Here is a 115,343-nt window from a genome sequence, read left to right as displayed (position 1 = left end):
GTGCAAAGCGTGCGCGAATTGGGCATGCGCGCCATGCTCACCCGCGGTTCCATGAGCCTGGGCGAGGCCGACGGTGGCCTGCCGCCGCAACAGACGGTGCAACAGGGCCAGGTCATCCTCGAAGACAGCCAGCGCCTGATCCGTGAATACCACCAGCGTGGCGACGGCGCGCAGATCCAGATTGCCCTGGCGCCCTGCTCGCCGTTTTCCGTCACCCCGGAAATCATGGAAGCCAGCGCTGAACTGGCCAATCGCCTGGATGTGCGCCTGCACACCCACCTGGCGGAAACCCTCGACGAGGAGGATTTCTGCCTGCAACGTTTCGGCCTGCGTACCGTGGATTACCTGGACAGCGTCGGCTGGCTCGGTCCGCGCACGTGGCTGGCCCATGGCATTCACTTCAACCCGGATGAAATCGCGCGCCTGGGCGCTGCCGGCACCGGCATCTGCCATTGCCCAAGCTCGAACATGCGCCTGGCGTCCGGCATCTGCCCGACCCTGGACCTGCTCGCGGCCGGCGCGCCTATCGGCCTGGGTGTGGACGGTTCCGCGTCCAACGACGCGTCGAATATGATCCTTGAAGCGCGCCAGGCTTTGTACATCCAGCGCCTGCGTTACGGCGCGGAAAAGATCACCCCGGAAGGTGTGCTGGGTTGGGCGACCAAGGGTTCGGCGCAGTTGCTGGGGCGTACGGATATCGGTGAGTTGGCCGTAGGCAAGCAGGCCGATCTGGCGCTGTTCAAGCTGGATGAGCTGCGCTTTTCCGGCAGCCACGATCCGATTTCGGCGTTGCTGTTGTGCGGCGCCGACCGTGCGGACCGGGTAATGATCGGCGGCAAATGGCGCGTGATCGACGGCCAGGTCGAAGGCCTGGACCTCAAGGGCCTGATCGCCGATCACACCCAGGCCGCGCGGCAGCTGATCGCTGGCTGATTACAACCCCAACAGCGACAGCATGATAAAGGTCGCAAACAGCACGAAATGGGTCATCCCTTCGATGGCGTTGGTTTCGCCATCGTTGAGGTTGATCGCGCTGACGATCAGCGTGATAAACACCATCACGGTCTGCACCGGCGTCATCGCCATCTGGAACGGCTGCCCGGTGTAGAGCGCCATCGCCTCCATCACCGGCACCGTCAGGATCACCGTCGACAGCGAAGCACCCAGCGCGATATTCACCACCGACTGCATGCGGTTCGCCAACGCCGCCCGCAACGCGGTCAGAATCTCCGGTGCTGCCGAAATGGCCGCGACCACGATCGCCGTGATCACCGGCGGCGCGCCTGTGCCTTCCAGGCCCAGGTCCAAGGTCTTGGACATCACCTCGGCCAGTGCACCGATCACAATCACCCCAAACACCAGCGTGCCAATGGAAAACGCCAGGTTGACTGGCGGCGCTTCCTGTTCTTCCGGCAGTTTCTTGCGGCGCTTTTCCGGGTAGCTGTAGCTGAAGAAGTAACTGTGCGGCCCAACCTGCATACGCAGGAACAGGGTGTACAACACCACCATCGCGCCAATGGTGAAGGCCGAATAGATTTTCCAGTCGGCTTCGGGGATAAATTCCGGCACCACCATCGACACACCCATGGCGGTGAGGATCATCACGCTGTAGGTGCGTGCCGAGTCATCGTTGTAGGACTGTTCACCATGCTTGATGCCGCCCATCAGCGCGGCCAGGCCGAGGATCCCGTTGATGTCGAGCATCACCGCAGAATAGATGGTGTCGCGCACCAGGGTGGGCGATGGCTCATTGCTCATCATGATCGCCAGGATCACCACTTCCACCAGCACGGCGGCGAGGGTGAGGATCATGGTGCCGTAGGGATCGCCGACTTTTTCCGCGAGCTGCTCGGCGTGATGGGCCACGCGCATCGACGCCACCACGATAAAGCCGATCAGCACCACACCGGCCAGCAGCGCCGTGATTTGGCCACTATGGAGCATCCAGTGCTCCAGCGGATAGGCAGCGATGGCGGCAATCAGCGCCAGCAGCATGAATTTTTCTTGCTTGAGGGATGTGAGCATTCCGGGCCTTTTAGTACGGCAAATCAGTCATTGATGGGGTACAGACTGCGCCAAGCCGCTAACGTTTCGTTACACCTTAGTTCACAAGGCCCTTGCGTGAATGCAACGAAAGCAATCCTGCTGGTCAGGTTTTGCCGATTATTTCAGCCATGGCCTGTAGAATGCCTTCATTGCACCTGATGAGAATTTAGAAAATGTACGATTGGCTCAACGCCCTGCCCAAGGCTGAACTGCACCTGCACCTGGAAGGCTCGCTGGAGCCGGAGTTGCTGTTCGCCCTGGCCGAGCGCAACAAGATTGCGCTGCCGTGGAACGACGTCGAAACCCTGCGCAAGGCCTACGCCTTCAACAACCTGCAGGAATTCCTCGACCTGTATTACAAGGGTGCCGACGTGCTGCGCACTTCCCAGGATTTCTACGACCTGACCTGGGCCTACCTGCTGCGTTGCAAAGCGCAGAACGTGATCCACACCGAACCCTTCTTCGACCCGCAAACCCACACCGACCGTGGCATACCGTTCGAAGTGGTACTCAACGGCATCGCTGCGGCGCTGAAAGATGGCGAGCAGCAACTGGGGATCACCAGCGGCTTGATCCTCAGCTTCCTGCGCCACCTGAGCGAAGCCGAAGCCGAAAAAACCCTCGACCAGGCCCTGCCGTTCCGCGACGCGTTCGTGGCCGTGGGCCTGGACAGCTCTGAAATGGGTCACCCGCCAAGCAAATTCCAGCGTGTGTTCGACCGTGCCCGCCACGAAGGCTTCCTCACCGTCGCCCACGCCGGTGAAGAAGGCCCGCCGGAGTACATCTGGGAAGCCATCGACCTGCTGAAAATCCAGCGTATCGACCATGGCGTACGCGCCATCGAAGACGAGCGCCTGATGCAGCGCATCATCGACGAGCAGATCCCACTGACCGTGTGCCCGCTGTCCAACACCAAGCTGTGCGTGTTCGACGACATGGCCCAGCACAACATCCTCGACATGCTCGAGCGTGGCGTGAAGGTGACCGTGAACTCGGATGACCCGGCGTACTTCGGCGGTTATGTCACCGAGAACTTCCACGCGTTGTACAGCTCACTGGGCATGACCCAGGACCAGGCCAGACGCCTGGCGCAAAACAGCCTGGATGCGCGACTGGTCAAACCGTAATACCCGTGGGAGCCGGCTTGCCGGCTCCTGCACAGTCAATGCCTGGACCATCACTCAGGCACGGCCAACCGGCTGATCGCCCTGCGCCCGATGGCACTGACCTGCAAGGCCTGGGACTCATTGCTCACGCAGATCCAGTTCGACTGCAAAAACAATTGCAACAACCCCGCCCCCAACGCACCGCCCAGGTGCGGCTGCTGCTGGCTCCAGTCAAAGCAGTTACACACCAGCGGCGACGCCAATGCCTGGGTAAAAATCCCCAGTTTTGCCAAGTGCTGGGCGCCCTTCACCGTGACATCGGGACGCTGTTCGTAGCGCTCGATCCAGCCTGCGTCCAGCAGATGTTGATACAACTGCGCCCCCAACTCGCCACCAAGGTGCCCATGGCACAAACGGGCATGACGTAACGACGGCGGAGCAATCAGGGTCGGCGGCAAAGCATCCGGCGCGCTGCGCGCAGCGCAGGCCATGGTGGTCCTGGCCAGGGCATCGATGGCTGCACTGACATCCGGCGCCGCCACGCGAAACAGGCGCTTGCCACGCCTGGCTTCCACACGCAGCAAACCGCCTGCGGTCAGTCGCGCCAGGTGCGCATGGGCGGAGGTCGTGGACAAACCGGCGAACGTCGCCAACTCTATCGGTGACTTGGCTGAACCGTCCATCAAGGCCCACAGCATGGCGGTGCGCTTGGGCTCGGCGAGCAAGCTGGCGATCTGACTGATGCAAGGTGCTGCTTCCATCTTTTCACTCCCTGTTGGCTTATTTTTCTACTGATGTGGGAGCCAGAGTATAGGGGCGCAAACCACCGGTTCCACGGCGTCTGACAGCGCGAATAGGGACAGGACCTGAGTGAAATTTCCTGCTCTGATGGAAGGCGCTATGTCGCGCTCAATCGCTCCGGCCATTGAGCGGTCAACGTCGCACAGCGAGATACGAGCATTTCCCGCAACAGGTTGATGGGCTTGCTCAGTTGCGCACGATGGGCACACAGCAGATTGAGCGGCGTGCGCTCACCACGCAGCTCCGGCAGGATCAGGCGCAAGCGGCCCGCGAGCACATCGGTGCTGACATCCAGCCAGGATTTGTAGGCAATCCCCACACCCGCCACCGCCCAACGACGGACCACGTCGGCATCGTCACTGAAGCGGTCACCCGTGACGGTCAAGCTCACTTCACGTTTGCCGTCGTGGAACGTCCAGTGGTCATGAACCCGGCTTCCGAGCATATAGAGCAGGCAATTGTGCTGGGCCAATTGCTCCAGGTGCCGTGGCTGACCATAACGGGCGAGGTAGCTGGGGGAGGCACACAGCACGCGAACATTCTCCGGCGCAACCGGCAGCGCGATAAGGCTCGAATCCTCGGGCTCACCATAGCGCAGGGCAATATCCACCGGCTGGCGAAACAGGTCGGCAATCCGATCACCCAACAGCAGACGGACGGTAAGTTGCGGATACTCACGCTGAAATTCATCCAACCACGGCAGCAACTGGTTACGCCCGAAATCCGACGGGGCGGACAGCTGCAGCACGCCGCTGACATGGTCCTGGCCGCTGGCCAATAAACGGCGCCCCTCGTCCAGTGAACTCAACGCAGCACGGGCATACTCCAGGAAGCCCTCGCCTTCGGCCGTCAGGCGCAAGCTGCGGGTGGAACGCGCCAGCAAGCGCGCGTCCAGTTGCTGTTCGATACGCTTGAGCGCGGCGCTGGCTACGGCGGGCGACAGGTCCATCACCCGTGCCGCTGCGGACAGGCTGCCGAGGTCCGCCGCCCGTACAAACAACTGCAAATCATCAAAGCGCAGCATGTGTTCCCGCCCATTATCAAAATTTTATTGAAACAGACTGCTGTTTTAGCCGCTTTTATCTGCGCGGGAAATAGCCAATCATCTGTGCATCCCGTTCATCACGTGTCTGGAGTTGACTATGTCCACCGCCTTTAACGTCATTGCCACGCTGATCGCCAAACCCGGCCAACAAGCCACCCTGGAACCCTTGCTGCGCGGCCTGCTGGAACCCACGCGCCTGGAGGCCGGTTGCGAACAATACGACCTGCACCAAGACCTGCAACACCCCGAGACCTTCTACATGCTCGAACGCTGGAGCGACGAAGCGGCGCTCGCCGACCACGACCAGAGCGCGCATATCCAGAGCTTTCGCACCCAGGCCGCTGATGTAATCGAACACTTCGAACTCAAGCGCCTGAAATTTCTCGCCTGATCATCGCCCTTTTTCCGGAGCCATCATGAAAGCCATTGCCTACTACGCCTCACTGCCGATCAACGATCCAAACGCCTTGCAAGACATCGAGCTGCCAGCGCCCGTCGCCGGCCCGCGTGACCTGCTGGTGGAAGTCAAAGCCATCTCGGTCAACCCGGTGGACACCAAGGTGCGCCAGAACGTCGCCCCGGAAAACGGCGCCGCCAAGGTGCTGGGCTGGGACGTCGCCGGTGTGGTCAAGGCCGTCGGCAGCGACGTGACGCTGTTCAAGACCGGTGACAAGGTGTTCTACGCCGGTTCCCTGGTGCGCCCAGGCGGCAACAGCGAACTGCACACCGTGGACGAGCGCATCGTCGGCCATATGCCGAAAAGCCTGGGCTTTGCCGAAGCCGCCGCGCTGCCACTGACGGCGATCACCGCCTGGGAGCTGCTGTTCGAACGCCTGCAAGTGCGTGAGGGTAAACAGGATGAAGGCCAGAGCCTGCTGATCGTCGGTGCCGCCGGTGGTGTGGGCTCGATCCTGACCCAATTGGCCAGCCAGCTCACCGCCTTGAAAGTGATCGGCACCGCTTCGCGCCCGGAAACCCAGGCATGGGCCAGGGACCTCGGCGCCGAGCTGGTGATCGACCACAGCCAACCCTTGAGCGAAGCGCTGAAAAGTGCCGGCCACCCGCACGTGACCCACGTCGCCAGCCTGACCCAGACCGATCATCATCTGGACCAGCTGGTCGAGGCTCTGCAACCCCAGGGCAAGCTGGCGCTGATCGACGATCCCAAGGCGCTGGACGTCAGCAAGCTCAAGCGCAAAAGCCTGTCGTTGCACTGGGAGTTCATGTACACCCGCTCGATGTTCGAGACACCGGACATGATCGAGCAGCACAACCTGCTCAACCGCGTGGCCGAACTGATCGACGCCGGCACCCTGAAAACCACGGTGGGCGAACACTTCGGCGTGATCAATGCGGCCAACCTGCGCCGTGCCCATGCGCTGCTGGAAAGCGGCAAGGCCAAGGGCAAGATCGTGCTGGAAGGGTTCTGAAAAAACGGCTTTCAGCGTCGTCCATTATTCATGTGAGTAATGGACGACACCGCTAGTCAGAGAGTTGATCCTTGTCATATTTGTGAGCGTATTCGGGTTTATATTGGCCGCCTTTGCCACGATTCTTTTACGTGAGGAAGTCAGCAATGAAGATCCTGATAAAAGCGTTAGCAAAATCCGCAGGCAATAAATGGCAGGTGCGTCTCGACCAGGACGCCTTCACCTTCCGCACCGAGGCCGAGGCCCGCGCCTTTGCCGACACCCTGCAAGCCCGTATCCAGGCCCCCCACCGTTTCCCCATCAGCCAGCAACGTTCTGCCGCTGGCTGACCCGCTCTTCAGACCTGCGCCTGCAAGGCCCGTTTGCGTTGCAGGCGCTGGGTCGACATCGCAATCGTCACCGCCAGTACACCGCACAAGCTGATGACCATGGCCATCGGCATCGCCGTGCCGTCGTGCAACACGCCGACCAACGAAGCAGCGCCGGCGGCCACGCCAAACTGAATGCAGCCGAGCAACGCCGAAGCGCTACCGGCCCGTGCACCCTGCCCGCTCATGGCGCAGGCCGAAGTGTTAGGCAGAATGCAGCCCAGGCTGGCAATGCAGATAAACAGCGGCACCAGCAATGGCCACAATGCATCGGTGCGCAATGCCGCGATACCCAGCAACGTCAACGCCGCCAACAGGTAGATCCACACACTGCGCGACAGCAGGAACGCCGGGCCGCGCTTGGACAGCAGCCGCGCATTGACCTGCGCCACGAGGATAAAACCCGCCGCGTTGGAGCCGAACAGCCAGCCGTAATGCTCGGCCGGCACGCCATAGAGTTGGATAAACACGAAAGGTGAACCGGCGATGTAGGCAAACATCCCGGCAATCGAAATGCCACCGGTGAGGGCATACCCGAGGTAGACGCGGTCCGACAACAAGGCCGCATAGCGACGCAACGAGCCGGACAACGGCTGGCGCGGCTGATGGGCCGGAAAGGTTTCCGGCAACCCGACGGCGACCGCGATGGCCGCCATTACGCTGAATATCGACAGCGCCAGGAAAATCGACTGCCAGCCCCACAGCCCCACCATCAACCCACCGGCCAGCGGCGCGAGGATCGGCGCCAGGCCAGTGACCAGCATCAGTTGGGAAAAGACTTTGGCCGACCCCACCGCGTCGCATTTGTCGCTGACCACGGCACGGGAAATCACCATGCCCGCGCAGCCGCCCAGGGCCTGCACGAAACGCGCGCCAATCAACCATTCCAGTGAAGGCGCAAAGGCGCAGGCGAAGGAGGCCAAGGTGAACAAGGTGACGCCGCTGAGCAGCGGACCGCGCCGACCAAAGCGGTCAGCCAATGGACCGTAGATCAACTGGCCGATGGCCAAGCCGCCGAAATACACCGCCAGGGTCAGCTGGATGTGTTTTTCATCGGTGGCAAAGGCCTTGGCCATGGCCGGGAAGCCCGGCAGGTAAAAGTCGATCGCCAGCGGCGCGAAGGCGCTCAAGGCACCCAGGATCAGGATTATGCGGAGGTTCATCGGGCACCCAAGTGAGTCGGCAGCCCGATAGTCTAGCCGCGCTTAGGTGCGTTGAACACGATAGCTCGCTAACTATTTGTCCGCGTCAGGCGAGCTTGGCGCTATAGCCCTCGTCTTTGATTGCCTCGATCACTTGCTCGGCAGACAAGCGGCTCTCGACGCCCACCTCTTTTGCCGCCAGGTCGACCTTCACGCTGGCCGCCGGGTCCTGGTTCTGCACCGCCTGGGTCACCGCTCGAACGCAATGGCCGCAGGTCATTCCTTCAACGCTGAATACTTGCATGACATGACTCCTTTGATGAGGTTGGACCCAGTCTCGACCTTGCCACGATGGCAAGGTCAAGTTCCGGAAGTTTCTGCCGGGCTGGTATTTGTCCGCTTCAAAGGCCAAGCTTCACTCATCTTCGATTCACACCACGGAGCATTCGCCATGCGCTGGTCGTTTTTTGCCCTTGCCGGCCTGATGAGCCTGTCGGCCGCCGCGCCCCAAGCCTTCGCCGCAGAAGACTATGCGGTGCTGATCATTTCCCGGGAACGCCTGGAGGTGCCGACCAACTGCGAAATCGGTCTGTACCTGAATGACCAGTTGGCGGGCCGGCTGTTCCAGGAGCAGGCCACCTCGTTCAACCTGCCGGCGGGCAACCTGTCACTGCGCCTGAAGTTACTGCCGGGCCAATCCCCGGGTTGCCTGCCGGGCCTGCTGGCACCGCCTGCTCAGAACATCACGCTCAAGGTCGGTGATGTGCGCAAGTTGCGCATTGCCCAGGGCCCGGACGGCATGTACCTCAAGCCCGCCGCCTTGGAATACTGAAGGCGCTTGACCTTCCCCACAGGTCAAGGTTGATGCTAGGGGCAACTTCTCCTGGAGGACTGCCCCATGAATGGATCCACCACCTTTGACCTGCCCATCGGCGGCATGACCTGCGCCAGCTGTGCCGGCCGGGTCGAGCGCGCGCTGAGCAAGGTGCCGGGGGTGCAAAGCGTCAGCGTCAACCTGGCCAATGAACGCGCCCATGTCGAAGTGCTCGGTGTGATGGACCCCGGCGTGCTGATTGCCGCCGTCGACAAAGCCGGCTACACCGCCAGCCTGCCCCAAAGCGAAACCACCACCGATGCCGATCAGGCCCGGCGCCTGCACCGCGAGCGTTGGTCGTTGCTGCTGGCGATCCTGCTGGCACTGCCGTTGGTATTGCCGATGCTGGTGGAGCCCTTCGGCCTGCACTGGATGCTGCCGGCCTGGGCGCAGTTCGCCCTGGCCACGCCGGTCCAATTCATCTTCGGCGCACGCTTTTATATTGCTGCCTGGAAAGCCGTGCGGGCCGGTGCCGGCAATATGGACCTGCTGGTCGCCATCGGCACCAGCGCCGGTTACGGCCTGAGTATCTACGAGTGGCTCACCGCTCACCCAGGCATGACGCCGCACCTGTACTTCGAAGCGTCGGCCGTGGTGATCGCCCTGGTGCTACTGGGTAAATACCTGGAGAGCCGCGCCAAACGCCAGACCGCCAGCGCCATCCGCGCCCTGGAAGCCCTGCGCCCGGAGCGAGCGATTCGGGTACTGGATGGCCGCGAAGAAGACGTCGCCATCAGCGTCCTCAAGCTCAATGACCTGGTGCTGGTGAAACCCGGCGAACGCTTCCCGGTGGACGGTGAAGTGGTCGAGGGTCAGAGCCACGCCGACGAAGCGTTGATCAGCGGCGAAAGCCTGCCGGTGCCAAAGCAACCTGGCGACAAAGTCACCGGTGGCGCCATCAACGGCGAAGGCCGCCTGCTGGTACGCACCCTGGCCCTCGGCGCCGAAAGCGTGCTGGCGCGGATCATCCGTCTGGTGGAAGACGCCCAGGCCGCCAAGGCACCGATCCAGAAGCTGGTGGATAAAGTCAGCCAAGTGTTTGTCCCGGCCGTGCTGGTGCTGGCGTTGATCACCCTGGTGGGCTGGTGGCTGTACGGTGCTTCCCTGGAGACCGCGATCATCAATGCCGTGGATGTGCTGGTGATCGCCTGCCCCTGTGCCTTGGGCCTGGCCACACCCACCGCAATCATGGCCGGCACCGGCGTTGCCGCCCGCCACGGCATCCTGATCAAGGACGCCGAGGCCCTGGAGCGCGCCCATGAAGTGAGCGCCGTGGTCTTCGACAAGACCGGCACCCTCACCTCAGGCGCCCCGAAAATCGCCCACTTGGTCGCCGTGGATGGCAACGAAGCGCGGCTGCTGCAACACGCCGGCGCACTGCAACGCGGCAGTGAACACCCTTTGGCCAAAGCCGTATTGGATGCGTGCAAGGAACAAGGGTTGGCAGTTGCCGATGTGACGGCCAGCCAATCCCTGACCGGCCGCGGCATCGCCGGAACCCTGGACGGCCAGTCGCTGGCCCTGGGCAATCGCCGCCTGCTCGAAGAAAACGGCTTGAACGCGGGGGGCCTGGCGGACTCGGCCAAGGCCTGGGAAGCCGAAGGCCGCACCTTGTCCTGGCTGATCGAGCAAGGCGCCCAACCGCGAGTGCTGGGGCTGTTCGCTTTTGGCGATACGCTCAAGCCCGGCGCGCTGGAAGCGGTACGGCAACTCAAGGCCCGGCACATCAGCAGCCATTTGCTCACCGGTGATAATCACGGCAGCGCTCGCGTGGTCGCCGAGGCTTTGGGTATCGACGATGTACACGCCGAAGTGCTGCCCGCCGATAAAGCCGCAACTGTCACTGAGCTGAAGACAACCGGCGTGGTGGCCATGGTCGGCGACGGCATCAACGACGCCCCGGCCCTGGCCGCCGCCGATATCGGCATTGCCATGGGCGGTGGCACCGACGTGGCCATGCACGCGGCCGGTATCACCCTGATGCGCGGCGACCCGCGCCTGGTGCCGGCAGCCCTGGAGATCAGCCGCAAGACCTACGCCAAGATCCGTCAGAACCTGTTCTGGGCCTTTGTGTATAACCTGATCGGCATTCCATTGGCCGCATTCGGCCTGCTCAACCCGGTATTGGCCGGCGCGGCAATGGCCTTGTCGAGTGTCAGCGTGGTCAGCAATGCCTTACTGTTGAAGACCTGGAAACCCAAGGACCTGGAGGATCGACGCCCATGAACATCGGCCAAGCCGCACGCCAGACCGGGCTCAGCGCCAAGATGATTCGCTACTACGAATCCATCGGCCTGCTGAAGCCAGCCCACCGCACCGACAGTGGCTATCGCGTGTACGGCGCGGATGACCTGCACACCCTGGCGTTTATCAAACGCTCGCGCGACCTGGGATTTTCTCTGGAGGAAGTCGGCAGGCTACTGACCCTGTGGCAGGACCGGCAACGGGCCAGCGCCGATGTAAAAGCCTTGGCGCGCCAGCATATCGAGGCATTGAACCAGAAGATTCTTGAGCTGGGGCAACTGCGCGATACCTTGCAGGACCTGGTGGAGCACTGCCAGGGCGATCATCGGCCGGATTGTCCGATTCTCAAGGAGTTGGCGTCCGGAAGCTGCTGCGCCTGACCGAATGTGCACAAATCCAATGTGGGAGGGGGCTTGCCCCCGATTGCAGTGGGTCAGCTACAGATAAGCCGGCTGATCCACCGCTATCGGGGGCAAGCCCCCTCCCACATTGTGATTTCCAGTTATCTGGAAATCACTGCATCCACGGCGGCGGCGGCGGTTCGTCCGGCACCTTGCTCGGCGGCGCATCGTCCGCCGCGCGAATCGCCTGGCGGCGCTCTTCATCCAACCGCGCCGCTTCGATCTCGCGGATCACACCGCCGACGTCTGCCAGTTCTTCCGGCTCGTCGAACTCACCGGTCAACACGCTGGCAGGGTGCAACGTGCCGGCTTCGTACAGCGCCCACATTTCCTTGGCGTACTTGGTCTTCTTCAACTCCGGGGCAAAGCGCCCGAAATAGGAAGCCATGTTGCCCACGTCCCGCTCCAGCATGCTGAACGCGTGGTTGTTGCCCGCCGCATCCACCGCCTGGGGCAGGTCGATGATCACAGGGCCGGTGGGCGTGAGCAGTACGTTGAACTCGGACAGGTCACCGTGCACCAGGCCGGTACACAGCATCAGCACGATCTGGGAAATCAGGAAGGCGTGGTATTCGCGCGCCTGGTCCGGTTCCAGCACCACGTCGTTCAGACGCGGCGCCGCATCGCCGTACTCGTCGGCCACCAGTTCCATCAGCAGCACGCCTTCAAGGAAGTCGAACGGCTGGGGCACGCGGACGCCCGCACCGGCCAGGCGGAACAATGCAGCCACTTCGGCGTTCTGCCAGGCATCCTCGGTTTCTTTCTTGCCGAACTTGGAGCCCTTGGCCATGGCCCGGGCCTGCCGGCTGTTACGGACCTTACGGCCTTCCTGGTATTCGGACGCTTGACGAAAACTTCGTTTGTTCGCCTCCTTGTAAACCTTGGCGCAACGCAATTCGTTGCCGCAGCGCACCACATAAACAGCTGCTTCTTTACCACTCATGAGTGGGCGCAGCACTTCGTCGACCAGACCGTCTTCGATCAGGGGTTCAATGCGTTTAGGAGTCTTCATCAGCTTTTATTGTGGGTCCTGTATTACCAAACACGCGTATGGCACTCGTTATACGGCAATCAGCTCGCCGGTGGGAGAGGCTAGCGACCGTTGATCACTTAAGAATGCATCCAATATGCCAGTTTCAGCGCTCGATGATCGCCGTAACACCCTGACCGCCCGCAGCGCAGATCGAAATCAGCCCACGCCCCTTGCCCGCCGCGTCCAGCAACTTGGCCAGATTGGCAACGATACGCCCACCGGTGGCGGCAAACGGATGGCCGGCGGCCAGGGAACTGCCTTTAACGTTCAAGCGGCTACGGTCGATGGAACCCAAGGGGGCGTCAAGTCCAAGGCGCGTCTTGCAGTAGTCCGCATCCTCCCAAGCCTTGAGCGTGCACAACACTTGGGCAGCGAAGGCTTCGTGGATCTCGTAGTAATCGAAGTCCTGCAGCGTCAGACCGTTCCTCGCCAGCAAGCGCGGTACCGCATACACCGGCGCCATCAGCAGGCCTTCGGCACCGTTGACGAAGTCCACCGCCGCCGCTTCGCCATCGCGCAGGTACGCGAGGATCGGCAGGCCGCGCTCCCTGGCCCACGCTTCACTGCCCAAGAGCACCAACGATGCGCCGTCGGTGAGCGGCGTGGAGTTGCCGGCAGTGAGCGTGCCCTTTGCGCTGCGTTCGAAGGCGGGTTTAAGGGCGGCGAGTTTTTCCAGGGTCAGGTCGGGACGCAGGTTGTTGTCGCGGGTCAGGCCCAGGAACGGCGTGAGCAGATCGTTGTGCCAGCCCTCGGCATAGGCGGCGGCCATTTTCTGGTGGCTTTCCAGGGCCAACTGGTCCTGCTCGGCGCGGGGGATCTGCCAGGTCTGCGCCATCAATTCGCAGTGCTGGCCCATGGACAAACCGGTACGCGGTTCGCCGTTGCGCGGCAGTTCCGGCTTGAGGTGATGGGGACGAAGTTGTAACAGGACTTTTAATTTATCCGCCATGGACTTGCTGCGGTTGGCTTGCAGCAAAAGCCTGCGCAGCCCTTCGTTCACCCCGATCGGTGCGTCGGAGGTGGTGTCGACCCCACCGGCAATCCCGCATTCGATCTGGCCCAGGGCGATCTTGTTGGCCACCAGCAACGCCGCTTCCAGGCCGGTGCCGCAGGCCTGTTGAATGTCATAGGCCGGGGTTTGCGGGGACAGGCGCGAGCCAAGCACACATTCGCGGGTCAAGTTGAAATCCCTCGAGTGCTTGAGCACCGCGCCGGCAGCCACTTCGCCCAGGCGCAGGCCGTGCAGGTTGTAGCGTTCGATCAGGCCTTCGAGGGCCGCGGTCAGCATTGCCTGGTTGCTCGCCGTGGCATAGGGGCCATTGGAACGGGCGAAGGGAATGCGGTTACCGCCAATGATCGCTACACGGCGCAATTGAGTCATGGAAAGCTCCCTCTGTCTGTTATGGGCTGGATTACTGAGCCTAGTCGAACGACTGCTACCCTGGGATGGTCAACCCTTTGAACCCCAGCCTTCGGAGAGCGTTCCATGTCTGACCGTTATATCGACTTCGCCAACTCTAGCCTCGGCCATCGTCTGGTCGCCGCCATTGGCCTGCCGTCGCCGGTACGCCTGGAACGCTGGCAGGCCGGGCGCCTGCGCCCGGTGGAAGGCGCATTGCTGCTGGGCGGCGGTGCACTGGTCAGCAAGGTGCAGGCGTTCGCCAACAAGCTCACCGACGCGATCTACACCTACGGCGCTGAGACGTCGACGTGGATCCCCGGCCACGGCCCCAAGCTCAAGGCCGTCGTGTTCGACGCCAGCGACTTGCAACACACCGACCAGCTCAAGCAACTGCGCGAGTTCTTCCAGCCGCTGCTGAAAAACCTGGATAACAGCGCACACCTGGTGATCCTCGGCCGTGCGCCGGAAAACCTCAGCGATCCGTTCGCTGCCAGTGCCCAACGCGCCCTGGAAGGCTTCAGTCGCTCGCTGGCCAAGGAGTTGCGCAACGGTGGCGTGTTGCAATTGCTGTATGTCGGCGACGGTGCCGAAGACCAGTTGGAAGGCGCCCTGCGCTTCTTCCTCTCGCCGAAAAGCGCCTATATCTCCGGCCAGGTGATCCGCCTGGAGGCTTGCACTACACCGGTGGAAGATTGGACACGGCCGCTGGCCGGGCGCAAGGCGCTGGTCACCGGCGCCGCCCGGGGCATCGGGGCATCCATCGCCGAGACCCTGGCCCGCGATGGTGCCGAGGTGATCCTGCTCGACGTGCCCCAGGCCAAGGCCGACCTCGACGCCCTGGCCGCACGCCTGGGTGCACGCACCGTAGCGCTGGATATCTGCGCCGAAGACGCCGGCAACCAATTGATCGAACACTTGCCCGAAGGCCTCGACATCCTGGTGCATAACGCGGGTATCACCCGTGACAAAACCCTGGCAAACATGACCCCGGAATACTGGGACGCGGTGCTGGCGGTCAACCTCAATGCACCGCAGGTACTGACCCAGGCGCTGCTCGACAGCGGCACCCTGCACGACAACGCCCGTGTAGTGCTGCTGGCTTCGATCAGCGGCATCGCCGGCAACCGTGGGCAAACCAACTATGCGGCGAGCAAGGCCGGCTTGATCGGCCTCGCACAGGCCTGGGCGCCGCTGCTCAAGGAGCGCGGCATCAGTATCAACGCCGTGGCGCCGGGGTTTATCGAAACCCAGATGACCGCGCATATCCCGTTCGCCTTGCGTGAGGCCGGGCGACGCATGAGTTCGCTGGGCCAGGGCGGCCTGCCGCAGGACGTCGCCGAAGCGGTAGCCTGGCTGGGCCAACCGGGTTCCGGTGCGGTCAGCGGGCAAGCGCTGCGGGTGTGTGGGCAAAGTCTGCTGGGGGCGTAACCATGCAATGGAAGACGTTAGACAGTGCACCGTCTCTGCCGCCGCTGTATTGGCGTGCGGCCCTCAAGCGCAAGATCACCGGCCGCACGCTGCCAGAGCACGGGTTGCGCTGCCGGGTCAGCATCGACCCCAAGCGGGTAGCGGCCTATCGCAAGGTCTGCGGCTTTGCCGACAGTCCGATCCTGCCGGCGACGTATCCGCATATCCTTGCGTTCGGTTTGCAGATGCAGTTGCTCACCGATAAGAGTTTTCCGTTCCCGCTGCTGGGGCTGATTCACCTGAGTAACCGCATCCGCATTCATCGCCCCCTGGGGGGTGTGAGCGACCTGTCTGTGGCTGTACACGCGCAGAACCTCAAGCCCCACGCCAAGGGCGCAACCTTCGACCTGATCACCACGGTTGAAGACTCCCTCGGCCTGCTGTGGGAAGCTGAAAGCCGCATGTTGTGCCGGGGCGTGAAGCTGGAAGGCGCGGCAGAAGATATCGCCCAATCGCCCCCCGACCAGGTCAGCGAGCTGACCCGCTGGAAAGCCCCCGCCGATATCGGCCGTCGTTATGCGCGAGTCTCCGGTGATTACAACCCGATCCACCTCAGCGCCCTGACCGCCAAGCTGTTCGGCTTCCCCCAGGCCATCGCCCATGGGTTGTGGAACAAGGCGCACACCGTTGCCGCGCTCGGCGAACACTTGCCCGCCGCCAATATCGAGATCGACGTCGAGTTCAGGAAACCTGTGCGCCTGCCCGGTGAAGTGACGTTATTGTCCAGCGCCGCCGGTTCCAGCGGAGAGTTGCGGTTGAAAGGCGCGGGCGATATTGAACATATGGTAGGTAAGTGGCGACCGATCGCCTGAAACAAACAGATTAATTGTATATATACACCCTAAGTAATAGCGGACTTTATGAAGTCCGCTTTTTTATTTAACCAATTGATTTATAACCTATATATATCTTGATACATCCACCCTTTACACCCTTGGCATTAGTTGCTTAACCGGTACATCGCTGCTGTATATAAATCGTTAATACCAAGTAGAGCATTGAGAGAACGCACCGCCGGGGCTGTTATAGCCGCACGGACAAACGCATCGCTATCCCCAGAAGTAGCGAGCGCTTGAAGACAACCAAGGTTGTACAGGTGCAAGGAACTCAATCATGAAAACTCAAGTCGTGTTTTGGAAAGCAAGTACCGCGCTGGCCCTGGCAGTAGCACTGGCACTCGGCGGCTGCAGCAGCGGTGGTGGTGGGCACAAATCCAGCGTTGCAGCATCCTCCCCGGATGCAGGTGCAGGAACCGGGGGTGGCACGGGTGGCGGTGATGGCAGTGGCACAGGCGGCACAGGTGGTGGCACAGGCGGTGGCACGGGTGGCGGCACAGGCGGTGGTACGGGTGGCGGCACAGGCTCGACCAGCACACCTCTGGTCACCGGCCAGATTGCCGGTACCCTGGGTGGCACCGTGGGTAACGTAGGCGCTGCCGTCGGCGATCTGGGCGACACTTTGACCAGCGTCCCCATCGTCGGCACCACCGCAGGAGGCCTGGTCACCGCAACCGGCAATGCGGTCACCAGTATTGGAACCGGCGTCACTGCAGGCCTGGGCTCCCTGGGCACAAACAGCAATTCCTTAGGCATCACCGTGGCGGGTGTAGGTAATGGCGTCGCCGACTTGGGCGACGGCCTTTCGACCACTGGCAGATCGTTGTCCACTACGCTGGGCGGTGTTCCAGTCGTCGGCGGACTGACCGGCGGTGTAGGGGGCGCAGCAGGAGGCCTGGTCGACCAGGTTGGCCAGGCCGTCACCATGCTCGGCGATACCTTGAGTACCGCCAGCACCACCGGCCCGCTGGGCTCGATCACCGGCACTGTCGGCGCAAGAGTGCTGGTACCCGTGGTGTCGTTGGTGGAAAACACCACCGGCAACCTCGGCAACGCAACCGGTCTGGGAAACCCGGTAAACGGCCTGGTGGATAAGGTCGGTGCCGCAGTCACCGGCCTGGGTGGCCAGGTGGCCAGCGCAGGCGGTACCGGTAACCCCGTCACTGACATCGTGGGTGGCGCATTGACCGGCGTCGGTGGCGTGCTCGACAAATCAGGGGGTTATGTCGCTCCAGCGGGTGGCGCTTCCGCACCTGGCTTGCCGGAGTTGGTGGGTGGCCTGGTGGCAAACGTCGGTAACGGGCTGAACGCTGGCAACACCAACGGCGCGGTCAGCGCAGCAGGTGTCACCGGTGGCGCGCTGGGCGGCACCGTCGCCTCCCTCGGCACCGTCATCGGTGGTACCGGCGTGGCCAACACGGGGGCAACGGCACCCGTCGCAGGCCTGGCAACCAATGTCGGCGCAGCCCTCAATCCGGTGACCTCAGGCGTGGCCAGCCTCACGCAAAACATCGGCACAACCACAGGCGTCGGTGCTCCGGTCAACGGCCTGGTGACCAACGTGGGCGCCGCAGTCACCAACGTCGGGACCACGTTGACCGGTGCAAATGCCAACCCGATCACTAACGCGCTGGGCAATACCGTCAGTGCCGTAGGCGGCACGGTAGGCTCGGTCGGGGGCCTGGTCACTGGCGGTACCGGCAGCAGTGGCGGCCTGCTCGGTGGCTTGAGCGTCGGCGCCTCCGCCAATGGCAGTGCAGGCGCTACCACCAACACCGGTGTAGGCGGTTTGCTCACAGGCCTCACCGGTCAATAGAAATGCACCTGGCCGATTAGACGGCCTCACCTACAGCGCCTACGCTTGGTTGAGACGAGAGACCCCCAATAAGTCTCTCGTCTTTTTTATGCGGCTTGGCACCATGTTCCTCCCGAACCGAGTCCCAGAACCCGGTGGGCCCGAAACGCTGCTGCAGTTGACCATGGAGTGTCCTATGCGCGTGTTGACGCCGTTGTTATTGCTTTCTCTCAGCGCCTACGCCCAGGCCGAGACCCTTCCCAGCTACCTCAACAGCAACGACACCATCCGCAACTTGCCAGTGCCCAACCTCCCTGCCGATGCTTATCGACCGGTCACGCCGCAAACCCAGGTGCCTGAAGCACCGCCTACCCAGGGCCAGCCGCTGATGATGGACACCAAGGTGACGATTCGCAAACTGCAGATCGAGGGTGGCACGGTCTACCCTCTCGCCGAGAGCGCCAAAGCCTACGAACCGTTGATCGGCCATGAGACCAACCTGGCGCAGTTGATCGAAGCTACCCGCGGTATCACACGTCGGTACCAACAGGACGGCTATCTGCTGTCCTATGCGTTCCTGCCCCAGCAGAACTTTGAAAACGGCCTGGTGCGCGTGGTGCTGGTGGAGGGCTATATCAAGGATTACCAGCAAAGTGGCGACATCGGCTCGGTCTCGACCTACGTCGACAAGTTGGCCGACAAGCTTCTGGTCGAACGCCCCCTGACCCGCAAGACCTTCGAGCGCTACACCACGCTCATGGGCCGCATCCCGGGCGTCACGTTGCAAGCCCAAGTGCCACCACCCGGTACCACTGACGGTGGCACGAGCATGCACATCACCGCAAGCCGCAAACCCTTCACCAGCAGCATGAGCATGACCGACGACAGCCGTGGTGGCCTGCAGGCCCTGCTTACCGGTGCCAGCAACGCGCAGACCAGCATGGGCGAGCAGCTCAACATCAGCGGTCTGCTCCCACCTGGCAAGGATAAAGAGCATTACTACCGCGTGGGCTACAGCCAGTTCGTGAATGCCGAGGGGACGCAACTGGCGCTCGGCGCTGAGCGCTATCGCGCCGATCCCAACACCAGCCTGCAACTGGGCGGCGGCTTCGCGCTCAAGCCGCACCAGGCCATCGATCGCTATTCCGTCGGCCTCAGCCATCCGTTGATTGCCTCACCCAACGAGTCGCTGACCCTGGGCACGCGCCTGTACGCAGTCGACCAGACCACGCGCTACCAACTGGTGGGCTACCCCCAGCGCTTCGACATCGAAACCAACCTGCGCGCCCTGGCCTTTGAAGGTGACTGGCGCAAGGCCGACACGCGCCAGTTACGCATTCTCAGTGCCGGCCTGTACCAGGGGATAGACGGCATGGGTGCCAAGACCCGTAGTGATTTCGAAGGACTCAAGCCGGACCTGGATTTCTTCCGCCTGCGCCTGTCCGGCGTCCAGAGCGACAAGTTCTTCGATAACTGGCAGGGCGTGCTGTCGGGAGCGTTTTACTGGAGTGATGACACCCTGCCCGACAGCGAGCGTGCCACCTTCGGCGGGCAGAACTTCGGGCGTGGCTACCCCGATGACCAAGGTTCCGGCGACAAGGGCTGGGGGTTGGCGTATGAGGTCAACTACAGCTACAACCGCGCCGGTGAGTGGGTGCGGATCCTGCAGCCCTATATCGTGTTCGACCGCGCCAAGTCCTGGTTCAACAACCTGCCGGTCAGGGCCAGCGATATGTCATCTGCGGCGATGGGCCTGCGCTTTGGTGACAACAAGTACTACAACATTGCATTGGAAGCCGCCAAACCCATGTCAGATATTGCGCTGGACAGCTTCAACCGCAGGCCGCGCTACTCACTGAGCTTCAGCTACCAACTGTAATCCCCTATAGAGGCCAGGCTCTAAGGTTTCGCTTTGGGCAGGGGGAAGAGGTTGTTCAACGTATCGATCAACCGCACCAGGTAGATCGGCTTGCGAAACAGGTCCAGCACCTGCAGGCGCAGCATGTCGCTCACATCATCCATTTCGGCATGACCCGACATCACAATCACCGGCAAGTGCGAGCGCGAGGTGTGTTCGCGCAGGCGCTTGATCAAGGAAATGCCACTTTCCTCAGGCATGCGCAGGTCGGTGATGACCAGGGCGATGTCGGGGTGAAGTGTCAATTCTTGCAGGGCGAAGGTGACGGAATTGGCGGTGAAACACACAAACCCTTCGTTTTCGAGGGATTCGGCGAGTTCGATCAGGGCGTCCTCTTCGTCATCCACCAAAAGAATTTGTTGGCGGGAAGTCGAAGAGGCGCTCATGGCTGTACCTGGACAGGAAGAACGTTGATAAGGCGTTTCCACATGGAAAAAGACGCTATCAAGTGGTCATCTTAGTGGCGACGCTGTCGAAGATCGATTTGATCTTAGTTCCCAGCCCAGAACCGGCACCGACGATCACCAATGCAACCATGGCCACAATGATCGCGTACTCAATCCCGGACGCACCGTCTTTGCGTTGAAAAAAAAGTTGGGTTTGGACATACAGCTTCAACATCATGTCAAGGAACATTGGACTTCTCCCTAAAACGCCACTGAAAGCCGGAAAGGCTCTACCACCAGATGATCGCGGCGTGCCATTAGAGCATTGTCAACAAACCCTGGCCTCACAACTGTAAGAACGGATTAATCACAAAGTATTAGTCGCAACGTTGACGCCACAACACCGCAGTTTAAAAGGCCAACTTTCTGCTTCAGATAATTTTTCCCCGCGGTAATGGCATTTCGTCCTAGCTGAGCTACCTTCAAATAGCCAAATCGTTAGATGTTCATCACAGCCAGGTTGCGGATTAACCCGTTTGGATTAACAGGGTGTGCAGTGCAACGGGAAAGGGAGAGCCGTCATGAACAGTCGCATCAGCATGGTCCTGGCCGGCTTGTTGCTGATCGGGGCATTGATTGCCGGGTACTGGGGGCTGGTGTTGAGTCGCGCACCTGAGCCCATCGCAGCGCCTGCCGCACCTGTCGTTTCCGTTGAAAAAAACCTCGCCGCCGCTGAAGACCAAACCCGCCAGCCGGTGGTCGTCCTGCGGCATGAAGTGCCTGCCTTTACGCCACTGACCGCCGCGGACCTGTCCGTCGAGAAACTGCGCACCGCGCCCGCCGGCAGCCTGACCCAACTCGACCAGGCCATCGGGCGCATACCTCTGAGAACCCTCGGCGCCGGTACCTGGCTCAACGAGGACAGTTTCAACGCCGGCGGCCCCCTCTCGCGCATGATCCGACCCAACGAGCGCGCGCTGGCCGTGGCCGTGGACGAGGTGGTCGGCGCCGCAGGCCAATTGAGCCCCGGCGATTACGTGGATGTGTTGCTGTTCCTGCGCCAGGATGCCGGCAACGCCGAACAGTCGGCCCAGATCGTCCTTCCGGCGATGCGCCTGCTCAGCGTCGGCGACCAATTGGGCCTGGCCAACGATGGCCAACCGGCAGTGCCACCCCCGGCTACCGCCGAAGAACGCGCCCAGGCCCTACAACGTCGACTCACCGCACGCACCGTGGTGCTGGCCGTGCCGGAGCCTTTATTAAGCCGCATGATGCTCGCGGCACAAGCCGGGACCTTGCGCCTGGCCGTGCGCAGTGCCGAGGAACAACTGCTCAGCCGCTATTGGGCCGGTGAAGACGACACCGCGCAGAAGCTGGAAAGCGCTAACCGCGACCTTTACCAGTTCACTCAACTGGCGTTGACCGGCCCGCCCAAACCCGTCGTGCCGGCTGGCGGTGGGCCTGGTGTACGGCGTGGCATTGAAGTGATTCGCGGTGCCCAGGCGGCACCACAAACCCCGTGATCGAGCAAGGATGCCTTGAATGAGCCATCGCTACGCACCCATGTTCACGCAACTGGCCTGCGCCCTGATGCTGGCGAGCCTGCCGATCGGCATGGCCCTGGCAGCGCCGGGCAACTGCAGTGCCCTGGGCCAGCTGCCCGCCGTGGTCGAGGTGGGAGAAGGCCTGCAACAGGAACTGCAATCGCCCGTGGCAATTACGCGCCTGGCCATCGGCGATCCGAAAATCGCCGACGTGCGGGTCAACGGTGACCGTAACTTCCTGCTCACCGGTGTCAGCAGCGGCGCCACCAGCCTGCTGGTGTGGACCGCCTGCGCCAGCGCGCCGCGCCAGAGCATGGTGTTCGTCAAGGGCAAGGCCACCTCGGCGCTGACCAGCGTGTCGCTGTCGCCCTCGCAAGACCCGTTGCTGCCCAGCCAGGTGCAGACCGACATCCGCTTTGTGGAAGTCAGCCGTACCAAGCTCAAGGAAGCCAGTACGAAGTTTCTCGGCGTGGGTACCAACTTTTTCCTCGGTAGCCCCAGCCTTCTTTCGCCCTCTGAGGGGGTATTCAAGCTGCCGGTGAGCACGGACAGTTTCAACGTCGGATTTGGCGGCGGCCGGGTCAAGGCCATGATCAACGCCCTGGAGCGCAGCGGCTTTGCCTACACCCTGGCCCGCCCAAGCCTGGTGGCCATGAGCGGGCAGAGCGCATCCTTCCTCGCCGGCGGTGAAGTGCCCGTCCCGGTACCCAGCTCCGGTAGCGATACCATCTCCATCGAATACAAAGAGTTCGGTATTCGCCTGACCCTGACCCCCACCGTGATCGACCGCAACCGCATCACTCTCAAGGTGGCACCGGAAGTCAGCGAACTGGACTACAGCAACGCCGTGCAGATTCAAGGCATCCAGGTGCCGGCCCTGACTGTACGCCGTACCGATACCAGCGTGTCCCTGGCCGATGGCGAAAGCTTCGTGATCAGCGGCCTGATCAGCACCAACAACCGCTCGACCATCGATAAATTTCCAGGGCTGGGCGATATCCCCATCCTTGGCGCATTTTTCCGCGATTCCACGATCAGTCGCGAAGAAAAAGAGCTGCTGATGATCGTCACGCCGCACCTGGTGCAACCGTTGGCCGCCAACGCCCAACTGCCCTCCTTGCCCGGCGAAAAGCTGCGCAACTACGACCCGAACTGGTACCGGCTGTTCTTCCTGGAAAACGGCAACTTCGACCGTCGCAGTGGACTTTCCCAATGAGCGATAGCCTGAGCCAGACCTTCCTCGCCATCACCCGCAACACCACTGACCTTGAGTGGCTGCAGGGGGCCCTCGCACCGCTTGGCCAAGTGGTGAGTGCCGGCACCGGCAGCCTCGACGAACTGTTGGCGCTGGTCGATGTGACCTTCGCCAACCTGGTGTTCATCGGCCTTGACCGCGAAAACCTGGTGGCCCAGAGCGCACTGATCGAAGGGGCGCTGGAGGCCAAGCCCATGCTCGCCGTGGTTGCCCTCGGCGATGGCATGGACAACCAGCTTGTGCTGAATGCCATGCGTGCCGGCGCCCGCGATTTCGTGGCCTACGGCTCACGCTCCAGCGAAGTGGCCGGCCTGGTGCGGCGCCTGAGCAAACGCCTGCCGACCGTGACCCCCAACGCACAACTGGGCGGTCTGACCGTGCTGTTCGGCACCCAGAGCAACGCCGACGGCGCGATGCTGGCCACCCACCTGGCGCTGGTGGTGCAGAAGAGCGGGCAGCAGACCCTGCTGCTCGACCTCGGCCTGCCACGCAGCGACAGCCTGGCGTTGCTGGGCCTGGAGAGCACGTTCAATTTTGGCGATGCGCTGCGGCATTTGCGCCGCCTCGACACCACCTTGATCAACAGCGCCTTCACCACCGCCCTGGATGGCCTGCGCATCCTGGCGTACGCCACCGGTGACGAACCGCTCAAACTCACCAGCGCCGCCGAGCTGTACATGTTGCTCAGCGCCTTGCGCCAACACTTCCAGCACATCGTCGTGAACATTACCGGACAGCCGGACAGCGAAGCCCTGCGCACCTTTGTCAGCCACTGCGACAAACTGCTGTGGTGCACCGACCAGAACGTGCTGGACTGCCGTCGCAACCTGGCGGTGATCAATCGCTGGCGTGAAAAAGGCATGAAGCTTGAGCATGCCAAACTGGTAGTGGACCGCTACATCAAGGCCTGCGCCCCAGACACCGAAGCCCTGGAAAAGAGCTTCGGCCTCGAATGCGTCGCCGTGCTGCCCCTGAGTGCCGAACTGCGCCTGAATGTGAAAAACCAGGGCCAGACGCTGTTCGCCCTGGCGCCACGCGAACCCTTGACCCAGGCCGTGCGCGCCTTGGGCGAGCGCCTGGCAAAACGCTCCGAGGGTTTGGCAAAACCTTCGATGCGCTGGTTTGAACGCATCCTGGGGTCAGGACGATGAACGGAGAAAAGCTGTTTGGCGGCCCGGCCCGCGCTGCCGGTGGCAACACCGATCACGATGGCCTGAAACTGGTGCTGCATCGCTACATCATCGACGCCATCGAGGAGTCGGGCAAGAACCTGCTCGAAGGCACGCGCCAGTCCCTGGCGCAATTCGTCACCGACAAAGTCTCCGAGTACATCACGCGCATGCGCCTGGCGATTTCGCGCTACGAGACGGAGCGCCTGGCCGAAGAGATCGTTGACGAACTCACTGGTTTCGGCCCGCTGGAGGTGTTGCTGCGCGATCCATCGGTGACCGAAATCCTGGTCAACGGGCCACATCGAGTATTTATCGAACGTGATGGTTTGCTGCACCAGAGCGACCTGCGCTTCATCGACGACCACCACGTGGAGCGCGTGATGCAACGCATCCTCGCACCGCTGGGCCGGCGCCTGGATGAGTCTTCGCCCATGGTGGATGCGCGCCTGCCCGATGGCAGCCGGGTCAATGCGATCATCCCGCCGATCGCCCTGGACGGACCGTGCCTGTCGATTCGAAAATTCCGCAAGGACATGCTCAAGAGCAGCGACCTGGTCGCCATGCAGACCATCGACCAGAGCATTTTCGAGTTCTTCCAGGAGGCCGTGGGCAAGCGCTGCAATATCCTGATCAGCGGCGGCACCGGCACCGGCAAGACCACGCTGCTGAATATCCTCAGCCAGTTGATCAACCCCCACGAACGCCTGGTGACCATCGAGGACGTCGCCGAATTGCAATTGGGCCACCCCCACGTGGTACGCCTGGAAACCCGTCCACCCAACGCCGAGGGCCACGGCGAAGTCAAGTCCAGCGACCTGATCCGCAACGCCCTGCGGATGCGCCCGGACCGCATCATCCTTGGCGAGATCCGTGGTGTCGAAGTGCTCGACGTGATGACGGCGATGAACACCGGTCACGACGGCTCCATGAGCACCGTGCACGCCAACAACGCCCAGGATGCATTGCTGCGCCTGGAAACCCTGGTGGGCCTGACCGGGCGGGTAATCGCCGAAAAAACCCTGCGCCAGATGATCTGCGCCGCACTGGACGTGATCATCCAACTGACGCGCATGCCCGATGGGCGTCGCTGCGTGAGCGAAGTGGTGGAAGTGGTCGGTGTGCGTGATGACGTGTACGTCACCAATACCCTGTTCCGCCTGGACCGGCGTACCGGCTTTGGCTTCCTGCGCGAAGCCCTCAACCCGGCCGGCGACAAACTGCGCCGCGAATCGGCGTTGCAGTCCTAGGGAGCGCGTGATGACAGGACCGGTGTTGTTGCTTGTCTGCCTGCTGTTGATCGGCCTGTCGTTCTGGCAGTTTCAGCATGGCCTGCGCAAAGCCCAGACGGACCGCGTGCTGGAGCGCCTGGGTGACGGCCAGCCGCAGGCACAGGAAACGAACACCAAGTGGACCGCTCTTGAGCGCATGTTCCAGCGCGCCGGGCTGGGCAAACCCACTGACCGCCTGGGCCTTTGGCTGAGCGCCTGGGTGATCGGCGCGCTGTTCGGCTGGCTGCTGGCCGGCGGTCTGGGGCTGATCGCGATGGTCGTGGCGCCGCCCCTGGTACTGCGCTTGTACATCAGCTGGCGTTATCAACGGCGCGTGCAGCGCATGGTCGAGCAACTGCCGCAGTTGCTCGACCACAGTGTACGCAGCCTCAAGTCCGGCAGAACCCTGGCAGATGCGGTACTTGGAGGCGTCGAAGGCGTTGAAGACCCACTCAAGGACGCCATGGCCCGCGTGCAACGCAATGTGCGCATGGGGGTCAGCCTGCCGGACTCGGTAAGCGACTTTGCCGAGTTCTACGAGCAGGACGAATTCCGCCTGTTCGCCCTCGGCCTGAAGGTCAACCACCGCTACGGCGGCAACGCCAGCGAACTGCTGGAAAACCTGATCAAGATGATTCGCGAGCGCGAACAAGGTGCCCGGCAGCTCAAGGCCATGACCGGTGAAACGCGCATGACCGCCTATGTGCTGGGCGGACTGCCCATCCTGATCGTCGGCTACTTCATGATCGTCAACCCTGGCTACTTGATGACCATGTGGAACGACGACACCGGGCGCATCATGCTGTTCGCCGCGCTGGGGATGGACCTGACGGGTACCTTCGTCATGTGGCGCATGTTGAGGAGTGTCTGAGATGGTGCTGCTGGCCTGCGCCCTGTTGTTGCTATCCGCCGCGGTACTGGTGGGAGGCCAGGTGCTTGAACACCGCCGGCGCGATCGACGGGTCGCCGAGCGCTTGCAAGGGCGGACGGCCAGCGACCACAAACTCGGTAGCTTCATGCGTCAACTGGGGGGAAGCGCCCTGGCCCAGCGCTCGGTCAGCCTGGACAACGAGACTCAGGTTCTACTCAACCGGGTCGGTTGGCGCAAGGCCAGCCAGCGCTCGCTGTTCGCCGCCTTCCAGGTCGGTACGCCGATTGTGCTGCTGGGCCTGACCCTGCTCGGCCAGCAGCTATTGTTTGCGCACGCGGCCCCCGCATGGATTGCGCCGATGTTTGCCGTGGGCATCGGCTACCTGCTGCCCAAACGCGTGCTCGCCGCTGCGGCCAAGTATCGCCAGCAGACCATCGCCAAGGAAATTTCAACCTTCATTCCACTGCTGCGCATCCTGTTCGAATCCGGCATGGCGATTGAACAGTCGCTGCGGGTGGTGGGCAACGAAGCCCAACGCCTGCTCCCCGCGTTGACGCATGAACTACGCCTGATCCTGGCACGGGTCGATTCGGGGCTGGAGCTGGGCGAGGAACTGGGCAAGACCGCACGCCTGCTGGAGGTGGATGAGTTCACCGACACCTGCATCATCCTCCAGCAATTGATCCAGCAGGGCGGCGGCGCGATGAAGTCCCTGCTGGCCCTCAAGCAACTGCTCGACGACCGACGCCTGACCCGTTTGCAGGAATACATCTCGAAGATGTCGGCAAAAATGTCGGTGGTGATGATGGTGTTTCTGTTCCCCGCTTTGTTGATCGTGCTCGGCGGCCCGGCCTTTATCGGCATCGCCCGCGCGTTGAGCCACTTTTGAGGAGACCTTGATGAAAGCACTGATTGCCGGCCTGACGCTGTTGATGCTCGGCGGCTGCGCCACCAACGGCCAATCGCCCTGGGCGGCGCTGACCTCACCGGGCAGTTGCACCAAGCCGAGCGCGGACCAGGAGCTGGCGCTGAACCTGTCCGACGACCTGGCCAACGAAGGCAAGCTGCACGCCAGCCTGGCCAACCTGCAAAACCTGCCCGAGTCCCTGCCCCAGGTGCGCCAGCGCAAGGCCCGCACTTATCGCCTGCTCGGGCGCAGCGAAGCCGAGCCGCTATACCGCAGCCTGCTCGGCACCTGCATGACGGCCGAAGGCGAGCACGGCCTCGGGCAGTTGGCGGCCGCCAGCGGCGACAACGGCCTGGCCATGACCCACTTGCAACGGGCTGCGCAGCTGGCCCCCACTGACGAAAAGATCCGCAATGACTTGGGCGTGGTCTACCTCAACCAATTACGGGTGGAAGACGCCCGCTTTGAATTCATGACCGCCATCGAACTCAAGCAAGGCGACCCGCTGGCCGCCGTCAACCTGGTCACACTGTTGATCTACCAGAACGACTGGGGGCAAGCGGCCAAGGTCGTCAGCCAGTTGGGCCTGAGCCGCGAGCAGTTCACCGAGGCCCAGGCCCGCGCGGAGAAACTCAAGGCCACCGGCGTGGCGGCACGCAAAGTCGCGGCAGTCAGCCAGGCCCTGCCGGTGACCCTGAAGTAAGGAGAGCGAGATGACAGCACATTACTTAATCGCACTGGCGCTGCTACCGCTGAGCGCACTGGCCATCGAGCCGGGCCCGTCGTCCCCCTATCAGGCGGAGACGGAAAACTGGATGGCCTTGCAGGTCGATGGGCGCGCAGCTTCCGCCACGCCGCAACGAACCACGCCCGCAGAACGGGAACAGGCCATGCAGCGTTGGCTGGACAGCAACAAGCATCCGATTCCGGAGTTCTTCGAGTCGCAATCCGGCGGGTCTTCCAAGGGTGGGAAGAGTCAGTAACCGTCAGTGCGCCGTCACCCGTTGCCGCGGCGCCGAGATAGTCGGCGACAGGGCCAGTGCCAGCTGGGTACGGTTATGCATATGGGTGAGGCGCAGCACCTGGGACACGTACAGCTTGACGGTGTTCTCGGTGATCCCCAGTTCACAGGCGATCTGGTAGTTGGTCTGGCCCTTGCCCACCAGGCGCGCAACATCGAGCTGGCGCGGCGACAGCTGGTTGAAGATGGTCGGGATTTCGATCGGCCCGGCATCATCGACGACCGGCTCGCCCTCATCCGCCAAGCCGGCGCCAGGGCTGCGCCGCACTTTGTCGAGGTCATGGTACAAATCGTTGATGGATTCGGAAAGGTATTGCAGCTTCTGGTTCAGGTGCCCCAGGTGCAGCTCTTTTTGCCGCTCCTCCAGCGCCGCTTCCTGGCGTTGCAGGCCTTCGAGCAACTCATCGAGGTTGATCGGCTTCTGGTAGTAATCCGAGATCCCCGCGCGCAGGGCCTTGATCACGTCCTGTTTGTCGGCACGCCCGGTGAGCATGATGGCCTCGAACGCGCGCTGCTTGCCCGCGACCTTCTGCATGGCCTGCACCAGCTCGATGCCATCCATGTCCGGCATATGCAGGTCGCACAGCACCAGGCCGATCTCGGGGTCTTCACTGAAACGCTGCAAGGCGTGTCGACTGGACTCACATGGGACGCAGCGGTAGCCGCTGCCTTCAAGAAATTCGCAGAGCTCTTCCACGATCAACGGCTGATCGTCGACCACGAGCACTTTTACTGCCGAGGTAAGCTTGTTCACGCGCTACTCCATGCCTGGCAAGCAAATGGGCAACCCATCCATTTGGACAAAAAACAACTTACGGATACTTCATAAACGTAGACGTACTTTTCGACTATGTACATAGCGGTAGAGCGGTTGTTCGACTAATGGATCCAAAGCCAGTACAGCACAAATCCTGTCAGGACAAAGGGGGCAAATGGCTGTTTGGTCGACACCTGCGCATCTGCCCTCCCCCGACGCGCCCCAAGCCTTTGACTCACAAGCACCCAGCACGCCTGAAGGAGCGCCGCACCGATCAACGACCACAGCAAACAGTCCAGCGTACTGGCCAGGGCCAGGGCAGCCAGCAGCTTCACATCCCCCGCACCAAAGCGGCCCAGCGCATACCCGGGCAAGGTCAACAACAGGGCCAGGGCAAACGCCCAACCGCCCTCGCTGGCGGGCGCTCCTAGCCAGGTCGTGCCCGTCCACAGCAAGAAGATCAGCGCCAGCAGCGCTGCCCCCAGGGTCAAGCCATTGGCGATCTGCCGCTGACGGATATCCTGCCACGCACAGAGCCCCAGCCAGAGCAGTATCACCACGCCGTGGATCACGTAAAAAACATCCCTTTTCGCTGATTGATTCTATGCTGATATCAAGTAGTAGCCGTCAGGGTAGACGCAGTCATGAAAACAGGCCTGCCTGGAAAGCAAAAAGGTGCGGCGGCGATTGAGTTCGCCCTGGTCTTCACGATCTTTTTTGCCGTGTTCTACGGGTTGATCAGCTATAGCCTGCCGTTGCTGTTGATGCAGTCGTTCAACCAGGCGGCGGCGGAGGCCGTGCGCCAGGCCCTGTCGGTGGACCCGATAGCCGCCGGCACCGCTTACGGCACGCAGGTGACCGACCGTGCCAAAACCACTGTGATAGAGCAGTTGAAATGGATCCCGAGCAGTTTCCAGTTCTCCCCCAGTTACATCAGCAGCTCCTATAACGGCGCCACGACCACGCTGACCGTGGCAATCAACTACCCGACTACCAACCTCTATTCCGTGTTCCCGGCGCTGGTGCTGCCGGGGATCGGCACCGTCCCGAGCCTGCCGGCCAACCTGTCCGCCAGTTCGAGTCTGCAGTTTTGACGTCGGGGGACAAACTCTTCGGCCGCCTGCTCGGCCGCGTCAGCGCGCCGCCCCTCGATATGCCGGGCATGCCCATGCCAGGCCTGCAGGTGCAATTGGATGCTCAAGGCCACGTGCTGGGTATCCGCGGCACCCTGCGCTCACAGCTGGCGACCCACGCCATCGGCGAACGTCGGCCGCCACTGCGTGAGCTGCTGTGCGCCGACAGTGCCCTGGATATCGAAGGCAGCCCTGCCGACTGGCAACACCAGAACCTGGACCTGGACTTCCAGGGCGCAACCGGCCAGGTGCTGCACACTCGCGGCTGGATCGAACCCGACGGTGATGAATGGAGCCTGCGCCTGCAGGACGTTGGTGATTTACTGGCCGGCCGGCAACTGGCCCAGCACCGCGAACAGAACCATCAACTCGCCTGCCACATGAGCGAGCAGTTGCGGGTGTGCAGCCTGACCCGCCTGCCCGAGGTGTTCAACGAGCACCTGCGCAGCCTGGCCCAGCGCTGGCACATCCCCTGCGTTGCCCTGGCCCTGCTCGATGACGAAGACCGGGGTTGGCGGATCTACAGCCAGTACGCCGCCCACGACGCCCCCGCCTTGTGGCAGGCCGGCCAACACCTGGGCATCAGCCTGGACAGCGTCAATGGCAACGTACCGTTGAGCCTGGCCCGGGAGCGCAGCGATAACCCGCGTCTGCACAGTATATTCGGCGATGCCGACGGTTTTCTGGTGCCTTACCGTGACAGTCAGGGCGTCGCCGCCTGGTTGCTCTGTGGCCCATACAACGGCCAGCAGCACACCAACGACCGCGACTGGCTGAATCTCACCGCCGCCCTCGCCGCCCCCCTGCTGAGCCGGCTGCGCGAGCAGCGCTATCACCAGCAGCTCGACCGCATGGAGGCGTTGCAGGGCCTGCTCGGCACCGGCTGGTGGGAACTGCTGCCGGCCACCCACGAAATCCAGCTGGCCCCGCAGTTGCTGCACAGCCTCAGCCTGGAAGACGGTCCGACCCTACAACCTTTGAGCCAATGGCTGGAATTGATTCACCCCGCCGATCGCCAGGCCCTCGACAGCCGTCTGCACGACCTGCTGGCCCTGGGCAAACCCTTGCTGACCAGCGTGCGCCTGCAACGCACCGACGCCGAGCACCACCCGCTCTGGTATCGCGTGCAGGGCCAGGTGCTTGGCGTGGGTGACAGCCGCCGCTGGATCGGTTTCATGCTCGACATCAGCGACATCAAGAACCAGCAACTGCAAGCCGCCGCCGCCCATGCACGCCTGGACAACCTGATCGCCAGCTCACCGGCCGTGATCTATGTGCAGCGCTATGTCGACGGCGCCCTGCATCCGGCTTTTTTCAGCGACAGCCTGCTACCGCTGCTGGGCTGGACCTTGGCCGAGTGCAACCACGACAGCCTGGCGTCCTTGATCCACCCCGAAGACCGCGACCGGTACTTCGAGCGCAGCCGCCAGTTGCTGCGCGAAGGCAGCGTACGCAGTCGCTACCGCCTGCGCGACAAACAGGGCCACTACCACTGGCTGCTGGACGAGGCCAAGTTGCTGCGCGATGACTTGGGCCTGCCGGTGGAAGCTGTCGGCCTGTGGCTGGATGTCACCGAGGCGACCCTGGCCGCCGAACAGATCAAGCAGAGCGAAGAACGCTATCGCATCCTGGTCGAAGACTCCCCGGCAATGATCTGCCGCTATCGCCCCGACCTGACCCTGACCTTCGGCAACACACCGCTGGCCAATTACCTGGAATGCCCGCCCGCAGAGCTGCCAGGGCTGAACCTGGGCCACTGGATGTCGCAGGAACAGCGCCAGGCGTTTGTGCAGCGTATCGGCCAATTGAGCGCGGAATTCCCGGTCAGCACCGCCGAAATCAGCCTTGAACTGCCGGGGCGCGAACACGCCTGGTGGGTCTGGTCGGACCGTGGCGTGTTCGATGAACAGGGTACGCTGGTGGAGGTGCAGGCGGTGGGCCGTGACAACACCGAAGTGCGCCGCTCCCAGCAGCAACTGACGCAAAGCGCCAAGATGGCCACCCTGGGCGAAATGGCCACCGGTCTGGCCCATGAAATCAACCAGCCGCTGAACGTGATGCGCATGGCCGTCGTCAATGTGCTCAAGCGCCTGGGCAACGGCGATGCGCAGATCGACTACCTCACCGAAAAACTCCAACGCATCGACACCCAGGTGCAGCGCGCCACGCGGGTGGTGGACCATATGCGGGTGTTCGGCCGCCGCTCGGAAATCGAACAGCAACCCTTCGACCCGTCACAGGCCGTGGAAGGCACGCTGTCACTGCTCGGCGAGAGCCTGCGCGGCAAGGGCGTTGAGCTGCGGATCACCCCGGCGGACGTCCAGGTCCAGGTCAAAGGCTATGTCGATCAGCTTGAACAGGTGTTGATCAACCTGATGGTCAATGCCCGTGACGCGCTGTTGAGCAAACGGGGAAAACACCCCGAATTTCGTCCCTGGATCGCAGTGCATTGCGAACAGGACAGCCGCCATGTGCGGATCTGGGTGGAAGACAACGGCGGCGGGATTGACCCACGGTTGCTGGAGCGGATTTTCGAGCCGTTCTTTACCACCAAGCCGATCGGCGTGGGCACGGGGCTCGGGTTGTCGGTGAGCTACGGCATTGTGGAAAACATGGGCGGACGCTTGAGCGTCGCCAATGGCGAGCACGGCGCGAAGTTTTGTGTGGAGCTGCCGATCAGCTAGATCACCAGATAGGCGCGGCCCATGTGGCAACTGAGGTTGGCGCCGACTTCGGCGTTGCCGAGGTTGACACCCAGCGCTGCGAGCAACGTATTGACGATAGGGTCGAGGATCGGCGCCAGGACGTTCTGGACCAGGCTGACCACCGAGCTGACGATGGTCGCCAGTGCACCGGTGACTGTACTGTTCGGCGTAGCGGGCGTGCTCCCCGTAGGTGGGACATAGGTGACCTGCAGGCCGTTCAAGGTAGCCCCCAGGCTGTTAACGATATTGGCGGTGCCGGGTGGGCTTTTGTAGATCGTCGCCGCATTGACGTCATTCACCGGCGAAAACAACACCGTATTGGTTTGCGCCCCCACGGTGGACAACGCCCTCAGGTTCAAGCCACCGCCAACGCCGGCCGTGCGAGGCCCGCACACCAGGGTCAGCAGGCAAAAGCGTTGGCCAAAGTCGATCAGCCGCACCGGCTGCACATTGACAGGCGCAGACGATGAAAACGCCGACACCGGGTCAACATAGCCGACGCCCAGGGTAGCGAGTGACGTGGTGGCCTGCACCGTCAACGACTTGGTGGCCGGTGTGGCGCAACTGAAGTCTGTCACGTGGCTCTCCGCGCTGGCCGCCTCGATATAGATGGATAAGGTCGTGGTGATATCCACATCAGCCACATTGCACCCGACTATGCACACGACACCGGCCACCACATCGAGCAGGTTCAGGTTCAGCAAACCGCCGACCACCTTCGACACAGGCGTCGCCAGCCCGGTCAGTATCGATGAAACCCCCGAGACCACCTTGATGATCGGCGCATCGATGGTGACCAACGTGCGTACCTGGGCAGTTCGTACAAAAATCTGGTCCGTCGGCGGATTATTCAAAAGCCCAGCCTTGGCCTTGGCCGGATTGCCAAACGCAGACAGTTGCGGCGGCTCGATGACTTTGGTCTGGACCGAGACGGTGCCAACCAGAGGAATATTCACCTGCGCTGCCGCACCGACCGCACTTTTGCTACTGGATAGCTGAGCCACGGTCTCCAGCAACTGAAACAGCTGCACACTGGTATTCAAGGCAGCCGCTGGTGTACCGGTAGCGACCTTCAACAGATCGCCCACCTTCAAAAGCTGGGTATTCGGGGCAATGGCTTTCACTGAAATGACATCGTTGATCACCGCCGTGGCGACCGCGCCGTTTTTTTGCAGGACCTTCACCGCTGCGTCGAGCAACTGGCTGGCGGATACGGCGGTGCTCAGCAACGCGTCGTAGTCCCCCGCCTTGACGTTCAATTGAACCGCCAACTGGTCCAGGTAACCGAGCAGGTTCACGTTCGTCGTCAGCAAGCCATTCCAGCCCGCAGCGGTCAGGGACAGGCTGCCGCCCAGCAGATTGCCGATGACCATGTTCAATAGCGGGGAGTTGCCGGAGTTCACAGAGGACAGGCTGCTGCGAATCGTCAGTTGCGCCACCGGCGGTGCATAGGCGGCCACGGCGGTGGCACTCAGCGTCATCTGGGTGGAGACCGGCGCACCACTGAACATGCCCCACAGCCCACTGGCGATGCTGGTGATTACGCTGCGCGTGGCGACCACGCGCACGGCATCGTTCTTGGTGGCGTCGGCAGTGAATACACGGACATTGCCGGCATTGGTGGTCAAGGTGCCGCAGGTGACGGCCAGGCCACGGCTGCTGTCGCCAGCGACCACGCTGAAACCGTTGCGTGTGGCGTTCTGCACGGCGTAGTCATTGGCGGTGGTGGCGGGTGTGCACAGGCCGCCACGGCTGGCGGCTTCCAGCGCGGCGCTGTCGGCGACGGACTGCAGCTTGCGCTTTTCCAGATAGAGACGGCCGCTGTCTACCGCCAGCAGCATGAAGACCATGGCCAGGGCCAGGGTAGCTGCCGCCATCAGGCCAATCGCACCACGCTGCCTGTAACCAAGTCGGGGAGACATCAGGCACTCCTTAGCGCTTACTCTCCGTAGATGGTTTTGAGTGTAGACAAGGGCTGGCCCGTTGCCATAAATCGGTTTGGGGGTTTTAGGGTTTTAGGGGGCTGCTTCGCAGCCCAACGCAGGGCAAGCCTGCTCGCCACAGCAAGCCTGCTCTCCACAGCAAGCCCGCCTGCCACAGCGAGCCTGCGCCTGCACAGGTTAGTGAGGGGGGTAGCTGGAGAGGACGCGGGTGACGGTGGTGCGGATGGCTTTGTCACGGTCCTGAGGGTTGGGCGAGGTGGCCATCATCTGTTCGTCGCTGCCGCGCCAGACCAGTTTGCCGTCCTTGCCATCGAGCAGGTCGATCTGGATGGTCGCCACTTTGTAGGTGATGTTGCGCGTTTCGTTGTACATCGGCGCGCCCCAATAGCCATTCCACGGGCCGCCCCAGGCGCCGCCGTAGTTGGTGGTGACCTGCTGCTGGCGGTCTTCGACGATCAGGTAGGCCTGCACGTTCAGGTCAGCCCTGGTGCCCGGCGCCGCAGGGCGCAGGCCGCGCTGGTCGAGTTGTTCACCCACGGCCTGGCGGATGCGTTGTTCAGTGAGGTCGCTCTTGATGCGCGGGTCATCCGGGCGGTATTGCAGGGCCGGGTCTTTCCAGGCCCAACTTCGGTAGGCACCGAAGTCCCGGCTGGCGTCAAAGTCGTGGTTGACCTGGCTGGTCTGGCAACCGCCTAGCAGCACAACAAAAGCGAGCGTAGCGATACGACGAAACATGGTTGTTCTCCAAAGAGCGACCCGCGCCAAAGATGAGAATAGCGGTTAACTGGGAGGATACGCCGTCATTGCCTTCTGCACCGCCTGGCGCAAGGCATCCGCCCGTTCACTGAGGCTTCCCTGGCTGCCAGTCTCTGCGCTGGCGCTCCACACCGGCTGACCGGTGCGGGCATCGAACAGGTTGACGCGCACCACCACGACCTGGACTTCATAGGTGCGCACGATCGGCACCGAGTTGTACATGCCATAACCGTTGCCGTAGCGGTTATAGCCGCCATAACCGTAGCCGTAGTCATCCTGGACTTGCTTGAGACGCTTCTCCAGGCGCACGTCGGCGCTGACGAAAAGGTCCGCCGGGCGGTTGTCATGCAAGGGGCGCAGGCCGCGCTGGTCGAGGGCGCCGCTGACCGCTTCGGCGATCTGTGCCGAGTCGGCCCAGGCCGTGCCCGCCGGAAGCTGGCCGTTGCGCCAGGCCCAATTGCGGTAGGCACCGTAATCGCGCACCGGCGCCGGGTAGGCACTGGCATCAAAGGTGTGGGCGGCCTGGGGCGGCGCCGGTGGGATCGGCGCCGACGCGGCAACATAAGGATTGGGGCTTGAACAGGCACCCAACCCCAGGGACAACAGGATCAAACAGAGACGACGCATTTCGACCTCCGCAGGCTGGGCCGCTTAAACCGGACGGCAGATCCAGTGCAAATAACGCCCAAGTCCGGCAAAGCTTGGGTGACGACGGTGAGCGAGTTCCATCTCTACAAGGTCCTGCAAATCCGCACGGGCCTGGAATTCCACCGGCATATAGTCGTGGAACACCCGCACGCCACTTTGGCTTTCGACCTGCCAAAGGCCTTCGAGTTGCGCCGCCAATTCTCGTGGGTCCAGCGGCTGTTGCGGCGTGAGGCTCTGCTTTTCGCCGGCCATGTCATTCTTGCGCATTTTGCGGAAGTGGCCTTTGAGCAGGTTGCGATAGATCAGCGCATCACGGTTGTAGAACGCCAGGGATAGCCACCCACCCGGCGCCGCGAGTTGGTGCAGTACCGGCAGGATTGCATGGGGTTCGGCCAGCCATTCCAGCACGGCATGGCACAGCACCAGGTCGTAGGGTTCGGTGAGCTGGCCGAGCAGGTCTTGCCAGGGCGCATGGATAAACGTCGCGGTCTGCCCCGCCTCGGCGAAACGTTGGCGGGCGCCTTCGAGCATCGGTTCGGCGGGTTCGGCCAGGGTCACCTGATGCCCTTGCTCAGCCAGCCACAACGACATATGGCCCAGGCCCGCGCCAATATCCAGCACACGCAGCGGGCGCTTTGGCAGGGCTTCGGTGAGGTCGGCCTGGAGCACCGCCAGGCGGATCGCGCCTTTGGCACCGCCGTAGATTTTCTCGGCGAAGCGCGTGGCCAACTGGTCGAAATGACGGTCACTCATGGGCAAACCGCCGTTCGCTGTCGGCCAGTTTGGCGCGCACCACTTCGTTCATGTCCAGGCCCAGCTCACTGCACAGCAACAGCAGGTACAGCACGATATCGCCGACTTCCTGCCCGGCATGGGCGAGTTTGTCGGCCGGCAGCTGGCGCGACTGGTCTTCGGTCAGCCATTGGAAGATCTCCACCAGCTCGGCCATTTCCACGCTGGCGGCCATGGCCAGGTTTTTGGGGCTGTGGAACTGCTTCCAGTCGTTGGTATCGCGGATGCGGTGCAGGCGTTCGGTGAGGTGTTCGAGGTTCATGTGGCAGGCTCCTGAAGGTGGATAGCTTCGGGGGGAATGGCCTTCAAGGCAAGTGAACCTTTGGGCCGTCACCGGAGCAAGCCCCCTCCCACCTTTGATAGGCCAACACATCCCAGTGTGGCAGGGGGCTTGCCCTCGATAGCGATCTAATCAACGACGCTGAACTCGACGCGCGCGGTCTGCCCGGCTTCGTCGAGGACACTGAGTTGATAGCGCCCCAGTTGCTCAAAACTGGCATTGATAAAGTCCTGGTTGGCACTGTCGCCCAGGGGCGCGCCGTTAAGGAACCACCAACGCCGGCCGCTGCCGCCCAACGCAGAGAGTTTGAGGCGCAGCGCCTGTTGGCTGGCGGCGGGCAGGCGCAGTTGGTCACCTTCACGCACGCCAACGATGGATAAAGGTGAAGAGGCGGCCAGCGCCGGTGGCGGGCAATCGGGGTCGGCCGCGGGAATGCGCGCTTCGCGGCGTTCGGCCCTGGGCAGCCAAGGCTCCAGGGGCGCGGGCCACAGGGCGATGCTCCTGGGCTCGGCACCGGGGCAACGGGCGTCCACCCGCAAGCCCTTGGCATTGACCCACACACTTTCCATCAAACCCACGCTCAACGGTTGGTCCAACGCCTGCAAAGTGGGTGGCGTGGTGTTGTCCAGGGTCCAGGCAAAGCGCTGGCGGCGGCAGTTGGGATCGCTGCGGTTCATCGGCTGGCCCAGCGGCCAACAGATCGCGGCCACACCGACATTTGCCGGCACCGGCTTGACCGGTGCAGTGATACCGCGCTGGCTGTCGCGGTTGGTCAGCACATCGTGCACCTGCAACATCAGCGGTGCGGCCGAAGCCAGGCCGAACTGGCCCGGCACCGGCGTACCATCCGGGCGGCCGATCCACACGCCGATCAGGTAACGCGGCCCCACACCGATCGCCCAGGCATCGCGAAAGCCGTAGCTGGTGCCGGTCTTCCAGGCCAGCACCGGGCGCTGCACCAACTCGGCACGCGGGTCGCGGTCGGGTCGCGCCTGCCCGCTGAGGATGCGCCGCACAATCCAGGCGGCCCCTGGCGACAATAATGGCCGTTCCCTGAGCGTATCGTCCGGCTGCAAGCGAAGGGTGGCGCTTTTGCCGTCCCGGGCGAAGGCGCTGTAACCACTCACCAGGTCTTCCAGGCGGCTGCCCGCCCCCCCCAGGATCAGCGCCAGGTTCGGCTCGGCCAATGCCGGCAATGCCAGCGGCACGCCGCCGATGCGCATTTCGGCGGCGAACCGCTTCGGCCCATAGGCTTCCAGCAACTGTACCGCCGGGAGGTTGAGCGAGCTGGACAGCGCCGTACTCGCCGGCACTGCGCCGGTGAAGCCCATGGAGAAGTTGCCCGGTCGGTAATCGCCATATCGTCGGGGCACGTCCTGCAGCAGTGATTCGGAGTGGATCAGCCCATCGTCCAACGCCATGCCGTACAAAAACGGCTTTAACGTGGAGCCCGGCGAACGCAGGGCACTGATCATGTCCACATGGCCGAAGCGCTTGGCGTCGTTGATATCCACCGAACCGAGGTAGGCCCGCACGGCCATGGTTTCCTCCTCCACCACCAGGATCGCGGCGGAGGTGTGCTCCGGCAAACGCGCGCGCCAACCCAACAACAGGTCTTCGAGGCGACGTTGCAAGGTGGCGTCCAGGGTGGTGCGGATCAGCGACGGGCTGTCGGGGCGGTTCAGGCGCCGTGCGAGCAAGGGCGCCAGGCTCGGTTCCAGGCGCGGCGCGAGCAACAGCGGTTCTTCCAGGGCCTCATCGACGGCGGCTTGCGGCCACACCTGGAATTCGGCGAGGCGGCGCAGCACTTTGTCGCGGGCGTCCTGGGCGCGTTGGGGGTGGCGGTCCGGACGCAAGCGGCTGGGCGCCTGGGGCAGCACGGCGAGCAAGGCGGCTTCGGCGTGGGTCAGCTGTGACGGCGACTTGCCCAAGTACGCCCAACTGGCGGCGGCCACGCCCTGCAACGTACCGCCAAACGGGGCGCGATTCAGGTAGAGGTTGAGGATTTCTTCCTTGGACAGGTGCCATTCCAGCTGTGCCGTGCGCCACAACTGACGCAATTTGCCGTGGAAAGTGCGCGAATGCGGATCCAGCAAGCGCGCCACCTGCATCGACAAGGTGCTGCCGCCAGACACCACCCGCGCGCCGGTCAGGTTCTGCCAGGTCGCCCGCACCAGCGCCAGCGGATTCACGCCGGGGTGCTGGTAGAACCAACGGTCCTCATAGGTGAGCAGCGCATCCAGGTAATACGGCGACACCTCGCGGGTCTGCACGGGGTAGCGCCACACACCGTTGGCATCGGCAAACCGCCACAACGGCGTGCCATCCTCGGCCAGCACCACCCGCGCCAGGTCATCCTTGGGCAAGGGCAACGGCCAGATGCGGTCGGCCAGCCAGAGCAGGGCGATCACCAACAAAAGGCTGGCCAGGGTCCAGCGGGCAACTAAACGCAAACTCAAACGGGCAAACCTCTATGCTGGTAGGGAACTAGCCTGTTGCAATAACAACCAAAGGCACAGATACGCCCACCTTCTCATCAGGACACACACATGCAGGTAGAAAGCTTTTTCGAATGGTTGGGCCAGGCGCTCGGTTCGGTCATCCGTTTTATCGTCGACGGGCTCAGCGGCCTGTTTGGTGCGCTGACCCATGCCGGTGGCAACTTCATCGATGGCCTGTCCCGCACCTTGGGCATGGATACCTCGATCATCAGCATCCTCACCCTGATCATCGGCCTGATGCTGCTGTACTCGGCGGTGCGCGCCTTCATGCGGGCGTCGATCATCATGGGGATTATCTGGTTGCTGCTGGGCCTGTGGCTTCTGAGCTGGGTCGTCCACTGACCCCAAAACACCGCAAATCACCTGTGGGAGGGGGCTTGCCCCCGATAGCGGTGGGTCAGCTACAGATAAGCTGACTGATCCACCGCCATCGGGGGCAAGCCCCCTCCCACATTGAGGCCCCGTTTTACATTAACGCCCCTTGATCACCAGATCGGTCGGCGTCTCCCCCACCGCCTGCCAGTTCGGCCGGTACATCGACTCCACCTGCGGCGGCGGCACACGATAAGTCCCCGGCGTCACCGCCCGCGCCAGGTACAGCAGGTGCGTGGTACCGGAACCGTCCAGGTTGATCGCTGCCACATAGCGGTCGTCACGGAACTCCTGATGCTTGAGCGAGGCGTTCTGCATCGACTCACGCCATTCCTTCACCTGGCTGCTGGCGTTTTCCAGGCTGGCGGCGCTTTGCGCCAGGTTCTGGTTTTCCAGTTCCAGGCCGGCCGGCAGCAAATCTACCACCAGGGCATCCGGCACACGCTGCTTGGCGCTGACCGCCAGGTGCACCAGGACCAGCTCACCGCTGTTGAGGTTGCGCAGGTTCAGCGGCTGGCCGTTCATGCCCAGGTATTCGCGGCGGATGCTCAGGTTGTCGCCGCTGGCAGCCGGGGGCACCTGTGGATAACCCGAGATCGTCAATTGCTGGTACACCGGCGTCTCGCCCTGATTGCTCAAGGTCAAATCGCTGGACAGCAGCTTGCCTTCCAGCTCCAGCGTCGATTGCTGATTGTTCAACTCCTGCACGCCGCCACTGCCAGTGAGCGACACCTGCCAGTTCGCATCCGGCCTGGCAAACCCGAGGCGCCCCGCCAGGAACAGCGAGTTGCGCTCCTGGGTCGACAGATACGGGCTGGCCGCCAGTTGATCCGACAGCGTAAACAAACGCTCCTCACGCTTGCCCTTGGCCAGGTCGTTCTCTTCCAGCAGGGCCAGGATCATTGCCTGGTCGCGCAATGGGCTGCCGTAGTCGGCCAGCCACTCGTTGGCGTTACGCTGCGCCGCCAGCCCAGCGAGCAAGGCCTGGTCCGCACGCGGCTGGTCGCCCATCTTCTGCAGCGCGATAGCCAACTGCACCAGCGGCAAACCGGAGCGCGCATCGCTGCGTCGATCGAAGATACTGCGCAGCGCCCCCAACGGCGCCTGCTGACTGCGCGCCAGCACCATGCCAGCGTAGGCCTGTACGGCAAAGCGCGTATGGTCGGCGTTATCGCTGTAGTCGACGTCGATCAGATTGCGTTCCTGCACGTAGCGCAACAGGCGCTCGCTGGCTTTCTTCAACGCTTCAGGCGGCACGGCAAAACCCTGGTCGCGGGCACGCAGCAGGAAGTCGGTGACGTAGGCCGTCAGCCAGTATTCTTCTTCGCCATCGGCGCCCCACAACCCGAAGCTGCCGTTGTAGCGCTGCATGCCCAGCAGGCGCTCGATGCCCAACTCGATCTTGCGTTTACGCTCACTGTCCGACTCACCCTTGATCGACAGGCGCTTGAGCAGCGCATCGTCGGCATACAGCGACGGGTACAGGCCGCTCGCGGTCTGTTCCAGGCAACCATAGGGGTAGGCCTTGAGTGCGCTGATCTGAGCACCCAGGTTCAGCGGCGGCCGGCTCGACAGGCTCAACAGTGCCTGGCGCCCCGATGAATCGAACTGATCGAGCGTGCCCGCCGGCAGGCTCCACGGCTGATCCTTGAGCACCGCGCGGTAATGCTTGAGCAGTGCCGGGTACGCCGGGCGCACGCCCAATGTCCATTCGCGAGTGAACGGTGGCAGGTTTTCACCCGGCAAGTCCAGCCCGTTCACAGTGACCTTGACCTTGCCCTGCCCCAAACCACCCCAGGCCTTCACCGGGATGCGCAGGGTGGTGCGCTGGCCTTGTTTCAACTCGACGGTCTGCGCGCCAGCGTTGACCAACTCCAACTGCCCTTCGGCGCTCAGTTGCACATCCAGCTTCTGGGCCTTGCCCGACAGGTTGGACAGGTCCAGCGCCAAGGTGGTCTGGTCACCACCGGCCAGGAAACGCGGCGCCGACAGCTCGGCAATCAAAGGCGCGGCGATCACCGTCTTGGCTTCGGCCATGCCGTAGCGGTCGTCGCTCCAGGCCTGGGCCATCAGGCGCAGTTCGCCGTTGAAGTCCGGGATATTGACGCTGACTTCGCCCTCACCCTGCTCGTTCAGGGTCACTGGCGCACTTTGCAGCGCGACGATGGTCACGCTGGTGTCCGGGCGCTTGCCGCCCTTGGCCAGCGCGGCGTCACCACCGAATGCCAGGCTGGCCAAGCGCCCCTGCCCGGCTTCGATCAACTGGCCGTAGATGTCGAACTGGTCCACGCCATAAGCCTTGCGACCGAACAGGCTGGAGTAAGGGTCCGGCGTCGGGTATTCGGTAATGTTCAAGATGCCCACGTCCACCGCTGCCACCAGCACGTGCACCTGTTTCGGCACGCTGCCATCGGCGTTTTTTGCAGCGACTTTCACCGTCAGCGGCTGTTTGGGACGCATTTTTTCCGGCGCGGCCAGGGTCACGCCGAGTTTACGCTGGGTGCGATCCAACGGCAGGTGCAGCAGGCCCACGGCACGTTTGGGCGTGATGTTGGCTTTGCGCTCGCCAGGGCGAATCACCAGAGCACTGACGTACAGGTCATGGCGCGACCACTTCGGGTCAAGCTTCACGGCAAAGCTTTTGCCCTCGGCCGGCACATCGATTTCCTGCCACCACAGCGGCCCTTCGGCGGACTCCACCAGCAGGTAGCCTTTGCCGGCAGCGGGCGGAGTGACGGTGACGTTGGCGGTATCGCCGTCGCCATAGGCCGGTTTGTCCAGCGCCAGCTTGACCTGGTCGGGGCGTACGGCGCCGCCTTCGGTGTTGTCCTGGGCCTGGTAGCCGGCCCAGAAGCGCAAGCTGCTGACCAGGCCGGTCTGCGGGTCTTCCACTTCGACGCGGTACGGGCCCCACTCCACCTGGAAGCTGACCTTGGCCGTATCGCCGGCCTTGATGTTCAGGGTCTGCTCGTCGAGGTTGAGGAATTTCTCGTTGAAGTGGTAGCTCCAGCCGTCGTTCTCGGAGTAGTTCCAGTAGTAGTCACGGCGCTCGCGCACCAGGCGCACCTTGAGGTTCTGCGCGGCGAGCTTCTGCCCGTCCTGGTTGGCCAGCAGCACTTCGAATTCCGCCGGGCCATCGCCATTGGTTTCCTTGCCGTCAAACAAGCCGCGCAGGCCCGGCAGTTGCTCGGCCGGCCAGATCGGCTGTACCAGGCGCCGAGTGATCGGCCGCCCGCCCGACTCGTGCAGGCTGGCTTGCACGATCAGTTGCAGCGGCGACTTGGCCTCGGCCCACTTGCTTTCCAGGGTCAACGCTTCCTGGCCCTTGGCATCGAGCACGCTTTCGTCCAGTTCGAAATCCTGGCTCAGCTCTTCTTCGGTGACAGAGCCGAACTGATAGCCCGGCAGCGACTTGACCGCTTCGCGCAACGGCCGCACATAAACCTGCCCGCTGACCCGGTTGCCCGATGCCGGCGCACCGTAGAGATAGCGCCCGGTGACTTGAATCACCGGGTTATCCGCCGGGCTCAATGCGGTATCGCTGCCCTTGAGTTCCAGCGCCAGGCGCTCGGGCAGGAAGTCTTCGACGAGAAATTCATACAGCTGCGGCTTGCCGTCGCCCAGGTCGAACACCAGCTGCCAGCGCCCGGTTGGCGCTTCGCCAGCCAATTGCAGTTGATATTGATAGAGACCGGAGGCGTCGGCATCCCACACGAATTTGCGGCTCACCTGCTCATCCGGGCGACGCACTTCGACGCTCACCGGTTGCGGTTTGACGGCATTGCCATCCTTATCGCGCAGCAGGGCGTTGAGCAGCACGGTTTCGCCGGGGCGATACAGGTCACGCGGGCCAAAGACGAAAAACTGCAAGGGGTGGGACGGTTGCCCGCCGATATCGAACTCGGCCAGGTCCAATGCGGCACTGTCCAGGCGCAGCATGCTGGTCTGCTCGCCCTGCTTGGCCAGCAACACCTGGGCCTTTTTCGGCAACGGCAACTCGGCGTGGCCGCCCTTCTCGGTCTTGCCCTGGCCGACCACACGCCCCTCGGCGTCGAGCACCTCGAGGTCTACACCGTCCAGCGCCTTGCCGCCATCCAACGCCTGGGTGAACACATCCAGGCGATTGGCATAGCGGTGCACCGACAGGCCGATATCGCTCAAGGTAAACAACGTGGCCGGTTGGGAATAGTTGTAGGTGCCGGAGGCGCGCATCACCGCCAGGTACACGCCCGGCTGCTGCAGTTGCTTGAGGCCGGCGATCGGCAGCAACAGGGTTTCGCGGGTGTTGCGCGCCGGGTTCAGGTCGAAACGGCCGCCGTAGACCAGGTCGGCCAGTGGCAGCAGTTCGCGGGACTCATAGCTCTGCAGGCTGGTGTTGCGCCCCCACTGCGCGAGAAAAGTCGGCAGGGATTCGGGCTTGATGCGGAAGAATTCGACGTCGATCTTGTCGACGTTCAGCGCGATCACCGGCAACCCTTCAGCCAGACGCGTCGGCAGCAAGGTGCCACGGCTGGCGAAGCCGACGGTGGCTTGCAGGTCGCGGGTTTCCAGGCGGGCGCTGTACTCGGCGGCGAGTGTATTGCCGTTGACCGCCTTCACCCCGGCATCCACCGTGAGCACCAGTTTGCGCTGTGGCTCCAGGTGACGCAGGCGCAATTCCATGAGGTTGTCGGAGATTTCCCAGGCGCCATCGACCTTGCCGGACTTGCTGTCCACCAGGTGGAGTTTGTCGGCGAACTTCTGATCGGGATCCAGCGGAATGGAAAAGCTCACGGACAGGGTGCTGGCCCCATCGAGCTGCACTTCGGACACATCCACCACACTCAACTCACGGCCGGCATAACGCTGCTTCAGCGCCGCCACGTCCACCGCCGCCTTGGCCGGTTTGGGTGCAACCGTCGCCGCTGCTGGAGCGGTCGGGGCAGCCGGTTTATCGGAGGAATCGCAGGCGCTCAGCAGGGCCAGCGCACAAGCAAGGAACAGTCCTTTGTTAAGCATGGGGCACTCGTTGTGAGAGGGGTCCGAGGGGTGAACTATATATCAGCCCGCAGGGGGCCGATGTGGTGCTGGTCACATTGACCGACGGAGGGTGGTTTGGTTCTTGAAGGAACGCGAACGGAGCCAAATCCCACAAACGCTGGAGATCCAAATGTGAGAGGGGGCTTGCCCCCGATGGCAGTATGTCAGCCGATACATTTCCAGCTGACAGACCGCTATCGGGGGCAAGCCACCTCCCACATTGGTTCTGCAGTGAGATTAAGGGCCCGTTACAATGCCGCTCCCCCAAGGAGCCTCCATGCCCACCCTACTCACCGACTGGCGCCACCGCCCCACCCACCGCCGCGTCTGGGCCCTGGCCGCGCCGATGATCCTGTCGAATATCTCGGTGCCTCTCGTGGCCCTGGTCGACAGCATGGTCATCGGCCACCTGCCCCACGCCCATCAACTGGGGGCCGTGGCGGTCGGCGCCAGTCTGTATACCTTTCTGGCCTGGGCCATGGGTTTCCTGCGCATGGGCTCAACCGGTTTTGCCGCACAGGCTTCCGGGCGCAATGATGGGGCCGCGCTGCGACAAATCCTCCTGCAGGGCCTGCTACTGGCGTTGGGGTTGGCCATGCTGCTGGGCAGCGTGGGCATTCCGTTCAGCCATCTGGCATTGGAATGGATGCAACCCTCCCCCGAACTCAATCAACTGACCCAGGACTTTTTCCACACGCGCCTGTTCGGCCTGCCTGCCGCCCTTGCCAGCTACGCACTGGTCGGCTGGTTCCTCGGCACGCAGAACGCACGCGCGCCCTTGGCGATCCTGCTGACCACCAACCTGGTCAACATCGCGCTGAACCTGTGGTTTGTGCTGGGCCTGGATTGGGGGGTGGTCGGTTCGGCGCGGGCGTCCGTGATTGCCGAATGGACCGGCGCCTTGCTGGGCCTGGCGATGACGCAAAAAGCCCTGCGCGCCTACCCCGGCCATATCGCCTGGGCGGCGCTGAAACAGTGGGAAAGCTGGCGCCCGCTGCTGGCGGTGAACCGCGACATCTTCATCCGCAGCCTTGCGCTGCAATCGGTGTTTTTCATGATCACGGTGCAAGGTGCACGCCTGGGCGATGCCACCGTGGCGGCCAATGCACTGCTGCTCAACGGCCTGTTGTTGACAGCCCATGCGCTGGACGGCTTGGCCCATGCGGTGGAAGCCTTGTGCGGCCACGCCATCGGCGCCCACGACCGCCAGGCCATGCGACGTTCACTGGTCGTCGCTGGCGGTTGGTCGCTGATTGCCAGCGTCGGCTTTGCCCTGCTGTTCACGGTCTGCGGCCACCTGTTTATCGCCATGCAAACCGATATCCCCAGCGTGCGCGAAACGGCAGATATCTACCTGCCCTACCTGGCCGTATTGCCCTTGATTGCGGTGTGGAGCTATTTGCTCGACGGCTTGTTTATTGGTGCGACACGGGCGCGGGAAATGCGCAATGGGATGCTGTTGACCGTGGTTTCAGTGCTACCGGTTGCCTGGGCATTGCAGGGCCTGGGCAACCACGGGCTGTGGATTACCTTCCTGGTGTTCATGTCGGTGCGCAGTCTGTTGCTTTGGGTCATCGCCAGGCGAATCAATCGGGCGAATGGATGGTTCGACCCTCGTTTGGCATCCCGGTCATATTGGCCGTAACGCAAGGAACTCAGATACGCAATCTGGCGCCGGGACAAGCTATTGAGCTGGATATAACCCAGGCAACTGTGTGTACGCTCAATGCGTCAGGGTAGATTGACCTGCCCCATCCGGCGAGGTGACATAGCTCAAATGAAGACCCGTACTCGGCGCTCAGGCCCCACAGCAGGGTAGGAGCGAATGTGCTCGCTCCTACCCTCTCATAGCTTACGACGAAAGATACGACGACCGCGTCAGCCCTAACCGAAGTGCATCCAGGAACTGCGTGCGCTCACTGGCGCTGATCTTCGCGCTCGCACACTTGTCACGGTAGTGCGTCATCAACTCCTCCGGCGACAAGTGCACATAGCGCAGCATGTCTTCGATGGTGTCGTGGGTCTCGATACCGGCGCTGTACACCGAACCGTCTTCACGCTGGTAGATGTTCACCGAATCGGTGTCACCGAACAGGTTGTGCATGTCGCCGAGAATTTCCTGGTAAGCGCCTACCAGGAAGATCCCCAGCAAGTAGTCCTCACCTTCGTTCAAGCCATGAACCGGCAGGCTGGTCTCGATGCTCTGCTCATCGACGTACTGCTTGATCTTGCCGTCGGAGTCGCAGGTCAGGTCTTGCAGTACGGCGCGACGCAGCGGCTCTTCGTCAAGGCGGTGCAGCGGCAGGATCGGCAATACCTGGCCGATGGCCCAGGTGTCCGGCAGGCTCTGGAACACCGAGAAGTTGCAGATGTACTTGTCGGCCAATTTGTCGTTGAGCTCATCCAGCACCTGGCGGTGCGAGCGCTGGCGGGCCTTGAGCGAGTTGTGCAGGCGGCGGCACACGGCGAAGTAGCACTGCTCGGCCAGGGCTTTTTCGGCCAGGGTCAGCTTGCCGTCGGCGTACTGCGTGGCCACGTCGCTCATGTAGTGGGTGGCGCGCCAGTAGGTTTCGGTGACCATCTCGATGTCGGTCGGACCGAGCAGGTCCACCAGCCATTGCACGGTTTCCGGCAGGGCTTCCTTGTTTTCGATGGTCGGGATTTCGTCGTTGTGTTTCTCGACGTCAGTGACCTGCACCACCAGCATGGCGTGGTGGGCGGTCAGGGAACGGCCGCTTTCGGAGAAAATATTCGGGTGCGGCAGGCTCTGCGCGTCGCAGAATTCCTTGAGCATGCCCACGACCACGCCGGCATAGTCATCCATGTCGTAGTTGATCGAACTGGCGTTACGCGAGTGCGTGCCGTCGTAGTCCACGCCCAGGCCGCCGCCCACGTCGATGTGGTCCACCGGCAGGCCGAGGTTGCGCAGCTCGCCGTAGTAACGGATGGCTTCCTTGAAACCGTGCTGGTAGTCGGCCAGGTTGGCGATCTGCGAGCCCATATGGAAGTGCAACAGGCGGATGCCCTGGTCCAGGCCGGCCGCACGGAAGCGCTCGACCACGGACAGCAGTTGCGCCGCCGACAGACCGAATTTGGATTTCTCGCCACCGGTGTCCGCCCACTTGCTCGACGCCAGGGAAGACAAACGCACACGCAGGCCAACCTGTGGCTTGACCTTGAGGCTGGCGGCTTCTTCGATCACCAGCTCAACTTCGGATTCTTTCTCGATCACGATGAACACGTTGTGGCCGAGCTTCTGGCCCATCAGCGCGAGGCGGATGAATTCGCGGTCCTTGTAACCGTTGCAGACGATGGTGCCGCCCTTCGGCGCCAGGGCCAGCACGGCCAGCAGCTCGGGCTTGGAGCCGGCTTCCAGGCCGATGGACACGTTCTGGGTGGCGATGATGTTCTCGATCACCGCTTCCTGCTGGTTCACCTTGATCGGGTACAGCGCGGTGTACTTGCTCTGGTATTCCAGGCGTTCGATGTTCGAATCGAAAGCGCCGGTCAGTTGACGTACACGGTCTTGCAGGATGTCGGGGAAGCGCACCAGCAACGGCAACGACAGGCCGCTCTTGCGCAGCTCGTCGACTTGCTCGTACAGGTCGACGGGCGTGCTGTTCGGGCCGTTCGGACGAACTTCAACGCGACCGGCTTCATTGATCGCGAAATACCCGGCCCCCCAATGGCGGATCCCGTAAACGCTGCGGCTGTCCGCAACTGTCCATTGGCTGCCATCGTCTTTGCGTGTGCGTCGTACGGACATCGAAGTCCCCTATAAATGAAGGCGAAAGCGCCGCCTCTGGTTGAGGCTGGCGCAGTCTAAAGAATGAAAATGACGATTTGCCTGCGTGCAAGGTAGGACCCCGCGCGCAGGACAGAGTTTAGACACAGGTCGGGAAGAGGCTTTCAGCCGCCGGACTTCTTGGCCTTGTACCCGAGCTTGATCAGCTCGGCCAACAGCAACTCGACGTGATCGCCCTGGATCTCGATAACGCCGTCTTTCAACGCGCCACCGGTGCCACAGCGCTTTTTCAGCGTGGTGGCGAGCTCCTTCAGCGCGTCTTCGGCCAGCGGCACGCCGGTGATGGTGGTCACCGTCTTGCCGCCACGGCCTTTGCTCTCGCGTCGCACGCGGGCAATGCCGTCGCCTTCGGGAATCAGGGTCTGTTTGCAGGTGCAAGCGTCCACGGGCTGACGACAGTCCGGGCAGTGTCGACCTGCGTCGGTGGAAAATACCAGGCCACCAAGGGCGGCGAAGGATGCGGCTTTTTTGGCCACCGGCAATCCTCTTGGGAGGATGAAGACTGATCGATCAGACTGACCGACCGCGAAGCCCCACTCAGGCAGGGGCAGCGCTACCGAACCGCCAAGGCGGTTCGGGTGAAAAGTCGCGCAGTGTAACCACAAAAAGCCGACTTGCTAAGAGCCAAATGGCGCCAATTTATGCAACTTTAGCGACGTGAGGCCAGATAGCGGCGCAAGCCTTCCTGGGCGTCCGGGCAGTACGGCTTTTGCTCAGCCTCCTGCAGGACGGTGTCGATAGGTAAAAAGCGCGCTTCCATGACCTCTTCCGGCTGAAGGCGCAGCGGCCCGTCCCACACGGCTGAGTAGGATTTGCACCAGAGCCGGCTATCGCCATCTTCGAAGTAGAAGTGGTCATGTTCGACCAACGCCACCCCACTGACCCCAAGCTCTTCTTCCAGCTCACGGGCTGCCGACACGGCATAGGACTCACCCGCCGCCACCATCCCGCCTGCCGCCGTGTCCCAGTAACCGGGATACAGGGCTTTGCTCAAGGTGCGCCGATGCACACACAACTCACCGGCACTATTGAAAAGAAAGATAAAGGTGCAACGGCCGATCAGGCCGCGCTGGCGCAGGTCGGACCTGACAAGGTCGCCGAGCAGGTTGTCATGCTCATCGACCCAGCAGATCAGTTCAGCGTCGGAAGCCGCACGGTGGGCGGCCTCCTTTTGAGTAGCGTCCATCATCAACCCTGGTTGAGGAGCTGACGCAAGTCGATCACTGCAGCGTTTGCCCGGGAAATGTAATTGGCCATCACCAGCGAATGGTTCGCCAGTACGCCGAAGCCACTGCCATTAAGAATCATAGGACTCCACACCGGTTCCTGCGAGGCTTCCAGCTCACGAATGATCTGGCGCACGCTGACGGTGGCGTTTTTCTTGGCCAGTACGTCGGCAAAGTCCACTTCGATGGCGCGCAACAGGTGGGACAAGGCCCAGGCCTGGCCACGGGCTTCGTAGAACACGTTGTCGATCTGCATCCATGGAGTTTCCACCACTTCTTCATCGACCTGCGGCACTTCACCCGGCGCCAGCGCTTCGGTTTTCAGCGCAGTGTTCAGCTTCACGCGGCCCACACTGGCCGACAGGCGTTGCGACAGCGAGCCCAGGCGGGTGGCGACATCGCCCAGCCAGTTGTTCAGGTTGTCGGCCCGCGCATAGAACAACGCGCCTTTCTGGTTAGGGTCGGACAGGCGCGCTTCATAGCGGCTCAGGGAGTTGATGCCTTCCTGGTATTCGGACTCGCTGGATGGCAGCACCCAGCTCTTGTTATCGAAGTTGAAGCGCGGCTCGGCCTTGGCCAAGTCGGCGTCTTCGGCCGACTGCGACTGCGAGCGGGCGAAATCCTTACGCAGGGCGCGGGTCAAGTCGCGCACCTGCACCAGCACGCCGTATTCCCAGCTCGGCATGTTGTCCATCCACAGGCCTGGCGGGAAGCGGTCGTTGGAAATGTAGCCACCCGGCTTGTTCAGCAAGGTGCCAACCACCGTCTTGAGGGTTTCGACGGTGGTAAAGCCCACCACCATCTGCTTGCCGTCTTTTTCGGCGGCAATCTGCGCGTTCTGCTGGACCGGGAACAGCGCCGGCTCTTCGCTCCAGTACCAGCCCAAGGCGCCTGTGACCAACAGGTACAGGCCGAGCACACTGAGCACGGCACGGCTCATCAGCAGGGTACGAAAATAGCTGCGGTTGGCCGACTTGGGCTCAGGGGCGGGGCCTTTGGCGCTGCCTGCACGGTTTTTCCAGTCCAGCATGGCGATATCCTTTCAATCACTTGAGTTCATGCACTTGAATTGATGGCGTGCGTTCAAACACTCCGACCACAACCCTACCCCATCGTGCCCGCCCGTGCGGGGCTTTTCGCCAAACTGGCGCACAGAGGCTGTTCGACTATAAAGAATGCACGCTTTTTCCGCCGCGCGACCAGCGGGTCAGCAACTGAATACTCCGCACGCACAGTTTATTGACGTATGACACTCATCCCACGGGAAAGAGGTGCTAGCATAGAGCCATCAGTCGACCTCAGCATGCACCCTCACTAGTAGTCAGGATATGACCGAGCCAGAAGACCCCAGCCGTGAGCGCCTCAAGCAGCATTTTGCCCAGCGGGTAATTCATCAGGCACGTCAAATTCTTGAGATCTGGCAGCGCCTGCAACGCAGCGAGTGGTCCGGCACCGACCTTTCCGAACTCAGCGAGGCCAATCTGCGCCTGCTGCGCTTTGCCGAGCGCTTCGAACAGCCGGAACACAGCCAGTTGGCGCAGCACATCGGCGAATCCCTCAAGGCCGTGGACGAAAACCGCGGGCGCCTGAGCAGCCAACTGATCACCGAACTCAACCGCCTGATGCAACGCCTGTCCCGCACCGGGCTGCGCCAGGGCGACCAGCTTGAGCAAACCTTCCTGCCGCCGATGCGCAAGCCGATCTACGTGATGCTGGCTGATCACGACCGTGCCGAGCGCCTGGCCAAGCAGTTGGAGTTCTTTGGCATGAGCGCCCAGTCGTTGGACAGTGTGGCGGCGTTTCGCGCGTCGATGGCCGAGCGCCTGCCGTCGGCGATTGTGATGGACGTGGACTTCTGCGGTGCCGGCCTGGGCCTCAAGCTCGCCGCCGAAGCCCAGGAAGGCCTGGAGCAGAAGCTGCCACTGCTGTTTTTCAGCCTGCACGAAACCGACACCCCGACCCGCCTCGCCGCCGTGCGCGCCGGAGGCCAGGAATTCCTCACCGGTACGCTGGAAGCCTCCAGCTTGCTGGAAAAGATCGAAGTGCTGACCTGCGTCGCCCAGTACGAGCCGTATAAAGTGCTGATCATCGACGACTCGCGGGCCCAGGCGCTGCACACCGAACGGCTGCTCAACAGCGCCGGTATCGTCACCCGTACCTTGATCGAGCCGATACAGGCAATGGCCGAGTTGGCGGACTTCCAGCCCGACCTGATCATCCTCGACATGTATATGCCCGCCTGTACCGGCACCGAACTGGCCAAGGTCATCCGCCATAACGACCGTTACGTCAGCGTGCCGATCATTTACCTGTCGGCCGAAGACGACCTGGACAAGCAACTGGACGCCATGAGCGAAGGCGGCGATGACTTCCTCACCAAGCCGATCAAGCCGCGCCACCTGATCACCACCGTGCGCAACCGTGCGGCGCGGGCGCGCAACCTCAAGGCGCGGATGGTGCGCGACAGCCTGACCGGCCTGTACAACCACACCCATATCCTGCAACTGCTCGAAGACTGCAGCTTCCGCGCACGCCGCGAGAACAAGCCGCTGAGCTTCGCCATGCTCGACATCGACCACTTCAAGCGGGTCAACGACAGCCACGGCCACCCCATGGGCGACCGCGTGATCAAGAGTCTGGCGCTGTTTCTCAAGCAGCGCCTGCGCAAGACCGACTACATAGGGCGCTACGGCGGTGAAGAATTCGCCATTGTGATGCCTGACACCGATTTGGAAGCCGCCTGCAAAGTACTGGATGAAATCCGTGGGCGCTTTGCCGAAATCCATTACCCGGCCCAACCCCAGGATTTGTGGTGCACCTTCAGCGCCGGGGTGGTGGAGCTGTGCGACGGCTCCGACAGCCTGATGATGGCCGCCCAGGCCGACGAGGCGCTGTACCGCGCCAAGGACGCCGGACGCAATCGCGTACAACCCGCGCGCGCACCAAAGCAAAGTGCCATCTTTTCACCAGAATCCACCGAATCCGTCATAACGCTGTAATGGAAACGCAATAACTTCAGGCACTTATCTTTTGCTGTCGGTTGAAACCCCGCATGCGCCTGAAGCTGCTGACCAATCTCAATACCCTTCTTCTGGTGGCCGTGTGCCTGGCGCTGGGGGCGACGTTGTGGTGGTCGCAACGGGCGCTGGAGCGACCCTATTTGCTGATGGAGCGCTACCTGGGCCTGTCGCAGACGTTCCAGAATGAAGCCGCACGCAATATCGACGATTACCTGGCCAGCGGCGACGCCCTGCGCTTGAGCAGCGCGGGCCAGAGCCTGGAAAGCCTGTTGCAGCATCTGGACGAGTTGCCTGCGGACCTTGCGCAGAACCTGCGCCCGAGCCTGGTGGACCTGGATGCGTTCAGCAAGACCGAATTGCTGGCGGCCGGTAAGCTGGCAGGCGACCCGCAAGCCTTGCTGCTACAGGCCGAACGTGAATTGGGCGCGAACCTGGAGCAACTGAGCCAGTACGCCATCGGCGTGAACTCTCCCGAAGCCGCGCGCTATCTGCCGCCGTTGCTGGCCGCCTCCCAGCACCTGGGCAAGTTATCCCTGGCCCGCGACAAACTGGTGAGCAGCGGGCGTGCGGAACTGGCCGACGATGTGGAACGCGAAGTCGGCGCTATCCGCAGCCAGGCCGACCTGTTGGAGCAACTGCCGTTGCTCGGTATCAAGGCCAGCGCCGAATCCAGCGCCGATGACTTTTCCGCGCTGATGGGGCTGCAGAACAGCGAAAAAACCGAAGCCCAGGACACCGGCGTCGACCTCAAGCGTGAACTCAATAGCCTGCTCACCCGCTACCCCGCCGAACTCAAGCGCACCCGCGACCAGATCCAGCAACGCACCGAACTGGCCGCCAAGACCCACCAGAAAATCAACTCCGTTCAGCAAGCCATCGCCGCACTGGAACCGGTGGTGCGCGCGCAACATGGCCAAATCCAGGGTGAAGTGCGCCTGATGCAAGGGCTGATGATTGGCCTGATCCTGTTGATCGCGCTGCTGATCGACACCTTGCAACGCAAGCTGGCGCGGGTGCTGACCAATCTGGCGCCGGCCCTGTCGACTTGGGCCGAGGGTGACTTCAGCCAGCCGATTGCCCTGGGCAAGACCAATCGCGAACTGCACGATATCGAAGCGTCTCTGAACCGCCTGCGCACCTACCTGGTGGACTTGGTCGGCACCATTCGCGGCAACGCCGAGGAAGTTGCCAGCAGCAGCCGTACCCTCGCCGAACTGAGCAGCGGCCTGCACGACGGCGCCGAACGCCAGGCCGGGGATACTGCGCAAATCCGAGATTCATTGGGTGAACTGGAGGCGACGATCCAGCAAGTCGCCGGTGATGCCAGCCAGGCTGCCGGCGCCAGTCGCAGTGCCGGCCAGGCCGTGGAACAAGGCCAGCGCGTGATCGGCCTGAGCCTCACCGGCCTGCGTGCCCTGGTGGGCGAAGTGCAGCAAAACGCGCAGATGATCGAAAAACTGGCTGAGGAATCCGCCACCATCGGCGGCGTGCTCACGGTGATCCGCTCGATTGCCGACCAGACCAACCTGCTGGCCCTCAACGCTGCCATCGAGGCCGCCCGTGCCGGTGAAGCCGGACGCGGTTTTGCCGTGGTGGCCGACGAGGTGCGCTCGCTGGCCCAACGCACCGCTGGCGCCACCGCAGAAATCCAGACCTTGATCGCCGGGCTGCAGAGCGCCGCCCACCAATCGGTGCAAGGCATGCGGGCCCAGGTCGAACACGCCGAAGCCACCGCCCAGCAAGCCCAGGCGGCGGACGGTGCGCTGGATGAGATTGTCGGCGCGATCCAGACCATTTCCGACACCGCCGTGCGCATCGCCGATGTGACCGCGCAGCAGAGTGGTGCCGTCAGCGAGATTCGCGACAACAGTGAGCGGATTCATCAGTTGGGTGAGGACAACTTGCTGCGAATCGGCCAGGGCCGCAGCCAGGGTGAGCACTTGCTGGTGCTAGGTGGGCAGCTCAACACTGCCGTTCAAGCCTTCCGCGTCTGACACGATCTTCAACCTTATAGAGATCAAATGTGGGAGGGGGCTTGCCCCCGATTGCAGTGTGTCAGCCTCAGTGTCTGTAACTGACCCAGCGCTATCGGGGGCAAGCCCCCTCCCACATTTGACCTTCATGGCATTCAGGAGCGTATTACCCATGACCGGATCACCGGCCACAGTCACAAATTTCGCGCTATCCTCGCTAATCGTGCCGCCTACTGCATAGAACTGGACAGTCACAAAGGCTTTGCGGCATAGTCGCCGGGTTCTGCCGTACCCCCATCAATAACAAGGAACAGCCGATGGCGACCTTACTGGTTCTTCACGGACCCAACCTGAACCTGCTCGGCACCCGTGAACCGGGCGTCTACGGGGCAGTCACCCTGGACCAGATCAACCTTGATCTCGAACGCAGGGCGCGTGAAGCCGGCCACCATCTGCTCTACCTGCAAAGCAATGCCGAGTACGAATTGATTGATCGCATCCATGCCGCGCGCGGCGAAGGCGTGGATTTCATCCTGATCAATCCCGCCGCTTTTACGCATACAAGTGTTGCATTACGTGACGCGCTGCTGGCGGTGAGCATCCCATTCATCGAAGTGCATTTGTCGAACGTGCACAAACGCGAAGCTTTCCGCCATCACTCCTACTTCTCCGATGTAGCGGTAGGTGTGATCTGCGGCCTTGGCGCCAGCGGTTACCGACTGGCCCTGGAGGCCGCCCTGGAACAACTTGAACAACCGGCCAAGCGCCCCTGACCGACCCTTGGGAGTTGATGATTCATGGATATCCGTAAAGTTAAGAAACTGATCGAACTGCTGGAAGAATCCGGTATCGACGAGCTGGAAATCAAGGAAGGCGAAGAGTCCGTACGGATCAGCCGCCACAGCAAGACCCCGGCCCAGCAGTTCTATGCACCACAGATGCAAGCGCCGGCTCCGGCCGCTGCTGCTCCGGCCGCCGCGCCTGCTGCCGCCGCTGCACCTGCCGCCCCAGCCGCTCCGGCGCTGAACGGCTTCGTGGTCAAGTCGCCAATGGTCGGTACGTTCTACCGCACCCCGGCACCGACTTCGCCAGCCTTCGTTGAAGTCGGCGCTACCGTGAAAGTGGGCGACACCATCTGCATCGTTGAAGCGATGAAGATGATGAACCACATCACCGCTGAAAAAGCCGGCGTCATCGAATCCATCCTGGTAGAAAACGGTCAGCCGGTTGAGTACGACCAGCCGCTGTTCACCATCGTTTGAACCGCGGAGCGCCTTCGATGTTGAAACCTGCGAAGAAACTGCAAAAAGTCCTGATCGCCAACCGCGGCGAGATCGCGCTGCGTATCCTGCGCGCCTGTAAGGAAGAGGGCATCAAGACCGTCGCTGTTTACTCGACGGCCGATACCGAATTGATGCACGTGAAACTGGCGGACGAAAGCATCTGCATCGGCCCGCCACTGGCCACGAACTCGTACTTGAAAGTCTCGAACATCATCGCGGCCGCGGAAGTGACCGGCGCTGATGGCATCCACCCTGGCTACGGCTTCCTCGCGGAAAACGCCGATTTCGCCGAACAGGTGGAAAAGTCCGGGTTTGCCTTCATCGGCCCGAAAGCCGAAACCATTCGCCTGATGGGTGACAAGGTGTCGGCCAAGGACGCCATGATCGCGGCCGGCGTGCCAACCGTTCCAGGCTCCGACGGCCCGCTGCCGGAAGACGAGGAAACCGCGCTGCGCATTGGTCGCGAAGTCGGCTACCCGGTGATCATCAAGGCCGCCGGTGGCGGTGGTGGTCGCGGCATGCGCGTGGTGCATAAGGAAGAAGACCTGATCGAAGCTGCCAAGCAGACTCGCTCCGAAGCGGGCGCCTGGTTCGGCAACCCGATGGTCTACCTGGAGAAGTACCTGACCAACCCACGTCACGTGGAAGTGCAAGTACTGTCCGACGGCCAAGGCCACGCCATCCACCTGGGCGACCGCGACTGCTCGCTGCAACGTCGTCACCAGAAGGTCCTGGAAGAAGCGCCAGCACCGGGCCTGGATGAAAAAGCGCGCCAGGAAGTACTGGCTCGTTGCGTCAAGGCGTGCATCGACATCAACTACCGTGGCGCGGGTACTTTCGAGTTCCTGTACGAGAACGGTCGTTTCTACTTCATCGAGATGAACACTCGTGTGCAGGTAGAGCATCCGGTGTCGGAGATGGTCACCGGTATCGACATCGTCAAGGAGATGCTCAGCATCGCCGCCGGCAACCCGCTGTCCTTCACCCAGGACGACGTGAAGATGCACGGCCACTCCCTGGAGTGCCGCATCAACGCCGAAGACCCGAAAACCTTTATCCCAAGCCCTGGCCTGGTCAAGCATTTCCACGCGCCCGGCGGCAACGGCGTACGTGTGGATTCGCACCTGTACAGCGGCTACAAGGTGCCGTCCAACTACGACTCGCTGATCGGCAAGCTGATCACCTGGGGCGCTACCCGCGACGAGGCCATGGCCCGTATGCGCAACGCCCTGGACGAAATCGTGGTCGACGGCATCAAGACCAACATCCCGCTGCATCGGGACCTGGTCCGTGATGAAGGCTTCTGCGAAGGTGGTGTGAACATCCACTACCTGGAACACAAGCTGGCCAACCAGTAAGTGCGCCAAACGACACAGCCGCCTCCGGGCGGCTTTGTTGTTTACGGGCCCCGGATTTCCTGGATGTACAGGGTCCAATGTGGCAAAGGGCTTGCCCCCTCCCACAGTTGTCCTGTGTATATTTTGAATACTGCAAATCGCCAGCACAGTCGTCTTCTGACCGCTGCTCGCGTAAACTTGCGCCCTTTCGCAGCCCCACCGCGCTGCACACTCATTTTTTCAAAGGTGCCCGCCATGCCTTGGCTGCAAGTCCGTCTCGCCATCAGCCCAGAACAAGCCGAAACCTATGAAGACGCTTTCCTCGAAGTAGGCGCTGTCTCCGTAACGTTCATGGACGCCGAAGACCAGCCGATCTTCGAACCCGAACTCAACACCACGCCGCTGTGGTCCCACACCCATTTGCTGGCCCTGTTCGAAGACGGCACCGATGCCGCCAGCGTCCTGGCCCATATGGAGCTGCTCACCGGCGGCCCGCTGCCAGAGCACCACAGCGAAGTCATCGAAGACCAGGACTGGGAACGCAGCTGGATGGACAACTTCCAGCCGATGCGTTTTGGTCAGCGCCTGTGGATTGTACCGAGCTGGCATGCCGCGCCCGAGCCCGACGCCGTCAACCTGCTGCTGGATCCGGGCCTGGCGTTCGGCACCGGCACCCACCCGACCACCGCGCTGTGCCTGGAATGGCTGGACGGCCAGGACCTGACCGACAGCCACGTGCTGGACTTCGGCTGCGGCTCGGGGATCCTGGCGATTGCCGCCCTGCTGCTCGGCGCCAAGGAAGCCGTGGGCACCGACATCGACGTGCAAGCCCTGGAAGCCTCTCGCGATAACGCCGGGCGCAACAACATTCCTGAAGGCAAATTCCCACTCTACCTGCCGGAGCAATTGCCCCAGGTACAGGCCGACGTGCTGGTGGCCAACATCCTCGCCGGCCCGCTGGTGTCGTTGGCGCCGCAGTTGTCGAGCCTGGTCAGGCCGGGCGGCCGCCTGGCGCTGTCGGGCATCCTGGCCGAGCAGGGCGAAGACGTCGCCGCTGCCTACGCCAAGGATTTCGAGCTGGACCCGATCGCCAACCGCGATGGCTGGGTACGCATCAGCGGTCGTCGGCGCTAGAATGAGCGCTTGCCTGAATCGGATGGCCGCATGACCGACAGTTTCGTCACCCAGTGCCCGCATTGCCAAGCACGCTTTCGCGTCAACCACGCTCAATTGAGCGTGGCCCGTGGCGTGGTGCGCTGCGGCTCGTGCCTGCAAGTGTTCAATGCGGCTCGCCAACTGCTGGAGCAACGCGCCCAGGCGCCGATACCGCAGCCCGAGTCGACTCCCGAGGCGCCGCGCGCCATCAGCCAGAAACAGTGGAGCGCGGAAGAGCTGGACCTGGACAACCTGGACCTGGATGAAGAACTGGCCAAGCTGGAACGCCGCGAGATTCAGCACACGCAGCCTGTTGGCGCAGATCGTCGCCAGCCCGGCACCGACCGCCGCCAAAAGGATGAGTCCTTCAGCGCCAGCCGCGACACGGTCAAGGCCGAAGAAGAAAAATGGGCGGCAAGCCTGTTCAGCGAGCCGCCTGAAGAGCGCCTCCACGTCACCGAAGACCAGCCAGAACCTGCGACCAGGCAGCGCACCGAACCGTCCATGTCGTTCCACACCGACCATCGCGACGATGAGCCCCCCCTGCGTTCAACACCAGACGATGACGACATCGACCCACCGTTTACACCGCTGACCAAAGCGGCCGAACCCGACGATCGCCTGCCCCCCCGCCGCAAGCGCCCACGCGCTGAAACCAGCGCCCATGACGACCTGCTGCAGGACCTGGAAGACGATCCACTGCACCTCTACGCACAAAAACGCCCGACAGGCCTGGGCCGTCGCCTGGTCTGGCTGCTGCTGGTGCTGATCGCCGCCGCCGGCCTCGCAGGCCAATACATCGCCTACCAATTCGACGACCTGGCCCGCCAGGACGCCTATCGCCCGTGGTTCCAGCAACTGTGCCCCACCCTGGGTTGCACCGTGCCATCGCGGGTCGATATTGCCCATATCAAGAGCAGTAACCTGGTAGTGCGCAGCCACCCGGATTTCGCCGGGGCGCTGGTGGTGGATGCGATCATCTACAACCGCGCCACCTTCTCCCAACCCTTCCCGCTGCTGGAGCTGCGTTTTGCCGACCTGAACGGCAACCTGATTGCCAGCCGTCGCTTCAAACCCGCCGAATACCTCAGCGGTGAGCTGGCCGGCGTTAGCGAAATGCCATCGCAAACCCCGATCCATATCTCCCTGGATATCCTCGATCCGGGCAACAAAGCCGTGAATTACAGCCTGAGCTTCCATTCGCCCGAGTGAATCGGTTCACGCGTTGAGCTTTGACGGCAGGTTATTGACTTTCCCCTGCGCAACCAAACCGCTGGCGATAAAGAAATAACTGTTCAGATTTTATCCAATTCAGCCTTTATCCAGTCATCGAGAGCGGGTATCATGCCAACCCTTTTTCGAACTCTAATGATCCGGCCCCACAACAGGGAAGTCCTATGTCGGCGGTACGCATCGGCCCATACACATTGCAGAACGGCTTGATCCTCGCCCCGATGGCGGGCGTCACCGACCAGCCCTTTCGTCAGCTGTGCAAGCGTTTGGGCGCGGGTCTAGTAGTCTCGGAAATGGTCACCAGCGACATGAGCTTGTGGAACACCCGCAAATCGCGGATGCGCATGATCCACGAAGGTGATCCCGAGCCCCGCTCGGTACAGATCGCCGGTGGAGATGCACAGATGCTGGCGGATGCGGCCCGTGCCAACGTGGAGTTGGGGGCGCAGATCATCGACATCAACATGGGCTGCCCGGCCAAGAAGGTCTGTAACAAGGCCGCCGGTTCGGCCCTGTTGAAAGATGAGCAGTTGGTGGCCGAGATCCTGCAGGCCGTTGTCGCCGCAGTGGATGTACCGGTTACCCTGAAGATCCGTACCGGTTGGGACCGGGACAACAAGAACGGCCTGACAGTGGCGAAGATCGCTGAACAGGCAGGCATTACAGCGCTGGCGGTGCATGGCCGTACCCGCGCCGACCTTTACACCGGTGAAGCCGAGTACGACACCATTGCTGCGATCAAGCAGGCGGTATCGATGCCGGTATTCGCCAATGGCGACATCGACTCCGCCGAGAAGGCAAGGCGCGTGCTGCATGCCACCGGTGCCGATGGCTTGTTGATTGGCCGGGCCGCCCAGGGGCGTCCGTGGATTTTTCGTGAGATCGATCATTTTCTGCGTACCGGCGAAGTGTTGCCGGCACCGGGGCTGATCGAAGTGGAACGTATTCTGCTAGAGCATCTGGCCGCCCTGCACGCCTTCTATGGGGACGTGATGGGAGTACGCATTGCTCGCAAGCATGTCGGCTGGTATCTCGCAACCCTGCCGGGCGCCAGGGAGTTTCGCGCCCACTTCAATCGTTTGGATGATACGCAAGCACAGGTCGCCACCGTTCGAGAGTACTTCAGCGAGCGTGAAAAGAGCCTGGGGACAGGGGACGGAGAGGGGGTGGCCGCATGACGATGATGACCGAGACTTTAGTGAGTGGAACAACACCCGTGAGCGACAACGTCAATTTGAAACAGCACCTCAACACGCCGAGCGAAGAAGGCCAGACCCTTCGCGGGAGTGTCGAGAAGGCGCTGCACAATTATTTCGCCCACCTTGAGGGCGCTTCCGTCACGGACGTGTACAACCTGGTGCTCTCCGAAGTCGAGGCGCCCTTGCTCGAAAGCGTGATGAACTACGTCAAGGGCAACCAGACCAAAGCCAGTGAGCTGCTGGGCCTCAACCGTGGCACCTTGCGCAAAAAGCTCAAGCAATACGATTTGCTGTAAGCATTCAATCAAACCAGAAAGGCGCCCGCGTAAAACCGGTCGCCTTTTTTGCTGACTCCTTTGCTTTTGATGGAAATTGAAATGACCGACCAGACTACCCGCCTGCCGATCCGCCGCGCCTTGATCAGTGTCTCCGACAAGACCGGGATCCTCGAATTTGCCCGGGAGCTGGAAGCCCTGGGCGTGGAAATCCTCTCCACGGGCGGGACCTTCAAACTGCTGCGGGACAATGGCGTGGCCGCAGTGGAAGTGGCGGACTACACCGGCTTCGCAGAAATGATGGACGGTCGGGTCAAGACCCTGCACCCGAAAATCCACGGCGGTATCCTCGGCCGTCGTGGCACCGACGACGCGATCATGGCCGAGCACGGCATCAAGCCGATCGACCTGGTGGCCGTCAACCTCTACCCATTCGAAGCCACCATCAACAAGCCAGGCTGCGACCTGCCGACCGCCATCGAAAACATCGATATCGGCGGCCCGACCATGGTGCGTTCGGCGGCCAAGAACCACAAAGACGTGGCCATCGTGGTCAACGCCAGTGATTACGCCAACGTATTGGAAAGCCTGAAAGCCGGTGGCCTGACCTACGCCCAGCGTTTCGACCTGATGCTCAAGGCGTTCGAACACACCGCCGCCTACGACGGCATGATCGCCAACTACATGGGCACCGTGAACCAGGCCGCTGAAACCCTCAGCACAGAAGGCCGCAGCCAGTTCCCGCGCACCTTCAACAGCCAGTTCATCAAGGCCCAGGAAATGCGCTATGGCGAGAACCCGCACCAGAGCGCGGCGTTCTACGTGGAAGCCAAGCCTGCCGAAGTCGGCATCGCCACGGCGACCCAGTTGCAAGGCAAGGAGCTGTCCTACAACAACGTGGCCGACACCGACGCCGCGCTGGAATGCGTGAAGAGCTTCGTCAAGCCGGCCTGTGTGATCGTCAAGCACGCCAACCCATGCGGCGTGGCCGTGAGCCCGGATGCTGAAGGCGGTATCCGCCAGGCGTACGAACTGGCCTACGCCACCGATACCGAATCGGCCTTCGGCGGCATCATTGCGTTCAACCGCGAACTGGATGCCGAGACCGCCAAGGCGATCGTCGAGCGTCAGTTCGTTGAAGTGATCATCGCCCCAAGCGTCAGCGAAGAAGCCCGCGCCATCGTGGCAGCCAAAGCCAATGTGCGCCTGCTGGCCTGCGGAGAGTGGTCGGCCGAGCGTGCAGCGGCCTGGGACTACAAGCGCGTCAACGGTGGCTTGCTGGTACAGAGCCGCGACATCGGCATGATCGGCAGCGAAGACCTGAAAGTCGTGACCAAGCGCGCCCCGACCGAGCAGGAGATCAACGACCTGATCTTCGCCTGGAAGGTGGCCAAGTACGTTAAATCCAACGCCATCGTCTACGCCAAGAACCGCCAGACCATCGGGGTCGGCGCCGGCCAGATGAGCCGTGTGAACTCGGCGCGTATCGCCGCGATCAAGGCCGAGCACGCCGGTTTGCAGGTGGTGGGGTCGGTGATGGCTTCCGATGCGTTCTTCCCGTTCCGTGACGGCCTGGACAACGCCGCGAAAGCCGGTGTAACCGCCGTGATCCAACCGGGTGGTTCGATGCGTGATGCCGAAGTGATCGCCGCCGCGGATGAAGCTGGCATCGCCATGGTCTTCACCGGCATGCGTCACTTCCGTCACTGATTCAACTCGATCGAAATGTGGGAGCGGGCTTGTGTGGCGATCGGGCTTGCCACATGAGTTCGGCTCCACATTGAAGCGCACCCTGAGCGCCTACAGAATTTGAGGTTTTTGACATGAATGTTTTGATCATTGGCAGCGGTGGCCGTGAACACGCCCTGGCCTGGAAAGTTGCCCAGGACCCGCGTGTCCAGAAAGTCTTCGTCGCTCCCGGCAACGCTGGCACCGCCATTGAAGCCAAGTGCGAAAACGTTGCCATCGACGTGCTGGCACTTGAGCAACTGGCGGACTTTGCCGAGAAAAATGTGTCCCTGACCATCGTCGGCCCGGAAGTGCCGCTGGTGGCCGGTGTCGTGGACCTGTTCCGCAGCCGTGGCCTGGACTGCTTCGGCCCTACCGCCGGTGCGGCCCAGTTGGAAGGTTCCAAAGCCTTCACCAAGGATTTCCTGGCCCGCCACAAGATCCCGACTGCCGACTACCAGAACTTCACCGAGATCGAGCCGGCCCTGGCTTACCTGCGCGAAAAAGGTGCGCCAATCGTGATCAAGGCCGATGGCCTCGCTGCTGGTAAAGGCGTGATCGTCGCCATGACCCTGCAGGAAGCCGAAGACGCCGTGCGCGATATGCTCGCCGGCAACGCTTTCGGTGACGCAGGTTCCCGCGTGGTCATCGAGGAGTTCCTCGACGGCGAAGAAGCCAGCTTCATCGTGATGGTCGACGGCAAGAACGTCTTGCCGATGGCCACCAGCCAGGACCACAAGCGCGTCGGCGACGGCGACACCGGCCCGAACACCGGTGGAATGGGTGCCTACTCCCCTGCCCCGGTGGTCACGGCCGATGTGCACCAGCGCGTCATGGACCTGGTGATCTGGCCGACCGTGCGCGGCATGGCCGACGAAGGCAATGTGTACACCGGTTTCCTGTATGCCGGCCTGATGATTGACAAAGCCGGTAACCCGAAAGTCATCGAGTTCAACTGCCGCTTCGGCGACCCGGAAACCCAACCGGTGATGCTGCGCCTGCAATCGAGCCTGGTGCTGTTGGTCGAGGCGGCATTGGCCCAGGCCCTGGACAAGGTTGAAGCGCAGTGGGATCCACGTCCGAGCGTCGGCATCGTGCTGGCGGCTGGTGGCTACCCTGCCGACTACGCCAAGGGCGATGTGATTGAAGGCCTGGACGCGGCTGCTACGCTGGAAGGCAAGGTGTTCCATGCGGGCACCGCGCTCAAGGATGGCCAGGTCGTGACGGCCGGTGGCCGTGTGCTATGCGCCACCGCCATGGGCGCCAGCGTCGACGCCGCGCAGCAACAGGCGTACAAGCTGGCCGCGAAGATCGACTGGAAAGGCTGCTTCTACCGCAAGGACATCGGCTATCGCGCCATTGCGCGGGAGCGTGGCGAGAACCAGTAAGCAGCTATCCGTTCGGCTAGGCAGGGGCCGCTGGCCCTTGCCGTATGCAGGCCTACCCGCGCATAGTTAACCGTGCATCAACCTACGAAGGGATTTCGCCGTGCGCTGGCTCAGGATCGCCATAGGTTTCACTGTCAGTCTGCTGACACTGCTCTGCTTGTTCCCGGCCCAGGCCGCCGCGCAAGGCAGTGGCTGGGCAGTATTGCTTGATGAACAGGCCGACCTGCAACTGAGCGACATCCGTTCCTCGCGCTACACCAACCAATTCAGCCCCATCGACCTGGACCGCATTACCGCCGCGGAACCGGACGGTGCGTTGTGGGTACGTTTCAAGCTGCAACCCGGCAAGCACGAACAAGTGCTGCGGGTATTCGCCCCGGACCTGTCGCACCTGAGCCTCTACGTGCTGGACGGCGACACCCTGGTGGAACAACAGAGCACCGGCACACGCCAGCCCCAGGCTGAACGGCCGTTGCCCAGCAGTGACTTCATGCTGCCGATGCCCCAGAGCCAGAACCCCCTCGAGGTCTACCTGCGCCTGGTCTCGGAACACGAACTGCGGCCCTACATCACCCTGGAACCGGCCGTGCTCGCCGCCGCCGACCAGACCCAGACGCTGATCTACGGCCTGCTGTTCGGCTGCCTGTTGATGCTGATCCTGCACAACCTCACGCGCTTCGCCTACCACCGCTCGCGCAGCAGCCTGTGGCTGGCGGCCTGCGAAGTGCTGCTGATGCTCAGCCTGGCGCTGCTACTCAACCTGGTGGGCCCATGGCTGCCGAACTGGCATGCGATCCAGACGCCCGGCGCCTACCTGGCGCTATTGCTCACCGCGCCGTGCGGGCTGATGTTTGCCTACCGGTTCTTCATGCCCCTGGGCCCGCACCCGCTGAACAAGCTGTTGATGGCGGACATCCTGTTCATCGTGCTGTGCGGCCTGCTGTTGTTGTTCGTCAACACCCTGCCGCTGAATATCATCACCTACGCCCTGGTGGCCCTGGCCGGCTTGAGCATGTTGTTTGTCTCGGCCTATCACTGGCAGAAAGGCTACCGCCCGGCACGTCTGTTCGTGGTGGCGATGGTGGTGTTCAACATCGGTACGCTGATCATCCTGCCAGCGTTGCTGGGCCTGACGATGGTCTCGCCCCAGGGCCTGATCGTCACGCTGCTGGCGTTTATCTGCCTGAGCGGCCTGCTGATGAGCCTGGCGTTGGGCGAACGCCAGCGTGCGATTGTCGAGGCGCGTTTCAGCCTCAGCCGCGACCTGGCGGCGAGCAATGCCGAAATCGCGGCCAAGGCCGAGTTCCTGGCCAAGATCAGCCACGAAATCCGCACCCCCATGAACGGTGTGCTGGGCATGACCGAACTGCTGTTGGGTACGCCGCTGTCGGTGAAACAGCGCGACTACGTGCAGACCATCCACAGCGCCGGCAACGAACTGCTTACGCTGATCAATGAAATCCTCGATATCTCCAAGCTCGAATCCGGCCAGATCGAACTGGACGATGTGCAATTCGACCTCAATGCGCTGATCGAAGACTGCCTGAGTATCTTCCGCGCCAAGGCCGAGCAGCAGAATGTCGAACTGATCAGCTTTATCCAGCCCCAGGTGCCCCGCGTGATCAGCGGCGACCCGACGCGCCTGCGCCAGGCCATGTTGAGCCTGCTGGAAAACGCCCTGCAAAAGACCGACGAAGGCGAAGTGCTGATCGTGGTGGCCCTGGACGACCGCAGCACCAAGCCACGCCTGCGCATTGCCGTGCAGGACAGCGGCCTGCCGATGGAAGCCTCGGAGCGCGACGCCCTGCTGCACAGTGAGCTGCACAGCAAGAATTTCTTCTCGGCCACCCGCCTCAATGGCCACCTGGGCCTGGTCATCGCCCGCCAGTTGATCCTGTTGATGAACGGCGAGTTCGGCATCAAGAGCGGCAGCCACCAGGGCAGCACCCTGTGGCTGACCCTGCCGCTGGACCCGGAGCGCCTGGAACACCCGACCTCCGACCTCGACGGCCCGCTCAAAGGCGCGCGCGTGCTAGTGGTGGACGACAACGACACCTGCCGCAAAGTGCTGGTGCAACAATGTTCCGCCTGGGGCCTCAACGTCAGCGCCGTGCCCTCGGGCAAGGAAGCCCTGGCGTTGCTGCGCACCAAGGCGCACCTGCGCGACTACTTTGACGTGGTGCTGCTGGACCAGAACATGCCCGGCATGACCGGCATGCAACTGGCGGCGAAGATCAAGGAAGACCCGAGCCTGAACCACGACATCCTGCTGATCATGCTTACCGGCATCAGCAATGCGCCGAGCAAGATCATTGCGCGCAATTGCGGGATCAAGCGCATCCTCGCCAAACCGGTGGCCGGCTATACGCTCAAGACCACCCTGGCCGACGAACTGACTCAGCGCAGCAAAGGCAACGTGCCGCCACGTCCGGTCCTCAGCACTCCGGCCGCCATCACCGTGCCGGCGGATTTCCGCATCCTGGTAGCCGAAGACAACAGCATCTCCACCAAGGTGATCCGCGGCATGCTCGGCAAGCTCAACCTCGACCCGGACACCGCCAGCAACGGCGAGGAAGCGCTGGAGGCGATGAAGGCCCAGCGTTATGACCTGGTGTTGATGGACTGTGAAATGCCGATCCTCGATGGTTTCTCGGCGACCCAGCAACTGCGCGCGTGGGAAGTCAGCCACCAGCGCATCCGCACGCCGGTGGTGGCGTTGACGGCGCACATTCTGTCGGAACACAAGGAACGTGCGCGCCAGGCCGGGATGGATGGGCATATGGCCAAGCCGGTGGAGTTGTCGCAGTTGCGCGAGCTGGTGGAATTCTGGGTCGCCCAGCGGCAACAGCGCCCAGAACACGCACCTTCCTGAACTTGAAATGCAGTCAAATGTGGGAGGGGCAAGTCGAATCGTCGCACCGCCCCTCCCGCCTTTGATCTCTTTCGCCTGATAGACTCTCCACACTTTCCTCCTGCGAGCCGCCCCCATGCTCCACGTGTTATTCAGCGTCTACCTGAAAATGCTGGTGCTCTACAGCCCGTTCTTCGTGCTGTCCTGCTTTATCAGCCTGACCCGTGGTTATTCCAGCAAAGAGCGGCGGCGCCTGGCGTGGAAAGTGGCGCTGGCGACCCTGGTCTCGAGCGTGTTGCTCTACCTGTTCGGCCGGGTGATTTTCAGTGTGTTCGGCATCACCGTCGACGCCTTCCGCATCGGCGCCGGCAGTGTGCTGTTCATTTCCGCCCTGGGCATGGCCCAGGGCAAGTCGGCGGTGCAGACCGACAACGTGCAGCAGGACGTGACCATCGTGCCGCTGACCATCCCCCTCACGGTCGGCCCCGGCACCATCGGTGCGCTGCTGGTGATGGGCGTCAGCCAACCGCACTGGGATGACAAGCTCACCGCTATCCTCAGCATCGCCCTGGCCAGCCTCACGGTGGGCGTGGTGCTGTACCTGTCCAACCGTATCGAACGCATCCTCGGTGACCAGGGCTTGCAGATTGTCAGTCGGTTGATGGGATTGTTCGTGTGTGCCCTGGCCGCACAAATCATCTTTACCGGCGTGCGCGGCTACCTGGTGCCCTAGATCCGGTATTTGGCAATTGCCAGTTGTACCTTGTCGCCCGCGCTTTCGCGCATCAGTTGGATCGTCTTTTCATTGATCACCGAGGTATTGAGCACCAGGCACGTCTGCCCGCTGAAGGCCTCGAACGAGGAGCTGTCCCACTCCAGGAAGGGCAGCCCCGTCTGTTTGCTCACGCCGTGAGTGCTGTAGGTCACCAGCACCATCGTCAATTCGCCATCGATTTCGGCACAAGAGGCCAGGCCGAAATCACCGCCCTGGTGCACCGAGCTGTTGCGTTTAAACAATTCAAAAGACGCCGGCGTCTGCTTCAACGCCTCCAATGCATCGGCCGCCAGTTTCGGCAGCATGCCCAGCAGCGGCGCGGACAAGGACGTGGAAGCCAACAGCGTGGCAATAAGATTCAGCGCCGCCAGCTGCACGGTCAGCCCCTTGCCCGAACGTGAGACCCGTTCGAAGCTGCTGCGCACCGGGAGCCACCCCAGGCTGACCATCACCTTGATGAATTCGTCGTACCAGTCCTCGGTACCGCGGTGTATTTTCAATACATCGCTGACGTAACTGCTGGCCAGCAAATAACTCTTACGGACATATTCTCGCTTCAGACCCGACAGGCCTTCGGCAAACGAAATCACGCCGTTGTTGACCACGGCTGCGTTGAAGTCATCTTCGGTGTCCAGCGGTACAGCTGCGTGCTTGCCTGACGCGCCCGGTAATTTGTAGGCGGCAATCAACTTGCGCCTTTTTGTCGTGTTGATCCGTCTGTGATGTCGCTCCATTTTGATTCTCCACAAGCACCCCAAAGTGGGGCTTGTGTCCACCCTAGTTCACCGGCCGATGGGCTTTCCAGGCGATAAACATCCCTTGGCGCAAGGCGTTAAACCGTAACGCCCAGCAATAACGCGGCATGACCGGCGTGCCTCCATATTTCGTTGTAAAAAAAAGAAAAAACGCCGAATAACGCCAGAAAAATCCCTGGGCTATTCGGCGCTTTCAGGCAACCGACAGGCCGTTTTCAGGAAGCGGGTTTTTCACCGTACCATCGTGGTGTGTAGACCCATTCGCCACCATCGGCACGGGGAAATGTGCAGGTAGTGGACGAGCCGATCAACACCATGGTGCGCATGTCCACTTGATCCGGCGTCAGTTGCCCCAGCGTGGTGACACGCAGGGTCTGCCCCGGGCGACCTATATCGCGGCCCAGCACCACCGGCGTTTGCGGCGTGCGATGCAGGGCGACGATTTCCAGGGCGCGCCCCAGTTGCCACGGCCGCGCACGCGAGATCGGGTTGTAGAACGCCAAGGCCAGGTCGGCCTGGGACGCGAGGTCCAGGCGTTTTTCGATGATCGACCAGGGTTTGAGGTTATCCGACAGCGACATCACGCAGAAGTCATGGCCCAGCGGTGCGCCCGCCTGGGCGGCAGTGGCCAGGCTGGCCGAGACCCCGGGCAGGATTTCCAGGTCGACCTGATGCCAGGCCGGATCGCTGGATTCGTGCAGCGCTTCGATCACCGCAGCCGCCATAGCGAACACCCCCGGGTCACCGGAGGACACCACCACCACCGAGCGACCTTGGGCCGCCAGCTCGAAGGCGTGGCGGGCCCGCTGCATTTCTTCGCGGTTATCGGTGCAGTGTTGCACTTGATCATCGCGGAACGGGCCGGCCATGCGCACATAGGTTTCGTAACCCAGCACATCGGTGCAACGCGCCAACTCAGCCTTCACCGCAGGCACCATCAACTCGGCGGCACCGGGGCCAAGGCCGATCACGGCAAGGCGGCCACGAACACGACCAATCTGCGACAACTCCAGCGGCTGTTCAGCCACGCTGACCACGATATCGGCGTCCTGGCAAACGCTGGTAAAACGCAACGGCACACCCAGCGCCAACGCCGCCTCATGCAGCGACGCTTCGGCCATCTGCGTTTCGCTGGCCAGCAGGCACGCCAGGGATTGCACGGCCAGACCCGCTTCATGCAACGCCGTGCGTACACGCTCGGCCAATTGCGCGCCGGGTTTGCAGGTCACACTGACGGTCTTCGGGTAGATCAGCAACTCATTGGCGGTGGGTTGGCGCTCGGCACTGCCGACATGAATCGCCAGGCGCGCTTGTGGGTCCTGCGGCAAGTTGGCTTGGTCCAGCCAAGGCGCTGCGCCTTCGATGCGCACGTTTTCACCGGCCAGCAAGTCGGAAACGAAACGCTTGCCCAACTCCAGGTCGGCCAGCTCATAGCCCTGCGGCGGGTTGAGCAGGCAGGTGCCAAAACGCAGTTCGCCACTGGTGGTGATCGCAGCGGCCACGTTCAACGCGGCAGCAATTTCGCGCGCCATGACGTTTACACCACCAAGGCCCCCCAGCAACGGCACTACGGCGCTGCCGTCTTCAGCCACGGCCAGCACGGCCGGCTCTTCGCCTTTTTCCAGCAGCAGCGGCGCCAGGGTGCGGATCACGATACCGGCCGCGCACAGCGCAATCAGCGGCGTACCTTGCTGGTACAACTGGCGCAGGGTCGTGCCGAACTCGCTGTAGGCCTGGTCAGCACCTTCAACGCGTCCGGCAAGACCGTGGATCAGCGCCTCTGGATAAACCTGTTGGATCCTGCGCGCGGTGGCCAGGCTGCCCTGGCCCAGAATGACAATCGCCGGGCTCATCAACCTTGCCACCTTTCACCCGGCACGATGATCAGCGAGAAATAGGGCGAAGACGCCGGGTCGACCTGATCCAGCGGCACGATCTTCTGGTTGGCCATCGTGGCGCGCTCCACATAGAGGGCACGCTCGGCCAGGCCGAGCTCTTCGAGCACCAGGCGCACTTTCGGGAAGTTGCGCCCCAGCTTCATGATCACCGCCGCGTCGGCGTCCGCCAGGCGGCGCTTCAGGTCCTCATGGGGCAACACGCCCGAAAGCACCGACAGGCTCTGGTTGCGATACACCAGCGGCGCCCCCAACACAGAGGCGCCGCCGAGCATCGAGCACACGCCGGGGATGACTTGCGCTTCGTAGCGTTCGGCAAGTCGGTCATGCAGATACATGTAGGAACCGTAGAAGAACGGGTCACCTTCGCAGATCACCGCCACATCGCGACCGGCATCCAGGTGCGCGGCAACGTCGACACTGGCAGCGTCGTAGAAATCGCTGATCACCTGCTCATAGGACATCGGCGCCGGCAGTACCTCGGTGGTCACCGGGTACACCAGCGGCATCAGGGTTTGCTGGGGCACCAAGTGATCTTCGATGATGCCGAAGGCATTGCCCTTCTTGCCCTTGGCCACGAAGTACGCCACCACTGGCGATTCGCGCAGCAGGCGCAGGGCCTTGAGGGTGATCAGTTCCGGGTCACCGGGGCCTACGCCCAGGCCGATCAAACGTCCGCGTGCCGGCATTATTCGACCTCCGTGGCCAGGGCATTCACCGCAGCGGCGGCCATCGCACTGCCGCCCAGGCGGCCCTGCATGATCACGAACGGCACGCCACGGCTGTCCGCCGCCAGCATCGCCTTGGATTCGGCGGCGCCGACAAACCCGACCGGGAAGCCAAGGATCAAGGCAGGTTTAGGCGCCCCGGCATCGAGCATTTCCAGCAGGTAGAACAACGCGGTCGGCGCATTGCCGATCACTACTACGCTGCCTTCCAGATGCGGGCGCCACAGCTCCAGCGCGGCGGCGGAACGGGTGTTGCCCAGTTCACGCGCCAGCTCCGGTACGCTGTCGTCGCGCAGGGTGCAGATCACCGGGTTATTGGCCGGCAGGCGCGCACGAGTCACACCTTCGGAAACCATCCGCGCATCACACAGGATCGGCGCGCCAGCGGCCAACGCATCGCGCCCGGCCTTGCCCGCGCCTTCGGAAAACTGCAGGCCGTCGATGGCCTCGACCATGCCGCACGCATGAATCACCCGCACCGCGAGTTTCTCCAGGTCGGCCGGAATGCGCTCCAACCTGGCTTCCGCGCGAATAATGGCGAAGGAGTTGCGATAGATCTCCTGACCGTCGCGGATGTAATCAATCATCGGTGTTGCTCCGTGGACGAGCGCGCAACAGGGCGCCCGCCGCTTCAATGGAAAGGGTGCGCGCGTGCAGCCGGCCGAAACCGGACTGGGCTGCCTCGCGGAAATAGAGGTCGTAGTGGCCGGGGCTCACCGCCAGCAAGGTGACCGGCGCGACATGCGCGGCGGCACAGGAACGGGGGCAGCCGGACAGGTGCACGTCATGGCCGGGGTTCAGCGCAGCCAGTTGCACGGCGTCAGCCTTGGTGTCGGCCAGGGCCTTGCCGCAACCGCTGGAACCCGTGCAGGCGGTCATGCGCGCCAGGGGTTGGTCGATGGAGCAAAGGAAGCCCAGTTGCGCCAGGCGCTCGGTCACGGCGTGCGGTTTTTCGATGTTGGGCAACAGCACGCCTTGCCAAGGGGTGAAGCGCAAGGTGCCGTCGCCGTACTCACTGGCCAGGTGTGCGGCGCCTTTGAGCATCGTCGCGTCCAGGCGCCCCAAGGGTGCGATGACGGCGACGTAGAACTGATTCTTTTGAACCTGTGGATAAGTGCCGAGGTGCAGCAAAGCCCCGTTGGGCGGGCGTCTGAAGCCTTCAGCCGACAGCAATGGCAGGCGCAGATGCCCCAGCAAGTTATCCACAGCCAGATGCCGCATGCGGGTTTGTTCCGGGCCGGCCAGTTCGAGGAACGCCTCCAGCACGGCCACCACCAGCGCATGACCCTGCTCGAGCGGCACGGCGGCCAGCGGCGCATCCAGCCCCGGGCAACCGGCCAGGCCAAAGGCGAGGAGCGTCTGGCCATTGCGAATAAAGGCCGACAGCCACAGGTCGTGGTGATGTTCGAGCATCGCCAGGGCTTCGCCGCCATCCAGTTGTACGGCGAACTTGGCCGACAGTTCATGGAAACGGGGATGGTTTTGCAGGGTGGCGAGAATCTGCTCAGCCAACGGGCGGGTGTCGAACAGCATCTGCCGGTCGATCCCGGCGCTGGGGCTGAGCATCAGGTTGCGTACATCGTCGCCGGCGGCATTGTCGGGACCCAGGCCTGCGGCCAGTAGCAGGGCGATCAATGCCTGCTCTTGGGTACCGATCCCGCGAATCTGCAGGTTGGCCCGGTTGGTCGCCTCGATCACCCCGCCCGCATGGGCCTGGGCCGCGTCCGCCACGGCATGGGCTTGTGTAGCGCTGATCGAACCACCGGCCAACTTGATCCGGCAAATGCCGCCGTCCAACGCCTGGACAATGCGCAGCAACCCCGGACAAGCCGAGGGGCGCAAGGTATTCACAGCGGGCGTTGGGTTCACGGGGCTACCGGTTGGTGGGTAAAGGCGCGGTATTATGCCTGCTTTGTCCGGCGGCATGAAAAGCCTGCCCGTCGGATGTCGTTCAAGGAATTCATATGTCGCCCTGGCTGACGGTTGTAGGCATCGGAGAAGACGGCTTCAAGGGACTGGGCAGGAACGCCCGGCATGCCCTGTTGCACGCCACGCGGATTATAGGCGGCCAGCGCCAGTTGGACCTGTTGCCGGTGTGTATCCGTGGCGAGCGCCAGGTGTGGCCGAGCCCGTTTTCCCTGGAACCGGTGCTGGCGCGGCGCGGCGAGCCGGTGTGCGTGCTGGCCAGCGGCGATCCGATGTTCTATGGCGTGGGGGCCAGCCTGGCGCGGCAGGTGCCCGCTGAAGAGTTGCTGATTTTACCGGCGCCCTCGTCGGTGTCCCTCGCGGCGGCGCGGTTGGGCTGGCCTTTGCAGGACGTGGTGACGTTGTCCGTGGTGGCCCGACCGTTGGCCGCGATCAATGCGCACCTGGCCAGTGGCGTGCGCTTGTTGGTGCTGAGCAATGACGGTCGCAGTCCTGGCTTGATTGCCTCGTTATTGGCGCAGTCCGGTTTCGGCCAGAGCCGGTTGAGCGTGTTCGAGCACTTGGGCGGCACGGATGAGCGGCGTATCGAAGGTTTGGCGGATGAGTGGCAGCACGCCTGCGTCGCCGATTTGAATCTGCTCGCCATCGACTGCGTCGCTTCTGGGGCAACACCGCGCCTGTCGCGCCTGGCAGGCCTGCCCGACTCAGCCTTCAAGCACGACGGCCAACTGACCAAGCGCGATGTGCGCGCCATGACCCTCGCCCGCCTCGCCCCCATGCCCGGTGAATTGCTGTGGGACGTGGGCGCGGGCAGCGGTTCCATCGGTATCGAGTGGATGCGTACGCACCCGAGCTGCCGCGCGTTGGCGATTGAAGCCGATGAAGGCCGCCAAGGCCTGATCGAACACAACCGCGACGCCCTTGGCGTGCCCGGGCTGCAACTGGTTCGCGGCAAGGCGCCCGAGGCGTTGAGCGGCCTGGAAGCCCCGGACGCCATCTTCATCGGCGGCGGCGTCACCCGCGACGGCGTGCTCGATACCTGCTGGCAACACCTGCGCCCCGGTGGTCGGCTGGTGGCCAATGCCGTGACCCTGCAAAGCGAAATGACCCTGATGAACTGGCGTGCCCAGCATGGCGGCGAACTGACGCGCATCCACGTGGCGCAGGCGCAGCCGTTGGGGGAATTCGATACGTGGCGCCAGGCGTTGCCGATTACCTTGCTGGAAGTGGTCAAGCCGCTATGAAACGCATCCTGCTGTTGGGTGGCGTGACTGAAGCGCTGGCCATTGCTCGTACGCTGGGCCCGGAACATATCTACAGCCTGGCCGGGGTTGGACGTGTGCCCACCGACCTGACCTGTCAGGTGCGAGTCGGTGGTTATGGTGGTGCCGAGGGCTTGGCGCGATTTGTTCGGGATGAAGGGATTGGGCTGATTGTCGACGCGACCCATCCATATGCCGCGCAGATCAGCCGCAATGCCGCCGAAGCTGCGCGCGCGTGCGGCGTGCCTTGCTGGGCATTGCGCCGACCGGCGTGGCAGCCGCAGATGGGGGATGACTGGCGTGAGGTGAGTGATTGGGCTTCGTTGATTGAAGCGTTGAAGCCCTTCAAACGCCCGCTGTTCACCTTGGGCCGCGAGCCGTTGCAGCATCTGGATGAAATCCCGCCGGAGCAGTTCTGGACGCTGCGCGCACTGGATGTGTATCCGGGGAATGCGCGGTGTAAAGTGATTGGCGCGCGCGGGCCGTTTTTGATTGCGGATGAGCGTGCGTTGTTCGAGCGGCGCGGCATTGATGTGCTGATCAGCAAGAACAGCGGGAGCACGGCAACGGAGCCGAAGTTGGAGGTGGCACGGGAGCGCGGGGTGCCGGTGTTGGTGTTGAAGCGGCCGGTGTTGGCGATGGTAGATCGAGAATTCACTACTGTGCCTGCGGTACTACAGGCAATCGCCACTCTCTAAACACCATCGATTCAGTGTGGGAGGGGACTTGCCCCGATTACGGTGTATCAGTCTAAAGATCTGTGACGGGTCCATCGCCATCGGGGGCAAGCCCCCTCCCACATTTAGAACGGCATCATCATGCAGCGCTTTTCGTTTGCCCGGCAGCATCGTGTACACGCACCGCAAGCAACTGCGCCAGCTCAATCAACTGCGCGACGCCGAGCAATGTTTCGCGTGGCGCGCCTTCCAGGTTGAAGGCAATGTCACAACTCAGCGCATTGGCTGAGGCCAGGGTTTCGCTGAGGTTGACCAAAAGGTCTTCACTGCTGATTCCATCGGACACGGTGAAAAGCCGGACGGGGGGATTTGGGGTGGGTTTGATCATTCTAAGAGCGCGACCTCTTGGCGATGAACACATGATCGCAAATTCCGAGTTTGCGGACGCACTCAGCGTTGAAGCCGAAGCCCTGAAATCGGATGAACCTGAAGTAGCAGCGCGATTAAACCAATGGCTGGAAAAGGCCCAATACCTCCCTGACAGAAAGACAGGATTCACTCGTTTCGACGCCGCTGACTATCTCCTAACGCAAGAATATATGGATGCTTTCCTCGAAGCCTGCATCGAAGAGGACCCAGGCGATGGTTCTTTGATCAAAATAGGGAGAGACGACATTGCTCGCGCAACCCGCAGGCTCAACACCAAGCGATAGCCGAACACTGGCAAAATGTGGGAGGGGGCTTGCCCCCGATGGCGGCGTGTCAGCCACTGGTTTGTTGGCTGGGCTGGCGCTAGCGGTGGCAAGTGAATCGTTGCACCAGCCCTCCCACATTTGAACTGTGCAGCTTTGAAGATCGGCATCCACTCGATTCCCCGTCTATCCTCAAACCAGTCACTGCGACACCAAACCACACCGCCCCTTTTTACTTATCCCCACCGATCAGGCTAAATACCCGCCTGATCGTTTAACCCTACGGATTGTCCGCCATGGCCCGTCAACGCTTTGCAATTGCCTGGATCGCCTGCCTTGCAGTGCTGTTCAATGCCTTTGCCATGCCGATGGCCAGCGCGATGCAGCAGTCCAGCGATCCGGTCCGGCAATTGCTGTGGGGCAGTTTCTGTTCCTCAAATGGCGCAAGCCTCAAGACCATCGCCCTAGGCAAGCTGGAGATCCCGGCGCCGCAGCAGGACGATCATTCCACCATGCAGCATTGCTGGTGTTGCTCGGGCTCGGCACCGTTGGTGGCGTTGCCGGGGCATGTACCGCAGTTGTATCTCACCCAATTCAATACTTCACAGCGCTTGCCGCCGCCCCGGCTGCACAGCCCGCCCCCGCGTCAGCAATGGCCAAGCCTCAACCCCCGCGCCTCTCCAACGGCTTGATCTTCTTCGCAAGTGAACTGCGTTTAGAACCGTTCTGGAGAACTGCCATGCTCAAATCTTCCCTGCTTCTGGCTGCGTTGTTGCTGCCGGTGTTCAGTGCTGCCAATGCCGATGACTACAAGGCCGGCGACCTGCTGGTCAGCGATCCCTGGTCCCAGGAATTGCCACCGAATGCGCCAACCGTCGCGGCGTACTTTGTGATTCACAACACCGGAGAAAGCCCGGACCGCCTGCTCAGTGTCGACACCCCCGTGGCGGACAAGGCCGAGCTGCATGAGCATGTAATGCAGGGCGACCTGATGAAGATGCAGCAGGTGCCCAGCGTCGCCGTACCGGCCAAGGGCGAGCTGACCTTCGCGCCCATGGCGTATCACGTGATGCTGCTGGGCCTCAAGGACCGCAGCCTGCTTGCCGACGGCAAGCAATTCCCGCTGACCCTCACCTTCGAAAAAGCCGGCAAGGTCGAGGTGGAAGTGTCGGTGCAGAAAGTGCCGCCGATGGCCACCCACGAGCACAAGCACGCCCAATAGGCTGACACTCGATGGGCGCCCCTCGCGCCAGGTTGTCTCCACATTCGCGTATGAAGCGCGGCAGTTGGATCAGCCTGTTCGCCATGCTGATGATCTTTATCGGTCCGCTGATTTCCCAAGCGATGCCGATGGACCATCACGCCGGTATGTCGATGGACATGCCGATGAACCACGGCGCCTCCCATCACCCCAAGGCGCCTGACGAACACCACGCCCTCTGGTCCAAGTGCGGCTATTGCGACCTGCTCTATAGCTGCCCCGCCCTGCCCGGCGGCGTTTCAATCTTCACCCTGAGCAGCCCGCCGCCCGCCAGCGCCCTCACCCCCGCCACACGCCTGGGCCATGCCCGGCAGAGCATCTTCCCCGGCGCCCGCAGCCGCGCGCCGCCCATCGCTTCGTAAGCACTTAACACCGTTACTTCACACCGGCCGACTTTAGACAGACAGCCGCAGGCTGCTGGCCGTGTTGTTTACGATTGCTAGATGGAATGTGTCATGTCCAGGTTTCCTGCTGACTCCCGTATGGGATATACCCCTGTGCTCGCTGCCCTGTGCGGCGCGCTGCTTGCCCCTCACGCTCAGGCCGATGACCACGCCGAACATGAGCTGACGCCCACCGTGATCACGGCAATCGCCCCCAGCTCACCGCTGACCGTTATCACCAACCCGAAAGACCCACGCCAACCGGTGCCCGCCAGCGATGGCGGAGACTACCTCAAGACCATCCCCGGCTTCGCCCTGGTGCGCAATGGCGGCACCAATGGCGACCCGGTGCTGCGCGGCATGTTCGGCTCACGCCTGAACATCCTCACCAACGGCAGCATGATGCTCGGCGCCTGCCCCGGCCGCATGGACGCCCCCACCTCGTACATCTCGCCCGAGACCTACGACAAGCTCACCGTGATCAAAGGCCCGCAAACCGTGCTCTGGGGCCCGGGCGCATCGGCCGGCACCATTCTGTTCGAGCGCGAGCCGGAGCAGTTCGGCGAACTCGGCACACGTCTCAACGCCAGTGTGCTGGCCGGTTCCAACGGGCGCTTCGACAAGGTCATCGACGCTGCTGCCGGCGGGCCACTGGGCTACGTGCGGGTGATCGGCAACCAGGCCCACGCCGATGACTACAAGGACGGCAACAACGACACCGTCGCCTCGCGCTATGACAAATGGAATGGCGATGTGGCGGTCGGCTTCACCCCCGACGCCGACACCCTGCTGGAACTCACCGCCGGCCGTGGCGATGGCGAGGCGCGTTATGCCGGGCGCGGTATGGACGGTTCGCAGTTCCTGCGCGAGAGCCTGGGGCTGCGCTTTGAAAAGTCCAACATCGGCGAGGTGCTGGATAAGGTCGAGGCCCAGGTCTATTACAACTACGCCGACCACGTGATGGACAACTACAGCCTGCGCACGCCATCCGGCACCGGCATGATGGCGGGGCCCATGGCGTCCAACGTCGACCGGCGCACCCTCGGCGCACGTATCAAGGCCACCTGGCGCTGGGCCGATGTGCAACTGATCGGCGGCCTGGACGCGCAGACCAACGAACACCGCCAGCGCAGCAGCATGGGCATCGACACCTACAAGGACTTGCCCCGGGTCAAGGACGCCAACTTCCACAACTACGGCGCGTTCGGCGAACTGACCTGGTACGCCGCCGACCGCGATCGCCTGATCACCGGTGCGCGGCTGGACCGCGTTTCGGCCAAGGATCTGCGCCAGACCAGCGGCTCGGGGATGATGACCCGCCCCAACCCGACCGCCGACGACACCCGCGCCGACACGTTGCCCTCGGGCTTCGTGCGGTATGAACACGACCTGGCCGACAGCCCCACCACCCTCTACGCCGGCCTGGGCCACTCGGAGCGCTTCCCGGATTACTGGGAGCTGTTTTCCCCCAACACCGGCGCGGTCGGTTCGGTGAATGCCTTCGACGGCGTGAAGCCGGAGAAAACCACCCAGCTCGACTTCGGCGCGCAATACAAAGCCGACGACCTTGAAGCCTGGGCCTCGGGTTACATCGGCCGGGTGCAGGACTTCATCCTGTTCGACTACAGGCCCGGCATGATGGGCACCACCTCCCAGGCCCGCAACGTCGACGCGCGCATCGTGGGCGGCGAATTGGGCGCGGCCTACAAGCTCACCCGCAACTGGAAAGCCGACGCCACCCTCGCCTATGCCTGGGGCAAAAACAGCAGCGACGGCAAGGCGCTGCCGCAGATGCCGCCGCTGGATGCACGACTGGGCCTGACCTACAGCGAAGACGACTGGAGCGCCGGTGCGTTGTGGCGCGTGGTCGCGGCGCAGAACCGCATCGACCAGAACAAAGGCAATGTGGTCGGCAAGGACTTCGACAAGAGCGGCGGCTTTGGCGTGTTCTCGCTGAATGCGGCGTACCGCATCAACAAGCATTTCAAGGTCAGCACCGGCGTCGACAACCTGTTCGGCAACGCCTATGCCGAGCACCTGAACCTGGCCGGTAACGCCGGGTTCGGCTACCCGGCGAGTGACCCGCAAGCCATCAAGGAGCCAGGCCGAACACTCTGGACCAAAGTCGACATGAGCTTCTAAGAGCATCGCGGGCAAGCCCCCTCCCACACTTTTGATGTTGTGAACGCCATCAAATGTGGGAGGGGGCTTGCCCCCGATGACGGCCGACCAGACACAAAAAACTCAAAGCCTTGCGGAGCCCAATGATGAGCACTCAAAAAATATCCTTCTACAACCTGGCCTGGCGTTGGCACTTCTACGCCGGCCTCTTCGTCGCCCCTTTCATGGTGCTGCTGGCCCTGACCGGCATCATCTACCTGTTCAAACCCCAGCTCGACCCGTTGATGTACGGCGACCTGCTCAAGGTGCAGAGCGCCGCGCACGCCCTGAGCGCCGACGAGCAACTGCAACGCGCCCAGGCGACCTACCCCAAGGCCGCGATCAGCAAATACCTGCCCCCCGCCGACGCCACCAGCAGCGCGCAATTCGTGACGCATCAGGACGGCCGCGAAGTGACGGTCTTTGTCGACCCCTATCGCGGCACGGTCCTCGGCGAGCAGGATGCCAAATACAACCTGCAAGCCATCGCCCGCGCCCTGCACGGCGAGCTGATGATCGGCACGGTCGGCGACCGTCTTGTAGAACTCGCCGCCGGTTGGGGCGTGATGCTGGTGGTGTCGGGCCTGTACCTGTGGTGGCCGCGCGGCAAGTCATCAGCCGGTGTTCTATGGCCACGCTTCACCACCCGTGGCCGGGTGTTCTGGCGCGACCTGCATGCGGTCACCGGTTTCTGGGGCGCCTCGCTGTTGCTGGTGATGCTGCTCAGCGGCATGACCTGGACCGGCTTCTGGGGCAAGCAGTACGCCGAGCTATGGAATCGCTTTCCAGCGGCGATGTGGAACAACGTGCCGCAGTCCGACCAGCAGGCGCGCAGCCTCAATACCGCCAGCCAACAGACCGTGCCCTGGGCCATGGAGAACACGCCGATGCCGATGTCCGGCGACCACGCCGAGCACATGAACCACGGCGCCATGCACGCCGGTCCCGCTGCACCCACGGTGCGCCTGCAACAGGTGGTCGACCTGGCCAACGCACGCCACGTCGAGCCCGGCTACAGCATCACCTTCCCCACCACCGCCGAAGGTGTGTTCACCGTCGCGGTGTTCGCCAACGACCCACGCAACGACGCTACCCTGCACGTCGACCAGTACACCGGCAAGGTCCTCGCCGATGTGCGCTGGGAGCATTACAACCTGGTGGCGCGCGCCACCGAGACCGGCGTGATGCTGCACGAAGGCAAGATGTTCGGCTGGGTCAATCAGCTGATCGTGCTGCTGATCTGCCTGATGATCCTGCTGAGCGCGGTCAGCGGCGTGGTGATCTGGTGGAAGCGTCGTCCGGTGGGCGGGCTGGGCGTGCCGCCGCTGCGCCACGACCTGCCGAAGTGGAAAACCGCGATGGTGATCATGTTCGGGCTGGCGATCATTTTCCCGCTGGTGGGTGCGTCGTTGATCGTGGTGTGGGTGCTGGACCGCCTGGTGTTGGCGCGGCTGTTCGCACAACGTGAATCTGCCTCAGGTTCGACATGAAGTCGGCGAGATGCCCTACATAGAGGCGTTATGTAGTCTTACGCGGGCTTTCGCCCACGCCGCAGTAAGTGTTAACTTATAACACTTACTGCTTACTCCAGCTCGCCGCGCCCAGCGGCGAGCACTGCCTTCAAGAAGACTTTTTCGTCCGATGAACAAGTACCTCGCGTCCGGCCTGTGCCTGCTCGCCCTGCATACCAGCGCCCAGGCCCTGACCCTGCCCGCCAGCCCCGTCACTGCACCTGCCGTGGACGATGACCACGTCGACCTCAAGACCCCGACCACCGCCGGTTCGCGCCTGAACCTCAGCGCCCTGCAAACCCCCGGCAGCGTCGAGAGCCAGACCGGCGTGCAGATCCGCGAACGCGGCGACGCCAGTGTGCAGGACGCGATTTCCCGCGCCACCGGCATCAGCCGCACCGGCACGCCGGGCGACGGCGGCACCTCGTTGTCGGCCCGGGGTTTTACCGGCCAGGGCTCGGTGATGCAGTTGTATGACGGCAACCGCATGTACATGGGGATGGGCACCTCGACCTTCCCGGTGGACACCTGGTCGGTGGAGCGCGTCGACGTACTGCGCGGCCCGGCCTCGGTGCTGTACGGCGAAGGCGCCACCGGTGCGGTGATCAACACCGTGCCGAAAAAGCCTTTCGAAGGCGAGATCGAAAACCACATCCACCTCGGCTACGGCTCGTATGATCGCCAGCAACAAGCCGTGGACAGCGGCGGCTCGCTGACCGACACCCTGAGCTACCGCCTGAACCTCAATCGCCTGCGCAGCAACGGATTCATCGACCGCGGCGACTCCAGCAGCGACTTCGTCAGCGGTGCCCTGCGCTGGCGGGCGGCAGACAACCTGAGCTTCACTTTCGCCAGCGACTACGGCGACCAGCGCCCGCAGAACTACTTCGGCACACCGCTGATCAACGGCCAGTTGCACAAGGGCCTGCGCAACAAGAACTACAACGTCAGCAACGACACCCAGCACTACAACGACCAGTGGACACGCCTGACCAGCGAGTGGCAGATCAACGACAGCGTCAGCGCCACCAATGAGCTGTATTACCTGAAAAACCAGCGTCGCTGGCAGAACGCGGAGAACTACAACTTCATCGGCGGCCAACTGACCCGCAGCGGCAACTATGGCATCAAGCACAACCAGGAACAGGTGGGCGACCGCCAGACCTTCACCTTCAAGCACAGCCTGTTCGGCCTCGACAGCCAGACCGTGACCGGCGTGGAATACAACCGTATCCGCTTCCGCCTGGCCAGTAACTCGCCGTTTACCGACACGTTTGCCAGCGGCCAACCCATCGACGTGAACCACCCCGCGCCGGGCCAGTTCGCCAGCAACGACCCGTTCAAGCCGCTGTTCGCCAGCACCACCAAAACCGTCGCCGGCTTCGCGGAAAACCGCCTGCAGCTCACCGACCAACTGTCGCTGATCACCGGCATCCGCCGCGACTACGCGCACATCGACCGTGATGACCTGCGCACCGGCAGCCAGTCCGACAAGACCCTTACCGGCAATAACTGGAAGGCGGGCCTGGTCTACGCGATCACGCCCGACACCTCGGTCTATGGCCAGTACGCCACCAGCACCGACGGCGTCGGTGGCCTGATTTCCCTGAGCCCGGGCCAGCAGCAGTTCGACCTGTCCACGGCCAGGCAGACCGAGATCGGCATCAAACAGGCCTTCTGGGATCAGCGCGGCGAATGGACATTGGCGGCGTATCACATCGTCAAAAAGAAACTGCTCACCGACGTGCCGGGCAATCCGAGCCTGCAGCAGCAAGTCGGCCAACAATCCTCCCGTGGCCTGGAAGCCAGCCTCGACCTGCAACTGCCCCACGCCTGGCAACTGCAAGCCAACGCGGCCATCGTGCATGCGCAGTACGACGACTTCAAACAGGACGTCAACGGCGTGCAAGTGTCCCGCGACGGCAACCGCCCGGTGGACGTCCCACGTCGCACCGCCAACCTGTGGCTGAGCAAGGCGGTGACCGACGATATCCGCGCCGGTGCCGGTGTGCGTTATGTGGATGCACGTTATGCCGACATGGCCAACCAGAATGAGTTGCCCAGCTACACCGTGGTCGATGCCACCGTGTCGTGGAAAGCCCTGCGCAACACCACCCTGGGCCTGCAGTTGAACAACCTGTTCGACCGCACCTACGCCGTCAGCCAATACAACGACGGCCAGCAGTGGATCCTCGGCGAACCACGCTCGTTTTTTGTCACGGCGGACTACACCTTCTGATGACCGCACTCACCCTCAGCGACCTGGCCTGGACCCCGCCGGGGCATGACCATTGTCATCACCAGTTCCAACTGCGTGACGCCAGCCTGCAAGTCGGTGCGGGAGAGTTCGTCGGCCTGATCGGGCCTAACGGCAGCGGCAAGACCAGCCTGTTGCGCTGCGCCTACCGGTTCAGCAAACCGGCGTGCGGCGACGTGTTGCTCGACCATCAGAACGTGTGGAAACAGAGTTCGAAGTGGTGCGCGCAACGCATTGCCGTGGTGCTGCAGGAGTTCCCGGATGCGTTCGGCCTGCGCGTCGATGAAGTGGTCGCCATGGGCCGTACGCCGCACAAGGGCCTGTTCGACGGCGACACGCTGCACGACCGGCAGTTGATCCAACGGGTGCTGACGTCAGTCGGCATGCACGGCTTCGAGGATCACGCTTTCGCCACCCTGTCCGGGGGTGAAAAGCAACGTGTGATCCTGGCCCGCGCCCTGGCCCAACAACCGCAGCTGCTGATCCTCGACGAGCCGACCAACCACCTCGACCCGCGCTACCAACTGGAGCTGCTGCGGCTGGTCAAGCGCCTGCACATCGGCACCCTGGCGAGCATTCACGACCTCAACCTGGCCGCCGCCTTCTGCGATCGCCTGTATGTGATCAACCACGGGCGCATCGTCGCCAGCGGCACGCCCCATGAGGTGCTGACACGCGAACTGCTGCGCGATGTGTTTGGCGTCGAAGCGTTGATCGATCCCCACCCGCTGTCCGGCTACCCCCGAATCACCTGGATAACCCAACCATGATCCTGCGTTCGCTGCTTGCCACTACCTTGTTGTTCAATGCCACCGGGGCACTCGCCGAAGCGACCCACTACCCGGTGACCATCAAGAGCTGCAACCGCGACGTGACCTTCCAGGAAGCGCCGAAACACGCGGTCAGCCACGACATCAACATGACCCAGATGATGCTCGCCCTCGGCCTCAAACCGAGCATGGCCGGTTACAGCGGCGTTACCGGCTGGAAGTCGGTCACGCCGGAAATGGCCGGGCTGCTCGACGGCCTGCCGGAGCTGGCGAGCAAGTATCCCTCGGTGGAAACCCTGCTCAACGCCAATGTGGATTTCTTCTTCGCCGGCTGGGACTACGGCATGCGCGTGGGCGGCGACCTCACGCCAAGCACGCTGCAACCCTTGGGCATCAACGTGTATGAGCTGACCGAATCCTGCGCCTTCGTGATGAAGCGCCCGGCCGCGACCCTGGAAGACACCTATAACGACCTGCGCAACCTGGGCAGGATTTTCGATGTGCAGGAACGCGCCAATGCCTTGATCGCGCAGATGCAGGCGCAGGTCGCCGAGGTGCAACAGGACCTGCCCGCCGACAAGCCCCGGGTGTTCCTCTACGACAGCGGTGAAGACCGCGCCATGACCTCCGGCCGCCTGGGCATGCCCCAGGCGCTGATCGACGCGGCGGGCGGGCGCAACATTCTCGATGACATCGACGCCAGTTGGACCCGCGTCAACTGGGAGACCGTGGTGGAGCGCAACCCGCAGGTGATCGTGATCGTCGACTACAGCGAAGTCACTGCCGAGCAGAAGGAGCAATTCCTGCTCAACAACCCGGCGCTGCAAGCGGTGGATGCGATCCGCAACCAGCGCTTTATCGTGATCCCTTACGTGCAGGCCACGCCGGGTATCGACAACGTGCTGGCGGTGGAAACCCTGGCCAAGGGGTTCCACGGCGAATGATCACCCGTCGCTATGGGCTGCTGCTCGCCACGCTTGGCGCGGTGCTGCTGGTCTCCTGCGTGCTCTCGCTGGGCTTCGGCCCGGCACGGGTGCCAGTGGACGTCGTGTGGCGCATCCTGATGTACAAAGCGCTCGGCATCGGTCAAGCGAATTGGCCGGCCGGGCAGGAACATATCGTGTGGCTGATCCGTGTGCCGCGCATGCTGCTCGGCGCGCTGGTGGGCGCCGGGCTGGCGTTGATCGGCGCGGTGTTGCAGGCAGTCACGCGCAACCCGCTGGCCGATCCGCACCTGCTTGGTGTCACGTCCGGCGCCACCCTGGGCGCGGTGATCGTGGTGCTGCATGTGGGCGAAGTCATCGGCCTGCTGACCTTGCCCATCGCCGCGTTTGTCGGAGCTTTGGCGAGCATGCTGGTGGTGTTGGCCGTGGCCAGTCGCAACGGTCGCCTGGAAAGCGATCGTCTGTTGCTGTGCGGTGTGGCGGTGTCCTTTGTGATGATGGCGGCGGCCAATCTGCTGCTGTTCATGGGCGACCATCGCGCCGCCTCGGCGGTGATGTTCTGGATGCTCGGCGGCCTCGGCCTGGCGCGCTGGGAGCTGCTGGCGATTCCGGCGCTGACGGTACTGCTGGGACTTCTGGTGCTGCTGGGCATGGCACGCCCGTTGAACGCGCTGATGGCCGGCGAACAGACCGCCGTGACCCTCGGCCTGAACGCCCGCACCGTGCGGCTGAAGGTGTTCCTGGTGGCCTCATTGATGACCGGTGTGCTGGTGTCCATCAGCGGCTCCATCGGTTTTGTAGGGCTGATGGTGCCGCACATCGCCCGGCGTCTCGTCGGTGCCGAGCATCGCCGCCTGCTGCCGATCTGCGTGCTGCTGGGCAGTCTGTTCCTGGTCTGGGTCGACGTGGCCGCCCGCACGCTGATCGCCCCTGAAGACCTGCCCATCGGCGTGGCCACGGCGGCGATTGGCGGGGTGTTTTTCATCGGGCTGATGCGCAAGCGCTGACCGCGCCCCGTTGTAGCGCATAGCGATGCACCTGGCACGCAGCCCTGCCATTTGATGGTGCGCAACCCGAGCGCAACACGCGGCCAGGCGACTATTTCATGCCTTTTCCCGACTAGGCACAGCGCTTGCAATCACCTCCTCGACTTTGTCCCTCTCATAACAATCTTGAGTTCACGGAGATCGCACCATGAAGCGTCGTAGCTTGATCAAGGCTTTCACTCTTTCGGCGTCCATTGCCGCCATGGGCATGACCTGGACGATCCAGGCCGCCGAGACCATCAAGGTCGGCATCCTGCACTCGTTGTCCGGCACCATGGCGATCTCCGAAACCTCGCTCAAAGACATGGCGCTGATGACCATCGACGAGATCAACGCCAAGGGCGGCGTGAACGGCAAGATGCTCGAACCGGTGGTGGTCGACCCGGCGTCCAACTGGCCGCTGTTCGCCGAAAAGGGCCGCCAGTTGCTGACCCAGGACAAGGTCGCCGTGGTGTTCGGCTGCTGGACTTCGGTGTCGCGCAAATCGGTGTTGCCGGTGTTCGAAGAACTCAACGGCCTGCTGTTCTACCCGGTGCAATACGAAGGCGAAGAGATGTCGCCGAATGTGTTCTATACCGGCGCGGCGCCCAACCAGCAGGCGATCCCGGCGGTGGAGTACCTGATGAGCGAAGAAGGCGGTGCGGCCAAGCGCTTCTTCCTGCTGGGCACCGACTACGTGTACCCGCGCACCACCAACAAGATCCTGCGCTCGTTCCTGCACTCCAAGGGCATCGCGGATAAGGACATCGAAGAGGTGTACACCCCGTTCGGGCACAGCGACTACCAGACCATCGTCGCCAACATCAAGAAGTTCTCCGCCGGCGGCAAGACCGCGGTGATCTCCACCGTGAACGGCGACTCCAACGTGCCGTTCTACAAAGAGCTGGCCAACCAGGGGCTGAAAGCCACCGATGTACCGGTGGTGGCGTTCTCGGTGGGCGAAGAAGAATTGCGTGGTATCGACACCAAGCCCCTGGTGGGCAACCTGGCGGCCTGGAACTACTTCCAGTCGGTGGAGAACCCGGTGAACAAGAAGTTCGTGGCCGACTGGAAAGCCTACGCCAAGAAACACAACCTGCCGGGCGCGGATAAAGCCGTGACCAACGACCCGATGGAAGCCACCTACGTGGGCATCCACATGTGGGCGCAGGCTGCCGAGAAAGCCAAGTCCACCGATGTCGACAAAGTGCGCGAAGCCCTGGCCGGCCAGACCTTCGCCGCGCCATCGGGCTTTACCCTGACCATGGACAAGACCAACCACCACCTGCACAAGCCGGTGATGATCGGCGAGATCCAGGCCGATGGGCAGTTCTCGGTGGTGTGGCAGACCCAGGAGCCGATCCGCGCACAACCGTGGAGCCCGTACATCCCCGGCAATGACAAGAAGCCGGACTATGCGGTGAAAAGTAACTAAGCCCCAAGCGCAGATAACAATGTGGGAGGGGACTTGCCCCCGATAGCTGAGTGTCAGGCTCTGCATGTGCTGACTGACCCACCGCCATCGGGGGCAAGCCCCCCTCCCACATCAAGCTTGTCCGCGCGTGATCAGGACATTTGTTTATGCCCACTGCCCTCCACCGCTGTTTACTGGCTTTGCTGCTGTTGCTGCCTTTGGCCGCACACGCCAGCGACGCCGAAGACTTCCTGTCCGCCAACCCCACCCAACAAGCCAAACTGCTCCAGGACTGGGCCGCCCAGCCTGACCCGGCGCGCATCGAGCTGGTGGACGCCCTGCAACAAGGTCAGCTCACCGTCAACGGTGAGACCAGGACCGTACGCCTGAACAACCGCCTGCGCGGCCTGATCGATAACGTGCAGGCCAGCCAGCAACTGCTCGCCGCCGACCCCAAGGTGCGTCTGGCCGCCGCGAAGACCTTGCAGAAAAGCGCGCAACCCGCGCAGTTGAAATTCCTCGACCAGCAAGTCGCCACGGAAACCGATGAGCAGGTGCACAGCGCCCTCAGCCTGGCACTGGCCAACCTGCAACTGGTCGACACCGACCCGGCCATTCGCCTGAATGCCGTGCGTTTGCTCGGCAGTACCGGCGACCCGCTGGCCCGCACGCGCCTGGAAGCCCTGCTTGCGCCGGGCGTTGAAAGCGATGCCGCCGTGCATACCGCCGCCGAAACCAGCCTGGCCCAGGTCAAGCGCAAATTGATGATCGGCGAACTGCTCGGGCAAGCCTTCAGCGGCATGTCCCTGGGTTCGATCCTGCTGCTCGCGGCCCTGGGCCTGGCGATCACCTTCGGCCTGCTGGGCGTGATCAATATGGCCCACGGCGAGATGCTGATGCTGGGTGCCTACTCCACCTACGTGGTGCAACTGCTGATGCAACGCTACGTACCGGCGGCCATCGAGTTCTACCCATTGGTCGCGCTGCCGGTGGCGTTCTTCGTCACCGCCGCCATCGGCATGGCCCTGGAGCGCACGGTGATCCGTCACCTCTACGGGCGGCCCCTGGAAACCCTGCTGGCGACCTGGGGCATCAGCCTGATGCTGATCCAACTGGTGCGCCTGGTGTTCGGCGCGCAGAACGTCGAGGTGTCCAACCCGGCGTGGTTGTCCGGTGGTATCCAGGTGCTGCCCAACCTGGTGCTGCCGTACAACCGCATCGTGATCATCGCCTTTGCGCTATGCGTGGTACTGCTGACCTGGTTGCTGCTGAACAAGACCCGCCTGGGCCTCAACGTGCGGGCGGTCACCCAGAACCGCAACATGGCCGCCTGCTGCGGCGTGCCCACCGGGCGCGTGGACATGCTCGCGTTTGGCCTGGGTTCGGGTATTGCAGGTCTGGGCGGGGTCGCTCTGAGCCAGATCGGCAACGTCGGCCCGGACCTGGGCCAGAGCTACATCATCGACTCGTTCCTGGTGGTGGTGCTTGGCGGCGTCGGTCAGTTGGCCGGCAGCGTCACGGCGGCGTTCGGCCTGGGCATCGCCAACAAAATCCTGGAACCGCAGATCGGTGCCGTGCTCGGCAAGATCCTGATCCTCGCGCTGATCATTCTGTTTATCCAGAAACGCCCGCAGGGACTCTTCGCACTGAAAGGACGGGTGATCGACTGATGAACCAGCCATTGATGCTCACGGCCACGCAAAAGGCCGGCCCCAAGCTGACGATTGCCCTCGGCGCGATGATCCTCGCGGTGCTGCTCGCGCTGCCGCTGCTGTCGCTGTTGCCGCCGGACAATCTCTTTCATGTCTCGGCCTATACCTTGACCCTGGTGGGCAAGATCCTCTGCTACGCCATCGTCGCACTCGCCCTCGACCTGGTGTGGGGCTACGCGGGCATGCTGTCCCTCGGCCACGGCCTGTTCTTTGCGCTGGGCGGTTATGCCATGGGCATGTACCTGATGCGCCAGGCCGCCGGCGATGAGCTACCGGCGTTCATGACCTTCCTGTCGTGGACCGAACTGCCGTGGTACTGGGTGGGCACCGAGCACTTCCTCTGGGCCTTGTGCCTGGTGGTGCTCGCGCCGGGGTTGCTGGCGCTGGTGTTCGGCTTCTTCGCCTTCCGTTCGCGGATCAAGGGCGTGTACTTCTCGATCATGACCCAGGCCCTGACCTTCGCCGGCATGCTGCTGTTTTTCCGCAACGAGACCGGCTTTGGCGGCAACAACGGCTTCACCAATTTCCGCAGCATCCTCGGGTTTGGCATTACCGAGCCGGGCACGCGGGCGGTGCTGTTTGTCGCCACCGTCGCCTTGCTGGTGGCCAGCCTGTACATCGGCTGGCGCCTGGCGCAGAGCAAGTTCGGCCGGGTGCTGACCGCGCTGCGCGATGCCGAGAACCGCCTGATGTTCTGCGGCTACGACCCGCGTGGTTTCAAGCTGTTCGTGTGGGTGTTGAGCGCGGTGTTGTGTGGTTTGGCCGGGGCGCTGTATGTGCCGCAGGTGGGCATTATCAACCCCAGCGAAATGTCGCCGACCAACTCCATCGAAGCCGCCGTGTGGGTGGCCCTGGGCGGGCGCGGCACGCTGATCGGCCCATTGCTCGGCGCTGGCGTGGTCAATGGCATGAAGAGCTGGTTCACCGTGGCCTTCCCGGAGTACTGGCTGTTCTTCCTCGGGGCGCTGTTCATCCTCGTCACCCTGTACCTGCCCAAGGGCGTTATCGGCCTGTTGAAGAAATGAGGAACGTCATGCTGGAACCCATTTTCGATGCGGGCAGCGGCCGCGATGCCATCGGCCTTGGCCAGGCAGCCGGCAAGGGCCTGAACACCCGCCACGGCACCATCCTGACCCTGGAAGACATCAGCGTGAGCTTTGATGGCTTCAAGGCCCTCAACGACCTGAACCTGTACATCGGCGTCGGCGAACTGCGCTGCATCATCGGCCCCAACGGTGCGGGCAAGACCACGCTGATGGACGTGATCACCGGCAAGACCCGGCCCAGCCACGGCACCGCCTGGTTTGGCGAAAACCTCGACCTGACCGGCATGAGCGAAGTGCAGATCGCCCAGGCCGGCATCGGTCGCAAGTTCCAGAAACCCACGGTGTTCGAGGCCTTGAGCGTGTTCGAAAACCTGGAGCTGGCGCAGAAGACCGACAAATCGGTGTGGGCCAGCCTGCGCGCACGCCTGAGCGGCGAACAGAAAGACCGCATCGATGAAGTGCTCGACACCATCCGCCTGACCGCCTGCGCACCGCGCCAGGCCGGGTTGCTGTCTCACGGCCAGAAGCAGTTCCTGGAAATCGGCATGCTGCTGATGCAGGACCCGCAACTGTTGCTGCTGGACGAACCGGTGGCGGGGATGACCGACGCCGAGACCGAGTTCACCGCCGAACTGTTCAAGCGCCTGGCGGGCAAGCATTCGCTGATGGTGGTGGAGCACGACATGGGTTTTGTCGGCTCGATTGCCGACCACGTGACGGTGTTGCACCAGGGCAGCGTGCTGGCCGAAGGGTCGCTGGAGCAGGTGCAGGAAAACGAGCGGGTGATCGAGGTTTACCTCGGTCGCTGACCAGGACACTGGCTTGCTTTATGTGGGATCTAAGGAGGTTTGAGAATGCTGCAAGTCGACAAGCTGCACCAATACTACGGCGGTAGCCACATCCTGCGCGGGCTGTCCTTTGATGTGAAGGTCGGCGAAGTCACCTGCCTGCTCGGGCGCAACGGCGTGGGCAAGACCACCTTGCTCAAGTGCCTGATGGGCCTGTTGCCGGCCAAGGAAGGCGCGGTGACCTGGGAAGGCCGGGCCATCACGGCGTTCAAGCCGCACCAGCGGGTGCACGCCGGTATCGCCTACGTACCCCAGGGCCGGGAAATCTTTGGCCGGCTGACGGTGGAAGAAAACCTGCTGATGGGGCTGTCGCGTTTTGGCGCGAAGGAGGCCAGGGAGGTGCCGGCCTTTATCTACGAATTGTTCCCGGTGTTGCTGCAAATGAAACACCGGCGCGGCGGCGACTTGTCCGGTGGCCAGCAACAACAATTGGCCATCGGCCGCGCTCTGGCCAGCCGGCCGCGCCTGTTGATCCTCGATGAGCCCACCGAAGGCATCCAGCCTTCGGTGATCAAGGAAATCGGCGCGGTGATCCAGAAGCTCGCCGCACGCGGTGACATGGCGATCCTGCTGGTGGAGCAGTTCTACGATTTCGCCGCCGAGCTGGCTGACCAGTACCTGGTGATGTCCCGGGGCGAGATCGTGCAGCAGGGGCGCGGAGACCAGATGGAAAGCGAGGGCGTGCGCGGCCTGGTGACGATCTGAGCCGCCCCCCTTCAACGCTCAACCGTGCTGCACTTTGCGCAGCTCCATCAAGAACCGCGACGCGACATGCCCCCTCGGCTGCCAGAATGAATCGGGCTCCAGCACATACAACCTGCCGGAATTGAACAGCGTCGTGAGGGCCTCGCGGGTGCTGACCCTGGGTTTGTCCGATTCGGGATCGACCCAGCCGAACAGCAACAAGTCGTGCTCGGCACGCTCGAAGCTGGGCGCATAGACCAACAGCGCGCCCGCCCTGGGGGTGAAGTAGTAACGGGCACCCACCACGTTATCCTGCCTCAGCATATCGACCACGAACCGACACTCTTTTTGTGAGATGAAGTTGTCGGCGATGGCCTGTTCATACCGATCCGCCGATTGCTCCAGACCGACCTCCCACTTGTGCAGTTGCTGCACGCCCATCACGCGATAACCCGTCGGGTACTTGGGGCGCGGCGTGGTGCGTGGGTCCAGGTTCATCACCCCACCAAACAGGCGCTGGTAGGCACGCGTGCCGCTGCGCAGTCCCACATAGACACTGGGCCCGCTGTCGTCCACCGGTTCACTGGCCAGGTAACTGTTGCCTGCCGGGTTTTGCAGGATGGCCGCCATCCACGCCTTGCCTGGAGCGGCCGGGTAGCGGCGCCACAGATCGCGCGCGGCGTCGTCCGGATGGGAGAACAACGGCCCGAGGGCAACCCTGGCATCCAGCGCCTCAGCGGCCGTAGAGCCGGAACGCTCGCTCCAGGTTTGCAGGACGGGGCCCTTGCCGGCCCAGATATCACCCGTCACCAGCACATCGAGCTGCCCCGCACGGGCGACCTGGAGGATGTATTCACGGGGGTTGAAGTCCCCATTCAACCGCTTGATGTATGCCTGCAACTGCGGCTCGGCATCCCAATCATCGTCCAGCCGCGTGGCCTGGTATTTGAGCAAGGCGCTGTCGGCGCAGGACAGGTACAGCGGCAGAAAGGCCGTTGCGCCGGCATTTTTTCTCGTACGCACCACCCCCAACGCGGCGCGCAGCACACTCGGCGGGATGAACGCGTGATACACCGGGGACGCTCGCAATTCTTGCGGCTGCCGGGCCGGGGCGTACAGGTACAGTGCCGCCACCGTACAGCCCACCGGCAAGCGCCCGCCCAGCAGCACCCGATCATAGGGGAACCTCTTGTCTTCACCCTCCACCGGCAGGCTGGCCATCCAATGCCCGTTGGCCAGTTTGAAGATAAATCCGTAGGTCAGGCGCTCGTGCCCGCCCGCCCGCTCATGGGCATCGCGTGCGGCGTCGTCGATATGGCTGAACACCGGCCCCATGGCACGGTCCGCCGTGGCGTGGATGAACCGATCCGGGCTCAGGAACCCACGGGCAGGCAGCCAGGCGCTGCCCAGGGCCTGTGCATTGCCCCACAACGCACTGCCCTGCACCACCGACAGGGACGCGACGTTAAGTACCCGGTTGACGTATTCGACAGGCGTCAGGCGGCCATCGCGCATCTGTTGCTCCAGCTGATTGCTCAGTGGGTCGTGGGGTGTCCGCCCGGCCGGTGCCACGGCTTGCCTGAGTGCCTCAAGGTCGTCTGCCAGCCGGCCTTGCTGCGTCGTGCCCAATGCGTTTTTGCAACTGAACCCGACTACCGAACCGTCGAGCCCGAACAGATACTCATGGCTCCACAGGTGCTGGCAGGTGAGTGCCGTGGCCAGCACCTCGGTGGAAAACATCGCCCGGTAAACCGCCTCGCCGTCCTCATCCAGGATGAAGCCGGGCAATACATCGCGGCGCGAACGGTAGCGCCCCACCAGCGTCAGGCCAGGAGCCAGCCAGTCGGCACGCACATCCTCATCCGGCAGGATCCACTTGGGATCGAAATTCTCCGTCGCCACGGGCAACGGCTCGGTGGCGACAAACAGGCCATCGACACGCTTGAGCAGCAAGCCTGCGTAGATCTTGTCACGACGTTCACCCACTCGTTCGTGTGCATAGCGCACGGCGTCGTTCTGATCAAAGAACGCCGGGCTCAACGCTCTGCGACTGAAGTCCGCATAGGGCAGCCAGTCCGCTCCCAGCCTGTTGCTTTCCTCGTCCCAGCATTCGCTGGTCACCAACACGCCAAGCCAGCTGGTGGCGATGACATTCCTGATAAAGGCCTGGGCTGACAACTGACCCGAACTCAGTCGGGTGTGTACGTCCTCAAAAATACCGGACGATTGTTTGACCGGGTCGAAGAGCCGCGTCGAAATGTCTGCCTGGTACTCGAGCAAGGCATTATCCAGAGTGGAAATGAACACAGGCAGGGTCACCTCGCTGCCGGTATCCCGCCAACGCCTGGCGGCCAGGAAGGCGCTGTACAAGTCAGCCGAGGACAGGAAGTGCCTGGCCAGCCAGCGCTGTGGATTCTGCAGTGCCTCGGGCATCCACCGGCGCGCGTACACCAAACCGTGCAACTCGAACGGCGCGGGGTAGATGAACGCCCCGTCCTCCTGGGCGGCAAACAGACTTGCCTGGGTGAACAACGGGTTGGCCGCGTCTGCGGGGACAAATTCGCTCACCACGTACTCATCCTTGTCGGCGTGCTTGAGCAAAAACGCAAACGCCGTCTGGGCCGGGTGATAGCCCCGTCGCAGGCGTCGGTGGGCGTCCGTGACGGCATCCCGGGCAGTGGAAAATATCGCGCCGAAAGCCACCTGTTGCGGTCTTGCAAAAGGTGCCGAGGCCGGGTACGGGCGCCAGGTTGCCAAGACATTGCCCGGCGGTCCCCACAATGGGCTGCCGAGCACAATGCGCAGGCCCAGGGCGGATACGTGTCGCACCATGGCCAGCGGCTCGCGTGCCTCAAACCCACTACCGGGCGCCACCTCGGCCATCAGCGCTAATTGTTCCTTGGCCCCCGTGAGATCAAAGGCGATCAGGCCATCTTCATCACAGGAGAGATACCCGGTGGAGACCCAGTGTCGATTGCCGATCAGGCTGTGCAGGTCGGCATCGCTGAACCGTTGCCAATCCACGCTGGCCTCTTCCCGCGTCCAGCCCTGGCGCTGCATATGCCCCCGATCCAGGCGCGCCAGCGAACGGCATGAGGCGTACTGTCCATGCAGCGTGTAGGGTTCGAGGACCAACAGCACGCCGGCATGATCCACGGGGAATACTGTCTCGAGGGCAAAGCGCCCGGCGTCGGTGCAAGCAATCGGCAAGGTGGCGATAAACCGCTGGTCCGGCGTCCTGAGGATGCAGCCGCAGTACTGCGCGTACCGAGCGGCATTCACCTGTTCATGGGCAAACCGCGCCGCATCATCGGCATGCAGGAACGGTGCGCTGAACACCGGCGTCCGATACCGGGCGAAGGGTTTCCAGGTTTGCTCCACGCGCCCGGTCACGTCCCAGAGCCGGCCGGCCACCTGCACCGACAGCGCGCCTGCCGCCGCAACCCGCAGCACGTACTCAGTGGGCGTTACCGCACCGGAGAGCAGGCTGGCCTGGTGACCGTTATCGGTGACGCGACCGGTAGGCGTGACCCCATACAACTGGCTCTCGAGGCCGGTCCCGCTGAACCGGTATTGCAGTTGCGCGCCATCTCGGGTGCTCAGGTAAAACGAACGCAGCGTCCGGTCCGCTGCCCGTGCCTGGGCGATCGCCGCGCCGAGGTCCTCGGGCGCCACAAAGCTCTCGTACAGCCAATGCTCTCGAGTATTCATCCCAAGGGCTGGGAGCGACTGATAGCAAATGCCGTGCAGTTCATGCCCCTCGGGTATCACTGGCTCGCCCTTGGCATCGCGTGCGAACACCGATGCAGGCGAAAACAACGACCTGCCGACCGCCTCGGTCAAGGGTAGGGGCAACGTGGCGAAATACGCTGGGGCCTGGGTGTCTTTGAGAATGAACGCGACCTGCCTCACTCCCGGCTTGAGGTTGAACCGGGCGTGCACCACTTCAGCCGCCAGTTCCGGGTGAGACACGACCCAGGTATACGCCGGCTCCACCGGAGTCACCGCTACAAACGGCTCAAAGGGTTGCCATGTGACAGGCACCCGGCCCCGGGAATTGCCGAACACCGGGTTTGTCTCGATGACATGAAACTCGCCCGCGCGCACCATCTTATCGAGGACATGCGGGGGCGCGCCGCGGAACCGGTCAAGCCGCGGCTTGATGGTACCGGTGCGCTGGATTTCCTGCAGCGCGTCATGAAGATCAAGTTCCAGCGCACTGCCACTGCGTACATATTTGATCAGCGAACCCGCCGTGCCCGAATAGTAGAGGCTGGGAATGGGTTGCCCACGCCTGGTGAAACTGGCGACATACGTCCGCAAAGGGACATTGAGGGTCAACAGCAGTCGTTCGTCCAGCGTCCATTCATCGTCATAATCCGAGCCAGCGGCCAATATCTTGCGTATTTTTTCCGGGTCGGTGTCCACGGCGATGAAAAAGCCGTGGTAGCGGTAATCCGGTGGCAAGGCCATGGCATCGAGCACGGTACCGAATGACAGGCCCATTTGCGCGAGCAGCTCGGTGTCGCCAATAGGCGCCGTCGACACGAACCTGCCGTCGCTGCGCTGCAGGATAAACCCCAGTTGCAGGATGTCGCGCTGACGCACGCGCTCATAGAGATAACGGGCCGCGTCATCGGCCCTGAAGAAGGCCGGGCTCAGGTCAGCCTGCTGCCGTTCAAACCAGGGCTGGACTTTCCCGAGGCTGCGCCAGATCGTTCCGCCCTCGCGGACGTTCAACTCGCCCATGCTCGCCAAGCGGTCGACATAACGGTATTCGGTCAGCGTACCGTCCTCGAGTTGCGGTTGTGCCGCCGCCCCATCCGCCCCCAGAAACGAACGCTCGGCATGCGTCCCCGAGAGGGTATAGCTCATCAGGCTTTTATCAATGAGCCGCTGATACAGGGTCGGCGACCTCTGTGGGTCGAACAGCGCCGGCGCCGATGCCAGCATCTCGGCCAGGCTCGCCAGGAACACCGGTGAAATCGCCGGCAGGCTCGCCGAGGTCCGGCCCAGCAGGGCACCCTCGATCAAAAAGCCTGGCGGCAACTGCGCCTGGCCATCGTTGCCCCGTGGAAATACCTGCGGGGGCAGCGCGCCTTCCGGGGTCAACCGTTCGCCAAGGGTACAGACATAGGCGTCCTCTCCCGTGGCCTTGAGCAGATACCCGAAAAAGGGCTGGTCGAGTGCCTTGTCGGTGGCGGGAATCAACTCGGACACGAGCGGCTTGGGCATGACCGGAGAGAAGAACGGCTGCATCCGGTCACCGCCCGTCAAGGGCCGACTCAGGGCCCAGTCGTTGAGTACCCATGCCTTGCTCACCCGCCCCCGCACGCCGCCCCAGGCACTGTTGGCCACCAGCACCGACAGTGCACCCGCCTCGGCCAGCGCCGGCACGTAGTCCTTGAAAAAGTCGATGTTCGGGTGGTTGACCGGGTCAAGCTGGGAGAGGAACGCCTGCAGCTTCCCCCGGGTGCGCACTACAAATTTCAACAAGGTGCCATCCGGCCCGGACAGGTAGCTCGCCGCCACGTGGCCGCTCAACCGCTCGATGACCTGCATGTCCGGATACGAATACAGACCCCGCAGGAGGGTGCGCTCCCGGGGCGGGAACAGCCTGGCGGGAAAGTCGTCATCGGTATCGGGATGGGAGTGGTAGAACCCGTAGCAGGTATAGCCCGCCGGCAGGATCGGCTTGCCGTCCACGATCGGGATCACACTGTCGAGGGCAATCTGTTTGGCGGCGCCCCTTTTTGGCACCGTCGCGAAGTAACGCTCTGTGTACTTGAGAATCGCACCGCCGTACTCCCCCTCGCGTTTCTTGCCGATGTGCCGGTGGGCCCAATAAGCGGCGTCATCCGCGGTGATGAACGGCGGGCTGAGTGCCGGCAGGCCAGCGCCTGAGGCAGGTGTTTGCCGACTGTCATCGGCGTGCGGCGAAGCATGGGTATCCATCGTGAAGCCCCCTCGGGCGTGATCTGGGAAACGGACATTTAAAGCGCCCGTCCTTCCCGCAGGGTCTTAACTATGTGTGGTGCGCCAAGGCGTCAGAATTCGTCCTTGGCCGGGCGCTGGGGCTGCACCTCCATGTGCGGTTGTTGCTGGCCGTCGCGCACCGACCAATCCACATGCAACAAGCCGCTGAGTGTCCAGTAGTCATCCGGCTCCAGCACGTACAGGTGCCCATCGGTGGCAAGGCGCGACAGCCATTCAGTCGGCTGGTAATCGACAGGGCCGAAAAACAACTGGCCAGTGAACAGCTCCTCCTCCCGCGGGGTAAACCTGGGTTGGTACTTGAGCAAAGCACCTTGACGCGTGGTCAGGTAGCAGAAGGCGCCCTGGACGCCGCCCACTTTCAACAGGTTGCGATAAAACCCCAACTCGTCCCGACTGACGAAATGAGCCGCGAGGTCTTCATTGCCGGAGCCCTCGCCCATTGTCTTGTAGAAAAGATGGCAAGCCTGCAGTTGGTACCCCTTGGGATAGTCCGGTGTCGGCGGGTCGGGAAACAGCAACGTGCTTTCATACAGAAACAGGCGTTGCGGCACCGATGACTCGATACCGTGGTCCTCAAGGGGTTCGGCCGCAATGAACGAAGCCCGCGCAGCATCCACCAGAATCGCCCCCAGCCCTTGCTCCTTTTGGAATGTCCCCATGCGGTGGGCGGTCGCGCGGGCAGCGTCGTCCGGGTGTGAAAACAGCGGGCCGAACAGTAATGGACGGTTTTGCCGCGAGTCTGCGGCCTTGGTGCCGGCAACCCAGTCGGCGTCGACCTTGCCGCGCACGCTCCACGTGGTGCTGACCTGCTCCACCTGAATCTCCAGGGCACCGGCTAACTGACGCACATACGCCAAGGCCTGCAAGCGTCCGGCCTTAAGTTGCCGCCAGATCTCGGTCGAAGGCATGCCCGCGGCGAACGGCGTGGCGCTGGTGGGGTTCAGTTTGAGCCAGGCGCCGTCCACACACCCCACATAGATCGGCAAATAGGCATGATGGGTCGGCGTTCGCACGCCCCAGGCGCGCGCCAGGTCCTGGGGCGACACGAAACGGCTGTACAACGGGTCGTGCTCCAGAATGTCCGCCCTTGCCGGCGGGCACAGGTAGAGCCCCAGCAGCTCGAAGCCCTGGGGCGCAAGGCCGTCGAGCATCACTCGGTCCAGGCTCAATGCCCCACTGTCACCGGGCAGCGGGACACTGGCCACATACCGCTCGACATGCCTGGCCTTCAACAGCAGGCCGAACTGCAGACGCTCACGCGGGCCAGCCAGGCGGTGCAGATAAGCCTGCAGGTCAATGCGTTGCGCGAACACCGGCGTCAGTTCCGTATCCGCCGTGACAGGCCCCGTCATGGCCGAGACAGCACCGGGTACCCAGTGCGTGAGCGTGCGCGCGGCCCCCCACAGTGCACTGCCCTGGACAACCCGCAGCTCACCCGCACGGGCAACGCGATTGACGAACTCGCTGGGGGTCAGGGTGCCGTCGCGAAAGCTGCGTTCGATGTCGTTGCGTTCGGGGTGATCCTTGTCGCGGCCGCGCACCGACACTTTATGCTCCAGGCTCTGTTCAAGCGCGCTGTGGCTGGGCGTGTAGCACAACAGCGCATCGTCGTCGCACAACAGGTATTCAGGCCCGACCGAATGCCTGGGCGGCACCGTCGAAGGGCTGAGTATCGCCGCCAGGAACGCCGTGGAAAACATGTTCCCGTACACCGCGCGCTCCTGCTCGGGAAGCGCAAAGGGCACCTCACCCGCCACCCGCGAGTGATAACGCGCCACACAGGTACTGGCGTGCAGAAACATAGCCTGCGTCACCAGTTCATCAAGGCGAATCCAACCCGGCGCGAAGTCTTCGACCTGCACCGGCAACGGCTCGGTGGCAGTGAACAAGCCGTCGGTACGCCGCAGGATCAGCCCGCCGTACACTCGGTCGCGCCGCGCGCCCAGGCGCTCCAGGGCATAACGCGCGGCGTCATCCGCGTTACTGAATACCGGGCCCAACAGGCGACGGCTGATGTGCGCGAACGCCAGCCAGTCGGCTCCGACCCGCCCTGCCACGTCCCAGCATTCACTGGTCACCCGCACAGACAATTGACCACTTGCCGCCATGTGGCGGACATAGCTGCGTGGCGTCAGTGTCAGCGCCAGCTTGGCCGGCAGCACCTGCGGATCGACCTGGCCGGAGTCGTCGACAAACAGGGGAAACGGATCTTGCCGGGTGTGGAACTCCAGCAGTGCGCCATCGAGTGGCGAACAGTACAGCGGCAACGGTGACATCAGCCCTCCACGCCTCACGCCACGCTCATCGTAGAGGGCCTGATACAGCGCCTGCGCATCGATGAAATGGCGGGCCAGCCAGGCCTCCTGCCCCACCAGTGCGCGGGTCATGCGCTGGCAGGCGTAGTACACGGCATACACTCGAAACTCATCGATCAGGACCGGGGCGCCGAACTCTGCAGCGTGATAGAGGCGATCCAGCAAGTGCCCCGGCAGGACAGGCGTGGCAGCGAACTCATCCAGCGTCACATGCTTGATCACCAACCCCAGGCCACTCGCGCCGATGGCGTAGCGCGTGCGCCCACGGGCACAGGCGTGCTCCACGGCCTGGGCGGCAGTGGCAAACACGGGGCCCAGTTCCGGTGGTGAGGCAACCCGGTACTCATCGGGTTCGAACGGCCCGGACCAGTCGCTCTCCACCTTGCCCGCAGGCCCCCAGACCCGGCTGCCCACCACCACCCGCAGCAACCCGCCCAAGACCGTTTCGCGCACCAGGTCGCCAGGCTGCAACGTGCCGTCCTGCAATTGGTGCTGCACTTCACTGCCACCGGGGCCAGGGGCGACGCGGGCACGCAGGTCATGGGCCATGCCCGGCGCAAACGGCTCATAGCACAGCAGGCTGTCCGCCGAGCCCGACAGGTAGGCCAGCGGGACGTCCTGTTGCAGGCCGAACACAGCATGCAAATCCGTGTCCGTAAACATCTGGCCCGCGATTGCCGCTTCCTCTTCAGACCACTTGAAAGCGCCGTTCTCGGCGCGTCTGCGCGAGCTATAGATACCCCGTACACGATGCCCCTTCGGCAGCAAGATGAGCTGGCCATGGCGGTCCAGCGGGTAGACCTGGCTCAAGTCGAAACGCCCGCCTGGGTTTGCCAACGGCTCGGTCGCGACGAAGCGGTGATCATCACGCTGCAGAATCAGGCCGATGTAGCTGTGATCGCGCCGGCTGCCGATTTGCTCGTGGGCGTAGCGCGCGGCATCATCAGCCATCACGAACGCCGGACCAAAGGTCAGGGCATGACGGGCATAGGGTTTCCACTGCGCACCGACGCGTCCGGGAACGTCCCACAACAGGCTGGTGCGCAGCACCGTCAGCTCGCTGGCTGCAGCCACTTTCCGTACAAACTCCAGGGGCGTCATAACGCCCGCCACCAACCCCGCATTCAGGTTGTTGTCGATGCCGCGCTGCGACGTCGGTGTTGGATTGAAAAATGGCGACTGCGCCTGGGCATTGGCGAACAGCAACTTGAGTTGCGCACCGTCATAAGTGCTCAGATAAAACCCGAACCCGGGCCCGCCGGTGACCACCCTGGACAAATTGATACCATGGGCCAACGCCAGCGGTTGGATAAAGCGCTCATACAACCACGGTTGCCTGACCTTCGGCGGCGCGGGCACATCGGCACACAATGTATAGGCCCCCACAAGTGTCCAGATATGCGGGATAAAGAAATTGCCGTCGTCGTCCGACCGAAACACAACCGCTGGATCGAACTGCACCTGAGCCACCACTACCGGCTCGGTCGCCATGAATGCCTGGCGGCTGCGGTGCTTGAGGATGAATCCGACTTGCTGCGCGTCGGGATTACGCAGCAGTTGCTCATGGACCAGCGCCATGACCTTTTCGGGGTCGTCCAGGATCGGCCCCAGGTAAGGCTCTTGGACAATGGGGTTCGGATTGGGCAAGTAGGCACGCCACTGGCTGGACAGGTCTGCACGCCACCCCGCCCAGACCGGCGAGCTGACGACCACCGATACTTGGCCGACCGCCAGCAATTCCTGGATGTAGGCTTCGACCGGCTCGCTGTCCAAGGGTAGCGCCGGTGTCGCCTGCCCCTTCAGCCGAGCCCGCATGCGCAGGACAAAGTCCTGTGGCATCGGCCCCTCATTGAGCACGAACCTGACCAGGGAGCCTTGCGGCCCAACGGTGTAGAACACCCTTAAAAAGCTGGTCGCCAATACGGCCTCGAAGCAGGGGACACTTTGCGTGAGGGTAATGCGGGAGGCCGACCAGCCCGGGCGCAGGCGGCTGATCTGGGCATGACGGTCGATATCACAGAAGTAGTATGCCTCGTATTGATAGCCATGGTTTCGCATCTGAACGAAGGCCGGGACCATGGTCTCGACATCGCTGAACAGAAAATCCTCCAACCGCCCTTCTTGAGGGTACGAAGCGCGACAGTAGCCCTGCGCGTCGGTAAAGATATACCCGCCGCAGGATCGGCCCTTGGTCCTGTCGATCTGCGCCGCCGCGTAACGTGCGGCATCATTCAACGCGCCAAAAGGTGGGCTCAGGCGGTGCAACAGGGTCTGGGCGGAATAGGTCATGCAGTTCACTCCTTGATAAAAGGGTGGACCACCACCCTTACAGTGCCACCATCTTGGCGAGGGGCGCAGAGAGCAGGCGTTAGATAACTAATGTGCGCGCACCATAACGGCTCAGCGAGCGGGCCGTGCTCGACCATGGCGCACCAATACGGCGCAATTCACTGCGCCTGCCCACCGTGACGTTGGGCTTGCCCCCGGCACGTCCTTTGCTTTACCCAGGCACGGCCTAAAAAAAGACCACCTGCATTCACCATGAACCTGCCCGCCTCCACCGCCCTGTTCACCCCCAGCTGGCATGCCGAGCTGGAACTCGGCTACGCCCGAATCGGTGACACCACCCGCCCGGTGATGCGTCGCCACCTGGGCCCGCTGCGGGTGCAGAAGCACCTGTACGCCGAGGGCCCCGAAGTGTGCCAGCACATCATCGTGCACCCGCCCGGCGGGATTGCCGGCGGTGACCGCCTGGATATCCGCGCGCATGTCGCCGAAGGCGCCTGGGCGCAATTGACCAGCCCCGGCGCGGCCAAGTGGTATCGCGCCTGCGGCCCTGCCTATCAGCAACTGAAACTCACCGTGCAAGCCGGCGCCACCCTGGAATGGCTGCCCCAGGAAACCATCGTGTTCAGTGCGGCCCAGGCCGAGCTCACCACGCGCATCGACCTGCAGGGCGATGCCCGTCTGTTTTACTGGGACGTGGTCGCCCTGGGTCGCCCGGCCAGTGGCGAGCGCTTCGATCTGGGGCATTTCCAGTCTCATCTGGATATCCGCCGCGACGGCCGGTTGCTCTGGCATGAACGCCAGCGCATTGTGGGCGCCGACGGCTTGCTGGAGTCGCCCATCGGGCTGGACGGCCAGCCGGTGTTCGCGACGCTGCTGCTCACCGGTGAAATCGACACAGACTTACTGGAACACTGCCGCACCCTGCCCCATGCAGTACGCGGCGACCTGACCCAATTGCCCGGCTTGCTGGTCGCCCGTTGCCTGGCCAGTGAAGCACTGCTGGCGCGGGCATGGCTGATCGATTTATGGCGCTTGTTGCGCCCGGCGGTGCTCGGCCGGGAAGCCGTTTCACCACGAATCTGGAGTACCTGAACCATGGACCTGACCCCACGGGAAAAAGACAAACTGCTGATCTTCACCGCAGGCCTGGTGGCCGAGCGCCGGCTGGCGCGCGGAGTGAAGCTCAACTACCCGGAAACCATCGCCTACATCTCCGCCGCGCTGATGGAAGGCGCCCGCGACGGCCGCACCGTGGCCGACCTGATGCACTACGGCACCACGTTGCTCAGCCGCGAACAGGTGATGGAAGGCATCCCGGAAATGATTCCGGACATCCAGGTGGAAGCCACCTTTCCCGACGGCACCAAACTGGTCACCGTCCACCAACCCATCGCGTGAGGCCTGGTCATGATTCGTGATGCGACCCAAGACGACTTGCCGGCGATCCGCGATATCTACAACGATGCGGTACTCAACACCACAGCGATCTGGAACGAACAGCCGGTGGACCTGGGCAATCGCCAGGCCTGGTTCAGTGCGCGGCATGCCCAGGGATACCCGATCCTGGTCTCGCTGGAAAACGATGAAGTCACCGGTTATGCCTCGTTCGGCGACTGGCGCCCTTTCGAAGGTTTCCGCTACAGCGTCGAGCACTCGGTGTATGTGCGTCACGACCAGCGTGGCAAAGGCCTCGGCCCACGCCTGATGCAAGCGCTTATCGAACGTGCGCGGGAAGGCGGTAAATACGTGATGGTCGCCGCCATCGAAAGCGGCAACCTGGCTTCCGTGCGCCTGCATGAACGATTGGGCTTCGTGACCACCGGGCAAATGCCGCAGGTAGGCATCAAGTTCGGCCGTTGGCTGGACCTGACCTTCATGCAACTGGCCTTGAACCCGGGCGCCGAACCGCCCCAGGAGTGAAAACGATGAACGCCACGCACCTGCGTCGAGTCAATGCAGAAAGTTTTGCCCATTACCGCCCGGGCTTGATCGAGTTGTTGCTGGATGCCGTCAGGCACGGCGCATCGGTCGGCTTCATGGCGGACTTCGATGAGGCCCAGGCGCGTGCTTACCTGAGCACTGTGCAGGCGAGTATTGAAGACGCCAGCCTGTTGCTCTGGGTCGTGGTACGCGACGAACAGGTGATCGCCAGTGTGCAATTGGCCTTGTGCCAAAAAGCCAACGGCCTCAACCGCGCCGAAGTGCAAAAGTTGCTGGTACACAGCAGCGCGCGGCGTCATGGCCTGGGCCAGCAACTGATGCACACCCTGGAGCTCGCCGCACGCCAGCACCAGCGCGGCCTGCTGTACCTGGACACCGAAGCCGGTTCACCGGCCGAAGCCTTCTACCAGTCGCTGCGCTACACCAGGCTCGGTGAACTGCCCGACTACTGCCAAAGCCCGGACGGGCGCTACAGCCCGACCGCCATTTACTTCAAGAAACTGGGGCAACCTGCATGATTCCTGGCGAATACCGGATCCAGCCTGGCGACATCGAACTCAACGTGGGCCGGCGCACCGTCACTCTAAGCGTGGCCAACAGTGGCGACCGGCCGATTCAGGTGGGCTCGCACTACCATTTCTTCGAGACCAATGACGCACTGACGTTTGACCGGGCGGCGAGTCGTGGCATGCGCCTGAATATTCCGGCGGGCACGGCGGTACGCTTTGAACCTGGTCAAAGCCGTGAAATCGAGTTGGTGGATTTGAGCGGTGGGCGGCGGGTGTTCGGGTTTGCAGGTCGGATCATGGGTGATCTTTAGGGCCTTATCGGGGGCAAGCCCCCTCCCACATTTTGACCGTGTTCACACATCAAGGTGGGAGGGGGCTTGCCCCCGATAGCGATCTCACATTCAACACATATCTTCAGGGCAACCACATGAAAATCAGCCGCCAAGCCTACGCCGACATGTACGGCCCCACCGTCGGTGACAAGGTCCGCCTGGCCGACACCGAGCTGTTCGTCGAGGTCGAACAGGACTTCACCGTCTACGGCGAAGAAGTGAAATTCGGTGGCGGTAAAGTGATCCGCGATGGCCAGGGCCAAAGCCAGTTGCTCGCCCATGAAGTGGTCGACACCCTGATCACCAATGCCTTGATCATCGATCACTGGGGCATCGTCAAGGCTGACGTGGGCTTGAAAAATGGCCGCATCCACGCCATCGGCAAGGCCGGCAACCCGGATATCCAGCCCGGCGTGACCATGGCCATCGGCGCCAGTACCGAAGTGATCGCCGGTGAAGGCATGATCCTCACCGCCGGCGGCATCGACAGCCATGTGCACTTCATCTGCCCGCAGCAGATCGAAGAGGCCCTGAACAGCGGGGTCACCACCCTGATCGGCGGCGGCACAGGCCCCGCCACCGGTACCAATGCCACTACCTGCACCTCTGGCCCGTGGCACCTGGCGCGCATGCTCCAGGCCAGCGACTCATTCCCGATGAATATCGGCTTCACCGGCAAAGGCAACGCCAGCCTGCCCGAGCCATTGATCGAGCAGGTCAAGGCCGGCGCCATCGGCTTGAAGCTGCACGAAGACTGGGGCACCACCCCCGCCAGCATCGACAACTGCCTGAGCGTGGCCGACGAGTACGACGTACAAGTGGCGATCCACAGCGACACCCTCAACGAGTCCGGCTTTGTCGAAACCACCCTCGCCGCGCTCAAGGGCCGCACCATCCACACCTACCACACCGAAGGCGCCGGTGGCGGCCACGCGCCGGACATCATCAAGGCCTGCGGCTTTGCGAATGTGCTGCCCAGCTCCACCAACCCGACACGGCCCTTCACCCGCAACACCATCGACGAACACCTGGACATGCTGATGGTCTGCCATCACCTCGACCCGAGCATCGCCGAAGACGTCGCCTTCGCCGAAAGCCGTATCCGCCGCGAGACCATCGCTGCCGAAGATATCCTGCATGACCTTGGCGCATTTTCCATGATCAGCTCCGACAGCCAGGCCATGGGCCGCGTCGGCGAAGTCATCACACGCACCTGGCAGACCGCCGACAAAATGAAAAGACAGCGCGGCCCGCTGCCGGGCGACGGTGCAGGCAACGACAACTTCCGGATCAAGCGCTACATCGCCAAGTACACCATCAACCCGGCGATTACCCACGGCGTCAGCCATATCGTCGGCTCCATCGAAGTGGGCAAGTGGGCCGACCTGGTGCTGTGGCGCCCGGCGTTCTTCGGGGTCAAGCCGACGCTGATCCTCAAGGGCGGCGCGATTGCCGCCAGCCTCATGGGCGACGCCAACGCCTCGATCCCCACGCCGCAACCGGTGCACTACCGGCCGATGTTCGCCAGCTTTGGCAGCGCCTTGCACGCCACCAGCCTGACCTTCATCAGCCAGGCGGCCCGTGACGCCGGGCTGCCCGAGGCCCTGGGCCTGAAAAAGCAGATCGCCGTGGTCAAGGGTTGTCGCGACGTGCAGAAAACCGACTTGATCCACAACGATTACCTGCCCGACATCGACGTCGATCCCCAGACCTACCAGGTCAAGGCCGACGGCGTGCTGTTATGGTGCGAACCGGCGGATGTGCTGCCGATGGCCCAGCGTTACTTCCTGTTCTGAGGTGTACGGCCTGCGTCCGGTTACAAGTCCTGGTACAAGTCTTCGATGCTGTCCAACTTGGCGCGCTGTAACGCTTCGTCGGTGAGCTTTTCCACTTGGGCCCGGTCTTGCGCCGCCAGTTTCTCCATTTCGGCGTCGAGCTGCGCCTGGGTCATCAGTGCCCCCGGCGGCACCTCGGCGGCCGGCTTGCCCAGGTGTTCCGCCAGCCGCAGTACCTCGCTGCGCCAACGGTCCTTTTGCACCGGATCAGCGGCGTCGAGCCAGGCTTGCTGGGCATCGCGCAGATCCAGCCAGGCCTCTGCCTTGCCTTGCAGCGTCCTGAAGGGCTCTGTGTGGGCCTGCCGGAGATAATCCAGCCAGAACGGCTGCTCACTGATCGATTGCCGCAACAGGTTACCTTCCTCAAGGGCGAGCACTCGCTTGCGGGCCTGTTCGATCATGTCCGCGGTCACGTCCGGCTCCGAGAACATCATCCGAGCGGATTGCCAGGGCAAGTGCAATTTGTCCCGGGGCGCCAATTCGGTCGCGTAGATCAGGTAGACCTCTACCTCGTCGATGTCGCGCATCGCATTGCCCTGCGCATCGCGATGGGTGATGCGTTCTCCATCGGCGTCGCGCTCGGGGTATTTGCGCCCTTCGGCCAGCAGCGCATCGACCCGGGCACGAGCGATCCGACCCAGTTCATCCAGGCGTGACTTGCCGCGCGCCACAGCCAGCAAGTCGCGCTCCACCGTGTCCGGGAGAAGCGAGTCGTACGCCCGCGCCACCAGCACTTCAACGCCCATGGCATTGAACAGTTGGGCACCGGCATCCACACAGGTGGTGGGCGCCGCGGCCATGGCAAACAGTTTTTCACGCAAGGCTGTGTTGGCGGCCGCGGATTCGATCATTTTCCACACTTTGCGCGTGAGATCGATTTTGGCCGCGCCCTCTTGTTCAAGTGCATCTGCCGATTCGGACAGTTTGCGCAACTCATCGAAAAACGGCTCGGACCCGTGCTCATTTTCCAGGGCGTCCCAGGTGTCCTGTTTGGCCTGCCACTGCTCATCGCTCAGGCCGCTGCGCCAGTGGATGCTGTCCATCACCCCCCGCAGCGGATAGGTACGGTCCGGCTCCAGCCCGACGGACAGTCGGTAGCCCCTGACGATCTCCAGATTCTGCGCAGAAATGAACGTCGGTTCCACGCTGATACGGGTACGTGCCACGGTGTTTGCGTGGCTTGACCCAGGTTCGACCTGGGGAACGCTGTCCAACCGATTGGCGCTCAGGTCCAGCACGAACGAACGCGCCCGTGGTTGCTCAAACAAGCCCGTGGGCCAGGTGGTCTGCCCGCTGTTGCTGAGCAGCAGCATGCCCAGGTCCGGCATGCGGCCGATGTCGGGCGCGCGGCCAAGCGGATTGCTTTCCAGCCCCAGGTAGTTCAGCTCCGTAAGCCCACTCAAGTGGTTGACGGCGTTCGTGTCCAGGACGATCCGATTATCGGACAGGTCCAGTGCGGTCAATCGCTGCATCTGACCTATCGGCTCCGGCAGCACCCTCAGTTTGTTGCCATCCAGGCCCAACCGCCGCAGCCGCTTGAAATAACGCAGGAAGGGGCTGGGGTCGGTCGAGATTTTCGCATCCGATAGCTCAAGGGCCGAAACATGGTCGAAATTGGCGGTCAACAGCGGCAGTTGCTCAAGCTGGCCGTGCAGGTCTTCGCCGGACAGGTCGAGGACTTGCCCATGGGCATACCCGCTGATATCCACATCCTCGGGGCCCGTGCGGCGCCAGGCTTCGCGCAAGGCCTTGACGATCCGCAGCCGGGCGAACCGTTGTTGCTGGAACGCCCCGGAACGACGCTGCTCCTCGGTGACCTGGTTGAAGTGTTCGCGCTGCCAGTTCTGCAACGTGTTGTCGAGTGTCTTGTACTCCAGCTCCAGGGCCTTGAGCCGGGATTGGTACTCCAACCCCATGTCGTCGATGAACGCGTTTATTTGCTCGAAGGTAAACCCAGGGAAAAGGGTGCGCACGCGCTCCTCGATGATATGCCCCCAGACCGTATTCTGACCGTGGTTGCTGGCCAGGTACCCCAATTTCCCGCTCGCCAGGCGCAGTGACGGCCGATGTGAAAAGAGGTACCGCCGCTGCTGGAGTTTAAGCACCGTGCGCAACTGGTCACGGGGCAGCGCCGCGGCAATGATCCTGGCCTTCAGCTCCTGCCCTTGCTTGATGTTCGGCAAGCCGATGGCCTGGCGGTGCTCGTCGGGCAAGGCGTGCTGGATGGCTGAGTAGAGGTCGTCGGGCTCATGCAGGGTTTCATCGCGGACATTGCGTGCCTGGTAACGGCCCTCTCCAACCCGCACCAACACCTTGCGTTCAGTCGCCTGCTGCGGGCCGAAACTGGCCCGTAGCTCACCGTCCAGCTCTGCCTCACGCACTTCCAGGCGCAGGTTGTCCTTCCATCCCGCCAACCTCGGCACTGAATTGACGACCAGGGCTTCGGTGTCCTTATCCGCCAGCGCCTCCAGGTACAGGCCCTCGTAGGCGTGGGTCAGGCGCATGTTCTGCTGCAGTTCGTGTGCCTGCTGCGCCAGCCGCAGCGGCACACGCTGCTGGGTGTCGAGCACTGCTCTCTCCTGCGCAGTCGCGCTTCCCAACAACTCCTGGACCATGAGCGTCGGGACCCGCGCAAACTGGCGCTTGATCAATTGGGTTGCGGCGTCCGTGGGCGGCTGCTGCTCGGCGTAGAGGCTGCGCATCAATCGCGCGCGCTGGGTAACCGCGAAGGTTTGCAGGCGCGTCTTCAGGGCCGCGCTGCGCAGTTCCGGCGTCCTGGGGGTGTAGCCAGGCAACAAGGTGTGGATCTGGGCTTCATCGAGAAAAGCGATCACCCGCGCGGGTAACTGGCCGTTCATCAGTTCTGTACGGCTGATCCGCAGGGTGTCGCGGGTGGAAGCGCCGGGAGCGCCGTACTTCACCGACGGGCTGCTTGGCTCGGTGTCCGAAAACGCTTCGATCGCCAGCTGTTGCGGCCAACCCGTGAGGTCCACGGCCAGTGAGGCTGGAAAGCTGCACAATGCGCTGGAATGCTTGCCCGCGCCGATTTCCTCGGCCACCGTCCCCGCATCGCGATAGGCACGGAATTGGCGAACGGTATCCAGCAGGATCGCCGGCACCGGCTCACCTTCGACATGCACCCGACGCAAGCGGTCTTGCGTCACGCCACTGGCGTGGCGGATCTGTTCCAGCTCGGTGTCACTGAAACCGTCCATCACCGGCCCCAGGCGGCGCATCAGGGTAGCGCCTTGCCACTTCAAGGGTTGCTCAAGTTCATGGTTCCAGGCGCCCTCGCCATTGGCGGTCAGGCGCGGCAAATAGGCATCGTCCCGTGACGGGTGCTCGATATGAAAACGCTCGGTCTGCGGGTCTTGCCGTACCGCATAGCGCTTGCCCTCCAGTTCCAGCAGCTGTTTGCCGTCGACCTGGTGCAGCCCCTGTGCGTCGGCGACGGAACCGGCGGGCAACGGCGAAGTATGCTCGTAGATGGACAGATCGGGCTTCCACAGCCGGGTCTTGCCGCTGGGCAACTGCACCGCCTTGAGCTGCTCGATGAAGGGCGACAGGGTCAAGTGAGCCACGCCCACACCGGCCGCCAGCAGGGCCAGGTTTTCCAGCACATCGGTGATATGCGCCCAACCGGCTTCGCGGTCCCCCTGTGCCCACTCGATAACACCGTCCAGCACTTCGTATAGCAACTGCCCCGCCGTGACCAGGGACATCGCCACCCCCAGCGGCGGAACCACCATGCCCAGCAGGTTCACGGCAAACAGGCCGGTATTTAGATAATGCTCAAGACGCCGCGCACGTTCAGCATCGTCCGCGTCGGCAGTGCTCACGGCCTGGGCCCGCGCATCGGCATACAGGCGCTTGCGCAAGCTTTCGTAGCGATGGGGCCACAGGTCCACTTCCTCCCACAGCCCCTTGATCGCATTCGCGCCGATATTGAATTCCGGCGCGCTGATCGGCACCCGTATCTGCTGCCGAGGCTCACCGAAAATCGATGGAATACTCTGCAGGTACGACGGCGTCACCAGTGACGTGAGGTACTGGCCCCATTCGGACCGCAACCAATCCTCGATGAACGATCCTGGCGGTGCATCCACCACCAGCTCGGTAAGCCGGCGAAAGTAGTAGGGGCGATGCCGGTAATCAATGAACCGGCTGTAGAACCGCTGGTATTCGGTAACCGGTAACTCTACGGAGCGGTCGCCATGGGTCTGCGTGCCGGCAGTAAGACGGGCTGTCACGGCGTTGCTGAAGTCGGCGAATGACGCGTACCGCTTGATCGGATGCTCGGGGTCGTCCGGGACGTAGATGATCACCCATTGGGAATAGCGATATTTGACGCAGGGGTCGATGACCAGGCAATCGCTCATGCGCAGGTTCATCATGCACGGCACGCGGTACCACACTTGCTTGTCGCCCAGCATGATCGATTGTTCACCGGCCAGCACACGCATCAGCAAGGCATGATCGCTCGCGTCGATATCACCCTTGATCAGGGCCAGGTAGGCCGCCGCCTTGAACGCGGCTTTCTGGTGGGTCAGGTAGCGCTCGCGCAGCAAGCCCTCGGCGACCGCGTCCTGGGGTTCCAGGAAGGTCTTGAGGTAGGCCTGGTACTGCGCGCCAAGGTCCAGGTCACGGCACAATTGCACAAAGGTTTCGATCTGCAACGAAGTGGCATGGCGTTCGAACTGGCCGCGCGCATCGGGTGGGGTGATAAAGCCTGAGGATTGGTTGAAAAATCCCTTCTCGGCCTCCCGCGCTTCGAAGTTGTTCAACGCCGCCTGCAACAACGAAAAGGACTTGCTCTTGAACCCGCCCGTTGGCCGGCCGAAGGCATCTTCCACCGGTGAATAAAGCCGCAGCCAGGTTTGATGGACGTCCAGTTCGAAGCCCGCTTTTTTCAAGGCCGCCTCCAGCAACGGCTGGGCAAACGCAGTCACTGACTGCAATTTGCCCATGGACTTTTCCAACTGGTTGAGCGCATCGCAGCGCGCATCCATCAGGGTCTTGAGCTGGTCCTTCTGGACCTGGGAGGCGGCGGCGTACCAGTCGGGAATTTGCGGCGCAGTCTCTTTGAGGGCCTGACGACGCTCAGGCGAGGCCTGGATAAGGCATGGTGCGATGGCCTGTTTGATCAGCGTGTAATGCTGGCCTTGATCGATGGGTGCGGACGATGCGGAGGGTTCCACTGCGAGGGACTTGGACATGGGATGACTACTGTGTGACTTGAAGATCACCGGATCCTAGCCCCCCCGCAGGAGGGAGCGGGGTTAACTATTTATCCGACCGTCAACGCGGTTACGCGTGTGCTGTCCAGGCTCCGCGCCCCGTCCGTTCGTGCGCCCCCTGCCGAGGGTGATCGACTCGAAGAGGTCGCGGGTCACATCCTCGACGGGCGGGCTCTCCAGTAGACTGTTCATCTGAGTCTCAGGCAGCACCGCCGCCTCCACGGCAGCCCTCAATTGCTCTGGGTTCGACAAGTGCAGGCGGCTGCGTTCCTGGGGCCGCAATGCGTCCCAGACCAGTGTGTAGAAATCCCGCCTATCCTCCTGGACGGGCACTTCCAGCATCCTGCCGGGTTCAGCCGTCTCGATCCCGATGGCATCCACGGGAGCGCCCCCCAATTGCTGCTTGAGCTCAATGCGAGTGCCCGGTTCCCAGCCGGGCAGTGTCTCCAGCAAGCGCAAGCCCAAGCGCATGCTGTCCAGGGCCGGCGGTGTACCGTACTGCAAGTCCTCATAGAGACAGAATTCGCGGATGAACCGTTCGCACACCCTGGCCTGTTCGGCCTGCACCTGCGGCAACAGACCGCTGCTACGAAACGCCCGTAATTGCTCGGGATTCAATGTCGCTACCAACCGCTGAGCGATGGGCGCAGATAGATGGGGACAGGCATCGAGCACACTGCGCACGTCCCGGCAGACTTGCCTGGCGAGGGCCTGCATGAGCGCATCAATCCGCTCACGTCTGAAGCAACCCGCATAGCGACCCAGGGTTTCGCGCAATTTGCCGGCGCGCACCGCCAACGTCTCACCCTCTTCCCCAGGTATTTTCTGCAGGGTTGGATCGCTGCGCTGCAACACGCGCAGCACTTCTTCCAGCACTTCGCCTCGCGCCAATTGCTGCTCACTCAGGGGCAGCCTTATGGGCGGCGTGGACGAAGCAATCAGATCATCGAAGTACACCTGCCCGCCCCCCAACACTTGCAGACGCGGTGCATCGGGCAAGAAGCCGCAGTGTTTCATGAAGTACAGTTGATACCTCGGATCGGCGTGGGAGTAGACCAGCGGATCCGTGCTTTGCATCTGCTCGACAAACATTCCGAGGTGCTGACGCATACGAGCGCGAAGCCGTGTGTAGTGCAGTAATGAGGTCAAAAGTGGCTGGGACTGCATCAAACTCTGGCACGACACTCCCACGGAGGAAGACGGCAGAGGGGTCGCAGCGGAGGTTGGGCGTGTTTCGTCGGTCATGGTGATGCTCCTGAAGCATAGGAAGACTGAATCTGAGCCTTCCCCACCTGCAGGTGGCGGTAGATAGTTAATCTGCCTGTGCATACCTATCTACCGCGTCATGTCCCTGCGCGGGTGATGTGCTGTCCGCTCCCAAATCCAAGGAGTGACTCATGGCAGCTTTACCCCCAATGGACGAGATTCGCCCAGCCGTCTCGGAGAGTGTGCACACCACTTTCCTCGAGAGCGCCATCCCCGACTGGCTGAAAAAAGCCACGCCGCAACAGTTAGATGCACTCAAGACCGCGCCCGACGCACTGCCAGACTGGTACCAGCACGCCTCTGCGGCGCAACGCCAGTCGCTTATGGACTGCATCACCGCCGGCTTCACGGCCCAGAGCACGCTGGACAACGCCATGTCCCAGTTGCAGGACATCGACACCTTCGCCCGGCCGTTGTTGGTCAAGGCCCTCAAGGATCAGTTCAAGGTCGAGCTGGACGTCGACAAAACCTATATCCGCCTGAGAAAGAGCGTGACGATGGGTGTCTTCAACGTCACCGCCGGCTGGTTCGAGGCGCTCAAGCTGCCACTGCTGCAAGCCGCCCTGCACAATTTCGAAGCCGCGGAATGCGAAGCCGGTGCCTTTCATGCCTCCTCGGGGTTCGTGGTCCAGGCGGCGACTGGAACCGGCTTTGACCCCGTCACCACCACGCTGACCGTGGAGCAATTCACCCGCCTGTGCCGCACGCTGGATATCGGCACGCAGTACCAGGCCTATCTCAAGGCATTCCTGGAGCCCGAAGACGCGGTGGCGCAAGCCGTGTTGCGCAACAAATTCACTGTCGCCCACACGACCGCCCTGCACGTGGCCGCCGAACAAGCGCTGATGAAAAAAGACATCAGCGACGCCGAATACCGCATGGTGCTATCGGTGGTCGCCGGTGAACACGAACCTTTACTGAACGGCAAGCGTGTATGGTTCCGCGACTTGAGCCTGATGAACCACCGCCTCACGGGCGTTGTGGTGTTTCTCTTCAGTACGTCCCAGATCCGCGATGAGAGCGAGTTGCTGCTGTACATCCCCAACGAGCCGCAGTCGCCGCTCAAGCGCTATTCCCTGGGGGAACTCGCGCCGCTGTTCAAGCAACGCTTCACCACCCCGGACACCCCGCCCGCCGAGCGCGAAGGCCCCACCGCTTATCAGCGGTTCTTCAGCCAGTTCGTCAA

At 62.8% G+C, this 115,343-nt stretch carries 93 protein-coding genes (1 of these 93 running past the window's edge); 61 read left to right on the top strand and 32 right to left on the bottom strand.

The window, feature by feature from the left end; translation table 11 throughout:
* A protein-coding gene (locus BM017_RS26315; RefSeq protein ID WP_092250050.1) for an 8-oxoguanine deaminase crosses the window boundary here: on the top strand, nucleotides 1–933 show its 3' portion. The gene continues 423 nt to the left of window position 1, outside the view; only the last 933 of its 1,356 coding nucleotides appear in the window; its start codon lies off the left edge, out of view; the stop codon is at nucleotides 931–933.
* Here BM017_RS26315 and BM017_RS26310 read toward each other — a convergent pair whose 3' ends face one another.
* Nucleotides 934–2,025, bottom strand: a complete 1,092-nt coding sequence (locus tag BM017_RS26310) for a calcium:cation antiporter (protein WP_071491557.1) — start codon at nucleotides 2,023–2,025, stop codon at nucleotides 934–936.
* 194 nt (nucleotides 2,026–2,219) lie between these two features.
* Here BM017_RS26310 and BM017_RS26305 point away from each other — a divergent pair, with 194 nt between their 5' ends.
* On the top strand, nucleotides 2,220–3,173 hold the full coding sequence (locus BM017_RS26305) for an adenosine deaminase (RefSeq protein ID WP_092250047.1): 954 nt from the start codon (nucleotides 2,220–2,222) through the stop codon (nucleotides 3,171–3,173).
* Between the two features lie 50 nt (nucleotides 3,174–3,223).
* Here BM017_RS26305 and BM017_RS26300 read toward each other — a convergent pair whose 3' ends face one another.
* Together BM017_RS26300 and BM017_RS26295 are read right to left on the bottom strand one after the other, a co-directional pair.
* A complete protein-coding gene (locus BM017_RS26300; protein WP_092250044.1) occupies nucleotides 3,224–3,913 on the bottom strand; it encodes an ArsR/SmtB family transcription factor in 690 nt (229 codons plus the stop codon).
* A gap of 137 nt (nucleotides 3,914–4,050) precedes the next feature.
* Nucleotides 4,051–4,977: a LysR family transcriptional regulator gene (locus BM017_RS26295; protein ID WP_071491560.1), complete on the bottom strand. Its 927-nt coding sequence runs from the start codon at nucleotides 4,975–4,977 to the stop codon at nucleotides 4,051–4,053.
* Between the two features lie 118 nt (nucleotides 4,978–5,095).
* On the opposite strand from BM017_RS26295, the gene BM017_RS26290 reads away from it, so the two are divergent.
* From BM017_RS26290 to BM017_RS26280, 3 genes are all read left to right on the top strand, one after another.
* The gene (locus tag BM017_RS26290; protein WP_092250040.1) at nucleotides 5,096–5,389 is read left to right on the top strand and encodes a putative quinol monooxygenase; all 294 of its coding nucleotides are present in this window, start codon (nucleotides 5,096–5,098) and stop codon (nucleotides 5,387–5,389) included.
* Between the two features lie 25 nt (nucleotides 5,390–5,414).
* Entirely contained in the window at nucleotides 5,415–6,428 is a 1,014-nt protein-coding gene (locus BM017_RS26285) for a zinc-binding alcohol dehydrogenase family protein (RefSeq protein WP_092250037.1), read from the top strand.
* 146 nt (nucleotides 6,429–6,574) lie between these two features.
* Nucleotides 6,575–6,757: a hypothetical protein gene (locus BM017_RS26280; RefSeq protein WP_071491563.1), complete on the top strand. Its 183-nt coding sequence runs from the start codon at nucleotides 6,575–6,577 to the stop codon at nucleotides 6,755–6,757.
* An 8-nt stretch (nucleotides 6,758–6,765) separates the two neighbouring features.
* Here the strand turns inward: BM017_RS26280 and BM017_RS26275 are convergent, their stop codons facing one another.
* Together BM017_RS26275 and BM017_RS26270 are read right to left on the bottom strand one after the other, a co-directional pair.
* Nucleotides 6,766–7,959: a Bcr/CflA family multidrug efflux MFS transporter gene (locus BM017_RS26275; protein WP_092250034.1), complete on the bottom strand. Its 1,194-nt coding sequence runs from the start codon at nucleotides 7,957–7,959 to the stop codon at nucleotides 6,766–6,768.
* Nucleotides 7,960–8,044: 85 nt separating this feature from the next.
* Nucleotides 8,045–8,242, bottom strand: a complete 198-nt coding sequence (locus tag BM017_RS26270) for a heavy-metal-associated domain-containing protein (protein WP_092250031.1) — start codon at nucleotides 8,240–8,242, stop codon at nucleotides 8,045–8,047.
* 147 nt (nucleotides 8,243–8,389) lie between these two features.
* Between BM017_RS26270 and BM017_RS26265 the strand changes: the two genes are divergently transcribed.
* From BM017_RS26265 to cueR, 3 genes are all read left to right on the top strand, one after another.
* Nucleotides 8,390–8,770 carry a hypothetical protein gene (locus BM017_RS26265; protein ID WP_071491565.1) on the top strand — a complete coding sequence of 127 codons (381 nt, stop codon included), beginning with the start codon at nucleotides 8,390–8,392 and terminating at the stop codon, nucleotides 8,768–8,770.
* Nucleotides 8,771–8,836: 66 nt separating this feature from the next.
* Entirely contained in the window at nucleotides 8,837–11,038 is a 2,202-nt protein-coding gene (locus BM017_RS26260; protein ID WP_092250028.1) for a heavy metal translocating P-type ATPase, read from the top strand.
* Nucleotides 11,035–11,436: a Cu(I)-responsive transcriptional regulator gene (cueR, locus tag BM017_RS26255; RefSeq protein WP_092250025.1), complete on the top strand. Its 402-nt coding sequence runs from the start codon at nucleotides 11,035–11,037 to the stop codon at nucleotides 11,434–11,436. Before BM017_RS26260 ends, cueR begins: the two co-directional genes overlap by 4 nt.
* Before the next feature lie 133 nt (nucleotides 11,437–11,569).
* Here the strand turns inward: cueR and BM017_RS26250 are convergent, their stop codons facing one another.
* Nucleotides 11,570–12,469, bottom strand: coding sequence for a PA4780 family RIO1-like protein kinase (locus BM017_RS26250; protein ID WP_014716761.1), 900 nt, complete (start codon nucleotides 12,467–12,469; stop codon nucleotides 11,570–11,572).
* Between the two features lie 124 nt (nucleotides 12,470–12,593).
* On the bottom strand, nucleotides 12,594–13,871 hold the full coding sequence (locus BM017_RS26245) for an acetyl-CoA C-acetyltransferase (RefSeq protein WP_092250022.1): 1,278 nt from the start codon (nucleotides 13,869–13,871) through the stop codon (nucleotides 12,594–12,596).
* 105 nt (nucleotides 13,872–13,976) lie between these two features.
* Here BM017_RS26245 and BM017_RS26240 point away from each other — a divergent pair, with 105 nt between their 5' ends.
* The 4 genes from BM017_RS26240 to BM017_RS26225 all read left to right on the top strand — a co-directional run bounded on the left by BM017_RS26240 (nucleotide 13,977) and on the right by BM017_RS26225 (nucleotide 19,869).
* Nucleotides 13,977–15,320, top strand: coding sequence for a 3-oxoacyl-ACP reductase (locus tag BM017_RS26240; RefSeq protein WP_092250019.1), 1,344 nt, complete (start codon nucleotides 13,977–13,979; stop codon nucleotides 15,318–15,320).
* A gap of 2 nt (nucleotides 15,321–15,322) precedes the next feature.
* Complete coding sequence (locus tag BM017_RS26235; RefSeq protein ID WP_092250016.1) at nucleotides 15,323–16,171, top strand: MaoC family dehydratase; 849 nt, start codon at nucleotides 15,323–15,325, stop codon at nucleotides 16,169–16,171.
* Between the two features lie 301 nt (nucleotides 16,172–16,472).
* The gene (locus BM017_RS26230; protein WP_170856123.1) at nucleotides 16,473–18,011 is read left to right on the top strand and encodes a collagen-like triple helix repeat-containing protein; all 1,539 of its coding nucleotides are present in this window, start codon (nucleotides 16,473–16,475) and stop codon (nucleotides 18,009–18,011) included.
* A 175-nt stretch (nucleotides 18,012–18,186) separates the two neighbouring features.
* Nucleotides 18,187–19,869, top strand: coding sequence for a ShlB/FhaC/HecB family hemolysin secretion/activation protein (locus BM017_RS26225; protein ID WP_092250013.1), 1,683 nt, complete (start codon nucleotides 18,187–18,189; stop codon nucleotides 19,867–19,869).
* Between the two features lie 20 nt (nucleotides 19,870–19,889).
* Here BM017_RS26225 and BM017_RS26220 read toward each other — a convergent pair whose 3' ends face one another.
* Nucleotides 19,890–20,294 (bottom strand): response regulator, encoded by a 405-nt coding sequence (locus BM017_RS26220; protein ID WP_071491573.1) that lies wholly within the window; start codon nucleotides 20,292–20,294, stop codon nucleotides 19,890–19,892.
* Between the two features lie 58 nt (nucleotides 20,295–20,352).
* Nucleotides 20,353–20,544, bottom strand: coding sequence for a Flp family type IVb pilin (locus BM017_RS26215; RefSeq protein WP_058423609.1), 192 nt, complete (start codon nucleotides 20,542–20,544; stop codon nucleotides 20,353–20,355).
* A gap of 331 nt (nucleotides 20,545–20,875) precedes the next feature.
* On the opposite strand from BM017_RS26215, the gene cpaB reads away from it, so the two are divergent.
* The 8 genes from cpaB to BM017_RS26175 are packed head-to-tail and all read left to right on the top strand — an operon-like array spanning nucleotide 20,876 to nucleotide 28,294.
* On the top strand, nucleotides 20,876–21,817 hold the full coding sequence (gene cpaB / locus BM017_RS26210) for a Flp pilus assembly protein CpaB (RefSeq protein WP_092250010.1): 942 nt from the start codon (nucleotides 20,876–20,878) through the stop codon (nucleotides 21,815–21,817).
* Nucleotides 21,818–21,836: 19 nt separating this feature from the next.
* Nucleotides 21,837–23,054, top strand: a complete 1,218-nt coding sequence (locus BM017_RS26205; protein ID WP_092250008.1) for a type II and III secretion system protein family protein — start codon at nucleotides 21,837–21,839, stop codon at nucleotides 23,052–23,054.
* Nucleotides 23,051–24,244 carry a CpaE/TadZ family protein gene (locus BM017_RS26200; RefSeq protein ID WP_071491576.1) on the top strand — a complete coding sequence of 398 codons (1,194 nt, stop codon included), beginning with the start codon at nucleotides 23,051–23,053 and terminating at the stop codon, nucleotides 24,242–24,244. Before BM017_RS26205 ends, BM017_RS26200 begins: the two co-directional genes overlap by 4 nt.
* Nucleotides 24,241–25,512 carry a TadA family conjugal transfer-associated ATPase gene (locus tag BM017_RS26195; RefSeq protein ID WP_092250005.1) on the top strand — a complete coding sequence of 424 codons (1,272 nt, stop codon included), beginning with the start codon at nucleotides 24,241–24,243 and terminating at the stop codon, nucleotides 25,510–25,512. The genes BM017_RS26200 and BM017_RS26195 overlap by 4 nt, the downstream gene beginning before the upstream one ends.
* 10 nt (nucleotides 25,513–25,522) lie before the next feature.
* Nucleotides 25,523–26,404, top strand: a complete 882-nt coding sequence (locus tag BM017_RS26190; protein ID WP_092250002.1) for a type II secretion system F family protein — start codon at nucleotides 25,523–25,525, stop codon at nucleotides 26,402–26,404.
* Between the two features lies 1 nt (nucleotide 26,405).
* Nucleotides 26,406–27,293, top strand: a complete 888-nt coding sequence (locus BM017_RS26185) for a type II secretion system F family protein (protein WP_092249999.1) — start codon at nucleotides 26,406–26,408, stop codon at nucleotides 27,291–27,293.
* A 10-nt stretch (nucleotides 27,294–27,303) separates the two neighbouring features.
* Nucleotides 27,304–28,014 (top strand): tetratricopeptide repeat protein, encoded by a 711-nt coding sequence (locus BM017_RS26180; protein WP_092249996.1) that lies wholly within the window; start codon nucleotides 27,304–27,306, stop codon nucleotides 28,012–28,014.
* A 10-nt stretch (nucleotides 28,015–28,024) separates the two neighbouring features.
* Entirely contained in the window at nucleotides 28,025–28,294 is a 270-nt protein-coding gene (locus BM017_RS26175) for a DUF3613 domain-containing protein (protein WP_092249993.1), read from the top strand.
* A 3-nt stretch (nucleotides 28,295–28,297) separates the two neighbouring features.
* Here BM017_RS26175 and BM017_RS26170 read toward each other — a convergent pair whose 3' ends face one another.
* Both BM017_RS26170 and BM017_RS26165 read right to left on the bottom strand, forming a co-directional pair.
* A complete protein-coding gene (locus tag BM017_RS26170) occupies nucleotides 28,298–29,086 on the bottom strand; it encodes a response regulator transcription factor (protein ID WP_092249990.1) in 789 nt (262 codons plus the stop codon).
* Between the two features lie 125 nt (nucleotides 29,087–29,211).
* The gene (locus BM017_RS26165) at nucleotides 29,212–29,661 is read right to left on the bottom strand and encodes a prepilin peptidase (protein WP_092249987.1); all 450 of its coding nucleotides are present in this window, start codon (nucleotides 29,659–29,661) and stop codon (nucleotides 29,212–29,214) included.
* Between the two features lie 72 nt (nucleotides 29,662–29,733).
* On the opposite strand from BM017_RS26165, the gene BM017_RS26160 reads away from it, so the two are divergent.
* Nucleotides 29,734–30,183: a TadE/TadG family type IV pilus assembly protein gene (locus tag BM017_RS26160; protein WP_092249984.1), complete on the top strand. Its 450-nt coding sequence runs from the start codon at nucleotides 29,734–29,736 to the stop codon at nucleotides 30,181–30,183.
* Nucleotides 30,180–32,906, top strand: a complete 2,727-nt coding sequence (locus BM017_RS26155; RefSeq protein ID WP_092249981.1) for a PAS domain-containing protein — start codon at nucleotides 30,180–30,182, stop codon at nucleotides 32,904–32,906. Before BM017_RS26160 ends, BM017_RS26155 begins: the two co-directional genes overlap by 4 nt.
* Here the strand turns inward: BM017_RS26155 and BM017_RS26150 are convergent.
* The 6 genes from BM017_RS26150 to pbpC form a co-directional block, all read right to left on the bottom strand.
* The gene (locus tag BM017_RS26150) at nucleotides 32,903–34,849 is read right to left on the bottom strand and encodes a pilus assembly protein TadG-related protein (RefSeq protein ID WP_092249978.1); all 1,947 of its coding nucleotides are present in this window, start codon (nucleotides 34,847–34,849) and stop codon (nucleotides 32,903–32,905) included. The two genes, BM017_RS26155 and BM017_RS26150, sit on opposite strands and share 4 nt — an antisense overlap.
* A 198-nt stretch (nucleotides 34,850–35,047) precedes the next feature.
* Nucleotides 35,048–35,605, bottom strand: a complete 558-nt coding sequence (locus tag BM017_RS26145) for a DUF4136 domain-containing protein (RefSeq protein WP_071493017.1) — start codon at nucleotides 35,603–35,605, stop codon at nucleotides 35,048–35,050.
* 45 nt (nucleotides 35,606–35,650) lie between these two features.
* Nucleotides 35,651–36,253: a DUF4136 domain-containing protein gene (locus tag BM017_RS26140; protein WP_092249975.1), complete on the bottom strand. Its 603-nt coding sequence runs from the start codon at nucleotides 36,251–36,253 to the stop codon at nucleotides 35,651–35,653.
* Nucleotides 36,254–36,277: 24 nt separating this feature from the next.
* On the bottom strand, nucleotides 36,278–37,027 hold the full coding sequence (locus BM017_RS26135; RefSeq protein WP_092249972.1) for a methyltransferase: 750 nt from the start codon (nucleotides 37,025–37,027) through the stop codon (nucleotides 36,278–36,280).
* Nucleotides 37,020–37,328 carry a MazG-like family protein gene (locus BM017_RS26130; RefSeq protein WP_003188211.1) on the bottom strand — a complete coding sequence of 103 codons (309 nt, stop codon included), beginning with the start codon at nucleotides 37,326–37,328 and terminating at the stop codon, nucleotides 37,020–37,022. The genes BM017_RS26135 and BM017_RS26130 overlap by 8 nt, the downstream gene beginning before the upstream one ends.
* A gap of 146 nt (nucleotides 37,329–37,474) precedes the next feature.
* The gene (gene pbpC, locus BM017_RS26125; protein WP_092249969.1) at nucleotides 37,475–39,805 is read right to left on the bottom strand and encodes a peptidoglycan glycosyltransferase PbpC; all 2,331 of its coding nucleotides are present in this window, start codon (nucleotides 39,803–39,805) and stop codon (nucleotides 37,475–37,477) included.
* Between the two features lie 90 nt (nucleotides 39,806–39,895).
* Here pbpC and BM017_RS26120 point away from each other — a divergent pair, with 90 nt between their 5' ends.
* Nucleotides 39,896–40,189, top strand: coding sequence for a hypothetical protein (locus BM017_RS26120; protein WP_071491590.1), 294 nt, complete (start codon nucleotides 39,896–39,898; stop codon nucleotides 40,187–40,189).
* 129 nt (nucleotides 40,190–40,318) lie between these two features.
* Here BM017_RS26120 and BM017_RS26115 read toward each other — a convergent pair whose 3' ends face one another.
* The gene (locus BM017_RS26115; protein WP_092249966.1) at nucleotides 40,319–45,217 is read right to left on the bottom strand and encodes an alpha-2-macroglobulin family protein; all 4,899 of its coding nucleotides are present in this window, start codon (nucleotides 45,215–45,217) and stop codon (nucleotides 40,319–40,321) included.
* 298 nt (nucleotides 45,218–45,515) lie between these two features.
* On the opposite strand from BM017_RS26115, the gene BM017_RS26110 reads away from it, so the two are divergent.
* Nucleotides 45,516–46,883 carry an MATE family efflux transporter gene (locus BM017_RS26110; RefSeq protein ID WP_092249963.1) on the top strand — a complete coding sequence of 456 codons (1,368 nt, stop codon included), beginning with the start codon at nucleotides 45,516–45,518 and terminating at the stop codon, nucleotides 46,881–46,883.
* A gap of 207 nt (nucleotides 46,884–47,090) precedes the next feature.
* Here the strand turns inward: BM017_RS26110 and speA are convergent, their stop codons facing one another.
* The 4 genes from speA to BM017_RS26090 form a co-directional block, all read right to left on the bottom strand.
* On the bottom strand, nucleotides 47,091–49,004 hold the full coding sequence (gene speA / locus BM017_RS26105) for an arginine decarboxylase (RefSeq protein ID WP_071491593.1): 1,914 nt from the start codon (nucleotides 49,002–49,004) through the stop codon (nucleotides 47,091–47,093).
* Nucleotides 49,005–49,147: 143 nt separating this feature from the next.
* A complete protein-coding gene (locus BM017_RS26100) occupies nucleotides 49,148–49,519 on the bottom strand; it encodes a translation initiation factor Sui1 (RefSeq protein WP_017849660.1) in 372 nt (123 codons plus the stop codon).
* Between the two features lie 173 nt (nucleotides 49,520–49,692).
* Nucleotides 49,693–50,229 carry an NUDIX hydrolase gene (locus BM017_RS26095; protein WP_092249960.1) on the bottom strand — a complete coding sequence of 179 codons (537 nt, stop codon included), beginning with the start codon at nucleotides 50,227–50,229 and terminating at the stop codon, nucleotides 49,693–49,695.
* A 2-nt stretch (nucleotides 50,230–50,231) separates the two neighbouring features.
* Entirely contained in the window at nucleotides 50,232–51,209 is a 978-nt protein-coding gene (locus tag BM017_RS26090) for a DUF2333 family protein (protein ID WP_371322043.1), read from the bottom strand.
* 388 nt (nucleotides 51,210–51,597) lie between these two features.
* Between BM017_RS26090 and BM017_RS26085 the strand changes: the two genes are divergently transcribed.
* The 13 genes from BM017_RS26085 to BM017_RS26025 all read left to right on the top strand — a co-directional run bounded on the left by BM017_RS26085 (nucleotide 51,598) and on the right by BM017_RS26025 (nucleotide 68,444).
* A complete protein-coding gene (locus BM017_RS26085; RefSeq protein ID WP_092249957.1) occupies nucleotides 51,598–53,268 on the top strand; it encodes a response regulator in 1,671 nt (556 codons plus the stop codon).
* 53 nt (nucleotides 53,269–53,321) lie between these two features.
* Nucleotides 53,322–55,283 (top strand): methyl-accepting chemotaxis protein, encoded by a 1,962-nt coding sequence (locus tag BM017_RS26080; protein ID WP_092249954.1) that lies wholly within the window; start codon nucleotides 53,322–53,324, stop codon nucleotides 55,281–55,283.
* 296 nt (nucleotides 55,284–55,579) lie between these two features.
* Nucleotides 55,580–56,035, top strand: a complete 456-nt coding sequence (gene aroQ, locus BM017_RS26075) for a type II 3-dehydroquinate dehydratase (RefSeq protein WP_010213488.1) — start codon at nucleotides 55,580–55,582, stop codon at nucleotides 56,033–56,035.
* Between the two features lie 24 nt (nucleotides 56,036–56,059).
* Entirely contained in the window at nucleotides 56,060–56,524 is a 465-nt protein-coding gene (gene accB / locus BM017_RS26070; protein ID WP_010213489.1) for an acetyl-CoA carboxylase biotin carboxyl carrier protein, read from the top strand.
* Between the two features lie 17 nt (nucleotides 56,525–56,541).
* A complete protein-coding gene (gene accC, locus BM017_RS26065; protein ID WP_010213490.1) occupies nucleotides 56,542–57,903 on the top strand; it encodes an acetyl-CoA carboxylase biotin carboxylase subunit in 1,362 nt (453 codons plus the stop codon).
* Nucleotides 57,904–58,137: 234 nt separating this feature from the next.
* The gene (prmA, locus tag BM017_RS26060; protein WP_092249951.1) at nucleotides 58,138–59,016 is read left to right on the top strand and encodes a 50S ribosomal protein L11 methyltransferase; all 879 of its coding nucleotides are present in this window, start codon (nucleotides 58,138–58,140) and stop codon (nucleotides 59,014–59,016) included.
* Between the two features lie 30 nt (nucleotides 59,017–59,046).
* Entirely contained in the window at nucleotides 59,047–60,249 is a 1,203-nt protein-coding gene (locus BM017_RS26055) for a DUF3426 domain-containing protein (RefSeq protein ID WP_092249948.1), read from the top strand.
* A 185-nt stretch (nucleotides 60,250–60,434) separates the two neighbouring features.
* The gene (dusB, locus tag BM017_RS26050) at nucleotides 60,435–61,448 is read left to right on the top strand and encodes a tRNA dihydrouridine synthase DusB (protein ID WP_092249945.1); all 1,014 of its coding nucleotides are present in this window, start codon (nucleotides 60,435–60,437) and stop codon (nucleotides 61,446–61,448) included.
* Nucleotides 61,445–61,765, top strand: coding sequence for a DNA-binding transcriptional regulator Fis (gene fis, locus BM017_RS26045; RefSeq protein ID WP_002555375.1), 321 nt, complete (start codon nucleotides 61,445–61,447; stop codon nucleotides 61,763–61,765). Before dusB ends, fis begins: the two co-directional genes overlap by 4 nt.
* Nucleotides 61,766–61,846: 81 nt before the next feature.
* Nucleotides 61,847–63,454: a bifunctional phosphoribosylaminoimidazolecarboxamide formyltransferase/IMP cyclohydrolase gene (purH, locus tag BM017_RS26040; RefSeq protein ID WP_092249942.1), complete on the top strand. Its 1,608-nt coding sequence runs from the start codon at nucleotides 61,847–61,849 to the stop codon at nucleotides 63,452–63,454.
* Nucleotides 63,455–63,567: 113 nt separating this feature from the next.
* Entirely contained in the window at nucleotides 63,568–64,860 is a 1,293-nt protein-coding gene (gene purD / locus BM017_RS26035) for a phosphoribosylamine--glycine ligase (protein WP_071493000.1), read from the top strand.
* Nucleotides 64,861–64,960: 100 nt separating this feature from the next.
* Nucleotides 64,961–67,732: a hybrid sensor histidine kinase/response regulator gene (locus BM017_RS26030; protein WP_092249939.1), complete on the top strand. Its 2,772-nt coding sequence runs from the start codon at nucleotides 64,961–64,963 to the stop codon at nucleotides 67,730–67,732.
* Between the two features lie 115 nt (nucleotides 67,733–67,847).
* A complete protein-coding gene (locus BM017_RS26025; protein WP_003171467.1) occupies nucleotides 67,848–68,444 on the top strand; it encodes a MarC family protein in 597 nt (198 codons plus the stop codon).
* Here BM017_RS26025 and BM017_RS26020 read toward each other — a convergent pair.
* The 5 genes from BM017_RS26020 to cobG form a co-directional block, all read right to left on the bottom strand.
* The gene (locus tag BM017_RS26020) at nucleotides 68,441–69,220 is read right to left on the bottom strand and encodes a hypothetical protein (RefSeq protein WP_092249936.1); all 780 of its coding nucleotides are present in this window, start codon (nucleotides 69,218–69,220) and stop codon (nucleotides 68,441–68,443) included. The genes BM017_RS26025 and BM017_RS26020 overlap by 4 nt on opposite strands.
* 236 nt (nucleotides 69,221–69,456) lie before the next feature.
* Nucleotides 69,457–71,094, bottom strand: coding sequence for a precorrin-3B C(17)-methyltransferase (gene cobJ, locus BM017_RS26015; protein WP_092249933.1), 1,638 nt, complete (start codon nucleotides 71,092–71,094; stop codon nucleotides 69,457–69,459).
* Nucleotides 71,094–71,825 carry a precorrin-2 C(20)-methyltransferase gene (locus tag BM017_RS26010; RefSeq protein WP_071491607.1) on the bottom strand — a complete coding sequence of 244 codons (732 nt, stop codon included), beginning with the start codon at nucleotides 71,823–71,825 and terminating at the stop codon, nucleotides 71,094–71,096. Before BM017_RS26010 ends, cobJ begins: the two co-directional genes overlap by 1 nt.
* On the bottom strand, nucleotides 71,825–72,451 hold the full coding sequence (locus tag BM017_RS26005; protein WP_071491608.1) for a precorrin-8X methylmutase: 627 nt from the start codon (nucleotides 72,449–72,451) through the stop codon (nucleotides 71,825–71,827). The genes BM017_RS26010 and BM017_RS26005 overlap by 1 nt, the downstream gene beginning before the upstream one ends.
* Nucleotides 72,444–73,790 (bottom strand): precorrin-3B synthase, encoded by a 1,347-nt coding sequence (gene cobG, locus BM017_RS26000; RefSeq protein ID WP_092249930.1) that lies wholly within the window; start codon nucleotides 73,788–73,790, stop codon nucleotides 72,444–72,446. Before cobG ends, BM017_RS26005 begins: the two co-directional genes overlap by 8 nt.
* A gap of 38 nt (nucleotides 73,791–73,828) precedes the next feature.
* Between cobG and cbiE the strand changes: the two genes are divergently transcribed.
* Both cbiE and BM017_RS25990 read left to right on the top strand, forming a co-directional pair.
* The gene (gene cbiE / locus BM017_RS25995; RefSeq protein WP_092249927.1) at nucleotides 73,829–75,034 is read left to right on the top strand and encodes a precorrin-6y C5,15-methyltransferase (decarboxylating) subunit CbiE; all 1,206 of its coding nucleotides are present in this window, start codon (nucleotides 73,829–73,831) and stop codon (nucleotides 75,032–75,034) included.
* The gene (locus BM017_RS25990; protein WP_092249924.1) at nucleotides 75,031–75,750 is read left to right on the top strand and encodes a cobalt-precorrin-6A reductase; all 720 of its coding nucleotides are present in this window, start codon (nucleotides 75,031–75,033) and stop codon (nucleotides 75,748–75,750) included. Before cbiE ends, BM017_RS25990 begins: the two co-directional genes overlap by 4 nt.
* Before the next feature lie 118 nt (nucleotides 75,751–75,868).
* On the opposite strand, the gene BM017_RS25985 is transcribed toward BM017_RS25990, so the two are convergent.
* Complete coding sequence (locus BM017_RS25985; RefSeq protein ID WP_092249921.1) at nucleotides 75,869–76,117, bottom strand: DUF6124 family protein; 249 nt, start codon at nucleotides 76,115–76,117, stop codon at nucleotides 75,869–75,871.
* A gap of 31 nt (nucleotides 76,118–76,148) precedes the next feature.
* On the opposite strand from BM017_RS25985, the gene BM017_RS25980 reads away from it, so the two are divergent.
* From BM017_RS25980 to urtE, 15 genes are all read left to right on the top strand, one after another.
* Complete coding sequence (locus BM017_RS25980; protein WP_092249918.1) at nucleotides 76,149–76,442, top strand: hypothetical protein; 294 nt, start codon at nucleotides 76,149–76,151, stop codon at nucleotides 76,440–76,442.
* 275 nt (nucleotides 76,443–76,717) lie between these two features.
* Nucleotides 76,718–77,113: a DUF2946 domain-containing protein gene (locus BM017_RS25975; RefSeq protein WP_071491614.1), complete on the top strand. Its 396-nt coding sequence runs from the start codon at nucleotides 76,718–76,720 to the stop codon at nucleotides 77,111–77,113.
* A 47-nt stretch (nucleotides 77,114–77,160) separates the two neighbouring features.
* Nucleotides 77,161–77,643 carry a copper chaperone PCu(A)C gene (locus tag BM017_RS25970; RefSeq protein WP_092249915.1) on the top strand — a complete coding sequence of 161 codons (483 nt, stop codon included), beginning with the start codon at nucleotides 77,161–77,163 and terminating at the stop codon, nucleotides 77,641–77,643.
* Nucleotides 77,644–77,654: 11 nt separating this feature from the next.
* Nucleotides 77,655–78,044 (top strand): DUF2946 domain-containing protein, encoded by a 390-nt coding sequence (locus BM017_RS25965; RefSeq protein ID WP_092249913.1) that lies wholly within the window; start codon nucleotides 77,655–77,657, stop codon nucleotides 78,042–78,044.
* 93 nt (nucleotides 78,045–78,137) lie between these two features.
* On the top strand, nucleotides 78,138–80,207 hold the full coding sequence (locus BM017_RS25960; protein ID WP_092249910.1) for a TonB-dependent copper receptor: 2,070 nt from the start codon (nucleotides 78,138–78,140) through the stop codon (nucleotides 80,205–80,207).
* 125 nt (nucleotides 80,208–80,332) lie between these two features.
* Nucleotides 80,333–81,715, top strand: a complete 1,383-nt coding sequence (locus tag BM017_RS25955; RefSeq protein ID WP_092249907.1) for a PepSY-associated TM helix domain-containing protein — start codon at nucleotides 80,333–80,335, stop codon at nucleotides 81,713–81,715.
* A 151-nt stretch (nucleotides 81,716–81,866) separates the two neighbouring features.
* The gene (locus tag BM017_RS25950; RefSeq protein WP_092249904.1) at nucleotides 81,867–83,975 is read left to right on the top strand and encodes a TonB-dependent receptor; all 2,109 of its coding nucleotides are present in this window, start codon (nucleotides 81,867–81,869) and stop codon (nucleotides 83,973–83,975) included.
* Entirely contained in the window at nucleotides 83,975–84,763 is a 789-nt protein-coding gene (locus BM017_RS25945; RefSeq protein ID WP_092249901.1) for an ABC transporter ATP-binding protein, read from the top strand. The genes BM017_RS25950 and BM017_RS25945 overlap by 1 nt, the downstream gene beginning before the upstream one ends.
* The gene (locus tag BM017_RS25940) at nucleotides 84,760–85,707 is read left to right on the top strand and encodes an ABC transporter substrate-binding protein (RefSeq protein WP_092249898.1); all 948 of its coding nucleotides are present in this window, start codon (nucleotides 84,760–84,762) and stop codon (nucleotides 85,705–85,707) included. Before BM017_RS25945 ends, BM017_RS25940 begins: the two co-directional genes overlap by 4 nt.
* The gene (locus BM017_RS25935) at nucleotides 85,704–86,714 is read left to right on the top strand and encodes a FecCD family ABC transporter permease (RefSeq protein ID WP_092249895.1); all 1,011 of its coding nucleotides are present in this window, start codon (nucleotides 85,704–85,706) and stop codon (nucleotides 86,712–86,714) included. Before BM017_RS25940 ends, BM017_RS25935 begins: the two co-directional genes overlap by 4 nt.
* A gap of 187 nt (nucleotides 86,715–86,901) precedes the next feature.
* Complete coding sequence (gene urtA, locus BM017_RS25930; protein ID WP_092249892.1) at nucleotides 86,902–88,167, top strand: urea ABC transporter substrate-binding protein; 1,266 nt, start codon at nucleotides 86,902–86,904, stop codon at nucleotides 88,165–88,167.
* Nucleotides 88,168–88,313: 146 nt separating this feature from the next.
* Nucleotides 88,314–89,816, top strand: coding sequence for an urea ABC transporter permease subunit UrtB (urtB, locus tag BM017_RS25925; RefSeq protein WP_092249889.1), 1,503 nt, complete (start codon nucleotides 88,314–88,316; stop codon nucleotides 89,814–89,816).
* Entirely contained in the window at nucleotides 89,816–90,883 is a 1,068-nt protein-coding gene (gene urtC / locus BM017_RS25920; protein ID WP_092249886.1) for an urea ABC transporter permease subunit UrtC, read from the top strand. The genes urtB and urtC overlap by 1 nt, the downstream gene beginning before the upstream one ends.
* Nucleotides 90,880–91,713, top strand: coding sequence for an urea ABC transporter ATP-binding protein UrtD (gene urtD / locus BM017_RS25915; RefSeq protein ID WP_170856122.1), 834 nt, complete (start codon nucleotides 90,880–90,882; stop codon nucleotides 91,711–91,713). Before urtC ends, urtD begins: the two co-directional genes overlap by 4 nt.
* Before the next feature lie 45 nt (nucleotides 91,714–91,758).
* Complete coding sequence (urtE, locus tag BM017_RS25910; RefSeq protein ID WP_071491627.1) at nucleotides 91,759–92,457, top strand: urea ABC transporter ATP-binding subunit UrtE; 699 nt, start codon at nucleotides 91,759–91,761, stop codon at nucleotides 92,455–92,457.
* 18 nt (nucleotides 92,458–92,475) lie between these two features.
* On the opposite strand, the gene BM017_RS25905 is transcribed toward urtE, so the two are convergent.
* Together BM017_RS25905 and BM017_RS25900 are read right to left on the bottom strand one after the other, a co-directional pair.
* Nucleotides 92,476–98,391, bottom strand: coding sequence for a DUF4329 domain-containing protein (locus BM017_RS25905; RefSeq protein ID WP_092249879.1), 5,916 nt, complete (start codon nucleotides 98,389–98,391; stop codon nucleotides 92,476–92,478).
* A gap of 92 nt (nucleotides 98,392–98,483) precedes the next feature.
* On the bottom strand, nucleotides 98,484–103,037 hold the full coding sequence (locus BM017_RS25900) for a hypothetical protein (RefSeq protein ID WP_092249876.1): 4,554 nt from the start codon (nucleotides 103,035–103,037) through the stop codon (nucleotides 98,484–98,486).
* A gap of 252 nt (nucleotides 103,038–103,289) precedes the next feature.
* Between BM017_RS25900 and BM017_RS25895 the strand changes: the two genes are divergently transcribed.
* From BM017_RS25895 to ureC, 6 genes are all read left to right on the top strand, one after another.
* A complete protein-coding gene (locus BM017_RS25895) occupies nucleotides 103,290–104,129 on the top strand; it encodes an urease accessory protein UreD (RefSeq protein ID WP_092249874.1) in 840 nt (279 codons plus the stop codon).
* Between the two features lie 3 nt (nucleotides 104,130–104,132).
* Complete coding sequence (gene ureA / locus BM017_RS25890) at nucleotides 104,133–104,435, top strand: urease subunit gamma (RefSeq protein WP_003171437.1); 303 nt, start codon at nucleotides 104,133–104,135, stop codon at nucleotides 104,433–104,435.
* A gap of 9 nt (nucleotides 104,436–104,444) precedes the next feature.
* Nucleotides 104,445–104,957: a GNAT family N-acetyltransferase gene (locus BM017_RS25885; RefSeq protein WP_092249871.1), complete on the top strand. Its 513-nt coding sequence runs from the start codon at nucleotides 104,445–104,447 to the stop codon at nucleotides 104,955–104,957.
* Between the two features lie 5 nt (nucleotides 104,958–104,962).
* Nucleotides 104,963–105,496: a GNAT family N-acetyltransferase gene (locus tag BM017_RS25880; protein ID WP_071491632.1), complete on the top strand. Its 534-nt coding sequence runs from the start codon at nucleotides 104,963–104,965 to the stop codon at nucleotides 105,494–105,496.
* Nucleotides 105,493–105,798 carry an urease subunit beta gene (locus tag BM017_RS25875; protein ID WP_092249868.1) on the top strand — a complete coding sequence of 102 codons (306 nt, stop codon included), beginning with the start codon at nucleotides 105,493–105,495 and terminating at the stop codon, nucleotides 105,796–105,798. Before BM017_RS25880 ends, BM017_RS25875 begins: the two co-directional genes overlap by 4 nt.
* 116 nt (nucleotides 105,799–105,914) lie before the next feature.
* Entirely contained in the window at nucleotides 105,915–107,615 is a 1,701-nt protein-coding gene (gene ureC / locus BM017_RS25870; RefSeq protein WP_071491633.1) for an urease subunit alpha, read from the top strand.
* A gap of 20 nt (nucleotides 107,616–107,635) precedes the next feature.
* Here the strand turns inward: ureC and BM017_RS25865 are convergent, their stop codons facing one another.
* Together BM017_RS25865 and BM017_RS25860 are read right to left on the bottom strand one after the other, a co-directional pair.
* A complete protein-coding gene (locus tag BM017_RS25865) occupies nucleotides 107,636–112,870 on the bottom strand; it encodes an NEL-type E3 ubiquitin ligase domain-containing protein (RefSeq protein WP_092249865.1) in 5,235 nt (1,744 codons plus the stop codon).
* Between the two features lie 63 nt (nucleotides 112,871–112,933).
* Nucleotides 112,934–113,968: a hypothetical protein gene (locus BM017_RS25860; protein ID WP_139216878.1), complete on the bottom strand. Its 1,035-nt coding sequence runs from the start codon at nucleotides 113,966–113,968 to the stop codon at nucleotides 112,934–112,936.
* A gap of 320 nt (nucleotides 113,969–114,288) precedes the next feature.
* Here BM017_RS25860 and BM017_RS25855 point away from each other — a divergent pair.
* The coding region (locus tag BM017_RS25855; RefSeq protein ID WP_371914747.1) for a dermonecrotic toxin domain-containing protein at nucleotides 114,289–115,343 on the top strand (1,055 nt) is incomplete at its 3' end.

This window comes from Pseudomonas sp. NFPP04 (assembly GCF_900113815.1).
GTDB lineage: Bacteria > Pseudomonadota > Gammaproteobacteria > Pseudomonadales > Pseudomonadaceae > Aquipseudomonas > Aquipseudomonas extremorientalis.
The sequence above is the reverse complement of the archived record's forward strand: the minus strand, read 5'-3'. Positions and strand labels throughout refer to the sequence as shown.

What these genes read in the sequence shown, in the direction of transcription:
- BM017_RS26310 (WP_071491557.1), bottom strand. Translation starts at nt 2,025, where the DNA reads ATGCTCACATCCCTCAAGCAAGAAAAATTCATGCTGCTGGCGCTGATT.
- BM017_RS26305 (WP_092250047.1), top strand. Translation starts at nt 2,220, where the DNA reads ATGTACGATTGGCTCAACGCCCTGCCCAAGGCTGAACTGCACCTGCAC.
- BM017_RS26300 (WP_092250044.1), bottom strand. Translation starts at nt 3,913, where the DNA reads ATGGAAGCAGCACCTTGCATCAGTCAGATCGCCAGCTTGCTCGCCGAG.
- BM017_RS26295 (WP_071491560.1), bottom strand. Translation starts at nt 4,977, where the DNA reads ATGCTGCGCTTTGATGATTTGCAGTTGTTTGTACGGGCGGCGGACCTC.
- BM017_RS26290 (WP_092250040.1), top strand. Translation starts at nt 5,096, where the DNA reads ATGTCCACCGCCTTTAACGTCATTGCCACGCTGATCGCCAAACCCGGC.
- BM017_RS26285 (WP_092250037.1), top strand. Translation starts at nt 5,415, where the DNA reads ATGAAAGCCATTGCCTACTACGCCTCACTGCCGATCAACGATCCAAAC.
- BM017_RS26280 (WP_071491563.1), top strand. Translation starts at nt 6,575, where the DNA reads ATGAAGATCCTGATAAAAGCGTTAGCAAAATCCGCAGGCAATAAATGG.
- BM017_RS26275 (WP_092250034.1), bottom strand. Translation starts at nt 7,959, where the DNA reads ATGAACCTCCGCATAATCCTGATCCTGGGTGCCTTGAGCGCCTTCGCG.
- BM017_RS26270 (WP_092250031.1), bottom strand. Translation starts at nt 8,242, where the DNA reads ATGCAAGTATTCAGCGTTGAAGGAATGACCTGCGGCCATTGCGTTCGA.
- BM017_RS26265 (WP_071491565.1), top strand. Translation starts at nt 8,390, where the DNA reads ATGCGCTGGTCGTTTTTTGCCCTTGCCGGCCTGATGAGCCTGTCGGCC.
- BM017_RS26260 (WP_092250028.1), top strand. Translation starts at nt 8,837, where the DNA reads ATGAATGGATCCACCACCTTTGACCTGCCCATCGGCGGCATGACCTGC.
- cueR (WP_092250025.1), top strand. Translation starts at nt 11,035, where the DNA reads ATGAACATCGGCCAAGCCGCACGCCAGACCGGGCTCAGCGCCAAGATG.
- BM017_RS26250 (WP_014716761.1), bottom strand. Translation starts at nt 12,469, where the DNA reads ATGAAGACTCCTAAACGCATTGAACCCCTGATCGAAGACGGTCTGGTC.
- BM017_RS26245 (WP_092250022.1), bottom strand. Translation starts at nt 13,871, where the DNA reads ATGACTCAATTGCGCCGTGTAGCGATCATTGGCGGTAACCGCATTCCC.
- BM017_RS26240 (WP_092250019.1), top strand. Translation starts at nt 13,977, where the DNA reads ATGTCTGACCGTTATATCGACTTCGCCAACTCTAGCCTCGGCCATCGT.
- BM017_RS26235 (WP_092250016.1), top strand. Translation starts at nt 15,323, where the DNA reads ATGCAATGGAAGACGTTAGACAGTGCACCGTCTCTGCCGCCGCTGTAT.
- BM017_RS26230 (WP_170856123.1), top strand. Translation starts at nt 16,473, where the DNA reads ATGAAAACTCAAGTCGTGTTTTGGAAAGCAAGTACCGCGCTGGCCCTG.
- BM017_RS26225 (WP_092250013.1), top strand. Translation starts at nt 18,187, where the DNA reads ATGCGCGTGTTGACGCCGTTGTTATTGCTTTCTCTCAGCGCCTACGCC.
- BM017_RS26220 (WP_071491573.1), bottom strand. Translation starts at nt 20,294, where the DNA reads ATGAGCGCCTCTTCGACTTCCCGCCAACAAATTCTTTTGGTGGATGAC.
- BM017_RS26215 (WP_058423609.1), bottom strand. Translation starts at nt 20,544, where the DNA reads ATGTTCCTTGACATGATGTTGAAGCTGTATGTCCAAACCCAACTTTTT.
- cpaB (WP_092250010.1), top strand. Translation starts at nt 20,876, where the DNA reads ATGAACAGTCGCATCAGCATGGTCCTGGCCGGCTTGTTGCTGATCGGG.
- BM017_RS26205 (WP_092250008.1), top strand. Translation starts at nt 21,837, where the DNA reads ATGAGCCATCGCTACGCACCCATGTTCACGCAACTGGCCTGCGCCCTG.
- BM017_RS26200 (WP_071491576.1), top strand. Translation starts at nt 23,051, where the DNA reads ATGAGCGATAGCCTGAGCCAGACCTTCCTCGCCATCACCCGCAACACC.
- BM017_RS26195 (WP_092250005.1), top strand. Translation starts at nt 24,241, where the DNA reads ATGAACGGAGAAAAGCTGTTTGGCGGCCCGGCCCGCGCTGCCGGTGGC.
- BM017_RS26190 (WP_092250002.1), top strand. Translation starts at nt 25,523, where the DNA reads ATGACAGGACCGGTGTTGTTGCTTGTCTGCCTGCTGTTGATCGGCCTG.
- BM017_RS26185 (WP_092249999.1), top strand. Translation starts at nt 26,406, where the DNA reads ATGGTGCTGCTGGCCTGCGCCCTGTTGTTGCTATCCGCCGCGGTACTG.
- BM017_RS26180 (WP_092249996.1), top strand. Translation starts at nt 27,304, where the DNA reads ATGAAAGCACTGATTGCCGGCCTGACGCTGTTGATGCTCGGCGGCTGC.
- BM017_RS26175 (WP_092249993.1), top strand. Translation starts at nt 28,025, where the DNA reads ATGACAGCACATTACTTAATCGCACTGGCGCTGCTACCGCTGAGCGCA.
- BM017_RS26160 (WP_092249984.1), top strand. Translation starts at nt 29,734, where the DNA reads ATGAAAACAGGCCTGCCTGGAAAGCAAAAAGGTGCGGCGGCGATTGAG.
- BM017_RS26150 (WP_092249978.1), bottom strand. Translation starts at nt 34,849, where the DNA reads ATGTCTCCCCGACTTGGTTACAGGCAGCGTGGTGCGATTGGCCTGATG.
- BM017_RS26145 (WP_071493017.1), bottom strand. Translation starts at nt 35,605, where the DNA reads ATGTTTCGTCGTATCGCTACGCTCGCTTTTGTTGTGCTGCTAGGCGGT.
- BM017_RS26140 (WP_092249975.1), bottom strand. Translation starts at nt 36,253, where the DNA reads ATGCGTCGTCTCTGTTTGATCCTGTTGTCCCTGGGGTTGGGTGCCTGT.
- BM017_RS26135 (WP_092249972.1), bottom strand. Translation starts at nt 37,027, where the DNA reads ATGAGTGACCGTCATTTCGACCAGTTGGCCACGCGCTTCGCCGAGAAA.
- BM017_RS26130 (WP_003188211.1), bottom strand. Translation starts at nt 37,328, where the DNA reads ATGAACCTCGAACACCTCACCGAACGCCTGCACCGCATCCGCGATACC.
- BM017_RS26120 (WP_071491590.1), top strand. Translation starts at nt 39,896, where the DNA reads ATGCAGGTAGAAAGCTTTTTCGAATGGTTGGGCCAGGCGCTCGGTTCG.
- BM017_RS26115 (WP_092249966.1), bottom strand. Translation starts at nt 45,217, where the DNA reads ATGCTTAACAAAGGACTGTTCCTTGCTTGTGCGCTGGCCCTGCTGAGC.
- BM017_RS26110 (WP_092249963.1), top strand. Translation starts at nt 45,516, where the DNA reads ATGCCCACCCTACTCACCGACTGGCGCCACCGCCCCACCCACCGCCGC.
- speA (WP_071491593.1), bottom strand. Translation starts at nt 49,004, where the DNA reads ATGTCCGTACGACGCACACGCAAAGACGATGGCAGCCAATGGACAGTT.
- BM017_RS26095 (WP_092249960.1), bottom strand. Translation starts at nt 50,229, where the DNA reads ATGGACGCTACTCAAAAGGAGGCCGCCCACCGTGCGGCTTCCGACGCT.
- BM017_RS26090 (WP_371322043.1), bottom strand. Translation starts at nt 51,209, where the DNA reads ATGAGCCGTGCCGTGCTCAGTGTGCTCGGCCTGTACCTGTTGGTCACA.
- BM017_RS26085 (WP_092249957.1), top strand. Translation starts at nt 51,598, where the DNA reads ATGACCGAGCCAGAAGACCCCAGCCGTGAGCGCCTCAAGCAGCATTTT.
- BM017_RS26080 (WP_092249954.1), top strand. Translation starts at nt 53,322, where the DNA reads ATGCGCCTGAAGCTGCTGACCAATCTCAATACCCTTCTTCTGGTGGCC.
- aroQ (WP_010213488.1), top strand. Translation starts at nt 55,580, where the DNA reads ATGGCGACCTTACTGGTTCTTCACGGACCCAACCTGAACCTGCTCGGC.
- accB (WP_010213489.1), top strand. Translation starts at nt 56,060, where the DNA reads ATGGATATCCGTAAAGTTAAGAAACTGATCGAACTGCTGGAAGAATCC.
- accC (WP_010213490.1), top strand. Translation starts at nt 56,542, where the DNA reads ATGTTGAAACCTGCGAAGAAACTGCAAAAAGTCCTGATCGCCAACCGC.
- prmA (WP_092249951.1), top strand. Translation starts at nt 58,138, where the DNA reads ATGCCTTGGCTGCAAGTCCGTCTCGCCATCAGCCCAGAACAAGCCGAA.
- BM017_RS26055 (WP_092249948.1), top strand. Translation starts at nt 59,047, where the DNA reads ATGACCGACAGTTTCGTCACCCAGTGCCCGCATTGCCAAGCACGCTTT.
- dusB (WP_092249945.1), top strand. Translation starts at nt 60,435, where the DNA reads ATGTCGGCGGTACGCATCGGCCCATACACATTGCAGAACGGCTTGATC.
- fis (WP_002555375.1), top strand. Translation starts at nt 61,445, where the DNA reads ATGACGATGATGACCGAGACTTTAGTGAGTGGAACAACACCCGTGAGC.
- purH (WP_092249942.1), top strand. Translation starts at nt 61,847, where the DNA reads ATGACCGACCAGACTACCCGCCTGCCGATCCGCCGCGCCTTGATCAGT.
- purD (WP_071493000.1), top strand. Translation starts at nt 63,568, where the DNA reads ATGAATGTTTTGATCATTGGCAGCGGTGGCCGTGAACACGCCCTGGCC.
- BM017_RS26025 (WP_003171467.1), top strand. Translation starts at nt 67,848, where the DNA reads ATGCTCCACGTGTTATTCAGCGTCTACCTGAAAATGCTGGTGCTCTAC.
- BM017_RS26020 (WP_092249936.1), bottom strand. Translation starts at nt 69,220, where the DNA reads ATGGAGCGACATCACAGACGGATCAACACGACAAAAAGGCGCAAGTTG.
- cobJ (WP_092249933.1), bottom strand. Translation starts at nt 71,094, where the DNA reads ATGAGCCCGGCGATTGTCATTCTGGGCCAGGGCAGCCTGGCCACCGCG.
- BM017_RS26010 (WP_071491607.1), bottom strand. Translation starts at nt 71,825, where the DNA reads ATGCCGGCACGCGGACGTTTGATCGGCCTGGGCGTAGGCCCCGGTGAC.
- BM017_RS26005 (WP_071491608.1), bottom strand. Translation starts at nt 72,451, where the DNA reads ATGATTGATTACATCCGCGACGGTCAGGAGATCTATCGCAACTCCTTC.
- cobG (WP_092249930.1), bottom strand. Translation starts at nt 73,790, where the DNA reads ATGCCGCCGGACAAAGCAGGCATAATACCGCGCCTTTACCCACCAACC.
- cbiE (WP_092249927.1), top strand. Translation starts at nt 73,829, where the DNA reads ATGTCGCCCTGGCTGACGGTTGTAGGCATCGGAGAAGACGGCTTCAAG.
- BM017_RS25990 (WP_092249924.1), top strand. Translation starts at nt 75,031, where the DNA reads ATGAAACGCATCCTGCTGTTGGGTGGCGTGACTGAAGCGCTGGCCATT.
- BM017_RS25985 (WP_092249921.1), bottom strand. Translation starts at nt 76,117, where the DNA reads ATGATCAAACCCACCCCAAATCCCCCCGTCCGGCTTTTCACCGTGTCC.
- BM017_RS25980 (WP_092249918.1), top strand. Translation starts at nt 76,149, where the DNA reads ATGATCGCAAATTCCGAGTTTGCGGACGCACTCAGCGTTGAAGCCGAA.
- BM017_RS25975 (WP_071491614.1), top strand. Translation starts at nt 76,718, where the DNA reads ATGGCCCGTCAACGCTTTGCAATTGCCTGGATCGCCTGCCTTGCAGTG.
- BM017_RS25970 (WP_092249915.1), top strand. Translation starts at nt 77,161, where the DNA reads ATGCTCAAATCTTCCCTGCTTCTGGCTGCGTTGTTGCTGCCGGTGTTC.
- BM017_RS25965 (WP_092249913.1), top strand. Translation starts at nt 77,655, where the DNA reads ATGGGCGCCCCTCGCGCCAGGTTGTCTCCACATTCGCGTATGAAGCGC.
- BM017_RS25960 (WP_092249910.1), top strand. Translation starts at nt 78,138, where the DNA reads ATGTCCAGGTTTCCTGCTGACTCCCGTATGGGATATACCCCTGTGCTC.
- BM017_RS25955 (WP_092249907.1), top strand. Translation starts at nt 80,333, where the DNA reads ATGAGCACTCAAAAAATATCCTTCTACAACCTGGCCTGGCGTTGGCAC.
- BM017_RS25950 (WP_092249904.1), top strand. Translation starts at nt 81,867, where the DNA reads ATGAACAAGTACCTCGCGTCCGGCCTGTGCCTGCTCGCCCTGCATACC.
- BM017_RS25945 (WP_092249901.1), top strand. Translation starts at nt 83,975, where the DNA reads ATGACCGCACTCACCCTCAGCGACCTGGCCTGGACCCCGCCGGGGCAT.
- BM017_RS25940 (WP_092249898.1), top strand. Translation starts at nt 84,760, where the DNA reads ATGATCCTGCGTTCGCTGCTTGCCACTACCTTGTTGTTCAATGCCACC.
- BM017_RS25935 (WP_092249895.1), top strand. Translation starts at nt 85,704, where the DNA reads ATGATCACCCGTCGCTATGGGCTGCTGCTCGCCACGCTTGGCGCGGTG.
- urtA (WP_092249892.1), top strand. Translation starts at nt 86,902, where the DNA reads ATGAAGCGTCGTAGCTTGATCAAGGCTTTCACTCTTTCGGCGTCCATT.
- urtB (WP_092249889.1), top strand. Translation starts at nt 88,314, where the DNA reads ATGCCCACTGCCCTCCACCGCTGTTTACTGGCTTTGCTGCTGTTGCTG.
- urtC (WP_092249886.1), top strand. Translation starts at nt 89,816, where the DNA reads ATGAACCAGCCATTGATGCTCACGGCCACGCAAAAGGCCGGCCCCAAG.
- urtD (WP_170856122.1), top strand. Translation starts at nt 90,880, where the DNA reads ATGAGGAACGTCATGCTGGAACCCATTTTCGATGCGGGCAGCGGCCGC.
- urtE (WP_071491627.1), top strand. Translation starts at nt 91,759, where the DNA reads ATGCTGCAAGTCGACAAGCTGCACCAATACTACGGCGGTAGCCACATC.
- BM017_RS25905 (WP_092249879.1), bottom strand. Translation starts at nt 98,391, where the DNA reads ATGGATACCCATGCTTCGCCGCACGCCGATGACAGTCGGCAAACACCT.
- BM017_RS25900 (WP_092249876.1), bottom strand. Translation starts at nt 103,037, where the DNA reads ATGACCTATTCCGCCCAGACCCTGTTGCACCGCCTGAGCCCACCTTTT.
- BM017_RS25895 (WP_092249874.1), top strand. Translation starts at nt 103,290, where the DNA reads ATGAACCTGCCCGCCTCCACCGCCCTGTTCACCCCCAGCTGGCATGCC.
- ureA (WP_003171437.1), top strand. Translation starts at nt 104,133, where the DNA reads ATGGACCTGACCCCACGGGAAAAAGACAAACTGCTGATCTTCACCGCA.
- BM017_RS25885 (WP_092249871.1), top strand. Translation starts at nt 104,445, where the DNA reads ATGATTCGTGATGCGACCCAAGACGACTTGCCGGCGATCCGCGATATC.
- BM017_RS25880 (WP_071491632.1), top strand. Translation starts at nt 104,963, where the DNA reads ATGAACGCCACGCACCTGCGTCGAGTCAATGCAGAAAGTTTTGCCCAT.
- BM017_RS25875 (WP_092249868.1), top strand. Translation starts at nt 105,493, where the DNA reads ATGATTCCTGGCGAATACCGGATCCAGCCTGGCGACATCGAACTCAAC.
- ureC (WP_071491633.1), top strand. Translation starts at nt 105,915, where the DNA reads ATGAAAATCAGCCGCCAAGCCTACGCCGACATGTACGGCCCCACCGTC.
- BM017_RS25865 (WP_092249865.1), bottom strand. Translation starts at nt 112,870, where the DNA reads ATGTCCAAGTCCCTCGCAGTGGAACCCTCCGCATCGTCCGCACCCATC.
- BM017_RS25860 (WP_139216878.1), bottom strand. Translation starts at nt 113,968, where the DNA reads ATGCAAAGCACGGATCCGCTGGTCTACTCCCACGCCGATCCGAGGTAT.